At 70.0% G+C, this 102,247-nt stretch carries 89 protein-coding genes and 22 pseudogenes; 57 read left to right on the forward strand and 54 right to left on the reverse strand.

Going from position 1 to position 102,247, the window contains the following annotated elements:
- Window positions 1–320 precede the first annotated feature (320 nt).
- Both CG719_RS31865 and CG719_RS31870 read left to right on the forward strand, forming a co-directional pair.
- Window positions 321–1,328, forward strand: a complete 1,008-nt coding sequence (locus CG719_RS31865) for a recombinase family protein (RefSeq protein WP_100572192.1) — start codon at window positions 321–323, stop codon at window positions 1,326–1,328.
- A 174-nt stretch (window positions 1,329–1,502) separates the two neighbouring features.
- Window positions 1,503–1,736: pseudogene (locus CG719_RS31870) on the forward strand (integrase core domain-containing protein); the annotation flags it as partial.
- Window positions 1,737–1,823: 87 nt separating this feature from the next.
- On the opposite strand, the gene ligA reads toward CG719_RS31870, so the two are convergent.
- Both ligA and CG719_RS36880 read right to left on the reverse strand, forming a co-directional pair.
- Window positions 1,824–3,911, reverse strand: a complete 2,088-nt coding sequence (gene ligA / locus CG719_RS31875) for an NAD-dependent DNA ligase LigA (protein ID WP_199836858.1) — start codon at window positions 3,909–3,911, stop codon at window positions 1,824–1,826.
- 217 nt (window positions 3,912–4,128) lie between these two features.
- Window positions 4,129–4,716 (reverse strand): IS110 family transposase, encoded by a 588-nt coding sequence (locus CG719_RS36880; RefSeq protein ID WP_324839237.1) that lies wholly within the window; start codon window positions 4,714–4,716, stop codon window positions 4,129–4,131.
- On the opposite strand from CG719_RS36880, the gene CG719_RS35980 reads away from it, so the two are divergent.
- Together CG719_RS35980 and CG719_RS36885 are read left to right on the forward strand one after the other, a co-directional pair.
- Window positions 4,660–4,989, forward strand: coding sequence for a hypothetical protein (locus tag CG719_RS35980; protein WP_199836859.1), 330 nt, complete (start codon window positions 4,660–4,662; stop codon window positions 4,987–4,989). The genes CG719_RS36880 and CG719_RS35980 overlap by 57 nt on opposite strands.
- Before the next feature lie 102 nt (window positions 4,990–5,091).
- A pseudogene (locus CG719_RS36885) lies at window positions 5,092–5,634 on the forward strand (POT-type proton-dependent oligopeptide transporter); the annotation flags it as partial.
- Between the two features lie 309 nt (window positions 5,635–5,943).
- Here the strand turns inward: CG719_RS36885 and CG719_RS36890 are convergent.
- Together CG719_RS36890 and CG719_RS31900 are read right to left on the reverse strand one after the other, a co-directional pair.
- Entirely contained in the window at window positions 5,944–6,678 is a 735-nt protein-coding gene (locus tag CG719_RS36890; RefSeq protein ID WP_100572195.1) for an alpha/beta hydrolase, read from the reverse strand.
- A gap of 223 nt (window positions 6,679–6,901) precedes the next feature.
- Window positions 6,902–7,411: a transposase gene (locus CG719_RS31900; RefSeq protein WP_442802759.1), complete on the reverse strand. Its 510-nt coding sequence runs from the start codon at window positions 7,409–7,411 to the stop codon at window positions 6,902–6,904.
- A gap of 817 nt (window positions 7,412–8,228) precedes the next feature.
- On the opposite strand from CG719_RS31900, the gene CG719_RS31905 reads away from it, so the two are divergent.
- Window positions 8,229–9,062: a PIG-L family deacetylase gene (locus tag CG719_RS31905; RefSeq protein ID WP_100572196.1), complete on the forward strand. Its 834-nt coding sequence runs from the start codon at window positions 8,229–8,231 to the stop codon at window positions 9,060–9,062.
- 991 nt (window positions 9,063–10,053) lie between these two features.
- Complete coding sequence (locus CG719_RS35595; protein WP_159024999.1) at window positions 10,054–10,428, forward strand: hypothetical protein; 375 nt, start codon at window positions 10,054–10,056, stop codon at window positions 10,426–10,428.
- 288 nt (window positions 10,429–10,716) lie between these two features.
- Here CG719_RS35595 and CG719_RS37625 read toward each other — a convergent pair.
- A pseudogene (locus tag CG719_RS37625) lies at window positions 10,717–11,008 on the reverse strand (IS701 family transposase); the annotation flags it as partial.
- Window positions 11,009–11,130: 122 nt separating this feature from the next.
- On the opposite strand from CG719_RS37625, the gene CG719_RS31915 reads away from it, so the two are divergent.
- From CG719_RS31915 to CG719_RS31930, 4 genes and pseudogenes are all read left to right on the forward strand, one after another.
- The gene (locus tag CG719_RS31915) at window positions 11,131–12,192 is read left to right on the forward strand and encodes a transposase (protein ID WP_234375870.1); all 1,062 of its coding nucleotides are present in this window, start codon (window positions 11,131–11,133) and stop codon (window positions 12,190–12,192) included.
- Window positions 12,193–12,530: 338 nt separating this feature from the next.
- Window positions 12,531–12,776: a transposase gene (locus tag CG719_RS31920; protein WP_100572197.1), complete on the forward strand. Its 246-nt coding sequence runs from the start codon at window positions 12,531–12,533 to the stop codon at window positions 12,774–12,776.
- A gap of 721 nt (window positions 12,777–13,497) precedes the next feature.
- A pseudogene (locus CG719_RS31925) lies at window positions 13,498–13,887 on the forward strand (hypothetical protein); the annotation flags it as partial.
- A 180-nt stretch (window positions 13,888–14,067) separates the two neighbouring features.
- The gene (locus CG719_RS31930) at window positions 14,068–14,916 is read left to right on the forward strand and encodes a chitosanase (protein ID WP_100572198.1); all 849 of its coding nucleotides are present in this window, start codon (window positions 14,068–14,070) and stop codon (window positions 14,914–14,916) included.
- A gap of 181 nt (window positions 14,917–15,097) precedes the next feature.
- Here the strand turns inward: CG719_RS31930 and CG719_RS31935 are convergent.
- Both CG719_RS31935 and CG719_RS31940 read right to left on the reverse strand, forming a co-directional pair.
- Window positions 15,098–15,712, reverse strand: a pseudogene (locus CG719_RS31935) (IS5 family transposase); the annotation flags it as partial.
- 55 nt (window positions 15,713–15,767) lie between these two features.
- Window positions 15,768–17,021 (reverse strand): MFS transporter, encoded by a 1,254-nt coding sequence (locus CG719_RS31940; RefSeq protein ID WP_199836862.1) that lies wholly within the window; start codon window positions 17,019–17,021, stop codon window positions 15,768–15,770.
- Between the two features lie 95 nt (window positions 17,022–17,116).
- On the opposite strand from CG719_RS31940, the gene CG719_RS31945 reads away from it, so the two are divergent.
- From CG719_RS31945 to CG719_RS37635, 3 genes and pseudogenes are all read left to right on the forward strand, one after another.
- A complete protein-coding gene (locus CG719_RS31945; protein ID WP_100572200.1) occupies window positions 17,117–17,509 on the forward strand; it encodes a MerR family transcriptional regulator in 393 nt (130 codons plus the stop codon).
- 122 nt (window positions 17,510–17,631) lie between these two features.
- Window positions 17,632–18,536 (forward strand): annotated as a pseudogene (locus CG719_RS37630) (ISAzo13 family transposase); the annotation flags it as partial.
- A 52-nt stretch (window positions 18,537–18,588) separates the two neighbouring features.
- Window positions 18,589–19,278 carry an ISAzo13-like element transposase-related protein gene (locus tag CG719_RS37635; protein ID WP_442802760.1) on the forward strand — a complete coding sequence of 230 codons (690 nt, stop codon included), beginning with the start codon at window positions 18,589–18,591 and terminating at the stop codon, window positions 19,276–19,278.
- Window positions 19,279–19,522: 244 nt separating this feature from the next.
- Here the strand turns inward: CG719_RS37635 and CG719_RS31955 are convergent, their stop codons facing one another.
- From CG719_RS31955 to CG719_RS31965, 3 genes are all read right to left on the reverse strand, one after another.
- Window positions 19,523–20,401, reverse strand: coding sequence for an ABC transporter substrate-binding protein (locus CG719_RS31955; protein WP_100572201.1), 879 nt, complete (start codon window positions 20,399–20,401; stop codon window positions 19,523–19,525).
- 104 nt (window positions 20,402–20,505) lie between these two features.
- The gene (locus CG719_RS31960; protein WP_100572202.1) at window positions 20,506–21,261 is read right to left on the reverse strand and encodes an SDR family NAD(P)-dependent oxidoreductase; all 756 of its coding nucleotides are present in this window, start codon (window positions 21,259–21,261) and stop codon (window positions 20,506–20,508) included.
- Window positions 21,258–21,884: a TetR/AcrR family transcriptional regulator gene (locus tag CG719_RS31965; protein WP_199836863.1), complete on the reverse strand. Its 627-nt coding sequence runs from the start codon at window positions 21,882–21,884 to the stop codon at window positions 21,258–21,260. Before CG719_RS31965 ends, CG719_RS31960 begins: the two co-directional genes overlap by 4 nt.
- A 122-nt stretch (window positions 21,885–22,006) precedes the next feature.
- Between CG719_RS31965 and CG719_RS31970 the strand changes: the two are divergent.
- From CG719_RS31970 to CG719_RS31985, 3 genes and pseudogenes are all read left to right on the forward strand, one after another.
- A pseudogene (locus CG719_RS31970) lies at window positions 22,007–22,928 on the forward strand (NADP-dependent oxidoreductase).
- 616 nt (window positions 22,929–23,544) lie between these two features.
- A complete protein-coding gene (locus CG719_RS31980) occupies window positions 23,545–24,999 on the forward strand; it encodes a dihydrolipoyl dehydrogenase family protein (RefSeq protein ID WP_100572204.1) in 1,455 nt (484 codons plus the stop codon).
- Window positions 25,000–25,171: 172 nt separating this feature from the next.
- A complete protein-coding gene (locus CG719_RS31985) occupies window positions 25,172–25,870 on the forward strand; it encodes a VOC family protein (RefSeq protein ID WP_100572205.1) in 699 nt (232 codons plus the stop codon).
- A 33-nt stretch (window positions 25,871–25,903) separates the two neighbouring features.
- On the opposite strand, the pseudogene CG719_RS31990 reads toward CG719_RS31985, so the two are convergent.
- Window positions 25,904–26,626, reverse strand: a pseudogene (locus CG719_RS31990) (IS982 family transposase); the annotation flags it as partial.
- A gap of 126 nt (window positions 26,627–26,752) precedes the next feature.
- Between CG719_RS31990 and CG719_RS31995 the strand changes: the two are divergent.
- Window positions 26,753–27,403 (forward strand): annotated as a pseudogene (locus CG719_RS31995) (transposase); the annotation flags it as partial.
- A 71-nt stretch (window positions 27,404–27,474) separates the two neighbouring features.
- On the opposite strand, the pseudogene CG719_RS32000 reads toward CG719_RS31995, so the two are convergent.
- The 3 genes and pseudogenes from CG719_RS32000 to CG719_RS32010 form a co-directional block, all read right to left on the reverse strand.
- Window positions 27,475–27,791, reverse strand: a pseudogene (locus tag CG719_RS32000) (transposase); the annotation flags it as partial.
- A 21-nt stretch (window positions 27,792–27,812) separates the two neighbouring features.
- On the reverse strand, window positions 27,813–28,316 hold the full coding sequence (locus CG719_RS32005; RefSeq protein WP_100572265.1) for a DUF3885 domain-containing protein: 504 nt from the start codon (window positions 28,314–28,316) through the stop codon (window positions 27,813–27,815).
- Window positions 28,317–28,533: 217 nt separating this feature from the next.
- Window positions 28,534–28,881, reverse strand: a complete 348-nt coding sequence (locus CG719_RS32010; protein ID WP_234375860.1) for a hypothetical protein — start codon at window positions 28,879–28,881, stop codon at window positions 28,534–28,536.
- Between the two features lie 239 nt (window positions 28,882–29,120).
- On the opposite strand from CG719_RS32010, the gene CG719_RS36895 reads away from it, so the two are divergent.
- Both CG719_RS36895 and CG719_RS32020 read left to right on the forward strand, forming a co-directional pair.
- Window positions 29,121–29,402: an HIT family protein gene (locus tag CG719_RS36895; RefSeq protein ID WP_100572206.1), complete on the forward strand. Its 282-nt coding sequence runs from the start codon at window positions 29,121–29,123 to the stop codon at window positions 29,400–29,402.
- Window positions 29,399–30,085, forward strand: coding sequence for a hypothetical protein (locus tag CG719_RS32020; RefSeq protein ID WP_100572207.1), 687 nt, complete (start codon window positions 29,399–29,401; stop codon window positions 30,083–30,085). Before CG719_RS36895 ends, CG719_RS32020 begins: the two co-directional genes overlap by 4 nt.
- Before the next feature lie 331 nt (window positions 30,086–30,416).
- Here the strand turns inward: CG719_RS32020 and CG719_RS32025 are convergent.
- The 5 genes and pseudogenes from CG719_RS32025 to CG719_RS37255 all read right to left on the reverse strand — a co-directional run bounded on the left by CG719_RS32025 (window position 30,417) and on the right by CG719_RS37255 (window position 34,329).
- Window positions 30,417–31,279, reverse strand: a pseudogene (locus CG719_RS32025) (DUF3592 domain-containing protein).
- 3 nt (window positions 31,280–31,282) lie between these two features.
- Entirely contained in the window at window positions 31,283–32,386 is a 1,104-nt protein-coding gene (locus tag CG719_RS32030; protein WP_100572208.1) for a hypothetical protein, read from the reverse strand.
- A 288-nt stretch (window positions 32,387–32,674) separates the two neighbouring features.
- A complete protein-coding gene (locus CG719_RS32035; RefSeq protein WP_199836865.1) occupies window positions 32,675–33,265 on the reverse strand; it encodes an SMI1/KNR4 family protein in 591 nt (196 codons plus the stop codon).
- The gene (locus tag CG719_RS32040; RefSeq protein ID WP_234375861.1) at window positions 33,262–33,855 is read right to left on the reverse strand and encodes a hypothetical protein; all 594 of its coding nucleotides are present in this window, start codon (window positions 33,853–33,855) and stop codon (window positions 33,262–33,264) included. Before CG719_RS32040 ends, CG719_RS32035 begins: the two co-directional genes overlap by 4 nt.
- Before the next feature lie 345 nt (window positions 33,856–34,200).
- Window positions 34,201–34,329 (reverse strand): hypothetical protein, encoded by a 129-nt coding sequence (locus tag CG719_RS37255; RefSeq protein WP_267895378.1) that lies wholly within the window; start codon window positions 34,327–34,329, stop codon window positions 34,201–34,203.
- A 209-nt stretch (window positions 34,330–34,538) separates the two neighbouring features.
- Between CG719_RS37255 and CG719_RS32045 the strand changes: the two genes are divergently transcribed.
- Window positions 34,539–34,961, forward strand: a complete 423-nt coding sequence (locus CG719_RS32045) for a SpoIIE family protein phosphatase (RefSeq protein ID WP_100572209.1) — start codon at window positions 34,539–34,541, stop codon at window positions 34,959–34,961.
- A 51-nt stretch (window positions 34,962–35,012) separates the two neighbouring features.
- Here CG719_RS32045 and CG719_RS32050 read toward each other — a convergent pair whose 3' ends face one another.
- From CG719_RS32050 to CG719_RS32065, 4 genes are read right to left on the reverse strand one after another with little or no spacing between them, the layout of a single operon-like run.
- Window positions 35,013–35,681, reverse strand: coding sequence for a response regulator (locus tag CG719_RS32050; protein WP_100572210.1), 669 nt, complete (start codon window positions 35,679–35,681; stop codon window positions 35,013–35,015).
- Entirely contained in the window at window positions 35,678–36,946 is a 1,269-nt protein-coding gene (locus CG719_RS32055) for a histidine kinase (RefSeq protein ID WP_199836870.1), read from the reverse strand. Before CG719_RS32055 ends, CG719_RS32050 begins: the two co-directional genes overlap by 4 nt.
- A gap of 59 nt (window positions 36,947–37,005) precedes the next feature.
- A complete protein-coding gene (locus tag CG719_RS32060) occupies window positions 37,006–37,857 on the reverse strand; it encodes a hypothetical protein (protein WP_100572212.1) in 852 nt (283 codons plus the stop codon).
- Entirely contained in the window at window positions 37,854–38,792 is a 939-nt protein-coding gene (locus CG719_RS32065; RefSeq protein ID WP_100572213.1) for an ATP-binding cassette domain-containing protein, read from the reverse strand. The genes CG719_RS32060 and CG719_RS32065 overlap by 4 nt, the downstream gene beginning before the upstream one ends.
- 147 nt (window positions 38,793–38,939) lie before the next feature.
- Here CG719_RS32065 and CG719_RS32070 point away from each other — a divergent pair.
- Window positions 38,940–39,164: pseudogene (locus CG719_RS32070) on the forward strand (integrase core domain-containing protein); the annotation flags it as partial.
- A gap of 79 nt (window positions 39,165–39,243) precedes the next feature.
- On the opposite strand, the gene CG719_RS32075 reads toward CG719_RS32070, so the two are convergent.
- Window positions 39,244–39,834, reverse strand: coding sequence for a helix-turn-helix transcriptional regulator (locus tag CG719_RS32075; RefSeq protein ID WP_100572215.1), 591 nt, complete (start codon window positions 39,832–39,834; stop codon window positions 39,244–39,246).
- 464 nt (window positions 39,835–40,298) lie between these two features.
- Here CG719_RS32075 and CG719_RS32080 point away from each other — a divergent pair, with 464 nt between their 5' ends.
- The 4 genes and pseudogenes from CG719_RS32080 to CG719_RS37640 all read left to right on the forward strand — a co-directional run.
- Complete coding sequence (locus CG719_RS32080) at window positions 40,299–41,819, forward strand: DNA primase family protein (RefSeq protein ID WP_234375862.1); 1,521 nt, start codon at window positions 40,299–40,301, stop codon at window positions 41,817–41,819.
- 273 nt (window positions 41,820–42,092) lie between these two features.
- Window positions 42,093–42,923 carry an alpha/beta fold hydrolase gene (locus CG719_RS32085; RefSeq protein ID WP_100572216.1) on the forward strand — a complete coding sequence of 277 codons (831 nt, stop codon included), beginning with the start codon at window positions 42,093–42,095 and terminating at the stop codon, window positions 42,921–42,923.
- Window positions 42,924–43,006: 83 nt separating this feature from the next.
- Window positions 43,007–43,840, forward strand: a complete 834-nt coding sequence (locus CG719_RS32090) for an alpha/beta fold hydrolase (RefSeq protein WP_100572217.1) — start codon at window positions 43,007–43,009, stop codon at window positions 43,838–43,840.
- Between the two features lie 154 nt (window positions 43,841–43,994).
- Window positions 43,995–44,282 (forward strand): annotated as a pseudogene (locus CG719_RS37640) (DoxX family protein); the annotation flags it as partial.
- A 141-nt stretch (window positions 44,283–44,423) separates the two neighbouring features.
- On the opposite strand, the pseudogene CG719_RS32100 reads toward CG719_RS37640, so the two are convergent.
- The 3 genes and pseudogenes from CG719_RS32100 to CG719_RS32110 all read right to left on the reverse strand — a co-directional run.
- Window positions 44,424–45,425, reverse strand: a pseudogene (locus tag CG719_RS32100) (AAA family ATPase); the annotation flags it as partial.
- A gap of 295 nt (window positions 45,426–45,720) precedes the next feature.
- Entirely contained in the window at window positions 45,721–46,101 is a 381-nt protein-coding gene (locus CG719_RS32105; protein ID WP_159025000.1) for a hypothetical protein, read from the reverse strand.
- A gap of 220 nt (window positions 46,102–46,321) precedes the next feature.
- On the reverse strand, window positions 46,322–46,903 hold the full coding sequence (locus CG719_RS32110) for a sigma-70 family RNA polymerase sigma factor (protein WP_100572219.1): 582 nt from the start codon (window positions 46,901–46,903) through the stop codon (window positions 46,322–46,324).
- A gap of 521 nt (window positions 46,904–47,424) precedes the next feature.
- On the opposite strand from CG719_RS32110, the gene CG719_RS32115 reads away from it, so the two are divergent.
- The 5 genes from CG719_RS32115 to CG719_RS32140 all read left to right on the forward strand — a co-directional run bounded on the left by CG719_RS32115 (window position 47,425) and on the right by CG719_RS32140 (window position 52,361).
- On the forward strand, window positions 47,425–47,784 hold the full coding sequence (locus CG719_RS32115; RefSeq protein WP_159025001.1) for a hypothetical protein: 360 nt from the start codon (window positions 47,425–47,427) through the stop codon (window positions 47,782–47,784).
- A gap of 108 nt (window positions 47,785–47,892) precedes the next feature.
- Entirely contained in the window at window positions 47,893–48,252 is a 360-nt protein-coding gene (locus tag CG719_RS32120; protein WP_100572221.1) for a hypothetical protein, read from the forward strand.
- A gap of 638 nt (window positions 48,253–48,890) precedes the next feature.
- Entirely contained in the window at window positions 48,891–49,340 is a 450-nt protein-coding gene (locus CG719_RS32130; RefSeq protein ID WP_100572222.1) for a DUF5707 domain-containing protein, read from the forward strand.
- A gap of 115 nt (window positions 49,341–49,455) precedes the next feature.
- A complete protein-coding gene (locus CG719_RS32135) occupies window positions 49,456–50,688 on the forward strand; it encodes an amidohydrolase family protein (RefSeq protein WP_100572223.1) in 1,233 nt (410 codons plus the stop codon).
- Window positions 50,689–50,921: 233 nt separating this feature from the next.
- A complete protein-coding gene (locus tag CG719_RS32140; RefSeq protein ID WP_234375863.1) occupies window positions 50,922–52,361 on the forward strand; it encodes an FAD-dependent oxidoreductase in 1,440 nt (479 codons plus the stop codon).
- Between the two features lie 4 nt (window positions 52,362–52,365).
- On the opposite strand, the gene CG719_RS37260 is transcribed toward CG719_RS32140, so the two are convergent.
- Window positions 52,366–52,500 carry a hypothetical protein gene (locus CG719_RS37260; protein WP_267895379.1) on the reverse strand — a complete coding sequence of 45 codons (135 nt, stop codon included), beginning with the start codon at window positions 52,498–52,500 and terminating at the stop codon, window positions 52,366–52,368.
- On the opposite strand from CG719_RS37260, the gene CG719_RS32145 reads away from it, so the two are divergent.
- The 4 genes from CG719_RS32145 (at window position 52,469) to CG719_RS32160 (ending at window position 55,045) form a co-directional block, all read left to right on the forward strand.
- Window positions 52,469–52,765 carry a hypothetical protein gene (locus CG719_RS32145; RefSeq protein ID WP_100572224.1) on the forward strand — a complete coding sequence of 99 codons (297 nt, stop codon included), beginning with the start codon at window positions 52,469–52,471 and terminating at the stop codon, window positions 52,763–52,765. The genes CG719_RS37260 and CG719_RS32145 overlap by 32 nt on opposite strands.
- A gap of 362 nt (window positions 52,766–53,127) precedes the next feature.
- Window positions 53,128–53,490 carry a DUF1304 domain-containing protein gene (locus tag CG719_RS32150; RefSeq protein WP_100572270.1) on the forward strand — a complete coding sequence of 121 codons (363 nt, stop codon included), beginning with the start codon at window positions 53,128–53,130 and terminating at the stop codon, window positions 53,488–53,490.
- Window positions 53,491–53,742: 252 nt separating this feature from the next.
- The gene (locus CG719_RS32155; protein ID WP_100572225.1) at window positions 53,743–54,627 is read left to right on the forward strand and encodes an SGNH/GDSL hydrolase family protein; all 885 of its coding nucleotides are present in this window, start codon (window positions 53,743–53,745) and stop codon (window positions 54,625–54,627) included.
- A gap of 49 nt (window positions 54,628–54,676) precedes the next feature.
- Complete coding sequence (locus tag CG719_RS32160) at window positions 54,677–55,045, forward strand: YbjQ family protein (protein ID WP_100572226.1); 369 nt, start codon at window positions 54,677–54,679, stop codon at window positions 55,043–55,045.
- Window positions 55,046–55,111: 66 nt separating this feature from the next.
- On the opposite strand, the gene CG719_RS32165 is transcribed toward CG719_RS32160, so the two are convergent.
- Genes CG719_RS32165 through CG719_RS32180 form a run of 3 tightly spaced genes read right to left on the reverse strand, consistent with a single transcriptional unit; the run spans window position 55,112 to window position 58,479 of the window.
- Window positions 55,112–55,423, reverse strand: coding sequence for an SCO4225 family membrane protein (locus CG719_RS32165; RefSeq protein WP_100572227.1), 312 nt, complete (start codon window positions 55,421–55,423; stop codon window positions 55,112–55,114).
- Between the two features lie 36 nt (window positions 55,424–55,459).
- Window positions 55,460–56,143 carry a response regulator gene (locus tag CG719_RS32175; protein ID WP_100572228.1) on the reverse strand — a complete coding sequence of 228 codons (684 nt, stop codon included), beginning with the start codon at window positions 56,141–56,143 and terminating at the stop codon, window positions 55,460–55,462.
- Window positions 56,140–58,479 (reverse strand): sensor histidine kinase, encoded by a 2,340-nt coding sequence (locus tag CG719_RS32180; RefSeq protein ID WP_100572229.1) that lies wholly within the window; start codon window positions 58,477–58,479, stop codon window positions 56,140–56,142. Before CG719_RS32180 ends, CG719_RS32175 begins: the two co-directional genes overlap by 4 nt.
- 276 nt (window positions 58,480–58,755) lie before the next feature.
- Here CG719_RS32180 and CG719_RS32185 point away from each other — a divergent pair, with 276 nt between their 5' ends.
- The 3 genes from CG719_RS32185 to CG719_RS32195 all read left to right on the forward strand — a co-directional run bounded on the left by CG719_RS32185 (window position 58,756) and on the right by CG719_RS32195 (window position 62,804).
- Window positions 58,756–59,205 (forward strand): DUF5707 domain-containing protein, encoded by a 450-nt coding sequence (locus CG719_RS32185; protein ID WP_100572230.1) that lies wholly within the window; start codon window positions 58,756–58,758, stop codon window positions 59,203–59,205.
- Window positions 59,206–59,334: 129 nt separating this feature from the next.
- Window positions 59,335–61,371, forward strand: a complete 2,037-nt coding sequence (locus tag CG719_RS32190) for a BTAD domain-containing putative transcriptional regulator (RefSeq protein WP_100572231.1) — start codon at window positions 59,335–59,337, stop codon at window positions 61,369–61,371.
- A gap of 287 nt (window positions 61,372–61,658) precedes the next feature.
- Window positions 61,659–62,804: a serine hydrolase domain-containing protein gene (locus CG719_RS32195; RefSeq protein ID WP_100572232.1), complete on the forward strand. Its 1,146-nt coding sequence runs from the start codon at window positions 61,659–61,661 to the stop codon at window positions 62,802–62,804.
- A 95-nt stretch (window positions 62,805–62,899) separates the two neighbouring features.
- On the opposite strand, the gene CG719_RS32200 is transcribed toward CG719_RS32195, so the two are convergent.
- Complete coding sequence (locus CG719_RS32200) at window positions 62,900–63,703, reverse strand: YqjF family protein (RefSeq protein WP_100572233.1); 804 nt, start codon at window positions 63,701–63,703, stop codon at window positions 62,900–62,902.
- 223 nt (window positions 63,704–63,926) lie between these two features.
- Between CG719_RS32200 and CG719_RS32205 the strand changes: the two genes are divergently transcribed.
- Together CG719_RS32205 and CG719_RS32210 are read left to right on the forward strand one after the other, a co-directional pair.
- Window positions 63,927–64,235: a helix-turn-helix domain-containing protein gene (locus CG719_RS32205; protein WP_100572271.1), complete on the forward strand. Its 309-nt coding sequence runs from the start codon at window positions 63,927–63,929 to the stop codon at window positions 64,233–64,235.
- Window positions 64,232–64,404 (forward strand): annotated as a pseudogene (locus CG719_RS32210) (transcriptional regulator); the annotation flags it as partial. The gene CG719_RS32205 and the pseudogene CG719_RS32210, both read left to right, overlap by 4 nt.
- Window positions 64,405–64,409: 5 nt before the next feature.
- Here CG719_RS32210 and CG719_RS37645 read toward each other — a convergent pair.
- The 10 genes and pseudogenes from CG719_RS37645 to CG719_RS32270 form a co-directional block, all read right to left on the reverse strand.
- Window positions 64,410–65,469: pseudogene (locus CG719_RS37645) on the reverse strand (integrase core domain-containing protein).
- A gap of 37 nt (window positions 65,470–65,506) precedes the next feature.
- Window positions 65,507–65,845: a hypothetical protein gene (locus CG719_RS35600; RefSeq protein WP_159025002.1), complete on the reverse strand. Its 339-nt coding sequence runs from the start codon at window positions 65,843–65,845 to the stop codon at window positions 65,507–65,509.
- Between the two features lie 78 nt (window positions 65,846–65,923).
- Window positions 65,924–66,325: pseudogene (locus CG719_RS32230) on the reverse strand (RNA-guided endonuclease InsQ/TnpB family protein); the annotation flags it as partial.
- A gap of 34 nt (window positions 66,326–66,359) precedes the next feature.
- Window positions 66,360–66,890 (reverse strand): GNAT family N-acetyltransferase, encoded by a 531-nt coding sequence (locus tag CG719_RS32235; RefSeq protein ID WP_100572236.1) that lies wholly within the window; start codon window positions 66,888–66,890, stop codon window positions 66,360–66,362.
- 478 nt (window positions 66,891–67,368) lie between these two features.
- Complete coding sequence (locus CG719_RS32245) at window positions 67,369–68,796, reverse strand: amidase (RefSeq protein ID WP_100572238.1); 1,428 nt, start codon at window positions 68,794–68,796, stop codon at window positions 67,369–67,371.
- Window positions 68,797–68,825: 29 nt separating this feature from the next.
- A complete protein-coding gene (locus CG719_RS32250; RefSeq protein ID WP_100572239.1) occupies window positions 68,826–69,653 on the reverse strand; it encodes an ABC transporter ATP-binding protein in 828 nt (275 codons plus the stop codon).
- On the reverse strand, window positions 69,650–70,630 hold the full coding sequence (locus CG719_RS32255; RefSeq protein WP_100572240.1) for an ABC transporter ATP-binding protein: 981 nt from the start codon (window positions 70,628–70,630) through the stop codon (window positions 69,650–69,652). Before CG719_RS32255 ends, CG719_RS32250 begins: the two co-directional genes overlap by 4 nt.
- A 5-nt stretch (window positions 70,631–70,635) precedes the next feature.
- On the reverse strand, window positions 70,636–71,508 hold the full coding sequence (locus CG719_RS32260; RefSeq protein WP_100572241.1) for an ABC transporter permease: 873 nt from the start codon (window positions 71,506–71,508) through the stop codon (window positions 70,636–70,638).
- Window positions 71,505–72,458, reverse strand: coding sequence for an ABC transporter permease (locus CG719_RS32265; protein ID WP_100572273.1), 954 nt, complete (start codon window positions 72,456–72,458; stop codon window positions 71,505–71,507). Before CG719_RS32265 ends, CG719_RS32260 begins: the two co-directional genes overlap by 4 nt.
- Window positions 72,458–74,098, reverse strand: coding sequence for an ABC transporter substrate-binding protein (locus CG719_RS32270; protein WP_100572274.1), 1,641 nt, complete (start codon window positions 74,096–74,098; stop codon window positions 72,458–72,460). The genes CG719_RS32265 and CG719_RS32270 overlap by 1 nt, the downstream gene beginning before the upstream one ends.
- Window positions 74,099–74,247: 149 nt before the next feature.
- Here CG719_RS32270 and CG719_RS32275 point away from each other — a divergent pair, with 149 nt between their 5' ends.
- A complete protein-coding gene (locus tag CG719_RS32275) occupies window positions 74,248–75,369 on the forward strand; it encodes a LacI family DNA-binding transcriptional regulator (RefSeq protein ID WP_100572242.1) in 1,122 nt (373 codons plus the stop codon).
- Here the strand turns inward: CG719_RS32275 and CG719_RS32280 are convergent.
- Window positions 75,333–76,970, reverse strand: a complete 1,638-nt coding sequence (locus CG719_RS32280; RefSeq protein ID WP_100572243.1) for an amidohydrolase — start codon at window positions 76,968–76,970, stop codon at window positions 75,333–75,335. The genes CG719_RS32275 and CG719_RS32280 overlap by 37 nt on opposite strands.
- Window positions 76,971–77,062: 92 nt before the next feature.
- Window positions 77,063–78,580 (reverse strand): APC family permease, encoded by a 1,518-nt coding sequence (locus CG719_RS32285; protein WP_442802761.1) that lies wholly within the window; start codon window positions 78,578–78,580, stop codon window positions 77,063–77,065.
- A 107-nt stretch (window positions 78,581–78,687) separates the two neighbouring features.
- Here CG719_RS32285 and CG719_RS32290 point away from each other — a divergent pair, with 107 nt between their 5' ends.
- The 3 genes and pseudogenes from CG719_RS32290 to CG719_RS32300 form a co-directional block, all read left to right on the forward strand.
- Window positions 78,688–79,404 carry a TetR/AcrR family transcriptional regulator gene (locus CG719_RS32290; protein WP_100572245.1) on the forward strand — a complete coding sequence of 239 codons (717 nt, stop codon included), beginning with the start codon at window positions 78,688–78,690 and terminating at the stop codon, window positions 79,402–79,404.
- A 195-nt stretch (window positions 79,405–79,599) separates the two neighbouring features.
- On the forward strand, window positions 79,600–80,994 hold the full coding sequence (locus tag CG719_RS32295) for an NAD(P)/FAD-dependent oxidoreductase (protein ID WP_100572246.1): 1,395 nt from the start codon (window positions 79,600–79,602) through the stop codon (window positions 80,992–80,994).
- A gap of 75 nt (window positions 80,995–81,069) precedes the next feature.
- Window positions 81,070–81,522: pseudogene (locus CG719_RS32300) on the forward strand (transposase); the annotation flags it as partial.
- 45 nt (window positions 81,523–81,567) lie between these two features.
- Here the strand turns inward: CG719_RS32300 and CG719_RS32305 are convergent.
- Window positions 81,568–82,553, reverse strand: a pseudogene (locus tag CG719_RS32305) (IS5 family transposase).
- Window positions 82,554–82,740: 187 nt separating this feature from the next.
- On the reverse strand, window positions 82,741–83,526 hold the full coding sequence (locus CG719_RS32310) for an SDR family NAD(P)-dependent oxidoreductase (protein ID WP_234375864.1): 786 nt from the start codon (window positions 83,524–83,526) through the stop codon (window positions 82,741–82,743).
- A 313-nt stretch (window positions 83,527–83,839) separates the two neighbouring features.
- Here CG719_RS32310 and CG719_RS32315 point away from each other — a divergent pair, with 313 nt between their 5' ends.
- Both CG719_RS32315 and CG719_RS32320 read left to right on the forward strand, forming a co-directional pair.
- Entirely contained in the window at window positions 83,840–84,538 is a 699-nt protein-coding gene (locus tag CG719_RS32315) for a hypothetical protein (protein ID WP_234375865.1), read from the forward strand.
- Between the two features lie 107 nt (window positions 84,539–84,645).
- Window positions 84,646–85,416, forward strand: a complete 771-nt coding sequence (locus CG719_RS32320) for a hypothetical protein (protein WP_159025004.1) — start codon at window positions 84,646–84,648, stop codon at window positions 85,414–85,416.
- On the opposite strand, the pseudogene CG719_RS32325 reads toward CG719_RS32320, so the two are convergent.
- Window positions 85,356–86,594, reverse strand: a pseudogene (locus tag CG719_RS32325) (IS110 family transposase). The gene CG719_RS32320 and the pseudogene CG719_RS32325 overlap by 61 nt on opposite strands.
- Window positions 86,595–87,184: 590 nt before the next feature.
- On the opposite strand from CG719_RS32325, the gene CG719_RS36005 reads away from it, so the two are divergent.
- The 4 genes from CG719_RS36005 to CG719_RS32355 all read left to right on the forward strand — a co-directional run bounded on the left by CG719_RS36005 (window position 87,185) and on the right by CG719_RS32355 (window position 89,590).
- Window positions 87,185–87,718 carry a hypothetical protein gene (locus CG719_RS36005; protein WP_199836868.1) on the forward strand — a complete coding sequence of 178 codons (534 nt, stop codon included), beginning with the start codon at window positions 87,185–87,187 and terminating at the stop codon, window positions 87,716–87,718.
- A gap of 619 nt (window positions 87,719–88,337) precedes the next feature.
- The gene (locus CG719_RS32345) at window positions 88,338–88,568 is read left to right on the forward strand and encodes a hypothetical protein (protein WP_100572249.1); all 231 of its coding nucleotides are present in this window, start codon (window positions 88,338–88,340) and stop codon (window positions 88,566–88,568) included.
- Window positions 88,565–88,939: a fic family toxin-antitoxin system, toxin component gene (locus CG719_RS32350; RefSeq protein WP_100572250.1), complete on the forward strand. Its 375-nt coding sequence runs from the start codon at window positions 88,565–88,567 to the stop codon at window positions 88,937–88,939. Before CG719_RS32345 ends, CG719_RS32350 begins: the two co-directional genes overlap by 4 nt.
- Window positions 88,940–89,134: 195 nt before the next feature.
- Window positions 89,135–89,590, forward strand: a complete 456-nt coding sequence (locus CG719_RS32355) for an HTH domain-containing protein (protein WP_100572251.1) — start codon at window positions 89,135–89,137, stop codon at window positions 89,588–89,590.
- A 95-nt stretch (window positions 89,591–89,685) separates the two neighbouring features.
- Here CG719_RS32355 and CG719_RS32360 read toward each other — a convergent pair.
- A pseudogene (locus CG719_RS32360) lies at window positions 89,686–89,948 on the reverse strand (transposase); the annotation flags it as partial.
- 265 nt (window positions 89,949–90,213) lie between these two features.
- Between CG719_RS32360 and CG719_RS32365 the strand changes: the two are divergent.
- The 4 genes from CG719_RS32365 (at window position 90,214) to CG719_RS32385 (ending at window position 93,578) form a co-directional block, all read left to right on the forward strand.
- The gene (locus CG719_RS32365; protein ID WP_324839231.1) at window positions 90,214–91,011 is read left to right on the forward strand and encodes a JmjC domain-containing protein; all 798 of its coding nucleotides are present in this window, start codon (window positions 90,214–90,216) and stop codon (window positions 91,009–91,011) included.
- Window positions 91,008–91,910 carry an aldo/keto reductase gene (locus CG719_RS32370; RefSeq protein WP_100572252.1) on the forward strand — a complete coding sequence of 301 codons (903 nt, stop codon included), beginning with the start codon at window positions 91,008–91,010 and terminating at the stop codon, window positions 91,908–91,910. Before CG719_RS32365 ends, CG719_RS32370 begins: the two co-directional genes overlap by 4 nt.
- Before the next feature lie 19 nt (window positions 91,911–91,929).
- A complete protein-coding gene (locus CG719_RS32375) occupies window positions 91,930–92,724 on the forward strand; it encodes a hypothetical protein (protein WP_234375867.1) in 795 nt (264 codons plus the stop codon).
- 650 nt (window positions 92,725–93,374) lie between these two features.
- Window positions 93,375–93,578, forward strand: coding sequence for a cold-shock protein (locus tag CG719_RS32385; RefSeq protein WP_100572255.1), 204 nt, complete (start codon window positions 93,375–93,377; stop codon window positions 93,576–93,578).
- 639 nt (window positions 93,579–94,217) lie between these two features.
- Here CG719_RS32385 and CG719_RS37650 read toward each other — a convergent pair.
- Both CG719_RS37650 and CG719_RS32390 read right to left on the reverse strand, forming a co-directional pair.
- A complete protein-coding gene (locus CG719_RS37650) occupies window positions 94,218–94,457 on the reverse strand; it encodes an LAETG motif-containing sortase-dependent surface protein (RefSeq protein ID WP_376492617.1) in 240 nt (79 codons plus the stop codon).
- Window positions 94,446–95,255 (reverse strand): annotated as a pseudogene (locus CG719_RS32390) (S1 family peptidase); the annotation flags it as partial. The pseudogene CG719_RS32390 and the gene CG719_RS37650, both read right to left, overlap by 12 nt.
- 481 nt (window positions 95,256–95,736) lie before the next feature.
- Between CG719_RS32390 and CG719_RS36905 the strand changes: the two are divergent.
- Both CG719_RS36905 and CG719_RS32400 read left to right on the forward strand, forming a co-directional pair.
- Window positions 95,737–96,261: a terminase gpP N-terminus-related DNA-binding protein gene (locus CG719_RS36905; protein ID WP_234375868.1), complete on the forward strand. Its 525-nt coding sequence runs from the start codon at window positions 95,737–95,739 to the stop codon at window positions 96,259–96,261.
- Between the two features lie 1,278 nt (window positions 96,262–97,539).
- On the forward strand, window positions 97,540–97,749 hold the full coding sequence (locus tag CG719_RS32400; RefSeq protein WP_100572257.1) for a hypothetical protein: 210 nt from the start codon (window positions 97,540–97,542) through the stop codon (window positions 97,747–97,749).
- Between the two features lie 361 nt (window positions 97,750–98,110).
- On the opposite strand, the gene CG719_RS37655 is transcribed toward CG719_RS32400, so the two are convergent.
- The 3 genes from CG719_RS37655 to CG719_RS32415 form a co-directional block, all read right to left on the reverse strand.
- Window positions 98,111–98,683 carry an SsgA family sporulation/cell division regulator gene (locus tag CG719_RS37655; RefSeq protein WP_100572258.1) on the reverse strand — a complete coding sequence of 191 codons (573 nt, stop codon included), beginning with the start codon at window positions 98,681–98,683 and terminating at the stop codon, window positions 98,111–98,113.
- A complete protein-coding gene (locus CG719_RS32410) occupies window positions 98,655–99,077 on the reverse strand; it encodes a hypothetical protein (protein ID WP_100572259.1) in 423 nt (140 codons plus the stop codon). Before CG719_RS32410 ends, CG719_RS37655 begins: the two co-directional genes overlap by 29 nt.
- 625 nt (window positions 99,078–99,702) lie before the next feature.
- Window positions 99,703–100,692 (reverse strand): helix-turn-helix transcriptional regulator, encoded by a 990-nt coding sequence (locus CG719_RS32415; RefSeq protein ID WP_100572260.1) that lies wholly within the window; start codon window positions 100,690–100,692, stop codon window positions 99,703–99,705.
- Between the two features lie 93 nt (window positions 100,693–100,785).
- Here CG719_RS32415 and CG719_RS32420 point away from each other — a divergent pair, with 93 nt between their 5' ends.
- A complete protein-coding gene (locus CG719_RS32420) occupies window positions 100,786–101,184 on the forward strand; it encodes a VOC family protein (protein ID WP_100572261.1) in 399 nt (132 codons plus the stop codon).
- 412 nt (window positions 101,185–101,596) lie between these two features.
- Here CG719_RS32420 and CG719_RS32425 read toward each other — a convergent pair whose 3' ends face one another.
- Window positions 101,597–101,869: a hypothetical protein gene (locus CG719_RS32425; RefSeq protein ID WP_100572262.1), complete on the reverse strand. Its 273-nt coding sequence runs from the start codon at window positions 101,867–101,869 to the stop codon at window positions 101,597–101,599.
- 36 nt (window positions 101,870–101,905) lie between these two features.
- Between CG719_RS32425 and CG719_RS32430 the strand changes: the two genes are divergently transcribed.
- Window positions 101,906–102,121 carry a hypothetical protein gene (locus tag CG719_RS32430; RefSeq protein ID WP_100572263.1) on the forward strand — a complete coding sequence of 72 codons (216 nt, stop codon included), beginning with the start codon at window positions 101,906–101,908 and terminating at the stop codon, window positions 102,119–102,121.
- The last annotated feature ends 126 nt before the right edge of the window (window positions 102,122–102,247 follow it).

The raw sequence follows: 102,247 nt of genomic DNA on the forward strand, positions 1-102,247 counted from the left end.
CGCATAGCCTCAAACGAGATCACCGAGTGGCCGTCGATACACCACTCCAGCGGACGTGACCGCCGGAGGCCGCCGCTCGTCGACAGGCAAACTACGACGCTCAGCCGGGCCAAGTGCACATGAAAGGGGCCAGGTAGAGCGCTAAGTCTCACCGTTGGGCAACCTCAGGGCGCAGAGTCACGGACGGTCATTCTCATAAATGTTCATCTGTGAGAGTTCTGCGAGAGGCCCCGGAGTGATCCCGTTTCCGCACGTCACCGTTCGCAAAAGTCCTCTCGAAACCCACACGTTGTGCGAGGCACTTCTGAGAGGCTGCCGCTATGGACCTCACGCCCGATCAGGCCGCATTGGCGGTAGAACGTCACGACTGCCCGAACTGTGACGCCCCCGCCGGCAGCGCCTGCCGAACCCGGGGCGGGAAGACCGCCGCGAAGTACCACACCCCCCGCTTCGTCCTCGTCCCCGCGCTCCGCGAGGAACTGGAGATCCCCGTCCCCGCCGACCGGCAGCCGGGCCGCGCGTGGAAGCAGGGCCCGGCGCTCGCTGTCGTCCCCGCGCCCCGCACCGAGCGCCCGGTCCGCATCGGGTACGCGAGGACGTCGACCGCCCGACAGGAACTGGCGAGCCAGCTCGAAGGCCTCCACCGCGCGGAGTGCCACAAGGTCTTCAAGGAGCAGATCAGCACCCGCGTGAAGGTGCGCCCCGAACTGGAGAAGGCGCTCGCCCTGGCCCGCCAGTTCAAGGAAGCCGCCCCCGAGACGCCGGTCATCTTCACCGTCCACGAGCTGAAGCGGCTCGCGCGCAACGCGGCTGAGCCGATGACGCTGTCCGCCGAGCTCCAGGCCGGCGGCATCCAGCTCGAACTCCTCACCGGCCCGCTCACCGGCATCTACGACCCCAACGGCATGGGCGCCATGTTCTTCGCCGTGCTCGCCGTCGCCGGGCAGATCGAGCGCAACTACATCCGGGAGAAGACCCTCGAAGGCCAGGTCATTGCCGCGTCCAAGGGCAACCACGGCGGACGTCCGAAGGTCATCGACGACGACATGCTCACCTTCGCCGTTGCCCTGAAGGACAAGGGCGTCCCCGTCCCCGAGATCGCGAAGAAGCTCACCATCAGGACGGGCAAGAATGCGGGCAAGTCCCCCTCGGTTGCCTCGCTCTACCGGGCGCTCGCGGAAGCCGAGGCCGCCGCGGTGGACGACGGCCTGCCGCTGCGGCCTAAGCCCGTACGCGTCCGCCGCCCCGAAGACCCCCTCACCCCCGAGGAGATCGACCTCCGGGACCGGCTCCAGGCCCAGCCCCACCCGAACGCCGAACTGCGATAGCTCCGCCCGCAACCTGCACCAAGCCCATGATCATCGGCTTAGCGTTAACCGCTGTACCGATGTTCCCCGAGGCCGGCCACCTACCCTCTCCTGTTCGTCGGGGCGGTCTATCTGACCGACGACGCCTGGGCCTACACCAAGAACACCTGGTGACAGACCTGCCGCGTCCTGGGCATCAGCCCCCGCCGGCCCCGGCCGTGGCGGCCTCAGACGAACGGCAAGGTCGAACGCTTTCACCGCACCCTGCTCGACGAATGGGCCTGCCAGCGGCCCTGCACCTCAGGGCTCGAGCGGCAGGTGGCTTTCCCCGACTGGCTGGACTGGTACAACTACCACCGGCCCCACACCGGCATCGGTGGCCAAATCCCAGCCAGCCGCGTCACCAACCTGCCGGGACAGCACATCTAGAGCGACGATGGCCCGACCTGCGTCGAAGCCCCGCGTAACTTGTCGTGTGGGGCTCAGGCGCCCTTACTCAGGACTTGTGGTGCTTCTTTAGTTGATGTAGTCGGCGACCAGGGCGGCGAATTCGTGCGGGGCGGCCGTGCGGATACCGAGATCCTCGGCTTTGGCTCGCTTGGACCCCGCGCCGTCTCCGGCGACGACGAGGGTGGTCTTCTTGGAGACGCTGGAGGAGGAGCGGCCGCCGGCCTGCTCGATGAGCTCGTTCATCTGGTTGCGGCTGAGCTTCTCCAGGGGGCCGGTCATCGCGCCGGTGACGACTACGGTCATCCCGGCCAGCGGTCCTCCCGCACGCTCGGTGTTCTCGTCGTGGTCGCCGGTGTCGCCCTCGTATGGGGCGGGTGGGGTGGCGCCGGGTTCGGTCATGTTCATCCCGGCGGCGGCGAGTTTGTCGATGAGCGGGGCGAGCTCGGCGAGTTCGGCGACGATCGAGGGGGCCTTCTCGGTGCCGATGCCCTCGACCTGCCGCATCGATTCCGCGTCCGCGGCGCGGATGTTGTCCATGGTGGCGAAATGCCGGGCGATACGGCGGGACATGGAGCGGCCGGTGCCGCGGACCCCGAGCGCGCACAGCACCCGCGACAGCGGCCGGCCCTTGGCCGTGGCGAGGGCGGCGAGGAGGTTGTCGGTGCTGGTTTCACCCATCCGCTCCAGGCCCAGGAGCTGCTCGCGGGTGAGGGCGAACAGGTCGGCGAGATCGGCGACGAGGCCGGCGTCGACGAGCTGGACGACGCGGGTGTGGCCGAGGCCTTCGATGTCGAGTTGGTCGCGGCCGGCCGCGTAGGACAGGGCGGCCACCAGGTGGCAGTTGCGTCCGTTCTCGCAGCGCCAGCGCTGCTCGCTGGCGTCGATGCCGGCCCCGCAGCGCGGGCACGTCCCGGGGAAGGCGATGGGTTGTTCGTCGCCGGTGCGCAGGTGGGCGACGGGGGCTTCGATGCGGGGGATGACGTCGCCGGCCCGGTGGACCATGACGTGGTCGCCCACACGCAGGTCGCGGCGGGTGATGTCGGCCGGGTTGTGGAGGGTGGCGTAGGTGATGGTGGCGCCGTCGATCTCGACCGGTTCCAGGACGGCGCGCGGGGCGATGATGCCGGTGCGGCCGACGTTCCACTCCACCTCGAGCAGTCGGGTGATCTTCTCGACGGCGGGCAGCTTGTAGGCGATCGCCCAACGCGGAGCGCGTGAACCCGATCCTGCCGTCTGCTGGTCGGCGGCCAGGTCGGCCTTGATGACGATCCCGTCGATCCCGAAGGGCAGCTCGGCCCGCAGGGCGGCGATCTCCTGCACCCGGGCCAGCACCTGTTCGACGGTGCCGGCGGTGATGCCGGGCACCGCGGTGGTGGCGGTGGTGTTGATCCCGAACATGGTGGCCTGAGCCATCAGCACGCTGTGCGCGAGTTCACCCAGCCGTGCGGTGAGCGCCGTCCCGGTATCGGGCCGGGGCAGCAGGCCGTAGCCGAAGAACGTCATCGGCAGGGTGTAGGCACGTTCCTTGGCGCGCAGGGTGCCTGCCGCGGCGCCGCGCGGATTGGCGAACGGCTGCCCGCCGTGTGCGGTGCGCACCTCGTTGGCGTGTTCGAACTGAGCGGTCGTCATCAGGACTTCGCCCCTGACTTCCACGGTGACCGGTTCGGCGAGTTCGGTCGGCAGGCCCTCGATGGTGCCGATCGCGTGCGAGACATCCTCCCCGGCCGTCCCGTCTCCGCGTGTGATCAGCTGTGTCAGGCGGCCGCCGGTGTAACGGGCGGCGACCGCGAGCCCGTCCAGCTTGGGTTCGACGCTGAACCGCTCGACCTCGTGGCCGATGCGCCGGGCCAGGGAGGCGGTCCAAGCGGTGAACTCTTCCGGCGAGAACACGTTGTCCAGACTCAGCATCGCCACCGTGTGCGGGACATCGCCCTCCGCGGCGCCGCCTGCGACCTTCCCCGTAGGAGAGTCGGGCAGCACCTGATCAGGATGTTCGGCCTCCCACGCGGCGATGCCTCGCACCAGCCGGTCGTAGGCGTCATCGTCCAGTGCCGACGTCCCACCCGTGTAGTAGGCGGCCGACGCCTTCACCGCGTCCTCGACCGCCTGCGCGTAGGCGGCGGCATCCGTGATCACAGCTGCAGGTGTTGTCATGCCCGTCATCCTGCCTGCCACCACTGACATCGCCCGATACAGCGGGACGGACGAAGGACCGCGAAGAGGACGGGGCGGAGGCCGCGCAGCCCCCTAGCCGCACCTCTCAGCGCGAGCACGCGTAGCACCCTGGACGTAATCTTTCGGCGCCGCCCGTGAACGGACGAAAGCGGCGCACCGGTTCCTCTCGTGGCGGCATTGATGCTCCTATTGGTCGTCAAGCGGTGTGGAGCCAGTCGCGGTAGGCGTGGGCGAGTTCGTCGTCTCGGCGGATGCCACGTTCGAGGGTGGAGATTCTGGCCGGCCAGACTCCCAGTTGGCGGGCTGCGGCGGTGAGGGTGATGTTCTTGGACTGTCGCAGGGGCCGCAGGTCGGCGATGCCGGGGACGGTGACTGTGGTGGTCAGGCAGCGGAACATCTCCCGGGCGACGGCACGCTTCAGGAGCCGGATGATCTCCTTCTTCGTCCGGCCGGCTGTGGTCTGCCGGGCCACGTAGTCGCGGGTGCGGGGGTCGCTGGACATGCGGACCAGGGCGATGCGGTGGAGGGCGGCGTTGGCTGCCCGGTCGCCGCCGCGGGAGAGGCGGTGCCGGTTGGTGCGGCCGCTGGAGGCGGGGACGGGGGCGGCTCCGCAGAGGGCGGCGAAGGAAGCCTCGGTCCGCATGCGTTCGGGGTTGCCTTCTGCCGTGATCAGCAGCTGGGCCGCGGTGTCGGGGCCGATCGCGTGCGCGGAGCGCAGGCCGGGGTTGTGGGCGGTGACCTGGCTGTCCAGGGTCTTGGTGAGGGCCTGGTGTTCGGCGGTCAGTTCTTTGACGCGTCGGGCGAGGCTCTTGAGCGCGGTGAGGACGGCGGTGTGGACCGTGTCCCCGGCCGGCCGCAGCCGGGCCAGGGCATCGGTGCGGTTGGTGCCCTTGAGCTGCCCGTACTTGGCGCGGATGGCTTCTGGGGCGGTGATGAGGATGTTGCCGATCTGGTTCAGTGCGGCGGTGCGGGCTTTGATGGCGGAGCGGGCGGCGTTGTGCAGGGCGCGTATGCCGGTGACGCTGTCGTCCTTGGGGGCACTGGAGGCCCGTCCTGACAGGGCGGCGCGGTCGCCCTGACCGGCGCCGCCGCCACGACCGCAGTCGCCCTCGGCATCCTCCCGCTGCTCGCGGTGCTGGCCCTGCTGGGCCTGGTCACCGTGTGCCTGCCCTTTCTCTACCTGCGCGCACTGAGCCGCCGCAGCGCCCTCGAACGCAACCGGCTGGGCGACTTCACCGCAGTCATGACCGCCTCGGCAGCCCTCTGGATGATCTTCGCTCAGAGCGGTTCCGTCCTGTCACTCTTCGCCGCGCACCACACCGACCGCGATGTCCTCGGCTTCACGGTCCCCGCGAGCTGGCTGCAGTCCGTGCACCCGCTGTTCATCCTGCTCCTGGCACCCTTCGTGCGCCGGCTGCGCACGACGACGATCACCAAGTTCGCCGGAGCCCTGGCCGCGGCCGGCCTGAGCTTCTGCGTCATGGCTCTGGCCGCCCTGCTCGCTCGTACCGGCGACGTATCGATGGCCTGGCTGATCGCCGTCTACCTTCTCTACTCCCTGGGCGAGATCGTGCTTGCCCCGGTCGGCCTGGCACTGGCCGCAGCCGTCGCCCCACCCGGCTACATCAACCGATTCCTGGCGCTGAACGGCATGTTCGCCGCCGTCGGGGTCGTCCTCGGCGGCCAGTTCTACCGCCTGACGGCCGTACTGCCCCTGCCCGCCTACTTCCTTGCGCTGGCCGTGATCGCCCTGGCAACCGCCGCGGCCGTCGCCGCCACCACCCGCCGCCTGACCGCCCCCACCTGCCCGTCTGACCACCGCGTGCCCGCGCAGCAGCACCGGCAGCGCGGGGCGGACGAGCCGCGAGGACCCTCGCGGATTCACCAACAGCATCCGAGCCGGCGGGGCCCCCGCGGCAAAAACAGCAGAGGAGAGCCGGGATGCCGCCCTCGACGAGCAGCATCCCGGCCAACATGGCTTACCGTCTGCCGACGGCCCGGCGGGCCGGCCTCACCTCAGGTGCCGGGTGAAGAACTGGGCCGCGGCGTCCCCCGCGAACTGCGGAACGCCGGTATGCCCGCCCATATTGGCGTACAGGGACTTCTCCTTGGAACCGAACGCGTCGAACAGGTCCAGGGCCGCCTGCCGGTCGTTCCCCTCGTCGTCCCACTGCAGCAGAACGTGCAGCGGAATGGTGAGCTGACGGGCCTCCTCGAACACGGCGCGAGGCACGAAACTCCCGGCGAAGAATCCTGCGGCCACGATGCGCGGCTCGACCACCGCAAGGCGAACGCCGATGGAGATCACTCCCCCCGAGTACCCGACCGGGCCCCCGATCCCGGGCAGCGACAGGAGGGCATCGAGGGCGGCCTGCCATTCGGGGACCGCCTTGTCGACGAGCGGGAGGACGAGAGCGTCGATGATCTCGTCGCTGACCGGCTCGCCGGCCTCCACAGCCCGGCGCAGGTCGGCACGGGCCTGCTCGACGGCGGCCCAACGGGGCCGGTCACCGCTCCCAGGAAGCTCAATGGTGGCCGCGGCGAAGCCATCCGCCACGGCGTGCCGGGCCCGCGCCACCAACCGGGGGTACATCTTGTGCAGCCCGAGCGGAGGGTGGCCGAGCAGAATCAGCGGCACCGGCGCGGACGCGGACGCGGGCGTCCACAGGATGCCGGGGATCTCACCGAGGGTGAACTTGCGCTCGAGGACAGCGTCGTCGAGACGCTGTTCAGAAGTGAAATGCATGGTCGTGCCTTTCAGGAGGGCTCAGAACGGCGCTCCCGGACGACCTATCGCCCGACCGTGACCCCGGAGGGAAGCACCCAAGTGAATACGTTCACGGGTACCACCCCCTCGCTCTCCGGCACGGCCACCGGAAAGGTAGCAGTGGCCACCCTGGTCCGCCAAACGGGTTTTTCTCGCGCGGACCCCGTGGCCGGATACCAAGGAGCCGGAACACTACGCAGAGCTACTGGGCCGTGTCTCTCAAGTTCGTAACCATGCGATGACCGCCGCCAGCACGGCTGCTGAGCGATAGACGATCGAGAGTTTGCCGTAGCGGGTCGCCGGGCCCCGCCACTGCTTGAGCAGGCTGAAAGATCGTTCCACGACGTTCCTGCGCTTGTAGGTCTCGGTGTCCAGAGTGCGGGGTCGTCCGCCGTCGTAGCCCTTTCTCTTGCGGTTGGCCTGCTTGATCGGCGCGTTCGGGGATCACAGTGCGGATGCCACGGGCCGCGAGGTCTGCGCGGACCTGCTTGGAGGAGTACGCCTTATCTGCGAGCAGAGCGTCCGGCGTGGTACGCGGCCCGCCGCGGCCGAGTCGCGTGACCCGGATGTCGCCCAGCAAGAGGGGGAGGACCTGCGCGTCGTGGACCTGGCCCGGAGTGACTACAACTGCCAGCGGGCGGCCGTCGCCGTCTACGGCGTGATGGATTTTGGTTGTCAGGCCTCCGCGGGATGGGCAATTCGCCTCCTTCAAACGCCCTCCCAGGCATTCCAGTTCAGGACTTGGCTTTCGCCGCTGCGCAGTCGCTGACCTACCAGAAGGCTGTGGCCTGCTCCTGCGGGAGCTCGCAGAAGAAGGTGGCCGCGTTCTTCAGCTCGGTCTCGGCCAGTGCCGCAGCGCAACCTGACGCCGATGGGCCTGAAGGCCGCCTCCTACGAGCTGGGCCGGCCCGCGACTACGAGACCCGGCCTGCCAGCCCCGAGGCGAGGATCACCTTGGAGATGTATGGAGACCGCGCCAACTGCTCGGCTTTGAGCTCGCTGAGTATGTCCGGGGTGTTCTTGAGCAGGACGTGGCGGTCGCCGGCGCTGACGATGATGCTGTCAGCGCCTGGTGGGTGGTGCAGGTCTGCCCCATGTCCGGGGTCGAGGTCGGGCCTTGAGTTGACGTGTTGGTCTCGAGTGGCCCGGCGAATGCCGCCTCCCGCACCGTCGCCGTTCCCAAGCCGTCACCACCACCGACGGCCACCCCGTCCATAGCCACATCCACCGCAATCGGCGTCCTGCGGCTCCTGCGCGACCTGGACACGCCGGACTGGGCGAGGACGACGACAGCGAGGGCTGAACCCTGTACCTCGTTCGCGTCGAACACCGACGCCTGGAAGGCCAAGCGGCCGCCCCGGGAACAGATGCTCCGGCCGGCACAGTTGCATCGACTGAGGGACCGGCGCCGCACGGGCGGGGAACACGGAGACCACAAGGCCTCCGCCCCACCAGGATCCGGGCCCCAAGGTCGCGGTACGCCCGCCGCGCACTCGGACCAAGACGTATTTCTGCAGGAGGACTGTTTCATGACTGACCGGCCCTTGACGCTCATGGCAGTACACGCCCACCCCGACGACGAGGCCACCGGAACCGGAGGGGTCCTCGCGCGGTACGCGGCGGAAGGCATCCGCACGGTTCTCGTGACGTGTACCGACGGCGGTTGCGGTGACGGACCGGGTGGTGTCAAGCCGGGCGATCCCGGGCACGATCCGGCGGCGGTCGCCTTGATGCGCCGTCAAGAACTTGAGGCGAGCTGTGACGTCCTGAAGGTCAGTGATCTGGAGATGCTGGACTATGCAGACTCCGGGATGATGGGCTGGCCGGGCAACGACGCCCCCGGATCCTTCTGGCAGACCTCCGTGGAGGAAGGCGCGGCCCGACTCGCGGAACTCATGCGGCACTACCGACCTGATGTGGTCGTCACCTACGACGAGAACGGCTTCTACGGCCACCCCGACCACATCCAGGCCCACCGCGTCACGATGGCGGCGCTGGAGATGACCGAGCTGACACCGAAGGTGTACTGGACCACGATGCCGCGCTCGGGGATGCAGCGGTTCGGTGAAATCATGCGCGAGTTTCATCCGGACATGCCGGAGCCGGATCCTGCCGAGGCCGCCGCGATGGCCGAGATCGGCCTCCCCGACGATGAGATCACCACGTGGGTGGACACCACCGCGTTCAGCGGTCAGAAGTTCGACGCGTTGGCCGCGCACGCCAGTCAGGGCGAGAACATCTTCTTCCTCAAGATGGGCAAGGAGCGGTTCGGCGAGTTTATGGGCATGGAGACCTTCGTACGTGTCCAGGACGCCACCGGCGCGGCCATACCCGAGAACGATCTCTTCGCCGGACTGCGCTGATCCGCCCGTCCGACCGGCCGGGAACACGCATCGACCGCACGGCGCGATCGAGCGGATCACACACCCGGAGGCTTGCCCACGCGAGTTCCGTTCCGGCACGCGCTGCTGTCGCGTCCGTTGCCCAGCCCGCTTGACCCGCACGATCGGTGCGGTCGTCTCGCGCAGGCTGCGGAACCTGATTGCGGCGGGGCCGGCGGCGGGTACTCGCTGATCCCGGAGCAGCACCGGGTCGATTCCTGGGCGTCTGGCGGCTACGGCGGCCGGGGCGGCTCGGATGAGGCGGCGCCGACTCCGCCGTCCTGGGGCGCACGCCATGCCGAGCTGGAGGCCGCGAGCGTCGGGCGGTCGGCGCTGCGCAACTGCACCGGTGACGACGGGCTGTGTGAGAGCCTGCCGTCATCGGTGAGGACCGGCGCGGCGAGCACATGGGCTGGGAAATCTGCCCGCAGCGCGCCACCCGCTACCGGCGTCCCGGCTACGAGGCGTGCGACCGGCGCCAGGACGCCGGAAGCTTGCCCAGCACCGGGGTCACGCCGCACCTGCCCCGTTCTGGGTCCCTGTACGGCCGTCTCCCGGGCTTTCGCCCCGCCCGTGGTCTTTCCTTTGGGTGGGGCGAGGCCCGGTCGGCCGTCAGGCGGGCGCACGGCGCCTTTGGCTGGCTCCGGCGGGGTCGCCCGCCCGTTCAAGCAGGCTCCTGGACGGGTGGTCCGACGATGCCCGGCACTCTCGCGCGCATCCGGCGCACCGCACTCGATGTCCCGCACGGCACCGGCGCGCGCGTCGCCCAGCCACCCCTTGACCAGGTTCGGCCGGGCCCGTGTTTCTCCTTGGCCAGGTTTGCCACCCGGCACGTTTCCCTTTGACACATCACGTCCCGGCCGCCGATCATGTCGAGGTCAACGGGGTGTGTGATAGAGGACCCGCTGCCGCGCGCACCTGGTGCGGTGGCGCGCACCGTGTTTCCGAATGGTCATGTAACTCTGGGTGGCCCATGTACGCCCGAAGTGTCGTCTGTGCGGTCGTGCTTGCTCTTGCTGCCGCAACGACCGGGTGTAGCAGTTCAACGAGCGGCGGGGCCGCGCAGTCCACCGGCATCGTTACGTCCGCGCCTGATCTGAGCGAAATAGCATGGCGCAAGGCATGCATTGACGCGTGGGCCGAGGTCATCCTCGCCCACACCTATCAGTGGAGTCCGGGTCTAGAGGAAACGCCCGAGGAGTGCCCAGGCCAGTACGGAGACACCTGGACGACCCTGTACACACTCGGCAAGGACAAGGCCGAGAAGCGGAGGCTGAAGCTTCCGCCGATCGATGATGGTGTTTCGATCACAGCCGAGGAATCCGCATCCAAGGCTGACCGGCCGTGATCTCCCGGAGTGTGGCGTAGCTGTCGTGCTTGCTTATTGATCTTGGTTGTGACCTGCTGTTGTTGAGTTGTACCGGGCGGCGTGCCTGTTCTGCGGGTGGGTTTCATGGTGAGTCGGAGGTCCGGCGGCGGTTACGTGGGTTGAGCTGGCTGTTTGGTGCTGCGCAGTGAGTTGGGCGTGGTGCCGGTGCCGGGGCGCAGCCTCGATTGCTGGCCCCGGTCAGCGGGAGGTTCCTGCGGGCCACAGGACGCGCACCGTTCGAGCAGGTCAACGACCGGCGGCTTGGGCCAGGCCGGCCTCGCGCAGTGCGAGGTACCCGTCAACGCTGACGGAGTAGGCGCAGTCGGCGACCACCGCCCGGCAGCCGAAGCCCGCCTCCTTCCCGCGGCCCGCGAGGTGGGCGGCCAGCTGCGATTTCGTGCGGAAGGCCGGATCGGACCGGCGGCCTGCGGCCGTGGGTCGAACAGAGCTACAAGCAGATCAAGGACGAACTCGGGCCGGCCCAGCCACTGCCGGCCCACATGCGCGGTCGCCGCGCCGTCCTTGCGGTCCCGGAGTCGTCGATCATGATGCCCCCGCCTACGCCCCTTTGGAAGACACCGTTCAGGAGTTGGTGCGAACCGCCGGGACGCGCTGGGCGACTTGGCATGTGACGTCCTCCAGCGCCGCCTCCTGCTGGCCCTCTTCGCCCTGGGCACCAACATGGGTATCCGCGCAATCGTGGCGACCGGCGAGCACGGCGAGACTGCGGCGGCGCTGCGGCACGTCCGCCGGCACTTCGTCACCGTCGACAACCTGCGTGCCGCCGTGACGAGGCTGGTGAACGCCACCTTCGCCGCCCGCGACACCGCGTGGTGGGGCCGCGGCACCGCCTGCGCGTCGGACTCGAAGAAGTTCGGTTCCTGGTCCTCGAACTTCATGACCGAGTACCACGCCCGCTACGGCGGTAACGGCGTGATGATCTACTGGCACGTCGAGCGGAAGAACCTCTGCGTCTACTCCCAGCTCAAAAGTTGTTCGTCGTCCGAGGTCGCGGCGATGATCGAGGGCCTGCTGCGGCACTGCACGGATGCCGAGATCGAGTCGAACTACGTCGACACGCACGGCGCTCGCCTGTACCGCCCTGACGACACCCCGCCCGGCTGGCCTGCGCTCGGTGCCTCCCTCACGCGGCCGATCCGCTGGGATTTGATCGAGCAGCAGTACGACCAGATGGTCAAGTACGCCACCGCACTCCGGCTCGGCACTGCCGAGGCGGAGCAGGTGCTGCGGCGCTTCACCCGCGGTGGTCCCAAGCGCCCCACCTACCAGGCTCTCGAAGAACTCGGGCGCGCTGTGTGGACCAGCTTCGCCTCTGGCTACCTGGCCAGCCCTGGCCTGCGTCGGGAGATCCACGGCGGGCTCCAGGTTGTCGAGAACTGGAACAGCGCGAACACCGTGCTCCACTGCGGCAAGGACGGTGCCCTGACCGGCCCGGACAAGGAGCACGCGGAGACCTCCATGCTCGCCCTGCATCTGCTCCAGTCCGCCTTGGTGCACGTCAACACGCTTCTGGTGCAACAGGTGCTGGCCGAGCCGGTATGGAAGAAAGAGGCTGAGCGAGGGGGACCGGCGCGGGCTGACCGCCTTGTTCTGGTCCAACATCAACCCCTATGGCACCTTCCGCCTCGACATGGACAAGCGCCTCAACCTGGCACCCACGACGATTCCAACATCTACATCCAGGGCGGACACAAGATCGATGGCGTGCCCGACTGCGCCTGACCGCAGAGCCGCACGGTTGTTCCACCACGTGCCTGACCGCGGGCCGGAGACTTCGTGTCTCCGGCCCGCACGCTGAGCTGTTTCCAACCTGAATCACCCAGGATTCGATAGAAATGCCGCTTGGTTAGCGTCGCCGAGCGGGCTGTTGCAGCGCCGGCCGGTTGCCGGGCGCCGTCGTGTCGATGTCGCCCGCACGGTCATCGCCCAGATCCTCTTCGCCGGCAGGGGATCGTGCTCACCTTCCGCTCCACCGGCGCCGCCGCCGATGACCCTGCCCGTCCTGTGTCGTTGTCCGGCCTGGTGGTCGGACAGCCGAGCATCGATGTGGCGATCGGCAGATGATCGACGCGGTGCGCTACCTCGTCGACAACGGCATCAAGTGGCGGGCGACTCCCTTCGACTTCCCGCCCTGGCCGCGCGTGTACGCCTTCTTCGGCTGCTGGCGGGACACGGGGCTGGTGGCCGAACTGCATGACCTGCTGCGCGAGGTCGTCCGCGAAGCAGAGGGCCGCGGCGCGTGCCGGTCACGCCGGCCTCCACGACCGGCCGGGACGCCGCCCCTCATCTCAGTGCTGCAGTCGTGAGGAGTGCCGCTTCTTCGGTAAGCGTCTTCAGGCTCGCGGCGCTGTCAGGAAACGACTTCTTCCACGCGGCGAGCCATTTCGCGCGCTGCTCCTCAGGTACGCCGCAGCCCACGAGAAACGCCAAGTACTGCTTCTGGTCGGCGGGGAGGGTCTCGCGGTCAACGATCCGGACGAGGGTGCTCAGCGACAGGCGGAGCGGCCCTCCGCCCCAGTTCTGGACCTGGCGCAGCGGTGGGCATGCCGCCAGCGATGTACAGCAGGCTGCCGATCATCGGGAACACGGCCGTCGGCAGAACTTGGGCCACTGTCAGCCGGCTTGCTGCGCCCCCTCGCCCGGCCGCTGGGAGGCCGCAACGTTGGTGCGGCTGGGCTGGAGGGCTTCGAGAGGGCAGGGACTGCGTCGTTCTTCGGTATGGGGAATCCCTTGGCCGGTGGATTGCCGAGGGGCGCGCCGGGTGAAGTCGGCGCGCCACTCAACTGGGCGCAATCCGCTCTGGGATTAAAACAGTTGACGTTAGGTCACCTACTGGCGACCAAAGTGTCCCAGGAGAGTTGTGGCGTTCCCGTAGTCGACGCCACGGCCGACAATCCCATTGATCCGGTTTTCCGGTGCATGTGCGGCACGTGCACCAATGAGGGGCGGCGGCGGTCAGGTCGTTGGTCCTTGCCCCGCAGAGGAGACCGTCACTGTACGTCTCCCGAGCTCGCCGCTTGACGTCGAATCGATGGGCTGCGCGAGGAGGTCGACCGCATCCAGGCCCAACTGGCCGCGGCCGAGCAGGAATGGCCGGAGTGGCAGGAGTGGGCGATCGCCCGCAGGCGGGTCGACACGGTGCTGGCTCCGGACAGCGGCAACGCCGCGGACGCAGAGGCCACCGAGAATCCGCGGCATGCGGCGAGGCCGAAGTCCCAGGTGCCGGTATGGCGTGAGGGCCTGGACTGGTCGGTGCTGTCGGTGGACTACCAGCGCATCCTTAAGGTGCTCGCGGACCGCCTCCGGCTGGGCCAGGGGCCTCTGACCTGCCGCGAGATGGCCGCAGCATTTCGGCATGGACGTGGTGTCGGCACGGGTGGAAGCACCGGGGCGAAGGCGAAGCGGCAGGTGGCGCGCCCGTGACTCCTGTGGTGCGGCGGTGCGGGTGGAGCATGCGGGTGTGGCCGGTGGAATGAGCGGCTTGTTCTTCCCTACGAACTTCTCACCTCACGGGTACCCATCTCCCTGATCATCTGATAGTAAACCTTCCTATCAGTGACTCCAACTGGCCACCCCCCAAACTCACTTGGAGGCCCCGTGGTCCACTCAGCCCACGACGCCGCAGACCGCTTCCCCACCTCGCGCCGTACGCTCCTCGCCCTGATCGGCGCGTCCTTGGTGGCAGTCCCGCTCCTGAACGCCCCGCACGTCGCGGCGTCCCCGGTGTCCGCCGAGGCGATCGGACTCGACGCCCCGGCGAAAAAGGAGATCGCCATGAAACTGGTGTCGAGCGCCGAGAACTCCTCCCTCGACTGGAAGGCCCAGTACAACTACATTGAGGACATCCGCGACGGCCGCGGCTACACCGCCGGCATCATCGGATTCTGTTCCGGCACCGGCGACATGCTCGACCTCGTGCAGCTCTACACCGACCGCAAGCCCGGCAATGTCCTCGCCAAGTACCTGCCGGCCCTGCGCCGGGTGAACGGCACCGACTCGCATGCCGGACTCGATCCGAACTTCCCCGTGGACTGGCGCAAGGCGGCACAGGACACGGCCTTCCAGCAGGCCCAGAACGACGAACGCGACCGGGTGTACTTCAACCCGGCCGTCCAGCAGGGCAAGGCCGACGGCCTGGGAGTTCTGGGGCAGTTCACGTACTACGACGCCATCGTCATGCACGGTGACGGCAGCGACCCCACGAGCTTCCGCAACATCCGCAAGCGCGCCCTGCGCACGGCGAAGCCACCGGCGCAGGGCGGCGGCGAGGTGGCATACCTGAACGCCTTCCTCGATGCGCGGGTCTGGGCCATGAAGCAGGAGGAGGCCCACAGCGACACCAGCCGGGTCGACACCGAACAACGGGTCTTCCTGCGCAAGGGCAACCTGAACCTCGACCCGCCGCTGGACTGGAAGGTGTACGGGGACAGCTACCACATCGGCTGACCAGTCCGCCCCTACGCGAACAGCGGCATGCTCGACGGCCGGAATCCGGCCGGGGACCGTGCCCGACCTCGACGCCGTCGCCGTCGGCCACCACGGCGGTGACGGCGTCTGCCAGAGAATCCAGGGCGGCCGACCAGGCCTCCGCAACGGCGGGGCTGGGCCACCGGGTCGCCGGGGACAGCGGTTTGATACCGCGTCTCCACAGCAGTCGACGGTACTTGTCGAAGTCGTAGCCGCGGTCGGCGAACAGACGCTTGGGCCTGCTGCGGGGCCGTCCACGCAGGCCGGGTATCGGCGGAATTGCGTCCAGCAGTGGGATCAACTCAGTGACGTCGTGACGGTTCCCTCCGGTCAGGGAAACGGCGAGCGGGGTGCCATGCCAGTCAACGATCACGTGGTGCTTGGAGCCTGGGCGGGCGCGGTCAACCGGCGATGGCCCGACATGATTCCCCCCTTTCATTGCTCTGATGTGTGAACCGTCGATCGCGCAGTCGTCCATCTCCAGCCTTCCGGCGGTCCGTAGTTCGGTCAGCAGTAGTTGATGCAGGCGCGGCCAGACGCCGGCCTTTGTCCAATCGCGCAATCGCCACCAACTGGTGACTCCTGAGCAACCGATCATCACTGCGGGCACGTCTCTCCAGGCCACCCCCTTGCGCAGGACGTACACGATGCCCGCCAGTGCCACACGGTCGGGAACACGCACTCGTCCGGGGGATCGGTGCCTGCGCGCCGGGGGTGCGGGAAGCAAGGGCGCGACCCGCTTCCACAGGTCATCAGGAACAAGATGGTCAGTCACGTGTCGAGATTTCGGCCCGGTCAAAGTGACGTGAGTGATGCAGCGCCGGCCCGTCTCAAGCAGCGCGCCTTGCTTCGGCCGGGATGCGTGAGGACTGATGCCGTCGTCGATGATTTCCGTGGAGTTTCAGTACAACGATGCTGGTGGGAACGATGAGGATCATCAACGCACCGCAGCCGACGAGGACGGCGGGGGCACTGGTCCGGTCGAGGAGGAAGCCTCCGAACGCGGCTCCAAGGGGGGAGGCTGTCAGGAGTACGGCGCTGCGCGCAGCCAGAACCGTGGTGAGCAAATCGGCGGGTGCACGGTCCTGGATCAGGGTGAAGGAGAGCGCGGAGTAGGGACCGTAGACGAGTCCGGCGAAAGCGAAACCGATCAGGGAAGGGAGGACGGTGTCCGTGAGGGCGAAAGGGAGCATGCCGATGCCGTGGCCGCCGATGATGCCGAGCATTGCCGGCCACAGGGGAAGCCGTCTGGCCGCACCCAGGGCGAGAGCACCGATGACAGCTCCGATACCGAAGGCGGCCCAATAGGCGCCGAGCAGCCCCGCGCCCGCATCGAGGTTGCCGGAGACGAACAAGGGAAGGGCGACTTCGACGGGGCCAAAGGCGAGGTTGAACACCCAGGTCACGAGGAGCAGGCCGAGGAGTTCCGGCTGGCGGCACAGAATCCTCAGCCCGCGCTCTGCCCCGCCGGTCGCAGGGGGCACCGGTGACCGGGGCAGGGTGGTGCGGCTGGTCTGGAGGGCGAGCACAGCGAACGTGGCGGCGTCGAGGCCGATGATCCATGCCGGGGATACCACTCCCACGAGAAGGCCCGCGAGAGCGGGGCCCGCGATGGTTGCGCTCCACAGACTGGTGCTGAGCACGCTGTTGGCCGCCAGGCGCTGGTCGTCAGCAAGCAGAGGGCCGAAGAGTGCGTGCTTGCCGGCCTTGCCCCAGGCATGAAGCAGCGAGGACGCGCCCAGGAGCCCGACATACACGGCCGGGGTGAGCAGTCCCGCCACATGCGCGAGCGGTACCGCCCCCAGCAGTACGGCCCGGAGCGCAGAGTCGGTGACCAGGAGCCGCCACGCGGGAAGCCGGCGCATCCACCTGCCCAGGATCAGTGCGCCCAGGGCGCCGGGCAGGACGTAGGAGGCGACAGCGATGCCGGCCAGCGCGCCTCGGCCGCCGTCGGGCCCCAGCGCGAGCGCGAGCCAGGCGACCGCGACGACGGTCATGCCGTCGCCCAGATCGGACAACGCGAAGACCGGCATCAGCCTCCGAAAGGTGCGGTCGGCGAACAGGGAGCGGTAGGGGCCGGGCATCAGGCGTCCCGGTACTGCTGAGAACATGCAGGTCACAGTCGCGCTTCAAGCACACTTGAAGTCAAGGCCGAACAGAAACCAAGGAAGGGGCGGGCATGCGATATCTGCCCATTGGTGAGCTCGCGGACAAAGCCCGCGTGCGAGCTTCAGCGCTGCGCTACTGGGAGGAGCGCGGTCTGCTGCCCGGCGCGCGTCGCGAAGGAGGGCGCCGAGTATGGCCCGCGACCACAGTCCGCCGGGTCGCCCTGATCAAGATGGCGCAGCGGGCAGGGTTCACCCTCGCCGAGATCACGCAACTGCTGGCCGATGACACCACTCCGTCCGCTACCCGCCAGTGGCGGGACATGGCTACGCGCAAGCTGCCCGAACTCGATCGACACATCGCGCAGACTCAGGCTCTGCGGCAGGCAGTTGCGGACTGCCTGGAGTGCGGCTGCATGAAATTCGATCAGTGCGTACTACTCGATACCACGGACGCGGCGCCCTGACCGCAAGCACCCGACAGCCATCGACTCCCGAAGCCCAACGCTCGCCTACATTTTGAAACGGTCAGTTAGGGAGTGCAGATCTTTAACCCGTGGCTTCCCGCTCGACGGGTCGTTGCTCTGGTATGAGCAGGCTGGGAGGGCAACGGGACGTGCTGGCAGCCAAGTTCGAGGCGATCCTGTGGCATCTGGACGAGCGGCAGCGTCGTCTGCTGATAGGGGCAGAGGCCCGGTCGCTCGGCCACGGCGGAATCAGAGCGGTGGCCCGTGCCGCCGGTGTCCGTGAGGCCACTGTGTCGCTCGGGGTACGGGAAGTCGACTCCGGTGAGACCCGGTTGGGACGTGTCCGCAGAGCTGGCGGCGGCCGCAAACGCGTCGTCGACCTCAACCCGGCACTTCGGGCGGCGCTCCTCGCCCTGGTCGAGCCCGACGTCCGTGGGGACCCCATGTCACCGCTGCGCTGGACCACCAAATCCACTCGCAAGCTCGCCGAGGAACTGACCCGCCAAGGCCACCGGATCTGCGCGGACACGGTGGGCGACCTGCTGCGAGAGGAGGGCTTCAGCCTGCAAAGCAACGCCAAGACCCTGGAGGGCAAGCAGCATCCCGACCGGGACGCCCAGTTCCGCTATCTCAACGACCGGGCCCGCCAACACCAGAACTGCGGCCAGCAGGTGATCAGCGTGGACACGAAGAAGAAGGAACTGGTCGGCCCCTTCAAGAACAACGGCCGCGAATGGGAGCCGAGAGGCGAGCCGGTACGGGTCGACACCCACGACTTCCCCGACCGCGAACTGGGCAAAGCGGTGCCCTACGGCATCTACGACGTCGCCGCGAACACCGGCTGGGTCAACGTGGGCACCGACCACGACACCGCTGCGTTCGCCGTCGAATCCATCCGCCGCTGGTGGAACGGAGCCGGACGGGCCGCCTATCCCACCGCCGGCCGACTGCTGATCACCGCCGACGCGGGCGGCTCCAACGGGTATCGCACCCGATCTCTGTCTGCCACCTGCCTCCCGGCACATCGAAGTGGAACCGGATCGAGCACCGGCTGTTCTCCCACATCACCATGAACTGGCGTGGCAGGCACCCTGACCAGTCACGAAGTCATCGTCCAGAGCATCGCCGCGACCACCACCAGAACCGGCCTGACCGTGCACGCCGAACTCGACACCAACCGCTACCCCACCGGCATCCAGGTCACCGACGAGGAACTTGCCGCTCTGCCGATCACACGGCACCGCTTCCACGGCGACTGGAACTACACCCTCCACCCCCAACCATCGCTGCAAGAGACCCCGGCCAGCCACACGACGAACCAGCAGCCGACGAACAACCCACCACCTCTGACATCGCGTTCCCTGCGACACCCCGAACTCACCGGCATGTCCGACCGGCAGCTCGGCGAACTGATCGACACACTGATTCCCGAGCTGGAACTGCAACGCGAGCAGACCCTTCGCACCCGTCGCGGGCACGAGCGCCTGGTAGCTCCCGGCACAGGCGCCAAAGCCAAACTTGCACCCGAGGACCGGATCCTGGCCACCGTGCTCCACCTGCGCAAACTCGCCACCGTGAACCTCCTGGGCGAGCTCTTCGGTGTCGCCGCCGCGACCATCAGCCGAGCGAACCAGGAAGTCCGGCCTCTCCTGGAAGCACGCGGCCACCACGTCAACGCCTCCACTGTCCGGTTCTGTACACCCGCCGACGTGGCCGCGTTCCTTACCTCAGACCCCACCCAAACGAAGATCAAAAGGACGAGTCAATAATCTGCGCTCCTTTAAGGCGTGTCCGGCGGATCATGCTGCGGCTGGAGCGGCGAAGCGGGCCATCTCACTACGAGCGTGGGATGTTTGAGTACCACGGGTGGATCACGGTCAGGGAGACCGCGGCCGATGACGACGATGAGCCCCGGCTGCGGCAGTCCCAAACGGCCTAGCGGCCGCAGGGGTCTCTGCGTGGGCGGACTTGAGACACTGCCCGCGCTTTGGCAACGCCGGCGGCGCCGGGCTTCTAGGGTGTGGTGGTTGCGGTGCGGTAGACCTCAGCTGCCGTGACGGTGGCGGGGACACCGAGTTCGGCGGCGACCGCGGTGATCGCGCTGTCGCCGACGGCGAGGTCGGCTTGGCCGTCGATGGTGAAGTACGGTGCGATGAACCTCTCGTAGTGGGCTCGGACTTCATCCTCGGTCTGTCCGCCGAGGAACGTCCCCATGTGCCGCACGGTGGTGTCGGGGGCGTTGTGGATCACCTGCAGAGCGCGCCGGTGGGCTCGTACGACGGCCTGGGCCGCGGGGTCGTCCGGGTCGATGTAGGTGGGGTCGACGGCCACGCCCACGGTGGGGATCTGGAAGTGGTCGCCGACCCAGGCCAGCACCTGCCAGCCGTGCTCGGCGGCGACTGCCTCGGGCGCCATGGTGCTGCCGACGTAGGCGGCGTCGATCTTGCCCTCGCGCAGTCGGCGCAGGTCCATGCGGTAGTCGCCGGGGGAGCGGACGACGGTGTGGACGTCGCGGTCGGGGTCGAGGCCGGCCTGGTGCAGCACGATCCGGGCGAAGCACCCGGGTGGGGTGTGGGGGGCGTGTACCGCCAGTCGTTGGCCGGCCAGGTCCGTCAGGGAGGTCAGGCCGGGGCGGGCGAGGAACCAGAACAGCGGGTGGTGGGTGTTGATGTTGAGGGCGACCCACGGGGTGCCGTCGGTCAGCCGGGACAGCAGTGCCCGGCCGAGCCCGATGGTGGCGCAGCGGCGCAGCCGTTCGATGTCCCAGGTGCAGCCGTCGCGCAGCGCGACGTGGACGCCCTCGTCGGCGTAGAAGTCCTCCTGGTCGGCGATGTAGGCGACCAGTTCCTCGTGCAGGCCCCGCCCGGCATAGGCGAGATCGATCGTATACATGAAGCTGTTCCTTGATCGTGTCATCGCCGCGTCGTCCTGCACGGGCGCGGTACGGCGCGGCGTATGGTGCTGAGGTGACGGTGCGGCGGATGCCGGTCGGGCTGTCAGTCCATCGACATTCCGCCGTTGACCGCGGCCGTGGTGCCGGTCATGAAGGTGTTGTCCTCGCCGGCGTAGAAGGCGACCGCTTGGGCGACATCGGCCGGGCGTGCCAGGCGGCCCACGGGGGTGAGGGCCACCTGCCGCTGCTTGATCTCCTCGTCGAGCGCGGACCCCATGCGGGTGTCCTCCACCGGGCCGGCTGCGACGATGTTGACCGTGATGCCCTGCGGGCCCAGTTCCTGGGCGAGGTAGCGGGCGAACTGCTCCAAGGCGGCCTTGGCCGTGCCCAGCGCGATCATGCCCGCCCGAGGCCGGCGGCTGAGGCCGGTACTGATGTAGATGATGCGTCCCCAGCCCTGTTCGCTCATGGCGGGCAGGACGGCCTTGGTGACCGCGAACGCCGCATACATCTCGGCGTCGATCTTGCCGCCCAGTTCTTCCCACGTCATGTCCTGGAACGACTTCACCGCATACGGGATCAGCGCGTTGTGCACGAGCACGTCGATGCCGCCCCACGCCGCCCGGACCTGCTCGACCATGCTCTCGACGGCCGCTGCCTCGCGGACATCGGCCTGCACGGCCATGGCCTGCCCGCCTGCGGCCTCGATGCCGGTCACGACCTCGTCGGCCGCCTTGGTGTTGCGGAGGTAGTTGACCACCACGCGCATCCCTCGCACGGCAAGGAGACCCGCGGTGGCCGCACCGATTCCGCTGCTGGCCCCTGTCACCAATGCCACCCTGCCGGTTGCCCCAGTCATGGGTTCACCTCCTGATCATCATCGCGGGCCGTCGGAATGACCGCCCGGAGTTGTTCGTCGTCGGTGCCGAAATGTGCTGGGCGGATCGCCCCGCAGAGCGCGGTGTCGACGGTCGCCCGCAGCAGATCGGCCACGGTCCAGTCCAGTTCGCGCGGCAACTGCGAGTTGAGCAGCCGCTCCAACGCGCCGCGAGTGATCTCACTCAGCAGCTCAGGCGGCGCCGACACCAGTCCCCGACGGTGCCCGTCCCGGAACAGCTCGTCGAGCCGCCGGTAGACCACCGCGTCCACACGCTGCTCCACGTACTGGCGCAGCATCGCATCGCCCCGCCCCGTCGCAAGCTGAGCCGCGCCGATCCGCCCGAGCTCACTGCCTGCCGCGATCAGGAACCGCTGTACCCGCACACCGAACAGCTGCCCTTCCGTGTCCTCGGCCGCCGCCGCCAGCGTGCGCTCCACCGCCGCGAACTGGCGGTCCAGCACCGCGGTCACCAGGCTGCGCTTATCCGGGAAATGGCGGTAGATCGTCTTCATGCTCATCCCGAACTCACGAGCGAGATCGTCCATGCTCACCCGTGCGAGACCCGGCGCGAAGAACAACCGACCGGGCGCCTCCACGATCACGTCAGCACGCTGCTCGCCACCCTCGGAAACTTGGCAGGCGGGCTGCGGGAGTCCGAGGCAGCCTGTTTCCGACTGTTCGAAGGGGGGCGAAGCCTGAATCACCACTGGAGAGAGGACCTGGCATGCAGGCCGTCGTCGTTCGAGACCGCGCCCCCGGTGTCGAGGGAATGTCGCTGACGGAGGTGCCCTACCCCACCTCGCCGAGAACGACGTCATCGTGCGCGTGCATGCCGCTGGGTTCACCCCGGGGGAACTCGCCTGGTCGGGAACATGGACGGATCGCGCCGGGCGCGACCGGACGCCGAGCGTGCCTGGACACGAGCTGTCGGGCATCGTTGCCGAACTCGGGTACGGCACCACCGGTCTCTCGGTGGGCCAGCGGGTGTTCGGGCTGGCCGACTGGACCCGGGACAGCTCGCTGGCCGAGTACACAGCGGTGGAGGCTCGCAATCTGGCCCCGCTTCCGGCGGACGTCGACCACACGGCGGCCGCCGCACTGCCGATCTCGGGGCTGACCGCCTGGCAGGCCCTGTTCGAGCACGGTCGGCTTACCGCAGGGCAGACCGTCCTGGTCCACGGGGTCGCGGGCGGCGTGGGGTCGATCGCGGTGCAACTCGCGCGTGAGGCGGGGCGCGGGTGATCGGCACGGGCCGGGCCGGCGATTGGGACACCGCTGTCGGGCTGGGCGTGGATGCCTTCGTGGATCTGCAGGCCGATCGGCTGGAGGGCGTCGGGGAGGTCGATCTGGTCCTCGACGTGATCGGCGGCGAGGTCCAGGAGCGCTCGGCCCCACTGGTGCGGGCCGGGGGCACGCTGGTCACCATCGCCTCGCCGCCCGAGGTCCGTCCGCGGGACGGCCGGGCCGTCTTCTTCGTCGTCGAGCCCGACCGTGCCCGGCTCGCGGACCTGGTCCAGCGGCTCAGGGACGGACGGCTCAAGCCGATCGTCGGCGACTTCAGGGCGCTGGCCGAGGCACCCGCCGCGTTCGCCCCCGGCCGCCAAGCCCGCGGCAAGACCATCATCCGGGTCATGGACGGCGGATAACCGGCGGCAGGGCGCGCGGACGCCTGGCCCCCGGTCCGCCTACACGGCCCAAAGCCCGGGCCGCACTTGCGCTGCCATGCCCGGTTCGTCATTTCCGTGCCATAGTCGCAGCTTTGGAAGATGGCGGGGATGGTTCTCACCGGCTCCTGTCGGGGTGTGGCGGGCGGCCGGCCTGCACGTGCAGGGCACGTACGGTGTCGGGGCACCCTCCGCATCAGTGGTGGCTCGGGTGCGTCGGGCGATCCGCCCGAGGTCCGTGCCGGGTTCGGTGCAGTGGCGCAGGATGGTCTCCTTGCTGACGCCGTTGCACTGACGTACCACGGCGGTCTCGGGTGCGGCTTCGGCCGTCGGGCGGTCGGCGAGGTCGAGGAAGAGCAGGGTGCGGCGATCGGAGGGGACGGGTTCTTGGCGGTCGAAGAGCCGGATGACCCGGCCTGCGGCGCGGTTGTCGCCGAACAGGATGGCGCCTGCCAGCCGATCCTCTGCGTGGGCCGTCAGGGGGACGGATGGCCGCTGTTGGTGATTCCTACGGCCAAGTAGGACGGCTGTGTGCGCACCGCGCGGTTACATGAGCTGGGACGTGGCCCCGTCCGCCCCTACCAGACGCGAGGGAGCAATGAGCGAAGCACGCGAGAACCAGGAACGCGGCACCTACGACGTGGTCGTGCTGGGCGCGGGCCCGGTGGGCGCGAACGTCGCCGACCGCGCCCGCGCCGCCGGCCTCACCGTGGCCGTCGTGGAACGTGAACTGGTCGGCGGCGAATGCGCCTACTGGGCCTGCGTCCCCAGCAAAGCACTGCTGCGGCCGGTCATCGCCCTCGCCGACGCCCACCGGGTGGACGGCGCCCGGCAGGCCGTCACCGATCGACCCGACACCGGCCGGGTCTTCACCCGCCGCAATCACTACGTCAATGACTGGGACGACACCGGACAGGCCGAGTGGGTGAAGTCCATCGGCGCCGACCTGTACCGCGGCCACGGCCGCCTCGACGGCCCCCGCCGCGCCACGGTCACAAGGGACGACGGAGCGCGCCTGACCCTCACCGCCCGGCACGCGGTGGCCATCGCCACCGGCAGCCGACCGGCCCTGCCCGACATCCCCGGCATCCCCGAATCCCGGCCTTGGACGAACCGGCACGGCACCGACTCCAGCACCGTGCCCGCCCGGCTCGCCATCGTCGGAGGCGGGGGAGTCGGCGTGGAGATGGCCACCCTCTGGCAGGGCCTGGGCTCCCAGGTCACCCTGCTCGCCCGCCACCGCCTGATCCCCCGCATGGAACCCTTCGCGGGCGAGCTCATCGCGCGCAGCCTCACCGAGGCGGGTGCGGACGTGCGGATCGGCACCCAGGTCACCGCCGTGCACCGCCCAGACCCCACCGGGCCCGTCACCCTCACCCTTGACGACGGCAGCGAACTGCAGGCCGACGAGGTCATGTTCGCCACCGGCCGGACCCCCGCCACCGAGGACATCGGCCTGGACACGGTCGGCCTCACCCCCGGCGCATGGCTGAAGGTGGACACCACCGGCCTGGTCCGTGACGTCGACGGCGCATGGCTGTACGCCCTCGGCGACGTCAACCACCAGGCCCTGCTCACCCACCAGGGCAAGTACCAGGCGCGGACCGCCGGCGACGCCATCGGCGCCCGCGCCGCAGGCCGCCCCCTCGACGACGGCCCGTGGGGAGACCACGCCACCACCGCCGACCAGCACGCCGTGCCCCAGGTCTTCTTCACCGACCCCGAGGCGGCCTCCGTTGGCCTGACCGCCGAACAGGCGGCCCAGGCCGGCCACCGCATCCACACCGTCGACCTCGACTTCAACGCCGCCCTGGGCGCCAACCTCTACGCCGACAACTACCCAGGCCACGCGCGGATGGTGGTCGACCTCGACCGGGAAGTCCTGCTCGGGGTGACCTTCGTCGGCCCCGGAGTCAGCGAACTGCTGCACTCGGCGACCGTGGCGGTCGCTGGCGAGGTCCCGCTCAAGCGACTCAGGCACGCCATCGCCTGCTTCCCGACCGTCAGCGAGATCTGGCTCTTCCTCCTCGCCGCCTACCGCAACCGCACCTGAGCACTCTCTGTGCGACTCCTACTCGACCGCCGCGTTCGCCTGTGAAACACGCGGTCGTCCGACGGTCCACCTGCGGCGATCACGTTTTCAACGACTGGGCATCTGAGACGAGTAGTTCCGAAGTGCCGAATGATCGAGGGGAGTTGTCGGAGCTGCACGCTACGTTGAGCGCATGACCTGCGTGGAGAGCAAGATCGAGCGCATCAGGCCGCAGCAGTTCCACGAGACCGCCGGCGTGGAGGACTGGCGCGTCGTGGGCGAGGGAGCGTGTGCCTACTTCAGCACCGGCTCGTTCGTGGCCGGCGCCCAGTTCGTGCAGGCGATCAGTGAGCTACCGGGAGTTGCGGACGATCACCCGGACGTCGACGTGAGGCAGGGGGGCGTGATCGTACGGCTGATCACGGTCACGGACGACTACTACGGGCTGACCCAACGGCACGTCGAGCTGGCCCGGCAGATCTCGGCGGTGGCCCGCACGCTGGACATACCAGCCGATCCGTCCGCCGTGCAGACCGTCCAGATCACCATCGATGCTCTCGCCGGTCCCGACGTGGTGGCGTTCTGGCGTGCCTTGCTCGGTTACCAGGACCGCGCGAGCAGTGGCGAGGACCTGATCGACCCGCGCCGCCGCGGGGCACCGTTCTACTTTCAGCAGATGGATGCACCGCGCCCGCAGCGCAACCGGGTCCACGTGGACGTGTGGGTGCCGTACGACCAGGCCGAGGCCCGGATTGCCGCAGCGCTCGCGGCCGGCGGCCGCTTGGTGAACGACGCCGACGCGCCGTCGAACTGGGTGCTGGCCGACCCCGAGGGCAACGAGGCATGCGTCGGCGTGGCTGGCCCGCCCAGGCCAGCCACAGACCGCTCGTGAATACTTGCCCGACGGGACACGGTCCCGTGACGGTCAGTGATCGAATGCGATCAGCGGCCGTAGGACGGGGACGTTGGTCTTGTGGTTGTGCCAGATCGCGGCGGCCATCGCGAGGATGCGCTGAGCGACCCGGACAGCGACGCCTTCGAAGCTGCGTCCGCCGTGCTGTTCGAGGTCCAACTGCCCCTTCAGTGTGTCGTTGACCGACTCGATCAGCTGCCGCACCGACTTCAGCAGGGACTCGCCCTTGCGGCGCTTCTCCCTCCTGAAGGACGGCCGGAGTAGTGGAGCGCCTCGCATCGCGAGGTCGTTCTCGAACTCCTTGGAGGCGAAGCCCTTGTCCGCGATGACCAGCAGCCCTGGGCGGTCGGTGGCCAGATGCGGCTCGCGCTCCAGCATCGAGGCCAGCACTTCCCGCTCGTCGATCTTCGGGTTCGCGAGTGCCCATGTGATGGGCATGCCGGTCGGTGTGCAGACCAGATACAGGCGCAGACCCCAGAAGAACCGCGAGTGAGAGGCGCAGTACCCGTATCCGGCCCGGCCGGCCATATCCGACCGCTTCACCGTGGTTCGGGACATGCCGCACGGCACCGGCGTGGAGTCGACGATCCAGTGGTTGTCGAACCAGAAGTCGCTGTCCACGAGGAGCAGCCGTATCGCCTTCTTGACTAGCGGCAATGCGGCCCGCAGCCGCTTGTTGTATCCGGGCCGCTTGGGCAGGTACGGAAACAACGAGCCCAGGTTGGCGTGGGCGAACGAGCAATGCTCATGACTTGTGGATCGTCCCTCGGGAGGGCATGCGAAGGGCGTACCTTCCCGATGATCCTGTGATGGTCACCAAGTCAGGGCCCGCGTTGCCGCGCGGGTCAGGAAGGCACGCCCATGCTCAGCGTAATCAAAGAGGACGGCTCCACGTCCACCGGATCTCTGATCGACGAGATCGTGCGGGAAGGTGCCCGGCGGATGCTCGCCGCTGCCCCTGAGGTAGAAGTCGACCAGTACATAGCCGAGTTGACGGCCGAGCCGGACGAACGCGGCCGCCGCCTGGTGGTGCGCAACGGCCACCACCGCCCCCGCACCGTGACCACGGCCGCCGGCTCTGTTGAGGTACGGGCGCCGCGGGTCAACGATCGTCGCGTCGACGAGGAAACCGGCGAGCGTCACCGGTTCTCCTCCAAGATCCTGCCGCCCTGGTGCCGCAAGTCCCCGAAGATCAGCGAAGCCCTCCCGCTCCTCTACCTGCACGGACTGTCCAGCGGCGACTTTGTGCCCGCACTCGAGCAGTTCCTCGGCAGCTCGGCCGGCCTGTCCGCGGCGACGGTCACCCGGCTCACCAGGCAGTGGCAGGACGACCACGCCGCCTTCCAGAACCGCGACCTGTCCGCCACCGACTACGTCTACGTGTGGGCCGACGGCGTTCACCCCAAGGTCCGCCTCGGCCAGGCCCACTCCTGCGTCCTGGTCCTGATGGGCGTCCGCCTGGATGGCACCAAGGAACTGATCGCGCTCGCGGAGGGCCTGCGGGAGTCGACCGCCCGACAGCGCCTCGAACAAGAACACGCCCCCGCGGCGTAAGCATCGAGTGTCCAAGATCACGGGGAAGCTTCATCAGTGATCTTCGCGGCGGCTTTGGGCCATTTGGTGCCGTAGTCCTTCGCGAACGCGCGGGCCGCCTGCTCGGCATGGGCCCGATCTCGGCGTTGTAGATCTCCTGCAGGGCCTTGCGGGCCCCGGTGTGCACGGACTTCGGCAGGGAGTTGATCACATTCCTGGTCTTGTGAACCCAGCACCTTTGGTACCTGGCCTACGGAAACACCTCCGCCAGGGCCCGCCACAGGCCCATCGCCCCGTCCCCGACCACCAGGGCCGGGTCCTTCATTCCCCGCCGCCGGCAGTCGCGCAGCAGGTCGGCCCATGATTCGCAGGTTGGGACCCTGACCCGTCAAAGCCCCGACGGACTTCTGGAAAGCCAGTGGGCATGCCGCTCGCGCGTCAGATCCCGTTCCGCAGGCGTGGTGAGGAAGACGTCAGCACCTCCGTCGTAGGGGTAGTGGATGCGCCGCATCTGAATGTCGGTGACGAGAACTCCCGCGACCTTGTCGTCAGCAATGTCACGGAGCAACTCGTCGAGGCAGCCATGTTGCCAGGCCCGTCGGGCGGCAAAGAGATGGCAGTAGGTACGGAACTCCGGGTCAGGATCGTCCTCCACCAGCAGGCTCTGCCAGTAGGCAGTGTCGGGCAGGTATGGCGGAATGTCGGCTTCGGTCGTCCAGACCGGTGTGATCACGTACACATCCCTACCGGAGAACAACTCGTCGAGGACCGTGTTGTACCGCCCCAGGACGACGGCGTACTCGCTTTCGTCCTCTGGGTATCGCTTCGACTCCGGCAGGCTGTGGAAGCGAACCCAGACATTGCGGTAGGGCTCGCGGAGCTTGTAACCCACCGGCGGGCAGTCAGGCCAATGCTGCTGCCACAGGTCCGTCAGGACCGTCCGTACGTCTCCAGTCACCTGCCGCACTCGTCCTCTCGGGCATGGGCTCCCGTCGAAGACCATGATGCCCGGCACCCACCCACCGAGAGAGCGGCCGTGATGTCGAAGTCGAGCACCTCCACGTCCACCTCCCCCGCGCGCCGAAGCCGACCGCCCCGTGAGCGACGCATCAGTAGTCGCCCTGGTAGCCGCCTTCGAACATTGAGCCGATGTTGATCCACTGGAAGGCGTCTTTCCAGGCCGGATCGCGCTTCATCCAGCCGATCATTGCTTCCGCAGCTTTCTCGCGGGAGATGGTCCGGGTTTGGTAGTGCTCGGACGGAACGCCGTCGCGGTATTCCAGCTGAAACGTGTTGTCCTCGCGCAGCCATACCTGGACATACCAGTCGCCTGGCTCCTCCTCCACCCGCTCAAGCACCAGCGAGCCATCTCGCTTGAGGTCGCCCACCCTCGCACCGACCATCGGCTTCGTCGGCCGCTTCGACAGCACAACCGAGCCACTCTTCAACACCAGCATGCCGAGATCATGCCGGACGCTGCCGACATCCGTAGTCCGGAAAAGCGCACTCGCAATCGCCGACGCCATCGGGAACCGGATGCGGGAGGCCGGCGTCCAGGTGCAGGTCACCCACCACCACATCAACCGGCCGCCGGTCCCCCGCAAGCACCCGCGCCCCGACTGCCCGTTCTGCCGGATCATCCACGACGGCGCCCCGGCCACGATCGTCCACGAGTGGACCGACTGCCCTCGCGATCGTGCCTCGCAGCGGCGGCTGCGCCGACAGCCACCTCCTGGTCCTGCCCCGCGGCCACGTCGCCGACTTCACGACCGACTCCGTCGTCTCCGCCACCGTGCAGCTGCGCGCCGCCGAACTCGCCGCGCAGATCGGCGGCCAGTGGAACTACCTCACCTCCTGCGGCCCGGCCGCGACCCAGACAGTGTTCCACCTCCACGGCCACCTCGTACCCCGCACCGCCGGCGACGGCCTCGCCCTGCCCTGGCCCCACCCCACCCGCGAACAGGAGCCCACCCGATGATCCGTCGCTTCCGCCGCTGCGGCCACGCCCCCGGCACCCTCACCCCCGAGGACCAGGCCGCCGTCGACGCCTTCCGCGCCACGCTCACCGCCCTTCGCAACCCCCAGCCCTGGACACCCGGCGGCGCCCAGGACATCGCCGTGCGGATCGGACCGTTCGTGGAACGCGCCCACACCCGGCCCGGCGACGACCACGGCCCCGACATGATCGCCGTCGCCCTGGTCCACCCCGACACCCCGCACGCCGGCGCCTACCTCCACGGCCGCCAGCTCGGCTACACCGAACGCGGCTGGCAGCGTTGCGAGACCACCGCGATCCTCGGCATCTGGCAGCCCGGCTGCGCGATGCTCACCCACGCCGCCGCCAGCCTGCCCCTGCCCGACGACGTCGGCATGGAACCAGCGCACTACGCCCTCTACATCGAAGCCCGCAAACGCGACGACAGCCTCGACGGCTACACCCTGCTGCGCCTCGGCCCGTACACCCAGACCCGCCACGCCCAGCAGGACCACGACCGGCTCACCACCGCGCTGGAGGGGCGGGAGACCACCGCCGTGCCCGGCTACCGCGTCGGCGCACGGTACGCGCCGTTCGACGTCAGCGACCACCAGCTGTTCGCCGACCCGTACGAGGCCGACGCCGTGGCGCTCCTGGACGCCGCCGTCGCGGGGGTGAGCGCTTGACCGCCCCGGCCCTGTACGAGATCGAGACCAGCGAGGGCGACGACGGCACCATGCACCCCGCCGAACAACTCTGGACGCCCGGCGAGGACGCAGGCGGCCTGGTCGGTGCCGTAGAGCACGGCGCTCGGATCGCGTACGGTGCCGATGAACAACTGGCCGGGCCGGGCGGGCTTCTTGTAGTGCGCCAGTGCCCCGAGCCACCGCAGCGGCACCCGGAGCTCGGATCTGCCCATGGTGAACAGTTCGAACAGCCCTCGGTCCACGCGCAGATGCAGGTTCTCGTAGTCGAACGTCAGCGGCTCCATGGCGGGAAGATAGCCCGGCTCCCGGGTCACAGCGCGACCATCCCCACCACGGCCGCCGCCGCCACGACCAGCACACCCACCACGTTGACGGCCATGTCCCGCTTCCAGGAGCGGCGTTCGGCCTCGACGTCCAGGACGAAGAGGGCCGGGTCGTCGGGGGCGTAGTGGATCGTGAGGTTCAGGCCCCGTGATCCGGCGGGGTCCGGGATTCCGGACTCGCAGTAGGCCGTGACCTTCCTGCCGTCGAGGGTGGTGAAGGTGACGACCGGCATCAGGTTGGTCAGGGTGTGGCCGTCGTTGGAGTCGACGGTGACGCTCTTGAGGACGGCGACGACACGGCCGGATGCGGCGGCCATGGCGGCCAGTTGGTCGATACGGCGGTTCCTGTCGCGGATGTTCCCGGGCAGGTGGTACAGGCCGGAGAGGGCCCAGGGCCCGCAGAAGCCGAGCAGCGCCCACGGCCAGCCCCAGTCGATCGCGGCGACGGCGACCAGACCGGCGTAGACGAGGAAGAGCGCGAAGTTCGCCCAGCCGAGGCCGCGCCCGGCTTCGGAGAGGTGGTTGGCGAACCGGAAGGCGTGGGGTCTGCCGCGCGGACAATGGACCCCGATCTCCCGGCCCGTCCAGGCCACACTGATCCTCTCGCCGCGCTCACCCTCGTTGGTGACGGTGAACTCCTGCCCGGTGGACGGGTCCTGGAAGGAGGCGACCACGGCTATCCCGTCGCTCGGGGAGCTTCCGTGCCGGGGCTCGTCCACCCGCTCGATCCGTCCGTCGCCCAGACCGTCCGCTGCGCCCGGGTCATCCCGGCCAGCGACCTCCCGTATCCGACCAGCGCCCACGCGCCGAACACCCCGCACCACAGCACCAGATACACATGCCAGTCCATGGATCAGCCTCCTGCCGAGACGCGCCGAACGACCTTGCCCTGCCCGTCCGCCTCCAGATAGGCGGTGCCTTCGGAGCCGGTCACGGAGACCCTGAGGGCCACCCTGCCGGTGAGGCGGTCGGCGGTGAGCTGCCAGGTGCGCGGGGAGCCGACGCCGAGCGTGGTCGTGGCCTCCTTCACCAGGGCGGGGACACGGTCGTACGGCATGGAATCCAGGTCGAGTCGGGAGGCCGCCTGGGTGCCGGTGGGGGCGAAGACGACCGTCAGCAGGCGTTCCTGTACGACGACGGTGAGCGCCCGCTGCTTGTCCTCGCCCTTGGCGAGCGCGGCGACGGAATGGCCCAACCTGCCCTCGTCCAGGAAGGATTGACCGGGGCCGAGGGCCACCGTGCCGGACGCCGACGACACGGTGGTCGTGGACGACGAGGAGGTGCTGGAGGAGGAGACCGAGGGCCGCGCGGTGTCGGTGTCGTCCTGGGCGAACAGGTCCGCGCGGAACAACAGGACGACCAAGGCCGCGCCGAGCAGCAGACCGAGGAACCCGACCAGGGTGGCAGCGCAGCCTTCCAAGGGATCGCTCGCCCGGGCCGGTCCGGGTGCCGAGTCGAGGCGGGCCGAGGCGGCCCGTTCCTCCCAGTCCGGTGTCGGTCGTTTGACGATCCTCACCTTCAGCGGCCGGTCCGGCGGGTACTGGACGACCAGGATGCCGCGCGGCCTGTAGTCGGGCAGGTCGGCGAGGTTGATGTCCTGCGTGAACTCGACGCGGTACGCCGGTGCGTCGTCCGGTGTGACGGTGAGGTCGAACTTCACCGGTATGTCGCTCGTCTCACCCCCGACGGCCTCCAGGCTCTCGATCATCGCGAGGGCCAGGTGCGGCGGGATCTCCGCTTCCCGGGCGCGCCTCGGCAGGCCGGCGAGGTAGCGGATCAGGACGTAGACCGCGAGCAGGCACGCTCCCCCGACGATCAGCGGCTCGTTCTCAATGACGACCCCGACGACGACGGCCGCCAGGAACGCCCCCGTCACGCCACCCGTGAGGAACCCCCGGGCGAGCGCGACGGGCCTGTTGTGCGTGGGCGGCGGCGAGGCGCTCGTGGTGATCGTCATACGGGCGATTGTGCTGGGCTCAGGTGACGTCCGGTAGACCTCAGTATGATCTTCCGGCAGGTACCGGCGCTGAGCTGGTGCTGCACGGCGCTGAGTTCGCCCGGTGTCGGAGTGGCCAGTGCCAGCCGGAGTCACTCGCGGTCGATGCGGACCGGTGGCGAACGCGTCCGCTGTTCCTCAACCCCCGGCTCACAGCGGCAGAAGCACACCTCACGCTCCCACCACAAGCCCTCACGTGACGTCAAAACAAAGGCTCTGGTCCACTTTCTGTGGCGCGACCACGGAGAGTCAGATCTTCGGTGCCAGTCGATGTCTGTTTGGATGGCTGCGAAGTTGCGGCGAAGTGAGTTCGAGCGCCCGGTTGTCCCGACCCCGGGCCATGTGGTCAAGCCACCGCTCGTACCAGGCAAGAAAGTCCTGCGCTGAGGAGACGTTGGGTCCCCGGTAGCCATCGCTGTTGCCGATGACGACACGGCCTGTAAGGGGGCCAGTAAGGGCCAGGAGACAGACATCTGTGCAGCCCATCTCGATGATGTGCAGGAAGAGGTCCCCTTGCTCCGCGCTGCTCGCCTCGTCGAAGCCGCGCGGCGTGCCCGGATCCGAGCTCTTCTGCATGGCGAACAGCGTGCAGCTTTGCAGGGACTTGAGGCCGTAGAAGGGTGCTGCTCCGGATCCGCCGATGTGCAGGAGCCGCTGGCACCGCACGTAACCCGGTCCGCCCCGGCAGTACCGGACGGCATCGACGCCAGCGATGGACAGGGCCGTCTCGACGACGGCCGAACGCTGACCCTCTGACGGCGGATCAAAAGTGACCCACTTGGTGATCTTCGTCTGACTCTGGCCTTGGTGATCAAGGTCAGGAGGGAAGGTGATCCTCAACGTAGTTGACGGAAGGGCAGCGCCCCGAAGATCCCAGGGCCTACACGCACACCAGTGCGATGCCGCAGGTCAGAACCCCGGGGCATCGCACCCCAATGCGTGTAGGGCCTGGGAGCGGTGCGCTGGCCCCGGACAGCGAAGGACCCCGGGCCGCCCTGCGCCCCGGGGTCCTGTCGCCGCTCTCGCCGCCGCTCCCAGTCGTCGGGTGCGCTGCCCACCCACGCGATCGGCCGGCCCTCGCTGTTGCGGCCCCAGCGCGGTTCCTCCATCGAGGTCTCGTGCCCGTCGGGCAGGACGCAGATCCGCCCCCAGCGGCCGTGCTTGCCCGCGCAGAGCCCGGCGAGCCCGTCTGCGTCGCCCTCCGCCACGGCCTGGTCGTAGCGGTCCTGGAACGGCTGGAGACGGGCGCCCAGCTCCGTGCCCAGCTCCGTCTCCGCCGCCTCCACCCGCTCCCGCGCCTCCCGCACCCCCGGGTCGGACAGCACAGCCGAGATGACGTCCTCCGCCTCCGCGAAGGCCCTGGTGCGGGCGTGCCGCCGCACGGCGTCCTGCACCCGCTGCCCGGCGGCCTCCTGGTCGCCCGCGCTCATCACGCCGCTCCTTCCGTGGCCGCCCACTCCAGCCCGAGGCCGGCGAGCGCGGCGAGTGTGGCGTAGCTGTTGTGCCTGCTTATTGATCTTGGTTGTGGCCTGCTGTTGCTCAGCTGTACCGGGCGGTATGCCTGGTCCGCGGGGGGAGGGATGCCCGAAGCGGAGATGCCAGCGTTGGATGGCGTGTGGGCTGAGCTGGCCTTTTTGTGCTGCGCAGTGAGCTGGGTGCTGCGCCGGTTTTTGCGCAGTCTGGTTGGCGCGCCTATTGGCACGGTACGCACGGGAGTTGTCGGTTGATGTGCCGGGGCCGGGGCCGGGGCCGGGGGCAGTGAGGGCGTGTGTGGTTCAGCGGGTGGTCAGGCGTTGCCGGAGCAGGTCATGGTCGGCGGGTTCGAGGCGGGCCAGTTTGAGGCGGTTGGCCAGGTTGTGGAGGAAGGCGGTCTGCTCTGCGCGTGTCAGGGGGTGCGGGGGCACGGTCGAGCCGGTCGCCGACGGCGTGACCGAGGCGGTCGGCCACCACGTCCTGCTGCTCGGCGTAGACGACGTGCCTGACCTGCTGCCCGCTGTGCTCCGGCTCGGCGGCCGTCCGGCAGGACGAGGGCCGGTCCTGGCCCCGGCGTTCGGCCAGGGCGCGCAGATGGGCCTCGGTGTAGGGGACGGCAGCCTTGGGAAGTTCGCCCTGGATGTCACCGCTTCACCGCAGGGTCGTACTGGGTGGAGCAGGCGCCGCCACCGACGGCGTCATCGAGGCCCGCGCCCCACAGGGCGACTTCTTCCCGCTGGCCGAACGAGCCGTCTCCCGGTCGCACGACAGCCCCCAGGCATTGCTCCACCACCTGCGCACCGACCTGCTCGCCCACGTCGGCGGACATCTGAACGACGACGCCGCCATGGTCGCCCTGCAACGCACCCCTCGGTCCCACGCCGACAACTGTGCGACATCCCGTGAGCCCCTGAGCCCCCGCTGGGCCCCCTGCGCCCACAGGGAACGTAGCGGCCCGGCGTCCGCGCCGACCAGTGCGCCGTCACCCGCGCAAGGGTGGAGGTCACGCTCCCGCAGTTCGCGCCAGGGCGCCGCCCCCACCGACCGCCCCCACCATCCCTGAACCACGCACGCCCCTCCCACCAGGGCGGATGAGGGCAAACGGCGCCGCCGCTCAGTCCCCATGAGGCCGGGCCAGGCCGTGGTCATAGGCGAAGATCACCGCCTGGATGCGATCGCGGGCGCCGATCTTGGCCAGGACGCGGCCGACATGAGTCTTCACCGTGGACTCCGACAGGACGAAGTGGGCGGCGATCTCGCCGTTGCTCCAGCCCTTGCCGATGGCGACGAGGATCTCGCGCTCACGGTCGGTGAGAGAGCTCAAGCGCGGGTCCTCAGCGGAGCCGTCGCCGCCGAGCGGCACGAGACGGGCGAACTCGTGCAGGAGACGACGGGTGAGCGCGGGGGCGATCACAGCGTCTCCGACGGCCACGGCCCGGATGCCCGCAAGGAGTTCCTCGGGGCGGGCGTCCTTGAGGAGGAAGCCGCTGGCTCCGGCGCGCAGAGCCGCATACACGTACTCGTCCAGGTCGAACGTGGTCAGCATCAGGACGCGGGAGCGATCGCCCGCGGCGACGATGCGGCGGGTGGCCTCGATGCCGTCCATGCCCGGCATGCGTACGTCCATGAGGACGACGTCGGGGCGGAGTTCGGCGGCTCTGCGCACCGCTTCCGCTCCGTGCGCGGCCTCGCCCACCACCTCAGTTTCGGGCACCGAGTCCAGGAGTATGCGGAAGCCGTACCGCTGGAGCGGCTGGTCGTCCACGATGAGCACAGTGGTCACCGGGCACCGCCCTGGGGAGTGAGGTCGAGTGCGGCCCGTACCGTCCAGCCGGCGCCCTCGGGACCCGCGCTGACGTGTCCGCCGTAGAGAGCCGCTCGCTCCCGCATGCCCACCAGGCCGTGTCCTTCCTCGTTCGCCGTGCCGGTACGGTCGGCCTGGACGAGCGGGCCGGAGTCCTGGACGGTGATGGTCAGCCGCGTGTCCTCCATGGCGACAGCCAGGTTCGCACGCGCGCCGGCGCCCGCGTGCTTCAGGGTGTTCGTCAGGGCCTCCTGCGCGATGCGGTAGACCGTGAGCTGGACCCCGCTGTCGAGGGCGTCGACGTCTCCAGCGGTACGGTAGACGACCTCCAGGCCGGCGGCGCGTACCCCTTCGCACAGTGCGTTGATGTCCGCGAGACCGGGCTGCGGGCTCAGCTCGGGCTCGGTCGGCGGGCCGTCTGCCTCGCGCAGCACGCCGAGCACCCGGCGCAGTTCGCCCAGGGCCTGCCGGCCGGTGTCGCCGATGAGGTGGAGGGCCTCCTTGCCCCGCTCCGGAGCGACCCCGAAGGTATAGGCACCCGCGTCGGCGAGCGTGATGATGACGGACAGGTTGTGGCCGACGACGTCGTGCATCTCGCGGGCCACCCGTGTCCGTTCGGCCGCGACGGCGAGTTTGCCGCGCTGGTCGCGTTCGATCTCCAGCCGGGCCGCACGGTCCCGAAGCCCGGCCAGCTGCGCCCGCCGGATACGGATCACCAGGCCGAGCGCGAGGGCCGCGGTCGCCGTGCTGAGCAGGAAGAACAGCGCGTCCCAGACCGACACCGCCGCCGACACCCGTGCCGCGACCAGGCCGAGCGCGCCCGCCGTGGCCACAGAGGCCCACGGCAATTGCCGTAGCCGCCCGTGCAGGGCCAGGCTGTACAGGGCGACGAAGAGGGCGACGTCCGCGCGGAGCGCGGCGCCGAGGGACCACTGGAGGACGAACACGGCCGCGATGGCGCCGAGCGCGACGGCGGGCGCCCGGCGCCGCCACAGCAGCGGCAGTACCAGCCCGGCCTGCAGGGCCAGCATGCCCGCCACGGGCAACCGGGTGAACACCAGGCGGAAACGGCGCGGGCCGTCGCCCTCCCCGTCGATCACACCGACCGCGTGCAGCAGGTCCGGCAGGCAGAACATCAGGAAGACCAGCACCACCACCGCGGTGTCCAGCACCCACGGACGGGCCCGGTCGGCGTGCCGGATCCGCCGGCCGGCCCGGCCGAGCCGGGCGACCAGCGGACCCATCCCGCTGAGATCTTCGGTGGTCACGGAGTTCACCAGGCCATGATGCGGGTGGCTGCTGCTCAGACGTCGCTGCGCCGCAGCCGGTACGCCGCTCCGGCCAGCGCCAGTGCCGTCCAGCCGAGGAAGACCCAGAGCCCGGTGCCCGGCGACAGGGTGGTCGAGTCGTGGGTCAGGGCAAAGATCGACTCGCCGGCGTGGCTGGGCAGGTAGGGGTCGATGTTCCCGCGCCATGAGCTGGGCAGCAGGGAGATCAGTCCGGGTACGAGCATGAAGGCGGCGACCAGGACCGAGATACCGCCGGCCACGGACCGCAGGAGCGCGCCCAGGGCCGCGCCGATCACGCCGACCAGGCCCAGGTAGAGCCCGGCGCCCAGCAGGCTGCGCAGGACACCGGCGTGGCCCAGGCCCATGGCGGCGGGCGTGCTGGAGACGATCTGGCTGCCTGCGAGGAAGGCGACGAACACGCCGACGGTGGCGATCACCAGCGCGATCAGCCCGTACACAGCCGCCTTGGACCACAGCACGGGCAGCCGGCGCGGCACCGCGGCCATGGTGGAGCGGATCATGCCGGTGGAGTACTCGCCCGCCGTGACCAGCACGCCGAGCACACCGAGGGCCAGCTGGGCGAAGTTCGTGCCGAAGAGGGACAGACTCACGGCCGTCGCGTCGGCGAAGTGGCCGTCCATGGGGCGGCCGGAGTCGATCCCGGACTTGTAGCGGCTCGCGGCGATGACACCGAAGGCGACGAGGAACAGCAGGCCCAGGCCGAGAGTGATCCAGGTGGAGCGCAGAGACCACACTTTGGCCCACTCCGAGGCCAGCACGCGCCGTCCGGTTACCCGGTAGGCGGGACGGGCCGGCGCGGCCTGGGCGGTCTCGGGGGACTCGGGGGTTGCCGTGAGGGTGCTCATGCCGCGCTCCCGGAGGTCTCGGTGCCGGTCGTGGAGCCGTGGTACTCCACGGCGTCCCTGGTCAGTTCCATGAACGCCTCCTCCAGCGACACCGCCTTCGTGGTCAGCTCGAACAGCGGGATCCTGTGCTCGGCCGCCTTCAGCCCGATCTCGCGCGCGGACAGCCCGGTCACCTGCAGTTCCTCGGAGCCCACGCGGCCGGTGATCTCCACGCCGTCTCCGGCCAGTACGTCCCGCAACCGTGCGGGGTCGTCCGTCGCGACCTTCACGGCGTCGCCGCCGGCCTCGCGGACCAGGTCCCGTACGGTCGTATCAGCCAGCAACCGTCCACGCCCGACGACGATCAGGTGATCGGCCACCAGTGACACCTCGCTCATCAAGTGCGAAGAGACGAACACGGTGCGCCCTTCCCTCGCAAGGGAGGTGAGCAGGTTCCGGATCCAGAGGACGCCCTCGGGGTCCAGTCCGTTGACCGGCTCGTCGAGCATCACGGTCTGCGGATCGCCGAGCAGGGCGGCCGCGATGCCGAGCCGCTGGCCCATGCCGAGGGAGAAGGCACCGGCCCGCTTCTTCGCGACGCTGCCGAGACCCGCGAGGTCGATGACCTCGTCGACCCGGCGGCGCGGGATGCCGTGCGTGAGGGCGAGCGCCCGGAGGTGGTTGTAGGCCGAGCGGCCCGGGTGGATCGACCTCGCCTCCAGCAGCGCCCCGACCTCCTGGAGCGGCGCCCGGTGGCGGGCGTAGCGCTGTCCGTTCACCGTGACGGACCCGCTCGTCGGCGCGTCCAGCCCGACGATCATGCGCATCGTCGTGGACTTGCCCGCCCCGTTGGGGCCGAGGAAACCGGTCACCGTGCCCGGCTTCACGGTGAAGCCCAGCCCGTCAACGGCTGTCTTCTCCCCGTACCTCTTGGTGAGCTGCTGTGCCTCGATCATTCGCGTTCCCTCTTTCGGACTCCGGCGCGCCCTGCACGCCTGACGCCTCCTCCGTCACACTAAGTCCGCGATCTGCCGCGTCCGGTGGTACCGGGGACTGAACAGCGCCAGGCAGGTGGTACCGGGGTACTACAGCCTGGCGCCCTCGACAATGCCCTGATGGAGTCCACGATCGGCCTCTTCAAAACTGAGTTGATCAAGCCCCGTCGGCCCTGGAGGACACTCTCCGAGGTCGAGCTGGCCACCGCCGAATGGGTCGACTGGTACTGCCACCGCCGACTGCACGGTGAGATCGGGCACATCCCACCCGCCGAATACGAGACCAACTACTACCGAGCAACCACGAAACCCCAGGTCACAGTCACGACCTAGAGTCTCGATCAAACCCGGAACGGTTCACCGCGCTGAACGGCCAACCACCCGCCAGCCGCGTCCCCAACCCAATCCGGTGTTAGCGGTGCTCGGTGGCCGGGCAGCGTCGCGTGAAGACACCTATCCCCAACACGGTCCTACAGACCTCCTGTGAGAGCGGTGCTCCCCGGCACATCCCGGTCACCGCAGTGCCGCCGGTGTGGTCCATCAGCGCCCTGATCAGGTCGGCCGGTACGTCCCCTTCCCCGCGGGCCACGGCGGTCACGGCCCGTACCAGCCGGGGCCCGGTCGCCTCGTGCCGCCACGCCACCGCCCCGATCCCGCCGGCGATGATGTCCGCCAGCCCCGACTGCCGTAGCCGGGCCGTCACCAGCACCGCGCGCAGACCCTTGGAAGCAGCGCCGGCGCACCACTGCGTCACCGTCTCGTCGTCCGCGGAATCGGCCACCAGCAAGGACACCGTGCCTGGCCGGGAGATGTCACCGACCAGCGCGACCGCCCGCTGGTCGGCCAGGTGGGCCCTGACCCCCGCGTCGGACAGCGGGTCCGACGCGTGCAGCAGGACCGGGACCGGGGACTTGCCGCCGAGGCGCTGGAAGGCATGGGTCGGGTATCTCCCTGGTGACGCGAGCGTGGTGTGGCGGATGCCGGTGTGTGCTGTTGGCGGCATCCGCCGGTGTCTGCAGCAGGGTGCTCCCCGCGCGGCGTACCGCGGGGCGCGCGGGTGCCACCAGGTACTGCCGTACCTCCTCATCCGGCTGTACGACGGCTGTCGGGGTGCGGTTCACCCCCTCGTGTCCCGCACTTCCGGTGTTCTCGGCCCGGCCGGTTCCGTGTTGCCGGCCCGGCCGGTCCCGTGGACGGCACGGCATTGGCCGGTCCGGTCCCGGGGCGTGGGTATTTCCCGGACGACACAGGTGAACCGGATCCGTTCTGCGGTCGTTGGGCAGGAGGAAGGGCGCCATCGTGGCGGCCGGGTGGATTGCCGCCCCGCCGCCGGGCGTCGGCCGCAGCGTGGCGGCCCGGTGCCACCCGCCGCCGCCCCGGGTGTCCCCCCGTATCCGTCCGGTTTGCCTGTACCGCCGTCCCGAGGACCGCCGACGGGCCGTCAACTCTTGCCGAGAGGAGTACGCAGTGACCCGTGCATCCGAGCCCTTTGCCGCCTTCGTCGTGCGGACACCACGGGGCGCAACCGCCCCTGCCTCCTGGGCCGGCGGCTCCGTGCCACCGGCCCGGGGTGGCGGGGAACGCGGCGCACACCTGGTGAACCGCGGTGACCCTGGGCTCACTCCCGACAGCCTGAGCTACCGGGGCAACGCCAAACTCTTCGCCGACCGCCACCGGCACGACTTCCGACACGTGCCCGGCCTCGGCTGGTACCGCTGGTCCGGCCACCGGTGGGAAGCCGACGACAGCGAGAGCGTGCTGTGGGCCGCCGGAGCACTGGCCGAAGCCCTGGCGGAGACGGACCCCACGGGCCGGCACACGGACGCCGCGCTGCGCCGGCACCGGCGCCAGTCCCTGTCGACACCCGCCATCAGAGCCATGCTTGAACAGGTCCAGGCCGCGCCCGCCATGGTGCTGTCGGCCGCCCTGCTCGACGCGGACCCGCACAGCCTGTGCACCCCGGGCGGGGTGGTGGACCTGGCCACGGGCGAGGTGAGTCCCCCCGACCCCGAGCGCCATCTGCACTCGCGTGCCACCACCGTGCCGGTACGTGCCATGCCCATCCCCCGCTGGGAGCGGTTCCTGCGTGAGACCCTCGGGGAGGGGGGCGACGGCACGGAACTGATCGGGTACCTGCACCGGCTGCTGGGCTACTCCCTGACCGGGGACGTCGAGGCCCAGGTCCTGCCCTTCCTGCACGGCCTCGGACACAACGGCAAGAGCGTGCTGCTCGGTGTGGTGCTGAGACTGCTGGGCGACTACGCCGATGCTGCCCCGCCGGGCTTCCTGATGGCTCACGAGTACGAGGAACACCCCACCGACCTGGCGGAACTGCAAGGGCGCCGGGTGGTCGTCTGCGCGGAGCCGCGTTTCGGTGACCGCCTCGACGCGGCGCGCGCGACCTTCCTCACCGGCGGCGACCGGATCAAGGCGCGGCGCAGCGGCCAGGGAATCTTCGGCTTCGACCCGACGCACAAGCTCTGGCGGGTCGGCAACCACCGGCCGGAGGTGTCGGTGGGCGATCCGGCCCTGTGGCGGCGCATCCGGGTCATCCCCTTCCGGCACGTGGTGACGGACGAGCGACGGCTGGACAACCTGGCGGAGGTCCTCGTGGCCGAGGAAGGGCCCGGCATCCTGCACCGACTGGTCACCGGCGCCGGCCACTACGCGCGCGGATCGCGTGACCTCACCGGCCCGTCCTTGGTGCGGCAGGCCACCGCCGCCTACGTCGACACCGAGGACCACGTCGGTCGCTTCCTCGCCGAGCACCGCGCCGACGCACCGTCCGGGACCGGTGGCGTGCAGTCCGGGCTGTACGCCCTCTACCGGCACTGGTGCAGGCTGGAGGGCTGCTGCCCCGCGCCCCCGCGGGCCTTCGCCGCACGCCTCCAGGAGACGGCCGGCGCCCGCGGGGAGCGGGAGACGTTCCCGGCCCACCCGCACACGTCCACGTCCGTGTCGGGCGGCGCTCTCGGGCGGTTCTCGTGAGATCGCTGCCCGCCGGCCGGTCCGGCACCCATACCAGGGACGGCCCGGCCGCCCCGTCGGCCGCGGCAACGCCCGTCCGGCAGGGCTGACGCTCCGTAAGGGGGCTTGTGCGCCCGGGCGGTGCCGATTCCACGACCATGCAGACCCAATCGGTTGTATGCAATTCAGTTGTACACAACTGAATTTGACGCTGTGTTTCTTGGTGAGGCGGGGTCCGCTTCGCCGGCCCGACCCGACCAGGGGCGACAGCCCGAGGACAGAAGGAAGCCCACGATGCGCATCACCCGCCCGACCCGCCGCTCTGCCCTGCTCGGCGTCACCGCAGCCGCCGGCCTGGCCGTCACCGCCCTCACCCTCCCCGCCACGGCCGGGACGGAGCCCCGCCACCAGGACCGGCCGACCATCGTGCTGGAGCACGGCGCGTTCGCCGACGCCTCCAGCTGGGACGGGGTCGAAGAACGGCTGCGGCGCGCCGGCTACCCGGTGGTGGCCGCCGCCAACCCGCTGCGCGGACCGGCGACCGACGCCGCCTACCTGCGCAGCGTCGTCGACCACATTGACGGCCCGGTGGTCCTGGTCGGCCACTCCTACGGCGGCACCGTCATCAGCCAGGCCGCCGCGGGACTGGAGGGAAAGGTCAAGGCACTCGTCTACATCGCGGCGTTCCTGCCCGACACCGGCGAGAGCTCGCTCGGACTGACAGGCAAGTTCCCCGGCAGCACCCTCGGCCAGGTGGTCGCCACGGTGAACTACACCCTGCCGGACGGCAGCCAGGGCGCCGACGTCTACATCAAGCCGGACAAGTTCCGCCAGCAGTTCGCCGCGGACGTACCGGCGGACAAGGCACGGCTCATGGCCGCCGGGCAGCGCCCGATCGCCGCCGCCGCGCTGGAGGAGAAGTCCACGAAGGCCGCCTGGAAGACGATCCCCTCCTGGTCGCTGGTCACCACCGAGGACCGCAACATCCCGGTGGCGGCCCAGCGCTTCATGTCGGCCCGCGCCCACGCCCGCACCACCGAGATCGACGCCTCGCACGCGGTGTCCGTCTCCCACCCCGCGGCGGTCGCCCGCATCGTGGAGCAGGCCGCCCGCACCATCCGCTGACCGGCGGCCTCGCCCCCGCGCGGGCCGCCGTCACCCCTCACCACCACCTCGCAACAACCACACCCACACGAAAGGCGGCCACCATGCCGTTCATCACCGTCGGCCAGGAGAACTCCACCAGCATCGACCTCTACTACGAGGACCACGGCACCGGGCAGCCGGTCGTGCTGATCCACGGCTACCCGCTCGACGGCCACTCCTGGGAGAAGCAGTCCGCCGCGCTGCTGGCGGCCGGCTACCGCGTCATCACCTACGACCGGCGCGGCTTCGGCCGCTCCAGCCAGCCCACCACCGGCTACGACTACGACACCTTCGCCGCCGACCTGAACATCGTCCTGGAGACCCTCGACCTCCACGACGCCGTCCTCGTCGGCTTCTCCATGGGCACCGGCGAAGTCGGCCGCTACCTCGGCACCTACGGCTCCGCCCGGATCGCCAAGGCCGCCTTCCTCGCCTCCCTGGAACCGTTCCTGCTCAAGACCGACGACAACCCCGAGGGCGTCGACGGCAGCATCTTCGAAGGCATCAAGCAGGCCGTCACCGCCGACCGGTACGCCTACTTCAGCGCGTTCTACCAGGACTTCTACAACCTGGACGAGAACCTCGGCACCCGCATCAGCGAGGAGGCCCTGCGCAACAGCTGGAACGTCGCAGCCGGCGCCTCCTGGTACGCCTCGCTGGCCTGCGTGTCGACCTGGACCACCGACTTCCGCGCCGACATCCCCAAGATCGACGTACCGGCGCTGATCCTGCACGGCACCGCCGACCGGATCCTGCCGATCGCGGCCACCGGGGAGCCGTTCCACAAGGCGCTCCCGCAGGCCGACTACGCCGTCGTCGAGGGCGCCCCGCACGGCCTGCTGTGGACCCACGCCCAGGAGGTCACCGACGCCCTGCTCGCATTCCTGGCCAAGTGACGCAGAGCGGCGGGTCCCCCCTCGCCGGACGATGAACCACACGCACCCCGCTACCGTTCCCGCGGTGACGGGGTGCCGTCGTCGTTGGAGCCCCGGGGAACTCGACCAGGAAAAGTGACGTACCACAGTGAACATCGCACTGACGGCGGTGACCGTGCTCTGTGGGGGATTCTTCCTGACCGGCGGGACGGGACAGATGCTGGGCCGGTGGCAGGCGCTCACCCCCGCCGCCGCGTGCGGTTTCTCCCCTGCCGCGTGCCGGGTCATCGGCCTGCTGGAACTGCTCGGCGGCGCCGGTCTGCTGCTCGCCTACCGTCATCCCACGGCGGGGTGCGTCGCCGCGCTGTGCCTTTTCATGCTCACCGTCGCCGCCTACGTCTACCACAGCTGGTACCACGAGCGCGGCCTGCGCCTGGTGGCGGTCGCCACGGTCCTGCTGTGCGTGGCCTGGGGCCTCTACGCGGCCCGCGTGCGCAGGATCGCGGGCAGGGCAGGCGTGCCGCCCGCCGGAGCCCACGGCCCCGGCGGGCGGCACGCCTGCCGAGGGCCGCGCTGCGGCTCACCCCGCACCGCCGTACTGGGATCAGAGCACGGCCCCGCTGTGCCGCACCCGGCCGCCAACGGCCGCGGGCACCCCCGTCGGCAGGTCCTCCGGCAGCAGGGTGCGCAGGTCGCCGACGCTGGGCAGTTCCAGGTCGGCCAGCCGTCGCGCCTGCCGGGTCACCATTTTCTCCAGCAGCTTCCGGGCGAGCCGGCCGTTGCCGAACGACCGGTCCCGCGGCAGGCCGTCCACATGGGCGTGCAGTGCGGCGAGCGCGTCGGGGTGGTACTCGTAGCCGGATGCGGACGCGTGCCGTTCGACGATGGTGACCAGTTCGTCGGTGCTGTAGTTCTCGAACTCCACGGTCCGCGAGAAACGGGAGGCCAGGCCCGGGTTGGAGGCGAGGAACCGCTCCATCTCCTCGGTGTAGCCGGCGACGATGACCACGATCTCCTCGCGATGGTCCTCCATCAGCTTCAGCAGGGTGTCGACGGCTTCGCGCCCGAAGCCGTTGCCGGAGGCACCCTCGGGCGTGAGGGTGTACGCCTCGTCGAAGAACAGCACTCCGCCCAGCGCGCTGGTGAAGACCTCCTTGGTCAGCTGCGCGGTGTGCCCGACGTACTGGCCCACCAGATCCGCCCGCGTGACCTCCACCAGCCGGGCGGCGGGCAGCACACCGAGGGAGTGCAGCAGTTCCGCGTACAGCCGGGCCACGGTGGTCTTTCCGGTGCCGGGCGGCCCGGTGAAGACCAGATGGTGACTGATGCGCGGGGCGGGCAGCCCGGCCGCTGCCCGCTGCCGGGCGTTGGACAACAGACTGACCAGGTCGTTGACGTCGTGCTTGACCGCGCCCAGGCCCACCATGGAGTCCAGCCGTTCCAGCGGGCTCGGTTCGGCCTCACAGTCCTCGGCCGCACCGGGGGCGGCCGCCGCGTCCCCGACGTCCTGCGGCAGCAGCAGCGTCAGATCCCGCTCACCGATCTCGGCCATCCCCGCCAGCCGGAACGACTGACGGTCGATCATGTCCTCGAACACCCCGCCGGCGTACGAGGAGACCCCGGCCTGGGCTGCCGCACGCGGTCGGGAAGGCCGCACCCGACGGTGGGCCGGGGGCCGGTATGTGACGAGGCGTCATGTGGCGGTGATGCCTTGGTGCACCGGGCCGGTCCCGCTGCCCGTACCCCGACAACGACGGCACTCGGCGACCGGTTCACCCGGCACGAGGAAGAGTTCCCGGTCCCGGTTCGAGGGACCACGCCCGGCACCGCACCGGCCTTCGGCACCGCACCGGCCTTCGGCACTGCACCGGCCTTCGGTCGGGGGCCCGGAGCTCTTGGACTTAGAGCTCCGGACAAAAGTGGGGCCCGGTGGCCCTCGACATCCGGTCGGCCGTGCCGTGCCGGGTGCGACCTGCTCGCGGGTGCCAGTGGTCCCGGGCGTCGGCGGCGGCCTCGTGCGGCCCCGGCGTTCTCCTCGGAGCGGTCCCGGCGCCGGTTGACGGAAGTTCTTCGAATGCGCACAGACCGACGCTCTGGAGCAGCAGGGTCACATCGGCGAGCCGCTGCCGTTCGGCCGAGCACTCGGCACAGTGGCCGAGGTGCACGGAGTGCTCGGCGTCCAGCCCGCCGTGCCGGTACCCGAGCAGGGCCTGGACGGCCGGCTCTTCCCTGGTCTGCTCGCAGTTCACCATGTCTCCATCGGCGTTGGCTCCGGCTGCCACGGCTGGAACGTCCCCGCTGCCGGACCGGTTCACTCCCTCCCGCCCTGGGCGGAACGCCTCTTCCTGTCCCGCCCGGAACGGTTCCCGGCCGGGAGGTGCCGCTCGGGGCGGGAGCGGACCGGGCAGGACGGGAAGAGGGACGGCAGGGCCAGGAAGCCGGAGGGAGGGCACGCCGGTGCGGACCGCCGGCCCCATCGGCCGCGCGGTGCCCGTACCGTGGCTACTCGCCGAGTACGCCCCGCCGCTCCAACGCCTTGCGCAGGGCCCGCATGGCGTAGAAGGCACGGCTCTTGACGGTGCCGGGCGGGATGCCGAGGTGTTCGGCCGCCTGAGCCACGCTGCATTCCAGGTAGTACATGAGCCGGATGACTGTCCGCTGCTGCTCGTTCAGCTCCCGCAGCGCCTCCAGCACCACGTGGGAGGTGATCGTGGCGTCCATGCCGTCCCAGGCGGCGTCCAGTTCCTCGACCGGCATCAGCTCCAGCGGCCGGAGCCGTCGGGCCCGGTGATGGTCGATGACCAGGTTCCTGGTCACGGTGAACAGCCAGGGCCGGATGTGCTCGCCGCGGGTGCCCAGGAACCGTGCGTGTTTCCAGGCGCGGGCCGCCGTTTCCTGGAGGATGTCCTCCGCCTTGTGCCAGTCCCCGTCCAGCAGTCGCGCGGCGTACCGGACGAGCAAGGGCCCGTACTGCTCGTAGATGTCCTGGATGAAAGCGTCGTGGTCGGGGTCCGACGTGACATGCCGGGCATGTGCCCGGGTTGGAGCGAGGGTGGCGATCCCCGCTTCCGCGATCCCGTTCATGGTTGTTGCCCAATCCTGTTCAGGTGTTGCGTGGCGTGTCCCCCGCACGCGCGGGAGAGTGGGCCGACACTCACCGGAAGCCCTTGGCCAAACCTTGTCGTCGCCTTGTCGTGTCGCTTGACGCCGCTTGCTACCGCTTGCCGTGACCCGCCGCCCTTCGCCCGCCCCCTCTCGCCCGGCCGAGGACGGGAGCGAGAGCCTCCGACGGGGAGTCACCCTCGGGAAGTTCCGTGCGTCGTGAACCGATCGACGTCCGGCGCCGTTCCTGCGATGGGTGCCCGCATCACGCACGGCCTCCGCCTTCGCGCTCCTCGTCCTCCAGGGCGCGGTCCAGGTCTTCGCCGACGCCACGTACGCGCACCTCGCATGGCTGCCGATCTCGCTGATGGGGGCACTCGCCCTCGTCGCGGGGGCCGCCCTGGGCATGGGGATCGGGCGGACCCTGCCGTCCCCGCTCACCCCGGCCGCGCTGGCCGTGGGAGCCCTGGTGTTCACCACTTTGCTGCGGGCAGTCGACGGAAGTGGGGATTCCGACGGCCGCGGTGCCCCACCGGATGTCGCTGCTGTCCCCGGCGGCCGCACAGGTACGCGATGTGCTTCTCACGCTCTCCGCCTCCGTGCATCTCAGGCAGGCGCTCTGGTTCCTCGGCATGGCCGCGACGGGGTTCGCCCTGCTGGCCGCCGCGACCCCGCGCGCCCGGCTGCTCGCCCTGACACTCGTCCTGGCGGGCGCGGTGGGCGCCCTGCTCGTCCTGCCCTCCGACCCGGGCCGGACGTACGTCGTCGACGAGGCCGCCGCGGCGATGCTGTGCGACGGTCCGGTGTGCGTGACGAGAGCGCACCGGGCACGCATCGACGACCTCGCGGGCCCCGGCAGGTAGGCGCTGAGCCTGCTGCACGACGCCCTGGGCGGCCGGGCGCCGGCCTTCGTCCGAGAGCGCATCGCCGTACCGGCACCCGGCACCACGCCGCAACGGCCCCGCGACGCCGTGCTCGTCGACTTCGACGACTGGGCGATCGTGCACACCGAGGGCGAGGAGCTGACCCGCGTCCTGCTCGCCCGGGGCATGGCTCCGGCCTGCCCCGCCCGCGGCGACGGCGAGAGCGGCACACTCGACGAGACCGTCGCGCAGAGCAGCGCGGCGGGCTGGGACCTCGGGGATCTCAGACTGCTGCCCTACAGCGGCTACTCCTTCCGCGAACAGCTCGAACTGGCCCGCCCCGTGTGGAGGGAACTCACGACGCTGCCGCGGGCCGAACAGCTCGCGCGGATCGGCGCGGCGCACGCCGCCGCGGTCTCCTGCGGGAGCGACCCTCTCGACGTGCTGGCCGGCGGTGCGTCCCGGTGAGATGGCTGACGCTGTACGCACGCTCGCGGCGGGTGCCCGCTTCGTTCGCCGCGGTGGTGATCAGCGCGTCGGCGGTGTGGGTGCTCGCCCCGGACGGCGCATTCGCTCCGTCGCCGACCGGCGTGCCGCCGCGGGTGGTCGGCTGGCTGGCTGCTGCTGCTGCCGCCGCCCGGCACGGCCGCGGCCACCTGGACGGCCCTGGTCCTCGCGGTTGCCGGCACCGCGGCCTACGCCGTCGCCGGACCCGGACGGTAGCCGCACCACGAGGACTTGCACCCCGGCGGACCCGGACCGGGACCCACACCGGGACCCGGACCCGGCCCCACACCAAGGGCGGGCCGTCCCGCCGGGACACCCCGCTCAAGGCGGCCGGGTGGCAGCCGCTCGCCGGTCGTCTTGAGCGGGGCCGGGCCGCAGGCGGACCGTGTTCTCTTACCTGAGGTGTAGACGCCTCTGTCTGTGGTCTGAGGCGGCAATCGTCTTGCGGCGTGAGGATCGTGCCGGGTGTGCGGCCCTAGGCTCGATCACATCGGGAAGGCGGCCGGTCACCGGCTTCGACCATCGGTTGCGACCACCGTTTCATCCGCGCTTTCCCGCCCTTCACCTCGACCTTTTACATGCCATCAGGGGGATCCCTCATGTCCAAGCGTGTTCTCGTCTCGTCCGCCATCGGTGCCGTCGTTCTCGGTACGGCCGTCGCCGTGGGCGGGTACGCCATGGCTTCCGGTGCCACCCAGCTGACCGTGGAGAACGGTGCGGCCGCGTACGTCGTTCCGTCCGCCAAGGGCGCGGGCAAGTTCTCGTACACCGCGGATGTGAGCGACGACTCGGGTGTCCGCGAGGTCAGGGTCCTTGCGTGGCCGGTGAGTTCCAAGCTCGACCCGACCGAGGCGGAGCTGGAGTACGTGGATACGGCCGCGTGCCGCCCCACGTCCGATGAGACGTCCCGCTGCACCTACACCCTGAAGGTGACGCACGAGGACGCGACCTACCTCGCGAAGGGCACCTGGCAGGTGTCGGTGCTCGCGACGGCGCGGGACGGCGACACGAAGTTCGTGCCCCGCGCGGCCACGTTCGTGGTCCGTTGACCCGTCACCGGGGCCGGACTGTAACGACACAAGAATATGCATCACATTTAGCAAATGCATGCTCTATTGCATTCAATGGGCGGGGGCGCCGCCCGTACGGAAGTGAGGCATCCACATGACCATGACCGCCATCACCCACGCGCGCGTCTTCGACGGTGAACGGGTCCGGGAGGAGAGCACCGTCGTGCTCGACGGCCCGGTGATCGCGGCAGTCGGGGGAGAGGTACCCGCCGGTGCGGAGATCGTCGACGCTCGCGGCGCCACCCTGCTGCCGGGCCTGTTCGACGCCCACACGCACACGTCCGAGGAGGCGCTGGCCTTCGCGCTGCGGTTCGGTGTGACGACCGAGCTGGAGATGCAGGGCGCCCAGACCCGGCCGCGCAGGGCACACATCGAGCAGAACGACGCGGTGGCCGACGTCCGGTCCGCCGGCTTCGGCATCACCCCGCCCGGCGGGCACCCCAGCGAGCTGTTCCCCGAGGGCAAGCGGCCGGGCGGCGACGGCGACCCGGCACCCGGACACGCCGACGACCTGGTCATGCCGTTCGCGAGCACGCCCGAGGAGGCGATCGCGTTCATCCCGAAGCTCATCGAGTCCGGCTCGGACTACATCAAGTTCATGGTCGACGACGGCACGGTCGAGGGGCACCCCGGCCTGCCCTGCCTGGACCAGGCCACGCTGAACGCGGGCGTCGCCGAGGCGCGCCGGCGCGGGATGCTCACCGTCGCCCACGCCCTCACCCTGGACGCCACCCGCATGGCGGTCGAGGCCGGGGTCGACGGGCTGGTCCACATCTTCATGGACCAACCCCACACCGAGGAGATCATCCAGCTCATCGCCGGATCCGGCATGTTCGTGGTCCCCTGTGTGGTCCTCAACGCCTCCATGATGGGCATCACCGGCGAGAACCTGGCCTCCGACGAGCGGGTCGCCTCCCGGCTGGACGAGGCCTGGCTGACCACGCTGCGCGGCAGCTTCGACCGCTACCCCCAGGGCAAGTTGGACGACGTCCTCGCCACGGTCGGGGCGCTGCACGAGGCCGGGGTCGATCTGCTCGTCGGCAGTGACGCCTCCGTGCCCGTGCCGTTCCTCGGCGGCGTCGCCCACGGCGCCAGCGTCCACGACGAGATGTGGTACCTGGTCCAGGCGGGACTGTCGCCGGTCGAGGCGCTGCGGGCCGCGACCGTGACCCCGGCGCGCCGCTTCTCCCTGGACGACCGCGGACGTATCGCCGAAGGGCTGCGCGCCGACCTGCTGCTTGTGTCCGGCGACCCCACCACCCACATCGGCCACTCGCTCGACATCCGCGCGGTCTGGCGCCGGGGCACCTGCCACTGGGCGGCGTGACCGTGCGACCGCACCGAATCCGCGGTGCGGCAGGCCGGAACGGGACGACGGGGAGCCGCTCCTGACCGGAGGCCGGGTACCAGTTGACCGGCACCGACCGGGCCCGGAACCGGCGAACCGCGCAGGCCCGCGGCGTCCGAGGTGAACGGACGACGACCCGCCACCGTCGTCCGGTATGGCGTCCGAGGTGAACGGACGACGACCCGCCACCGTCGTCCGGTATGGCGTCCGAGGTGAACGGACGACGACCCGCCACCGTCGTCCGGTACGGCGTCCGAGGTGAACGGACGACGACCGCCACCGTCGTCCGGTACGGCGTCCGAGGTGAACGGACGACGACCGCCACGGTCGCCCGGCACAGCCTGGCCCCGCACACCTCGGCCCGGCAGTACGCCCCCGCACCGCCCCGTGCCCACCACCGAACCGGAGTGATTCCCATGACCAGCAGACGCACCCCTCGCATCGCCGTCGTCGGCGCCGGCCCGGCGGGGCTGGTCTGTGCCCGCGTCCTCCAGCGCCACGGCATCGAGGTCACCGTGCACGAGGTGGACACCGCGACCGGGGTCCGCGAGCGGGCCGGCATCGTCGACCTCCACGCGGACCTCGGCCAGCGGGCCCTGCGCGAAGCCGGTCTGACGGCCGAACTCCATGCTGCCGCACACCCTTCGGGACCGGGCAGGCGCGTGCTCACCCCGCAGGGCGAACTCGTCGTCGACGACGAGCCCGACGAGCCCGACGAGGGCGTGGGCGCGCCCTCCGTGTTCGGCAGGGGCCGGCTCCACGCGATGCTGGCGGCCTCCCTGGAACCGGGCACCGTCCGCTGGGGCCGGAGACTCCTCTCGGCCACCCCTCAGGGCGACGGTACCCACCGGCTCGCGTTCGACGACGGCTCCGAGGCCAGAGCCGATCTGGTCATCGGCGCCGACGGGGCCTGGTCCGCGGTCCGTCCTCTGGTCAGCGCCACCTCCCCCGCCTACACCGGGGTCACGTTCGTCGAGGCGTGGTTCCGCCACGTCGACCGTGACCACCCGGCAGTGGCCGGACTCGTCGGCTCCGGCCAGATGATCGCCACGGGTGACGGCAAGGGCCTGATCGGCCGGCGGGTCGGCGAGCATGTCCGTGCCCGCATCGTCCTGAGTGCGGAGCCCGGCCTACGGCGCACCGGCGGCATCCCCCTGGGCGGTACCGCGGCCGTCCGCGCCGAACTGCTGGAGCGGTTCGCCGGCTACCACGAGAGGCTGCGCGTACTGATCAGGGACAACGACGGCCCGTACGTCCACCGGCCCGTCCACGTCCTGCCGCAGCCCCACACCTGGCCCCACACCCCCGGCGTCACCCTGCTCGGTGACGCCGCCCACCTGGGGTCCCCGTTCCGCGGCGACGGCACCGGCCACGCCATGCTCGACGGCGCCGAACTCGCCCTGTGCCTGGCGTACCACGACGACCTCGGCCGGGCCGTCGCCGCCTACGAGACCGGCATGTGGGCGCGCAGGGCGAGGAACCGCGACGACGGCGCGACGCCCGCCAGGATCCTCCGAAGGACCAGCCGCGACCGCTCCGTCCTGACCGACTTCGGGACGGCCGGGCACGAGCCAGGCTGCCGCGGGGGCGACGTCCACCTCAGCGCGGCGGCCGGTGCCCCCCGTCCGACAGCCGGCCTGCGACGAGGGTGAGCGCTCAGTCGAGGATGTGCCGCAGGCAGGACCGCGGGTCGGCGAGGTAACCGCGCCAGTGGTCGACCAGTTCGACGGAGGCCACGCTGGGCTTCGGGGGCGGGCTGGTGTCGGCGACGCTGCCGTCGATCGTCGTCACGCGGGCCCCCGGCGACTCCGTCGCCATCCTCTCCGGGCTCTACAACACCATCCGCTCAGCTGCGGGTTCGGTCGCGGCCGCGGTGTTCGCGGTCGTCATGTCGGCCATGGTCACGGCGTCACCGCAAGGGGGAAGCGAGCGGACGACGGTGGTCGCGGAGTCGGCGTACACCATTGTCTGGCTGGTCTGCGCCGGCCTGGCGCTGCTCGTCGCCGTACTCGCGATCGGGGAATGGCACAAGCGTGTTCCTGCCCGCGGACGCTGAGCGGCCGACGGCACCGCCGCATTCCCCGGCCGGTGACGGCGGCCCGGCAGCCGTCGCCGTGCCGGACGCGAGGACACCGAGTGAACCATGGCGGTGCTCCCGACGTTCATGGCGAACGGACGCACCTTCGGAAGATCACGACGCGCGGTTCCCGCGACGGGCGCTGTGCCGCGCCTTCCCGGAAGTGCTCCTGCACCCACCATGTCCCGGCGTTCTCGCCGGTGTCGGACCACGCACGACTGACACCCGGGCAGCGGGACGGCACGAGGGTCGACCTGATCAGACATCCGGGCCCACCGTCTTCGCGCCCGCCCGCACGTCCGGGACAGCAGTCCGTGAAGTTCGAGGGAGCGGAGACGTCGATGGAGACGACGACGAACGTGCTGGTCGCCCTGGTGGCCGCACTACACGTGTACATCCTGGTTCTGGAGATGTTCCTGTGGGAGAAGAAGCCAGGGCGCAGCCTCTCCGGCTTCGACGCGTCCCTGGCCCGCACCACCGCTCCGCTGGCCGCGAATCAAGGCCTCTACAACGGGTTCCTGGCCGCGGGACTGCTCTGGGGATTGGTCAGCGGGGGCCCGACCGGGTTCGGGGCCGAGGTCTTCTTCCTCTCCTGCGTGCTCGTCGCCGGCCTGTACGGCGGCCTCACCGCCAACCGGCGCATCCTCGTCGCCCAGGCACTGCCCGGAGCGCTGGCGCTCGCCGCCGTCCTGCTGACCCGCTGAGCGAGTCGCCCCTGTCCAAGGAGATCCCCGAAGCATGTACTCAGCGGACCGATATCGCACAGCGGCCCGGCTCCTGCCCACCACGGTCCTCGCCTTTCTGGCGATCGTCCTGGTGCTCGCCACTTTCCTGTAGCGCGAGGTGAACCGGGTGCCTGCCGCCGCCGTTCAAGCGACAGACACGCTCCCGCGCCTTCCGCGCCGAGGGGCAGGCCGACGTCGTGTGCGGCCTCTTTTCCTTTCTAAGGGGACTTCATGGTTCATTCCCGCCCGTTCTCGGCGATCCGTAGAGGAGCGGCCACGCTCGCCGCCGTCACCGCGGCCACGGCCTCGCTGCTGTCGTCCGGAGCCGGTCCGGCCGCGGCGGCCGGTGCCGCAGGACCGGGGTCCGTCAAGAACTACGTCGCCCTGGGCGACTCCTACGCGGCCGGCACGGGCCTGTCCGGGCAGACGGACGCACAGTGCAAGCGCGCCTCGGGCAGCTACCCGTCCCGGCTCGCCCAGACGTACAAGCCGGCCGTGTTCAAGGACGTCACGTGCAGCGGTGCCACCACGCGCTCGCTGTGGAACACGCAGGGCTCGGCCGCGCCGCAGGTCAACGCCCTCACCCAGGACACCGACCTGGTGACCGTCACGCTCGGCGGCAACGACCTCGGCTTCTCCGACGTGATCACCCGGTGCGTCCTGGCCGGGCTGTCCACCCGGGAAGGCGCTCCCTGTCGGGACGCGCTGACCACGCAGGTGGACGGGGAGTTCGCGAAGCTGAACACACGCCTGCCCGACATGCTCACCGACATCAAGCGGCGCAGCCCCAAGGCACGCGTCGTCGTGGTCGGGTACCCCAACCCGTTCCCCGCCGACGGGAGCACCTGCGGCTCCTCCGTGCCCCTGGCCAAGGGCGACGTCGCCTGGCTCCACCAGACCACGAACCGGCTGAACGTCATGCTGGCGCTGGCGGCCCTCACGAAGCAGGCCGAGTACGTCGACATCTCCTCGAAGTTCCAGGGCAAGGACATGTGCCGTCCCGCGTCCGAGCAGTGGATCAATCCGCTGCTGCCGCAGACGGACGGCTCCGCCCACCCCAACGCCGTCGGCCACCTGATCACGGCCTCGACGGTGTACGAGCAGCTCCAGAAGTAGCCCCTTCCCCTTGCCCTTTTCCCTTTCCTCTTCCTCTCAAGGAGGTCGTATGCCCGTCGACGACTACACCGGAGGCACGGCACCGGACTCGCACGTTCTGGTCGTGACCACCAACGAAGTGCCCGGATACGAGGTGAAGCAGGTCATCGGAGAGGTGTTCGGGCTCACGGTGCGCTCCCGCAACCTGGGCTCGCAGCTCGGCGCCGGACTGAAGTCGGTGATCGGCGGTGAGCTGACGGGTCTGACCAAGACGCTGGTACAGACCCGGAACGAGGCGATGGAGCGCCTGGTCGAGGCCGCCGGGGCCCGCGGCGCGAACGCCGTGCTCGCCATGCGTTTCGACGTCACGACGGCCCAGGACGCCGGCACCGAGGTCTGTGCCTACGGCACGGCCGCGGTCATTGCTCCGACCGCCTAGCAGCAGGCGGAGTTCGAGCTCGGGGCGGCCGGACCTCTGTCCGGCCGCCCCGAGCGGTTTGTGCCGTCAGGACGCCGCGTCCGGGCGGCTGCCACGGCGCAACGCACGGGCGCACCAGCCGATGATCAAGGCGTTGACCACTGCCCCGAGCACGATGGAGAGCAGGAATGTCGCGTCCCCCTCGGGCAGCAGGAGCAGGAAGACGAGCACGGTCGGCGCGGTGGCGAACAGCGGTATGACAAGCGCCATGGATTCGCTGGAGGCGGCCACGAATGCCCCGCCCAACAGCAACGCACAGGCCACCAGATAGACGCGGGCGGCAGTGGTGCCGAGGGCGCGGCGCATACCGCGCAGGACGGAGAGACCTATGCCGGACATGGTGGTGTGCTCCTGGGGGTGGTGGCCGCCGGGCCGTCAGACGGGGGAGTGGGGCGGGTTGGGGTGGGCGAGGCCGAGGTCGTAGGCGAGGATCGTCGCCTGGACCCGGTCGCGCAGTTCGAGCTTGCGCAGCAGCGCGCTGACATGGGTCTTCACCGTGCCGATGGTGATGCCGAGATGCTGGGCGATCTCCGTGTTGGTGAGCCCCGCGGCGACCAGGGCGAGCACGCCGCGCTCACGCTCGGTCAGGCTCTTCAGCTCGCGCGGGGTGGCGCCGTCCGGGCTGCCGGCGCCGGCTCCGGACGCGTAGCGGCCGATGAGCCGACGGGTGGCGGAGGGGGCGAGGACGCTCTCCCCGGAGGCCACCACCCGGATGCCGTTGAGCAGTTCGCCGGGGTGTACGTCCTTCAGGAGGAAACCGGAGGCGCCGGCCCGCAGCGCGTCGAACACGTACGAGTCCAGGTCGAAGGTGGTCAGCACCAGGACGCGGGGTGCGTCGGGCCGTCCGGTGATGATCCGGGTGGCGGCGATCCCGTCCAGTTCGGGCATGCGGACGTCCATGAGGACCACGTCGGGTGCCAGCTCCGCGGCGAGCCGTACCGCCTCGACGCCGTCGGCGGCCTCGCCGACGACCGTCAGGCCCTCCTCGGCGTCGATCACGGCGGCGAACCCCGCCCGTACGATGCCCTGGTCGTCGACGACCAGCACCTTCAGGCTCATCGTTGTCCCTCCTCGTCATCCTGCCGTGCGGCCGGCCCCGCGGGCAGCGGCAGCCGGACGAGCACCCGGCCCGACGGGCCGGAGCCGACCGTCCCGCCGGCGATCGCGGTCCGTGCCGACAACTGCTGACACAGAGTGGGACGTGCGCTGTCCGGAACGCCGATCGCCGTGATCGTCAACGCGGCTTCATCTGCGTCGAGTTCGACCATCATCGGCTCCTCGCCGCCAGCCGCGAACATCGTTTCGCAGGCATGGTAGGCAGCCAGGTCCACAGCGGTGGGCAGCTGTCTCGGTATGCGGTCGGTCAGCCGTATACCGGCGTCTCGGCCGGTGGCCCGGATCTGCCGACCGAGAAGGTCGAGAGCCTGGAGCGTGGGCTGCGGCCGCAGCGCGGGCGGGGCCTCGGCCTCCCGGACCGTGTCGAGGAGGGCGCGCATCGCGGCGAGAGCCTCGCGGGCACGCTCGGCGACCTCGTCGAGCCGGCCCGCCTCGGCCTGCGCCACCATGTCGGCGGTGCGCGCCAGCACGGTGGTCTCCAGCCCGGTGGCGATCCGGCGGCGCTCGGCCCAGGCGTCCCGCACCGCCTCCTCGGTCCAGGCCGCGAGATGCCCGCTCTGCGCATCGCGGGCGGCCCGGCGGCGACGCCCGCGCAACGTTCCGGTCCACAGCGCCGCGCCGACCACCACAGCAGTCTGGACTGTCGCCGCCGCGGCGAGGACCCAGACGGGGAAGGACACGCCCCGCCGCACCAGGACGACGGTCGTGGCCGCCGCGTGCACCACCACCGCCACGAACGGAACGGCCCACGCGGACGGCCGCGGGCGACCGTCCGCGCCGGACGCACCGGCGACGGCCGCGCGGCCCGCGGCGGAGGCGACCACCGCACAGGTGGCGGCCATGCTCAGCAGGGGCGGCAGGAGCACCCAGCCGGTGTAGTGGCCCGTGGTCATCGCCACCGGCCAGAGCAGAGCCAGTGCGAGTACGACGCCCAGGGCGCCGGCGGGCGCCCGGCGCCGCCACACCAGCGCGAGCGCCTGGCCCGCGGCCAGCAGCGCGAAGAGCACGCCTGCCGACGCCCCCGGACCGTTCGACACGGATTCCGTCCGGACGACGAGCGCGGAAAGCAGCGGGTGGACGGCGAGACCGGCCGCGGCCGTCATCTGCGCCAGACGGTACTGCCATGCGACCGGCCGCTTCATTGAGGCGCCGGCGACCCGGCCGGGCAGGAGCGCACGCACCTCCCAACCGCCTTCCGGTGTCAGGCCGCTGGTCAGGGTGCCGCCGGCCTCCCGGGCCCGCGACCGCAGGAAGCCCTGGCCGCGCCCCGAGCCGAGACCGGCGCCGTGCGCCGCCGCCCCGGCCGGCGGTGCGCCGCTCGTGACGACGACCTCCGTGCGGGCGTCGCCGTAACGGCAGATCACGGTGGTGTGCGCACCGGGCGCGTGCCGCGTCACATTGGTCAGCGCCTCGCGCACGATGCCGAACGCCGCGTCCGCGACGGCGCCGTCCGGCAGCGCGTCGATCTCGCACTCCACCTGCTGGCTGAGCCGGGAGAACCCGGCCACCAGCCCCAACAACCTTTCCCTCGGCGACGGTTGCTGCTGCTGTGAGGGCGAGGGCGTCCGTACCGCGCCGAGTGCCCGGGTGACCTCACGCCCTGTCGTGACGGCGAACTCCATTGCCTCCTCGGCCAGTTCGGGACGGCGCTCGCGTAGCCCGAGCGCCGCACCAACCGTGACGACCACGGCAGTCAGGTGATGGGCGCTGACGTCGTGCAACTCGCGTTCCATCCGCTGCCGTTCGACCATCGGGAGCCGGTGCCGCTCGAGCTCGGCCTGCTTCAGCCGGCGCTCCGAGGCCTGCCGGGTGCGTCGGCCGCGCTGTACCAGCATTCCGGCGGCCGACGCGGCGGCGTACAGCAGGGCCGTCAGGGCGAGGTCGAGCCCGTTGCGGTCACTGAGCCCGTGCAGGCTGACGTTCTGGAGGAACTGCCAGAGGGCGAGCGTCACCACGCACAACAGCGTGGTGAAGGTGTCGCGTTCGTCCGCCACGGTGAACAGGGCCAGCGCCACGCCGGCCGTCCCCAGCACGGCCATGGCCCCGGTGGGCAGCGGACCGGCCCCCAGGGCGCAGGCGGCGGCGACCAGGGCGAGGCTGATCACCGGCCTCGAACGGCGAAGACAGAGCGCCGCCGTCACCACTCCGGCGACGAGGGCCGCCACGAAAAGGGCGGACCCCGCGGGGACGGTCCCGGTGATCAGGCCGGTCCCCGGCCACACGAGGGCCTGGGCGCCGAGCAGCACGAGGGGCGGCAGTCGGTCGTCGGTCGTCTTCATAAGGGATCAAGGCTATGGCCGTGGGCGAGGGGCTGTCCTCGGTCCGCAGGCGGACCGTGTTCTCTTACTCGAGGTGTAGACGCCTGTGTCTGTGGTCCGAGGCGGTAATCGTCTTGCGGCGTGAGGATCGTGCCGGGTGTGGGGCCCTAGGCTCGATCACATCGGGAAGGCGGTCGGCCGGCGGCTCCGGTTCCGGACATCGGTTCCGACCACCGGTTCCTCCGCGCTTTCCCGCCCTTCACCTCGACCTTCCACATGCCATCAGGGGGATCCCTCATGTCCAAGCGCGTTCTCGTCTCGTCCGTCATCGGTGTCGCCGTCGTGGGTGCCGTCGCCGCCGGCGGGTTCGCCGTGGCCTTCGCCGGCACGCAGCCGACCGTGGAGAGCGGTTCGGCCGCGTACGTCGCTCCGTCCGGCAAGGACGCGGGCAAGGTCTCGTACACCGCGGACGTGAGCGACGACTCGGGTGTCCGCGAGGTCAGGATCATCGCGTGGCCGGTGAGTACCAAGCTCAACCCGACCGCGACGGATCTGCAGTTCGTGGACACGGCGACGTGCAGCCCCACCTCCGACGAGACGGCCCACTGCACATACGACCTGAAGGTGACGCGACAGAGGGCGGCCCGCCTCGAGCAGGGCACCTGGCAGGTGTCGGTCCTGGCGACGGCCGAGGACGGCGACACGAAGTTCGTGCCCCGCGCGGCCACGTTCGAGGTCACCCGCTGACCCGTCACCGGTGCCGGGCCCGGGTACTTCCCGGATCCCTTCCGGCGGACCGGCACGGGTGACACCACCCGCCCGCCCCCGTACACACCATCCCTCGCACACCGCCGACGACCTCCGAGGAGGACAACTATGACCGCCGGCCACCTGCCGCGGGACGCGTCGGCACCGGCCGCCACCGGTCCCGCCGTGGGGACGAGACCGGCCGGCCTGCGTGTCGTCGCCTCCCACCGTGGCCGTCGGCACCGGCGGGACGACGGGCTGCCGCCCGGCCTGTTCTTCGGCCTGCTCGGGCCGCTGGAAGCGCGAGGAGAACGCGGCGCCCTCGACGTCGGCCCGCCGCAGCGCCGCGCCCTGCTGCTGAGACTGCTCATGGAGGACTGCCGCCCGGTGAGCATGGGACGCATCTGCGACGACCTGTGGAACGGCAGACCGCCTTCCTCGGCCGCCTCCTCGGTGCACGCCCACATCAGTCGGCTGCGGTCCGCGATGGAGGAGTCCTGCCCGGGGCGGGCACCCTCGGTCCTGGCCAGTACCTCCGCCGGATACGTCCTGCGAGTCGCCCCCGACCGCCGCGACACCGTGCTGTTCGAGGAGGCCGTCGAGAATGCCCACCGCCTGGCCGCCGAAGGCCGTGCCCACCACGCCCTGCGAGCGGCCGAGGAAGCCCTGGCGCTGTGGCGGGGGCAGCCCTACGCCGATGCCCGGGAAAACCTCTTCGCCCGCCAGGAGGCCGACCGGCTGACCGAACTGCACCGGTCCGCACGGGACTTGCGGGCCCGCCTGCTGCTCGACGAGGGACGCGCCGAGCAGGCGGCGGCCGTCTGCGAGGAACTCGTCGGCGAGAACCCGCTGCGCGAGACGTCCTGGGTGACACTGCTGCGCGCCCTGCGGACGGCCGGCCGTACCGCGGAGGCGCTCCAGCGGTACGAGACGGTGCGCCGCACCTTGGCGGACACCCTCGGCACCGATCCGGGGCCCCTGCTGCGGCAGACCCATCTGGACCTGCTGCGCCAGGAACCGTCGGACACCGCGCCTTCCAGCATCGGGCCATGTGCCGTGAAACGGTCCGACACCCCGGCTCCGACCTTGATTCCGGCACCGACCCCTGCTCCGGTCTCGGCACCGACCAGCCGGAGCCGCCATCTGGTCGCCATGGGGACGTTGTTCACCCGGGCCAAGGCAGGCCGCACCGTATGGGTCGTGCTGCACGGTGCCACCGGGACCGGGAAGTCGTGGCTGCTGGGCGATTTCGGCCGGGCGGCCCGCGCCCAGGGGTCGGTCGTGGTCCACGACCGGTATCCGCCGCGTACGACGCCGCGGCACGAGGCCGGACTCGGCGGCGCGGCCCTGCGCGTCCTGCGGGAGACACGGACCGGACAAGCAGGCCCCGCCCGGCACCCGGAGCCCGTGCTGTGCCTCGTCGACGACGTCCACAACGCGCCGCCCGAGGACCTGGAAGCCCTCGCGGCCCACGCGGACATAGTGCGTGAGGCCCCGCTCATGGTGGTGTGCGCCGTTACGGAGGGCCGCGACGGCGCGGTCGCCGGATTCCAGGCGCGGCTGGCCCGCAGCGGAGCCCGGCTCGTCGAAGTGGGGCCGTTCGACGTCGCCGACATCGAAGAACTGCTGTGGGCGGCGAGGAGCACGGACCTGCCCGGCGCCCTGGCCCCGCTGTCCGCGGAGGCGGACCGGCTGCACGCCCTGACCGGGGGTAACGCCTTCTACCTCACCGAACTCCTCAAGCCGGCCAGCCCCACCGCCGCCCCGCCACACCTGCCCCACGTGATCCGGTGCGAGGTCCGCGCCCGGCTGGCGGCGCTGTCGCCCGACGCCCGGCACGTCGTGGAGACGGCGGCCCTGTCCGGCCCGGTCGAGGCCCCGTTCCTGGCACGGGCCTGCGCGTTGCCCCTCACCGACGTGCTGCGCGCGCTGGAGGACGCCGCCGACGCCGGGCTGATGACCTGGCAGTGGGCCGACGGACCGTCGCTGCCGGCCGCCTACACCTTCTCCTGCGAACTCGTCCGCGACGCACTGCTCGCCGACGTGCCCCCGTCCCGTGCCCACGCCGCCCGGACGGCGGTGGCCCGGGCGAGGACGCGGCCGTCGGAGCCGGGAGACCGGCCCGGCCGCCCTGCTGGTTGCCGCCACAACACCCAGCAGGGCTGACGACCGGCAAGGGCCCTTGTGTGCCTGGCGTCACTGCTCCCTACGAGGAGCCCTGCTCGCCGGTTCACCAGTGACGACGACCAAAACACACGGCACCTCATTTGTGCACAACTGAGTTGAACACCACGTCTCTTGCCGAATTCGAGTGCACTTCACCGACCCGACCCGACCCGACCCGTTCCGGTCGCCGCAGGAGTTCCCGCCGGGTCATGCCCCAGAGCGTGAACCAAGTCTGCCGACTCATCGTTTGAACGTACGAACGATCATCGTCCACAGTGGAGGAAGTCATGACTGCCGTCGAGGGAAAATGCACGCCCCGGTTCGAACCGCTCCGAGCGGCACTCGCCGCGCACCTCGAATCCGGTGACGAACTGGGCGCGGCGATCGTCGTCGATGTCGACGGAGTCATGGAAGTCGACCTGTGGGGCGGGCACGCCGACGAGGCACGGAGCGCACCGTGGGGCGAGGACACGGTGGTCAACCTGTGGTCGGCCACCAAGACCCTGAGCAGTCTGGCCGCCCTCGTCCTCGTCGACCGGGGGGCACTGGATCTCGATCGACCGGTCGCGGAGTACTGGCCCGAGTTCGGCGCCCAGGGCAAACAGGACATCGAGGTACGGCACGTCCTGGCGCACACCTCGGGACTCTCCGGCTGGCAGCAGCCCTTCACCATGGACGACCTCTACGACTGGCCGACGGCAAGCGCCCGGCTGGCCGAACAGGCACCCTGGTGGAAGCCGGGGACCGCCTCGGGCTACCACATGCAGACCCAGGGACAGCTCGTGGGAGAGCTCGTCCGACGCGTCAGCGGCCGTACCCTGGCCGAGTTCGTCGAGACCGAGATTGCCGGACCACTGGACGCCGATGTCCAGATCGGCGCGCGGGAGACCGACTGGCGGCGCATCGCCCCGCTGGTGGCGCCGCCGATCGCCGGGATACCGGCTGACCTCGATCTCGAGGCGATCTTCACCAGGACGCTGTTAGGAAGCCCCGCCCGGGACGAGCACGTCGACACCCCGCAATGGCGCCATGCCGAATTCGGAGCCCTCAACGGACACGGCAACGCTCGAGGCATGGCCCGTGCCCTCTCCTTGATCTCACGACGCGGCGAGGCGAACGGCCGCCGGCTTCTTTCCCCGGAAACGGTGGACAGGATCTTCGACGTACAGGCCGACGGAGTCGACCTGGTCCTGGGCGTTCCGGTGCGCTGGGGCATGGGATACGCGCTCGCCGACCCGAAGACGATCCCGGACATGCCCACCGGGACGATCTGCTTCTGGGTCGGCCGCGGCGGATCGATCGTCATGATGGACCTCGACCGGCGCGTGACGTTCGCGTACACGATGAACCGGCTGGGCGACGGGCTCCTCGGCTCGGAGCGCACCCACGGCTACATCCGGCACGTCTACGAGGCTCTCGACGCCACGAACTGAAGCCCGCGCGTCCCGTCCCGGTTCCCGACGTCGGCCGATCGGTGTGGGCCGCCCGCATGGCGGCCCACATCCGGTCCGCAGGCGCTGTACACCCTCTATCGGCTTGATCCCTGCTCGGACGGCGCGACCGGCTCAGGGCGTGCGGATGCCTCGGGTACGGGGGGCGGAGGCCCGAATCGGACCGGGACTCCCGGGGAGTACAGCACGCTCACGGGCGCCGTGACCGGTGCGGGCAGTCCGGCCGCCGCCACCAGGTTCTCGTCGCACTGGAGGAGCTCGGCCCGGTACAGAGGCCAGCGGGGGTGAGTGTTCGGCAGGTACGTCGAACGTCCGAAGAACCCGTTGTGCATGCCCCAGCGGGCAGTCAGGAAGTGTTCGAGCGACGAGGGCTCCTCGATCAGCTCTCCGACGCGCAGGGCGAGCCGGCTGTGCGCGCCCACGGGGCCGGGCCAGCGGCGGCGACTGGTGTAGGTGACCGTGCCGTCATCCTGGCGCACGTCCATCTTCGACCAGACATAGGGCAGGCGGAACGCCGCACGGGCCACGGCGACGGGAATCAGACGAGCGGCGTCCAGCGACCGGAAGACCACGCCGCGTCGGCCGTGAGCGTCCACGGAATACAGGCGGACGTTGGTCTCCGGGAAGGAACCGAGATAGGGAATGCCGGGGAGGCCGAACCACCCCACGCGGTGCATCCGGAAAGCGACGAGCCCCACATAGGTGGCCCCGTCCAGTACGTCCGGACGCGTGCCGGAAGGCAGCAGCGGCGCGACGTCGTCGGGATCGGCGGCCCAGTGGACGAAGGCCAGGTCGAGCCAGGACTGGGTGAGGAGTGTGCGGTGTGCGGTCTCCGGCGGATCGGCCGATATCGGTTCCGGAGAGGACTCCAGTGGCAACATCGGATCATTATGGTCGATCCGGCACACCGGCCCTGGTTCAAGTGCCGCTCCTCACCTGGCTGTTCCGAGGTCCGTGCGGCGAAGAACGCGCGACCGCCCCGGCCGACCGCTGCCGGGACCGGAAGCGCTCGTCCGTGCGTCGAAGCGCGCTCGCCGACTCTCGAACGGTATGCGGATGGCGCATAAAAGATGAGGTTTCAGCGGCAAGATGGGCGTCGTGAGTATGAGCGTCGACGAGCGTGTACGGTCCGCTGTGGCCGCGCTCCTGCACGCGGCCGGTGAGTCGCAGTCCGAACTCGCCGCTGCCCTGGGGGTGAGCCAGGCCCAGGTGAGCCGCCGTCAGTCCGGCACGGCCGCGTGGAGTCTGGCGGGCTGCGACGCGGTGGCCGCGCACTACGGGATCGACGCGCTCGACCTGCTGGCGGGGCCCACCCGGGCCGCGGAGTCGCTGCCCGCGGAACGCCGCCGCATTCCCGCCCGCCGCGCAGGCGGCGCACGCCCCGCGGCCGTGCAGGACGGGGGAGAACGATGACGGACTTCGGCGCGATCGATGCCCTGCTCGCCTCGGCCAGGCAGGAGGCCGCGCTGCCGCCTGCCGGGGAGCGGCGTGCCCTGCGCGAGGGACTGAACCTCTCGCGCCCCAGCTCGTACAAGCCTTGAATGTCAGCCCGGAACCTGTCAAAGCGATCAAGGCAGGTAGATCGTTCTAACGCTGTGCCGGGATCAGTGGGCCGTCTGGTGCCGGCTTGTTGATCCAGGCTGCTGCGGGGACCTTCGGGGGCTCCGGTGGCATGCGGACGAAGCGTTCGGGGTGCTTCGCGTAGACCGCCTGGAGGACGTCGGCACGCATCTCGCGGAGCTGTTCGGCGAGGCCGAAGTGCACGTCGTAGGGCGTGTGCAGGCCGATCCCGGATTGCCGGTGTTCCTCGTTGTACCAGGTGAAGAACTGGGTGCACCATGCCCGGGCGTCCTCAAGGGATCCGAAACGCTCGGGAAAGTCGTGCCGGTATTTCAGGGTCTTGTACTGGCTCTCGCTGTACGGGTTGTCGTTCGACGTCTTCGGCCGCGAATGTGACTTGGTGACGCCGAGGCCGGCCATCATCTGGGCGACGTTCTGCGCGACCATCGGGGACCCGCGGTCCGAGTGGATCGTCAACTGACCTGGTTGGATGCTGTACTTGGCGATCGTCTCGGACAGGGACCGCTCGGCGAGGTCCTTGTTCTCCCGGTCGGCGATCATCCAGCCGACCGTGTAGCGGCGCATGCCTGGACGCGTCCGACCAGCCCGGTGAGCTCTTCGAGGGCCTGGTCGCGGGCGGTAGTGAACGCCACGGCCGCGGACCGGGCCCCGGTCACTGGTCCTTCTCGCCTTTCTGGTTCGGGGCGCTGTCCGTGGCGAACTGGTCGAGCAGCGCGGAGAGTTTTCCCTGGACCTCGATGACCGTGCGGGCGTTCGCGAGGTCGGCCTCCAGGCGGGCCTTCTCCGCCTTCAGCTTCGCGATCTCCCTGTCCCGCGGGTCCGCCTTCGGCCGTCCGGCCGGCGCGGCGAGCGCGTCCAGGGCGCCCTTGTCCCGCTGCTGCCGCCACGTCGTGATCAACGACGAGTACATCCCCTCCCGCCGCAGCAGGGCACCCTTGCCCTTCTTGTCCAACGACTCGTACTCGGCGAGGATCCTCGCCTTGTACTCCGCGGTATACCGGCGCGGACCGGTTGAACGGGCTTCCACCTGCGGATCAGGGGTCCCGTGGTCATTCGTGCTGGCCACCCGGGCACTACTCCTTCTCCGCCCTCGACGCAATGAATCATCCAGTATGCCTGACTCGACCTACTTTGACAGGGAGGGCCTGTCTGATGGTCAGCTCGCCCCTCGGGAAGTTCACGTCCTCCCAGCTCACGTACCCCGGCTCGACGCTGACCTGTGGACGGCGAGCCTCTATGCGGTCAGCTTCCTCCCCGTCCAGTTGCATGCGCATTATTTCAACCTGCTCGTCAGCGGCAGCGGCTTGACGCTGCGCCGAAGCGGCGGAGTCCTCGGCGAGGAGCGCCTGCCGTTTGGCGATCCGGGTCTGCCATACCGCGATGCCAGCGGCTGCGGCGCTGATGACAGCACCACCGATTGCGACTCCTGCTTCCGTGTCCACGCCTGCTCCCTCGATTGTTGGCACCGGGCGTCACCGTAGCGGTGCTGGTCCCCGAGGCAGCACCCGCCGATTCTCACAGTTGTCGCGAATGATCTGCGTGGAAGCCTTGTGGTGCCAGTCCCGGCGGCGGTCCGCCACCCTGGCATGCTGGCGTGCGACCTTGATACGGGCCTTGGCCCGGTTCTTCGATCCCTTGGTTTTGCGGGACAGGTCCCGCTGGAGGCGCTTGAGTTTCTTTTCCGCCCGGCGCAGGAAGCGGGGGCTGTCGATCTTCCGGCCGTCGGACAGGACGGCGAAGGCGGACAGGCCCAGGTCGATCCCGGCGTCGGGTTCCAGGCCGGGGAGGATGTCCGGCTCGGTGTTACCGACGAAGCTGAGGAAGTACCGGCCGCAGCTGTCCTTGGTGACGGTCAGGGACGTGGGTGCGGCCGGCAGCCGACGGGACCATTCGACCTTGAGGCGCCCGACCTTGGCCAGGTGCGAGTCCCGGTAACCGGCACAGTCGTACCACTGACTACAGAGTGATCCAGTAGCGGCGCTTGATGCCCGCGTTGGTTGTGCGGACATCTTCCAGGACACCACCGTTGCGTTCGATGCTGCGTGCCGACCCGATGTTGTCGTCGTCGCAAGTGACGAGGACTCGATCCAGGCCGAGTGCACGGGCCTCGGGTAGAACCGCCCCGAGAGCCCACGTTGCCAGGCCGCGTCTCCGGAAGGAGGGGCGGATGCTGTACCCGATGTGCCCGCCGACGTCGAGCAGAAAGGCGTTCAGGTAGTGCCGCAGATCAATGGCTCCCAGGTAGTTGTCGCCCTCGACGATCCACCAATGGGTGGCATGGACGCGCCCTTCTCCCACGGCAGCTGACCTGTCCGACTGCTGTTGCAGTCGTTCGACCCACTCCGAGAAAACCCCGGGGCTGTCGAGGTCGGCATCAGACGCGAGACGCAGGCCTGTCCCGTCCTGGTGGGCGCCTGGAGGCCACTCGTCACGCGCTGCGAGCCATGAGGATTGCAACTGGCTTGTGGGTGCGCTCAGTTCAGCCATGCGGCCGACGCTAGCACTGCCGTTAGGGCCTGTTGTGAAAGTGGATCAAGGTTCGTGGATGGTCACGTCCCGCGCTGTACGACGGCGAGCAGCCGTGGGTCCAGACCAGCGCAAAAATCGTGATCACGGAGGACGAACGGACTTCTCCATCTGCTTCCGCGCCGCCGACGGGATCCGGGTCTTGTGCGGGTGCGGGCACTTCGACCACCGCGACCGTGGATGCCCGCAGTGCTTGAAGAACGACTCCGCCGCCCGCTCCGAGGAGGAGATCGTCCAGGGCCGCCGGAACTGGATGGAGGGCACCCGGTTCGGCGGGGAGAAGGGGGTACGACGGTGCTCTGTCATCGGCCTCCGAGTTGCCGCCGGTTCCGCTGAAACCCTGTGGAAGGGTGCGTTGACCTGTGGAAGTCCCTTGCCCCCGACCGCTCGGGAAACGTCTCCGAATGAAGGGTCCGACCGCTCCATTCCGTGCCTCGAGTCAGAGCGCCGGGGCGCTGGACCAGGGTCGGGCGGCCTCGATCGCTGCCGCCACGCGGAACACCGTGGTGTCGTCGTAGGTGCGCCCGACGACCTGCACCCCCGTCGGCACTCCGGTCGAGGCGAAACCGGACGGCACGCTCAGCACCGGGCAGCGGCTGGCGATGTTGAACGCCGTGGTCATCGCGGCTTCCAGGTAGAAGTCCAGCTCGACGCCATTGATCACGACCTTGGTCGAGAGGTGGTCGTCGTCCGCCTTGAGCGCCGGGATGGCCGTGGTCGGGCACAACAGCACGTCGTAGCGGTCCAGCAGGGCACCGAGAGTCGTCTGCACGTCGGCCTCTGCCGTGAGGCCCTGCAGGAAACTGCCGGGCTCGCGGACGGCCTCGGCGGCCCGTTGGGCGAAGTCGAGCGCGTACGTGGTGAGTTGGTCGCCGTGCTCGGCGGCCACCGATCCGATGTAGGGGCCGAAGACGGAACCGAAGTGGATCATCGATGCCCGCATCACGTCCGCCCGCATGATGGGGACCTCGACCTCCTCGACGACGGCCCCGGCCACACGCAGCGCCTCCGCGACCGCGCGGGTGTTGGCCTCGACCTCGGGATCGACCGGCCAGTCCCCGAGGGTGACCGAAAGCGCCACCCGCAGGCCTTCGGCGCCCTCGAACCTCTCGGGCAGGACGAGTTTGGGCCGCAGCGAGACCGCGTCGAGCGGGTGGGGCCCCGCGATGACGTTCTCCAGCAGGGCGCAGTCGCCGACGGTGCGTGCCATCGGACCGTCGTGGCAGTACGTGTCGAGATTGAACGGCGTCATCGCCGGCACACGCCCGTACGGCGGCTTGAAGCCGACCGTGCCCGTGTACGAGGCGGGGATGCGGATCGAGCCGCCGATGTCGGAGCCGGTCGCGAGCGTTGTCTCACCCGCCGCGAGCGCGGCGCCCGCGCCGCCCGAGGAGCCACCCGGAGTGAACTCCAGGTTCCACGGGTTGCGGGTGACGCCCCACAGCCGTGACTGTGTGAATCCGGCGCAGCTGAACTCGGGGGTCGTGGTCCGGGCGTGCACGATGCCGCCGGCGGCCTGGATCCGCTCGATGACCGGGTGCGTCTGCTCGGCGATCTCGTGCTGGAACGCCAGGGATCCGTCCGTGCTGCGGCGGCCCGCGATGGGCTGCTCCTCCTTCGTCGCGACGGCGAGACCCTCCAGGGCGCGGGGCGCCTCGCCTTTGCCCGCGTACCGTGCCTCGGCTTCGCGGGCGGCGGCGAGCGCCTCGTCGAAGGTCCGCTCGGCAAGGGCGTTGACCTTCGGCTCGACGGCTTCGGCGCGCGCGATGACCGCGGTCATCAGCTCGACCGGTGACAGGGAGCGGTCGTGGAACCGGCGCAGGGCCTCGGTGGCCGGCAGGTAGGCGAGGTCGGTGAGGTCGGTCATGTGATGTCCTTCGGGAAGTGTCGGAAGGGTCAGGCAAGCGCGCGGCGGCCTGCGGAGATGCGGGCCGGATCCCATCCGGGCCGCGGGACGGAGTCGAGCAGGAGGCGGGTGTAGGGATGCTGGGGGCTGGTCAGGACGGACGTCGTGGGGCCGGATTCGACGATCCTTCCGTCCCTGAGCACGACCACCTCGTCGCTGATGTGCCGGACGACCGCGAGGTCGTGGCTGACGAAGAGGAAGCCGATGCCCTCGTTGCGCCGGATGTCGGCGAGCAGGTCGAGGATCTGCGCCTGGATGGATACATCGAGCGCGGCGACCGCCTCGTCGAGGATGAGCACCCGCGGCCGGGCCGCCAGTGCCCGGGCGATCGCAACGCGTTGACGCTGCCCTCCGGACAGCCGGCGGGGCAGCGCCGCGGCCTCACGCTCTCCCAGCCCCACCTGGTCGAGGAGTTCGGCAACCCGCCTGCGCCGCGCCGGCGCGTCCAGCGGGAAGTGCAGGCGCAGGACCTCCTCGAGGCACGCCCTCACGCTGATGCGCGGGTCGAGGGAGAGGTACGGGTCCTGGAACACCATCTGGATCTCGCGGGCGCGGGCCAGACGCTCGGCGCGGCCGCGGGCACGCGCGAAACGGTCGCGTCCGTTCAGCTGGATGCTGCCGGCATCGGGTGTCTCGAGTCCGACGAGCATGCGCGCCGTGGTGGTCTTGCCGCATCCGGACTCGCCGACGATGCCGAGTGAGCCGCCCGGTCGCAGGGTGAAGGAGACGCCGTCGACCGCAGTGTGGCCGCCGAACTCCTTCCGTAGTCCGTCCACCACGAGACCGGACGCGCCGGTCTTCTCCGTCGCGGTACTCACAGCAGGATCCCTTCTTCGGCGCGCAGGCAGGCGGCCAGGCCCTCGCCGCCGTACTGCCGCAGGACGGGCTTGTCGACCGAGCAGCGCTCCTGCGCGTGCGCGCAGCGCGCCGCGAATGCGCATCCGGCCGGCGACTCGGCGAGCGAGACCGGGCGGCCGGGGATGGGCCGTGGTGGAGCGGCGTCGGGTTCGATGCGGGGTGTGCACGCGAGGAGGCCGGCCGTGTACGGGTGGCGCGGGCGCTCGAACAGGTCACCGGCGGCCTGCGTCTCGACGATGCGCCCCGCGTACATGACGTAGACGCGGTCGCAGATGGCCGAGGCCAGTTCCAGGTCGTGGGTGACGAAGAGCAGTCCCGTGCCGCGCTCTGCCTGCAGGCCGGTGAGGATTGCGATGACCTCGGCCTGGGTCGTGACGTCCAGTGCGGTCGTCGGCTCGTCGGCGACGAGCAGTGAGGGCCGGCTTGCCAGTGCCGCCGCGATGACGACGCGCTGGAGCATGCCGCCGGAGAACTGGTGCGGGTAGCGCCGCAACGCGTCGCGCGGGTCGCGGATGCCCACGGCAGCGAGAAGTTCCTCGGCCTGGCTCGTCGCCGCCGCCGAGGGTACGCCGACGGCACGCATTTGCTCGGTGAGGAAGTCGCCGACGCGTCGCATCGGGTTGACCGAGGCACGTGGGTCCTGGAAGATCATCGAGACCTGACGGGTCCTCAGTTCCGTCAATCCGTTCCGGTCCAGCGTCAGTACGTCGCGGCCCGCCACTCGGACCTCGCCGTCCGTCCGCGCCGTTTCGGGCAGCAGCCCGAGCACGCTGCGGCAGGCGACCGATTTGCCGGAACCGGATTCACCGACCAGGCCGACGGTCTCACCCGCCTCCACGCGCAGGGACACGCCGTCCAGGATCGGCCGGGCCGCGCGCCCCTCGGGCAGCCGCACGGAGAGGTTGTCGATCTCCAGAAGAGACTGATGCACAGTCATCCACCTCACCACTCCCGCTTCGCGACCCGGTCGGCGATGCCCTCGCCGACGATGCTGAACGCCACGACGGCGAGCACGATGCACACGGATGGCGCGAGCGCGGGAAGCAGCGCGCCCTGCAGCAGCGCGCCCTCACCCTCGTTGATCATCGCGCCCCAGTCGGCGGTCGGGGGTTGCACCCCGAAGCCGAGGAAGGAGAGCGCCGCGAGGTCCATCAGGGCGTACCCGAAGTTGATCGCCGACTGGGCGAGCACCGTCGGCGCGATGTTGGGCAGCAGGTGCCGGACGCAGATCGTCCAGCCCGACCAGCCCTGCACGAGGTAGGACTCGATGTAGGGACGTGCCTTCTCCTGCCGGGCGATGCTGCGCACCAGGCGCCCCACGTACGGCGTGTACGCGACGGCCATGGCGACGACGGGCGCGGTCATGCCCGGGCCGGTGACCGCCACGAACATGATCGCCACAAGGAGTCCGGGGAAGGAGAACACCAGGTCCATCGACCGTGAGAGGACCGCGTCGGCCCAACCGCCGCGCCAGGCGGCCACGACGCCCACCAGGATGCCCAGCAGGGTCGACACCCCGACGACCAGGAGCGGTCCGAGCAGCCCGGAGCGCGCGCCGTACAACAGGCGCGACAGCACGTCGCGGCCCGACTGGTCGGCGCCCAGGACGTGGTCGACGCTGCTCCCGGCCAGGGTGGCCGGCAGGTCGAGGGCGTCGGGGTCGTACGGCGCGAGCAACGGTGCGAACACGGCGACGGCCACCAGCACACCCAGCAGCAGGACGGCCGCGGTGAACAGCGGCCCCTGCCCGAGCACCCGCAGGCGGCGCAGACCGGGCCGCCGACGCAGTTCGGCGACGGGGACAGCGGTGGTCATGAGGCACCTCGCCGGGTCAGGGTCAGCCGGGGGTCGATGAGCGGCGCGAGGAGGTCCACGACCAGGTTCACCAGGACGAACGCCGCCACGGTGATCAGCGTGATCGCCTGTACGACGGGGAAGTCCTTGACCGTCACCGACTGCACGAGCAGTGAGCCGACGCCGGACACGTTGAAGGCGGTCTCCACGATCGAGGTGCTCACCAGGAGTCCGGCCAGCATGGTGCCGCCGACGGTGACGATCGGGCCCAGCGCGCTGCGCAGCACGTGCCGCCGCACCACGGCGCCCTCGGCGACGCCGCGGGAGCGCGCCACCTCCACGTGCTCGCGCCTCAGCTCGTCGAGCATCGAAGAGCGGGTCACCCGGGCCAGCAGCCCGGCGAGGGTCACCGCGAGGGCGAAGGCGGGCAGGGTCAGGTGGTAGAGCCGGTCAGCGAAACCGCTGCCGGCGGCGCCGGGCCCGGGGAACCAGCCCAGCTGCACCGAGAACAGCGAGACCAGCACGATGGCGCTGACGAACGGCGGGGTCGCCGTGGCCACGCCGGTGCACACGAGCACCACGCGGTCGACCACGCCGGGGCGCAGCGCGGCGAGGATGCCTGCGAGCACGCCGCCGAGGCAGGCCAGCACGGCCGAGTACCCGATGAGGAGGGCCGTGCTCGGCAGGCGCGAGCCGATCAGGGATCCGACGTCGTGCCGGAACTGGACGGAGCGCCCGAAGTCGCCGTGCAGCACATTGCCGACCCACTTCAGGTACTGGGTGAAGAACGGGTCGTCGAGGTGGTACTGGGCGCGGATCGCGGCCTTGGTCTCCGGCGAGACGGGGTGGCCCTTGAGGAGGAAGGACACCGGGTCCCCCGGGGCCAGGTGCACCGCGCTGAAGACCAGGAAGGAGGTGATCAGCAGCACGGTCACCAGCCCCAGGAGCCGGCCGAGGAGGTAACGGGCCATCAGTTCGCCGAGCCGATCTTCGCGGCCCACGGGTAGTACAGCTGGGCGATGCCGGCCGGGGCACCGGTGATCCGGCTGCCCAGGAACACCGAGTGGGGAGCTTCGTACAGCGGGATGGCGGGCAGGTCGCGCAGCGCGATCTTCTGCAGCTCGGCGGTCAGGTCGGCACGTGCGGCCGGGTCGGCGACCGCCGTCGCCCGGTCGTAGAGCGCATCGAACTCGGGGTTCGAGTACTTGCCGTAGTTGCCGAAGTCACCGGTGCGGAACGACTGGTAGAACTCGAGCGGGTCGGGTGAGTTGATGTAACCGTTGGTGAACACCAGGTCGATGCCGGCACTGGCGTGCGGGTCGGTGAAGAGCGCCGTGTACGCGTCGGGTGCGATCGGCTTGATCTGCACGTCGAGACCGATCTGCTTGCCGGCCGCCTGCACGGCGTTGGCGACGACGGTTATCTCCGGAGTGAGCGTGCTGCTCGCGATGACGACCTTCTTGCCGGTCGCACCGGCCTCCTTGATCAGCTTCTTGGCGCCGTCGATGTCGTACACCAGGTCGGGAAGGTCAGAGAAGTAGCGTTCCGTCCGGTCCGGGGCGGTCTGCCAGGCGCCCCGCGCGGCCGGGGCCTTGGCCGGAACGGCCACTCCCGCGACGGCGGCCTTGATGATGCTCTGCCGGTCCAGCGCCATGGACAGGGCCTTACGCACCTTCAGATCGCCGAGCGTGCCCTTGAGGTTGAACACGGCGAGGTCGGAGGCGGCGGTGTTCGGGCCGAAGTACAGCTTGCCCCGAGAGGTCGACTTGAGCTGCCCGATCGAGGTGGCCGGCACCAGGTACCCGCCGTCGACCGATCCGGAGAGCCAGGCGTTGGTGCGCGCGGCCGGGTCCTGGATGAAGACGAACTTGACGCTTTGCGCCTTGGGAGTCAGCGTGCGATCCCAGTACGCAGGGTTCTTCTTCAGGGTGACGCTGTCGCCCTGGGTCCAGGTGCCGAGCGCGTAGGGGCCCGTGCAGTCGACGCCGGCCTTCGGGTTGCCGTAGTCCCGGCCGGCCCTGGCCAGGAACGCGGCGCTCTCGATGGTGCCGGGGGAGGCCGCCATCAGTTCGTTGAGCAGGACGTCGGGCTTGTTGAGCTTGATCGTCACTTCGAGTGGGCCGGTCTTGGTGATCGAGGCGACGTTCTTGAACGCGCTGCCCCACGCCGAGCCCACGGCCGGGTCGAGATGGCGCTTGAGGGAGGCGACGACGTCGTCCGCGGTCATGGTCGAACCGGAGTGGAACTTCACGCCGCTGCGAAGGGTGTACACCCAGGTCAGCGGGTTGGGATGGGCTGACTTCAGAGCCAGGCCCGGCGCGATCCTCATGTCGGGTGTGATGCGGAACAGCTGCTCGCAGACGTTCGCCAGGACTGTGTTGGGCGGGTAGTCCCAGGCCTGCGTGTAGTCGAGGGAGTAGGGCTCGGCGTAGAGCGACCAGGAGAACGACGGGATCGAGCCCTTGGCCGCGGGTGTGTCCGCGGAGACCTGGTAGGTGGTGCTGCCCTGGGCGGATCTGGCGCCGGTGGACGAGGCGCCGGAGCAGCCGGAGACGGTCGCAGCCAGGGCGACCGCTCCGGCGAGCAGGGCGGTGGGTCTGGAGGCACGCAAGGAACCCACCCCTTTCGAGGGTAGTGGGGGTGCTGTGGATGGCAGCGAGTATTGACGCGGGAACGTTCCTTCACAAGGGTTTGCGGGAACGGTTTTTTTGAGGTCAGGGGCGGGTGACGACGACACGCGGGACTGGCACCATTCAGCCCATGACCGAAACTCCGCGCCGCAGCGGACACGGCGTCCCGGCCGCCGTGCCCCGGGTCCGCCTCGTCGACGTAGCCCGCGAGGCGGGCCTGTCCAAGACCACCGTCTCCGCCGCGCTCAACGGCACCGGACGCCTTTCGCCGGCCGTACGCGAACGCGCCCGCGAGACCGCACGGCGCCTCGGCTACCGGCCCAACGCGACCGCGCGGCTGCTGCGCGCCGGGCACGCCAGGCTGATCGGCTACGCCGTCGGGGAGTACCCGACAACCCCCGGGTCCTACATGGACTCCCCCTACTTCGCCCAGTTGACCAGCGCCATCGCGACCGCAGCCCTGCACCACGGCTACGCCCTGGTGCTGCTGCCCACCAGTTCTTCGCCCAGCGAGTGGGCCGATCTGCCGCTGGACGCCGCGATCGTCGCGGACCCGCTCGAGGACGATCCTCTGATCGAGGACTTCGTCGCCGCCCGTATCCCGCTGTCCACCGACCGCTCGGTCGAGGGGCGTCCCGGCACGCACTGGGTGGACATCGACACCGACGCCGCCATGCGCGAGGTGCTGGACCACCTGCACGCCCAGGGCGCGCAGCGCATCGCGGTCGTCGCGCCCGACACCCCGACCCGCTTCAACGCGGAGGCCCTGGACCTCTACCGGCGCTGGTGCGCCAGGCAGGGTGCCACACCTCGGATCACGCTTTCGGTGCGGCCGGGCAACGGCCCTGCCGTTGAAGCGGTCGAGCGGGCCCTCAGCGCTCCCGATCGGCCCGACGCTCTGTTCGTGCTGACCGAGGCCAATCCGCCGCTGGTGCTCGACGCCGCGCGCCGCCTGGGCCTGTCGGTGCCCGGCGACCTGCTGCTGGTGTGCGCGAGCGAGGACTCCTCGGCCGCGCATGCCGACCCACCCGTCACAACTCTGAGCCTCCAGCCTGAATGTGTCGCCGCAGCGGGCATCGAGCAACTCGTCGCGGCGCTGGAGAGCGGGAGCCAGGAGCCGACAGGCACCTTGGTACAGGCGAAGCTGGAGATCAGGGCGTCATCGGAGCGCGGCGGCGATTCCACGGCCGCGTCCGCGCTCCGACGGCGCGGCCGTCACGAGGTGGAGTGCACCAGCACTCCACTCACGTAGGTCCGCAGAACCCGGGCCGTGTGGATCTCCTCGGCCGGGGCGGTGAAGATGTCCCGGTCGAGGACCACCAGGTCGGCTAGGTGGCCCGGCCGCAGGGTGCCGGTGTCGTCCAGGCCGTTGACATGGGCCGACCCCGCCGTGTAGGCCGCGACCGCGGTGGCGAGGTCGAGGCGCTGTTCGGGCAGGAAGACCCGGCCGTCGGCCGCCCCGGGCTCCATCCGGTTGACGGCGACATGGATCCCGGCGAGCGGGTCGGGGCTGCTCACCGACCAGTCGCTGCCCGCCGCCAGAGTCGCGCCGGCCCGCAGCAGGGAGCCGAAGGGGTACTGCCAGGCGGCGCGTTCGGGCCCCAGGAAGGGAATGGTCAGATCGTCCATCTGCGGCTCGTGGGCGGCCCAGAGTGGCTGGATGTTGGCGATCGCGCCGAGCTGCGCGAAACGCGGGATGTCGTCCGGGTGGACCACTTGCAGGTGGGCGAGGTGGTGCCGGGTGGCACGGCGGCCGTTGGCCGTGCGGGACGCCTCGATCGCATCCAGCGCCTCGCGCACCGCGCGGTCGCCGAGGGCGTGGAAGTGCACCTGGAAGTCGAACGCGTCGAGTTCGGTGACGTACGAGCGCAGCGCGACCGGGTCGACGAAGCTCAGGCCGCTGTTGGCGGTGGCGCAGCCGCAGGCGTCCAGGTAGGGGCTGGTCATCGCGGCGGTGAAGTTCTCCGCGATGCCGTCCTGCATGATCTTCACCGAGCCGGCCCGGAACCTGCCGTGGTTCAGTTCCGCGCGGCGGGAGACCAGCTCCGGGATCTGGTCCGGGCCTCGGCCGCGGTCCCACCAGAGTGCTCCGTTGACTCGGGCGGTGAGGGTTCCCTCGCGGGCGGCGGCGAGGTAGGCGTCCGAGGGGTCGGGCTGGCCGTTGAACTCGCCGAGCAGGGCGTCCTGCCAGCCGGTGATACCGAGCGAGTGCAGCAGCCGCTGAGCGCGCAGCAGGCCGTCGAGACGGTCGGCGGCGGTCTTCGCGGGCACCAGCCGGGCCACCAGGCCGGTGGCGCCTTCCTGCAGGACGCCGCTCGGTGTGCCGTCGACCTCCCGTTCGATCCGGCCGTCGGCGGGGTCCGGGGTGTCCCGGGTGACGCCCGCCAGTTCCAGCGCACGGGTGTTGGCCCAGGCGCCGTGGTGGTCGCGGTTGACCAGGTACACCGGCCGGTCCGGCACCACGGAGTCGAGCAGCTGCCGGCTCGGAAGGCCGCCTTTGAAGCTCTCCATGGACCAGCCGCCGCCAGTGATCCAAGTGCTCTCGGGGTGGTCGTCGGCGAACTCGCGGATGCGGCGCAGGTATTCGTCGACGCCCACGGTGCCGCTGAGGTCGCACTCGCCGAGCTCCATGCCACCGTAGACGGCGTGGATGTGGGCGTCCTGGAAGCCGGGAAGCAGCAGCTTGCCGCTGAGGTCGACCACCTCGGTCCGCGGGCCGATCAACTCCCGTACCTCGTCGTGGCCGACGGCCGTGATCCGCTCCCCGGTGACGGCGAGACTGCTCGCCCGGGTGCGGGCGGGGTCCCCGGTGTGCACAGGGCCGTGGGTGAAGACCAGATCGGCCTTGGTCATGGGAGGTGCTCCTGGTGGTCGGCGGCCCGTTCGTGGACCGTGGGAGGGAAATGAGGTGTCGCGGTCCGCGTCGTGTGTCCGCGGGGTGCTGGTCAGCCGGTGCTGATCGGGTCGTTGCCGGAGGCGGCATCGCGGGAACGGGAGAAGTAGGGCGACCTGCGGTGCCAGCGGGCCCATGCGGCGGCCAGCAGGCCGGAGCCGATCATCAGCACCGGGACGAGCAGCGCGAACCAGCCGTTGTCGGCTGAGAGTTCGAGGTGATCGGTGGAGCGGTAGAAGGTCCATGCGAGGTAGCCGCCGATGGCGAGCAGCGCGAGCGCGCCCAGCACCGGTCCGACGACCGCACGCAGAGCCTCCGTCGGCGAGGTGCGCAGCAGGTGGCGGAAGTGCACGGCGGCGGCCGTGGCGGTGAGGGCGTAGTAGAGGGCGACGACGATGCCGATCGCGTTGACCGCGGCGAAGATCAAGTCGTTCACGGTGGGGATGACCAGCGCCAGTACGGCGAGGGCAAGGGCGATCGCGGTGATCAGCAGGGTGCCGGCGGCGGGGGTCCCGTGCCTGGGGTGCAGGCGCGTCCAGACGGAGCCGAGAACGCCGTCGCGGCCCATCGCGTACATCCCGCGGGCGGTGGGGATGACGGAGGCCTGGAGCGACGCCACCGCGGAGAACATGAGGGCGATGAGCGGCAGTGCGGCCAGCGGCTGGTGGGCGAGCTTCGTGCCGAAGTAGGCGAGCCCTTGCGCGCCGTTGTCGGACAGTTCGCCCAGCGGCAGGACCCGCTGGAAGGCGGTGCCGGCGAGCAGGAACAGGAGCAGCATGACGGTCAGCGCAACGAACCCGCCGCGGGAGGCGTCCCGCGGGTCACCGACCTCCTCACCCACGCTGAAGACCGACTCGAAGCCCCAGTAGCAGAAGACCGCGAGCAGCATGCCCTGGGCGAGGGCTTCGGCCGAGGGGATGTCGAAGGGGTTGTACCACTGGAGCGAGAAGGGCTGGTCCCCGACGAACAGGCCGTAGCCGCAGAAGGCGAGCAGCACGCCGTATTCGAAGATCAGCAGGTATTTCTGGAGACGCGCCGCGAGGTCGAGCCCGCGGACGGCGACCAGCGCCGCGGCGACCAGGACGGCCATGCCGAGGAGGGTGGACTGGAGGGTGGAGTCCGGATCGAGGGAGAGGCCGGCGACGCTGTGGACGGTGGCCTGTCCGAGGAGCTGGATGATCGCCGAGCCGGTCACCGTGGTGGTGTACGCCATGAACACGATCGTGCCGACGACGTTGACCCATCCGGTCAGAAAGCCCAGCCAGGGGTTGAGGATGCGGCCGACCCACCTGTAGCTGCTGCCGGCGTTGGGTTCGGCGCGGTTGAGCCGTCCGTATCCGCCGGCGATGCCGAGTACGGGCAGGAAGGCCAGCAGCATGATCGCCGGCAGGTGCAGGCCGACGATGCTCGCCATCAGACCGAGTCCGATACCGATGCTGCTGGTGGCCGCGGTGCTCGACGCGGCGAGGACGATGCCGTCGACGACGCCTATGGACTTCCGCATCGCGGTCTTGGGGACTTGGGGGCTGTTTCCCGGCGTGCTGCCCGCGTCCTTCACTGGTACTGCCAATGATCTTCGCCTTGCTGGTAGGGGAACGTGGCCGAACGGGCCTGATGGCAGGCCATGGAAGTCCTTGGCCTCTTCACATGTCAATGGCGTTGTCATAAGCTCCGGCCATGGCTGAGCGTGTGGTTCCGGAGCCGCTTCGACGGCGCAGAAAGCCGACGAAGCAGGGCACGGTGCTGTCCGAGCGGGTCATCGTGGAGACGGCCCTTCGGCTGGTCGGCCAGCACGGTGCGGAGGCGCTGACGGTCCGGCGGCTGGGAGCCGCACTGGGCGCCGATCCGAGCGCGCTCTACCGGTACTTCCGCAACACCGACGACTTGCTGCTGGCCATCGCCGACGAGCTCATCGGCCGTGCCCAGCACGGCTGGCAGCCCACTGGCGACTGGCGTACCGACCTGTGCGAGCTGGGTTTGCGCGTCCATGCCTCGTACCAGGCACACCCGCAGGCCGCCTTGCTCGCGGCACACCGCACGACGGGGCGCGACAACGAGATGCGGGCCGTGGAGATGATCCTCGGCGTGCTGCGGTCGGCCGGCTTCCGCGACCCGGAAGCGGTACGGATCTACCACGCCTTCGTGGACCAGGCGCTCGCCTTCGCGGCCCTGGACGCGGCCGCGCTGGCCATGCCGGCTCCCGCACAGGCGGCCGACCTCAAGGTGTGGCAGGTCCGCTACGGCGGCCTGGACACGGGCACCCACCCCAACATCGCCGCCACCGTGCGCCTGTTGGCCGCCGAGATGCCGCTCAGCGGCTATCCCTTCGCGCTGGAACTGCTGCTCGACGCCGTCGCGGCCAGGCTTCCGGGCGCGGGTGCGGAGGCCGGCTGAGGCCCGGATCGCACGCCCTCGCCAGGCGCCCCGTATGGGCCCGGGCTGGGCGCAACGCTGCCGCGACACCGGGGGTGTCGACCTGGGTCCCGGAGTGAGCAGGCTTATGTCAACATCGTTGACACTTTTCTGGGGCGGGAGGTCTGATGGCCGGACCCCGGAGGCCAACCCCTCCCTGCACCCAAGGAGTCCTCCATGGATCCCGTCCGCGCGCTCAAGGACGCCGGCCCCACCCCGTTCTGGCTGGACGACCCCGGCCGCCCGCAGGCCACGTCGGCCCTGGTCGCCGACACAAGCTGCGATCTGCTCGTAGTGGGCGGCGGCTACAACGGCCTGTGGACCGCCCTGATCGCCAAGGAACGCGACCCCTCTCGCGACGTGGTCCTGATCGAAGGCGAGGAGATCGGCTGGGCTGCCTCCGGTCGCAACGGAGGTTTCTGCGAGTCCAGCCTCACCCACGGTCTGAGCAGCGGCATGGATCGCTGGCCCGGCGAGCTCGCCGAGCTGGAGCGGCTCGGCATGCGGAACCTTCAGGCGATCGAGGACACGATCAAGAAGTACGGCATCGACTGCGACTGGCGGCGAACCGGCTCTCTCAACGTGGCGACGGAGCCGTACCAGATCGACGACATGCACGAGTTCGCCGGGCTCGCCGCCCGCTACGGCTGCGAGCAGACCGTCCTGGACGCCGACCAGGTTCGCGCCGAGATCAACTCACCGACCTTCCTGGGCGCGCTCTGGGACAAGGACGGCACTGCGATGCTCAACCCCGCGCACCTCGCGTGGGGCCTCAAGCAGGCCTGTCTGGACCTCGGCGTACGCATCCACGAGCACACCTCGGCCACAGCCGTGGCGGAGGCCGGCCCGGGGATCGCGGTGCGGACCCCCTACGGCCGCGTCCTCGCGAACCGGGTAGCCCTTGCGACCAACGCCTTCCCTTCCCTCCTCAAGCGGCACCGCCTCTACACCGTGCCCGTGTACGACTACGCGCTGATGACCGAGCCATTGACGGACGAACAGCTCGCCTCCGTCGGCTGGCACAACCGGCAGGGATTCTCCGACGCCGCCAACCGGTTCCACTACGTGCGGCTCTCCGCCGACAACCGCATCCTGTGGGGCGGCTACGACGCCGTCTACCACTACCGGGGCCGAGTGCGCGCCGAGCACGACCAGCGGCCCGAAACCTTCGCCACCCTGGCTCGGCACTTCTTCTGGACCTTCCCGCAGCTGGAGGGGCTGAGCTTCACCCACGCCTGGGGCGGCGCGATCGACACCTGCACCCGCTTCTGCGCGTTCTTCGACACCACTCACCGGGGCCGGGTCGCCCATACGGCCGGATTCACCGGCCTGGGCGTGGGCGCGACCCGCTTCGCAGCCGAGGTGATGCTCGACCTGCTGGCCGGCGAGCGAACGGAGCGGACCGAACTGGAGATGGTGCGGCGCAAGCCCCTTCCGTTCCCGCCGGAACCGATCCGCTGGGCGGGAATCCAGGCCACCAGTCGGTCCCTCGCCCGCGCGGACGAGAACTCCGGACGGCGCAACCTCTGGCTCAAGACCCTCGACCGGCTCGGCCTCGGCTTCGACAGCTGACGTCCGCTCATCCAGGCGAGGCACAGGCGAGGCAAGGGTGCCCGCGGGGCCGGCCCCTCCCCGTCTCAGCGATGCCTATACCTGGTCTGCACGCCGACGGGCATGCCGATCATGTGGGCGCTGGCCAGCCCGAAGATCGGGGAACGCCAGGTCCTGGCCGCGATGCTCGAAATCGACGCCACGCTGGTCGCCCGGCGCGAGGGCATCCTGCTCATCTCGGACAAGGGCTTCGCGTCCAAGCCGTTCGAGAAGGACCTCAGCCAGCTCGGTATCGAGTTGCTGCGGCCCTCACTCAAGCGGGAGAAGAAGCGTTACGGAGAGCCGATGCTCAAGAAGGTCCGCCAGCTGATCGAGTCGGTCAATGACACCCTCAAGGGGCAGCTTGACCTGGAACAACATGGCGGACGGACCTTCGAGGGCGTCGCTGTCCGGGGCGCCCGGCGCCTCCTCGCGCTTGCCGCCAGCGTCTGGCACAACAACAAGATCGGCGCACCTGTCACCCGCTCACTGATCGCCCTCGATCACTGATCACATCGGACACACTCGTCTGGGGTCTGTGCCGAGTTGAGATCTTCAAGTGAGGCTGCGGAGCCAGATGACCGCGCCGCGTAGGTGGAGTCCGGCGAGGTAGCTGGCCGGGGTTTTGTCGTAGCGGGTGGCGAGCCCGCGCCACTCCTTGATCTTGTTGATGCAGCGTTCCACTGTGTTGCGGTCTCGGTAGAGCCCGGTGTCATGGGCGGGGGGTCGCCCGCCCCGGCGGCCCTTCTTCTTCCGGTTGGCTGCCTGGTCGGTCTTCTCCGGGATCACTGCCCGGATACTGCGTCTGCGCAGGTAGGCGCGGTTGGCGCGGGAGGAATACGCTTTGTCCGCGGCCACGGCGGCAGGGCGGGTGCGGGGCCGGCCGACCGGGCCCCGGACCTTGATGAGCTCCAGGACGGCAGTGAAACGAGGGCTGTCGGCGGCCTGGCCGGGGGTGAGGACGAAGGACAGCGGGCGGCAGCGGCGGTCTGCTGCCAGGTGCACCTTGCTGGTCAACCCGCCGCGTGAGCGCCCCAGTTCGGCGGCGCGGAGCCGGGCCTTGCGGCGTCGGCGCAGGCGCCGTCGCTCCTCGCGGACAGCATCCGCCTGCTCGTCCGGTTCGGCTACTTGGGCGTTCTGTCCCTTTGGCGAAGCCCCTTTTCCTCCGCGACGGCCTTCCCCAGGGCGTCGAGCAGCTCCGCGTCGACGGCCATCCCGGCGGCGTGATGGTGGGCCCGGGCCACGGTGGAGTCCACGCTCACCAGGTCGAGGTCCGCCTGACCGCGCGCGGCGGCCTCGGCGATCACCGCTTCCATCAGCGTCTGGAAGACCCCGGACCTGGCCCAGAGGTGGAACCGTCCATAGACGGTGGACCAGGGCCCGTACCGCTCGGGCATGTCGCGCCACGGACCGCCCGTGCGGAACCGCCACATCACGCCGTTGACGAGTCTGCACAGGTCAGGAATGGGACCGCGTTCGCCCAGCGGCAACAGCGGTTCGAACACGGTCCACTCATCGTTCGTGAGATCACCCCGGATCATCCCGCCTGTCTACCGCCCCGGCCCGGCCGGGACAGCGAAACAGCGAAACCCGCAATCTCAACTCAGCGCAGGCTCTGGTCTAGTGAGTGCGGAGCCTACGGGCGCCTTCCTGAGCCCGCTACGCACAGCCACAGGCCACCTGATGACCTCCGCTCTCAAGGTCGCATGCCGCGTCATCCCACCCCCTTTAGAAGAAGCCGCCGTCGATGGGCAGGGTGCGGCCTGTCATGTAGGCAGAGTCGTCGGAGGCGAGGAAGGCGTAGCCGGCGGCAATCTCCTCGGGTTGCGCCAGACGGCCGAGCGCGCCGTGCACTGCGGTCCACTGGTCCAGGGGCATGGTGTTCCTCAACTGGGGGTGCTGGTAGAGGGCGCCGGCTTCGGCGGCCATGTCGGTGGCGGTACCGCCGGGCGCGATGGCGTTGATGGTGATGTCGCGCTGGCCGAGTTCGGCGGACAGGTTGAGGACCATTGCTTCCACGGCTGCTTTGGATGCGGCGTACAGGGTGTGGTGGAACACTGCGTGGGATGCGCTGGTGGAGGAGGTGAGCACGATCCTGCCGCCTGCGCCCATGTGGGCGGCGGCGTACTGGGTGGCGAACAGCTGGCCGCGGGTGTTGATCGCGAAGACGCGGTCGAAGTCGGCTGGGGTGATGTTCTCCAGAGCGTCGAAGTGCTCGATGCCCGCGCAGGATGCCAGGACGTCGAGCTGTCCGAACTCGGCTACGGCCCGCTCGATCAGTGCCTTGGTCTGGTCGGGGTCGGCGACGTCGGCACGGAGTGCGAGGGCGCGGCGGCCGTCCGCGGTGAGTGCGGAGACGAGGGCCTGCGCCGCTTCCTGGTTGCTTCGGTAGCCGATCACGATGGCGGCACCCTCCACGGCCAGCCGCATGGCGACCGCAGCGCCGATGCCCCGGCTGCCGCCGGTCACCACGGCGACCTTGCCCTCGAAGCGTGAGCTGTGCACTGCTGTCATGAGGCGCCTTCCTTCCGCTGCGAGGATGTGTCGGTGGTCATGGGCCGGGTGCGCCGCCGTCGGCGCACCCGGCCCAGCACTCGCGGTCCGTGCGGTCCTCTGAAGCCGGTCATGGGATCACCCTCGCTTCGTCGGCCGCATGCCGCATCCCCAAGTCTGCGCGGCCTGGGGCCGTGGAGCGCATCTGCCACCCCGGAAAGCGACGCGGTCGAGATCCAGGCCCCGGGGTCTTCGCGACCAAGCTCCACGACGCACTGCTCGCGAGCCCCGAGACCCGCGACGAACTCGGCGCGGCACCCAGCACATCCTCGACGTGCTCGACGTCCTGCACCGCGACCGCCTCGCCCTGCGCATCCACGACGGCGCGTTCTCCGCCATGGACCTCACCGCCCGCCACCCGCGCACCGGAGAGCTCCTGTCCACCGTGAAGTTCATGGTGCAGACCCTCGCTGCTGCCGGCGAACTCCAGCGCGATCTCCAGCGCGAGCTGACGTACGACGGACTACGGGCTGCCGAGGCGAAGGGCAACAAGGGCGGACGCCGCCCGGCAGTCACGGCCGGGAAGACCGAGGGCGTGCGCGCCGCGTACCTGGAAGGCCAGTCCATCGCCGCCCTCGCCCGCGATCACAACGTCAGCCGCGGCGCCATCCGCACCGCCGTCGCGGACCTGCTGCCCGAGTACACGCCCGTCGACGCGGGCACCCCGGCCCCGGAGCTGTCGGTGGTCGTCGACATGCCGGGGAAGGTGGCCGACTTCCTCCGCGCCGCCGATCTGGCACCCGTCGAGCGCGCCGTGCTCGACCAAGGCGTGACCGTACGGCGCGGCCAGGGCTACACCTTGCGCATCACCGCTGTGCCCGCGATCCACCGCCGACTCCTCGACCTCTGCCAGGCCCTCGACGGCGCCGCGGCGGTCCCGACCCAGCGCAAGGCCCGCCGCGAGTCCGAGAACCGCGTCAATCTGCATGCCCCCACTACAGATCTCGGAAGTCAGTCACGCTCCGCTACATGACGGGTAGCGGCAGACACCTCACGATGCCAAGACGTCAAGTTGCCCGCGCCTTAACCGGGGGTGATCGGACAGTCGCGATCACCGGGCGCGAGAATAACGGCATGGTCATGGCACGACATTTGTATGCCTCCTCTCCTGTGGTCGACGGTCTGCCGCTGCTGGCGGAGCCGGAGTTCTGGGCCGCCCACCTGTTCGACCTGTACGGCGATGCACTGGTGGAGTCCTTCGGTGTTGACCCGGCGGACGTCGAGGGCATGCTGGAGCGCCTGTGCGACAAGGCCGCCTGGCCGATGTTCCGAATTCCGCTGGCGGGCGGACACAGCGTCCTCGTGCACTACAACAGCGGTGAGGAGTACACCTCCACCGACTACTTCGTCGTCCACCCCGACTGGTGGACGAATGACCTGGTCCTCGCCAGTACCGACGAGGATCGCATCGGCCCCGGCCTGTGTTGGGCCGAGCTCGTTGCTCTCCTTGACACCCCAGGGGACGGAGAAGGAGTGACCGACCCGCATGCCCGGCTGCTTCTTCTGCTGCCCGTGCTGGGCGACACGGACATCCCGGCCGAAGCAGTCACCCTGGTGAAGGACGCACTCATAGCCCACGGTGCCCCGGACGACTGCGGGCCCCTGGCCCGCCTTCTCCTCCAAGGACACCCGATGTGGGGAGTCGCCCCCTGGTCCTACGACGAGGACGAGCGCGCCTGGATCTGCGCAGGCGAAGACAGTCCCCGCGAAACGCCGCTGGGCGATCACCTCCCTGACACGCAGCGCGCGGCCCTGGAGGACTGCCTCACGCCGGTGGGCAGCTGCTCCGGTCAGGCGGCACTGGCTTCCGGCACCGGCGCGGCCACGGGGAATGCCCGGAATTCGTCATAGTTCTCGCCTTGTTGGAGGCAGTGGTAGAGCTGGCCGAGCATGCGGTTGAAGAGGTTTCTCTGGGCAGCTGCGTGTCAGTCTCCTTGCCCGCGTCGTCGCCGGTAGTGGGTCATGGCGCCGGGCGAGCCACGGAGGGCGGAGAAGGCCCACAGGTAGCCGGCGTGGTTGAGCCGGTCGTTCTTCACCCACCGCCGGGTGATGGCCGACTTCTTGCCAGAGGCCCTGGTGATGGGTGAGGAGCCGGCGTATGCCTTCAGCCCGCGGGCGTCGGCGAAGCGGGTGCGGTCGTCTCCGATTTCGGCGAGTACTCGAGTGCCGAGCTGAACGCCCAGACCGGGGAAGCTCACCAGGATCTCGGCGTCCGGGTGCCGAGGGAACTCCTCTTCCACCGCCTTGGCCAGGTCGTCGGCGGCTGTGCAGGCAGCTTCCAGTTGGATGAGGAGGGCGAGCATCTGCTTGCCGAGCGCATCTTCGACCAGCGGCGGCTGGTGAACCCACTCAGCGCGGAAGACATCGCGGAGACGGTCGGCTTCCTCCTCGATGCCACGCTTGCGGCCGGCGCGCTTGAGCGCGGCCTGGAGCTGCGTGCGGGTCAGCCGGGCGGCCCGAGCGGGGGTCGGTGCAGCCTTCAGAAGCTCGCGCGCCTCAGGACGGCACAGTCCATTGGCCCACTTTGCGAAGGCTTCCAGGACTGAGGGGTAGTACTCGCGCGGCAGGGAGCGGAGTTGGTTGGCGATCTGCTGCCGGTTCCACGTTGCGTCCTGCTGAGCCCGGGCGAGCACAGCGATGGCGCGGGCGACGTCCGAGTCCTGGGGCAGCGGGCGATGGGCGTGCATGTCGGTGCGGAGGATGTTCGCCAGGACCAGGGCGTCGCCAGGGTCGGACTTTTTGCGAGAGACGCTGTGGCGGTCACGGTAGCGGGCGGCGGACATCGGGTTGATCGCGAAGACCTTCCGGGTCCCGGTCCGTAGGACGGCGACCAGCAGGCCCCGGGACGTCTCGATCGCCACCGGGATCGGCTTGTCCTCACTGTCGCCGTACTCCCCGAGCAAGTCGAGAAGGATCTTGTAGCCGACCGCGTCGTCGGTGATATGGCGCTTGGCCAACAGTTGGCCGGAGTCATCGACAAGGGCGACGTCGTGCGCATTTTCGGCCCAGTCGATTCCACAGTAGATCAAGTTGGCTCCTCCCCTGAGCACTCGGCTTTGCACTGGTCACGAGCGCATGCGGGCCGCGCGTCACGCTAATCCCAGGCCTCAACCGGTCGACGGCTGGGCCGACACCTCACCAGTTGTTCGCGGCACCAGCGCACCACGCGGGCCTCGGCCTGAGCAGGAGCTCAGACGGCTCGCGCGCGGTAAGAGGTCTCCGTGTAGTGGGCTCGTCCCACAAACGCTAACGAGGAGCGGCAGTCAGGGTGGTGGCGTCCGCCCATGCAGTCGGGGACGCCGAAGGCCGCCGGTCTACGGCGAGGCGTTCGGTGCCGGCTATACGAAAGGCATCCCTTCGGCGTCCCCTCGGGCAGCCAGAGCTGACCAGGTGATCAGCAATGCTGCTCGAACAACACCGGGGCTCAACGGCTGTCCCACGGTGGCGTTAGCAACGGATTAGCTATACGAGTACAGGGCCGCGTACGCCGACGGCACCCTGGCCTACATCGCCTACCACACCGGCAACCCGACCGAGGCCGTAACCAAGGCGGCCCGCGCCCTGACCTACGGCGGGCTCGGCGACGTCGCCATACGACGCCTACAAGCCATCAAGGCCCGTGCACACGCACACCTCGGCGACGTCGTATCAGCCCGGCGCGCCATCCAACTCTCCACGGGACGGTGGACAGGACCGCTACGACGATCTCCACGACGAGATCGGTGGAGAGTTCACGTTCTCCCTTGAGCGACTGGCCATGTCCACCAGTACGACCGCGCTGCTCATGGGGGACGCGGAGCGGGCCGAAGCGGACGCCCAACGCGCCTTGGAACTCCTCGCGCAGCGGCCGCAGGAAGCCCAGTCCGCTCACGTGCGGGCGGGCGCGGCCGCCGACCTCGCGCACGCCCGCCTCCTGGCCGACGACGTGGACGGCGCAGCCGACGCCCTTGAGCTGGTCTGGGCTGTGCCCGCGGACCAGCGCAAGACCGGCATCGTCGTCAGGACGGCCCGTATCGCCCGGCACCTGACGCGCCCCGTCTACCACGGGGCGCCGCTTCCCACGACGCTGCGGGAACAGATCGAGGACTTCAACCGGGTGTCCCCGCCGCACCGTCTGGCCCCGCACGTGGGCCTCCTCGCCATCGAGAGCTGATCACAGCGAGGCGAGGATCTTCGCCTCCTTCTCAGGGGTGATCCCGTGCTCCGCCCACCTCGGGTGGTCCACGGGACGCCCGTCCGCCGCCCACCACCGCCACGTGCATCGCCCTGAAGAAGGCCAGCCGCTGCACCATCACCATCACCGGCGGCACCGAGTCCGGCCACAGCAACGGCGAGTACTCCCACGCCAAGCTACAAGCTCGACCTGCGCACCCCGCGACGAGGGCCGCTGCGTCACCAACTGGATCAAGACCACCCAGCGCAAGGGCAAGCCCCGCGGCAACGACACCCGCTGGCATGGCACCCTCAACGGCATCTCCCTCGAGTTCGTCTACGAGACCCCCGCAACGGCGGCATCCACTGGGACCTCACCTTCAAGTAGGCCCACCTCCTGCCCCACCAGCGGCCGCGCCTCCCTGCCCGCTCGCGGTCCGGCTCGTGGTAGTCCGACGCCGTGGTGCAGCAGCACCACGGCGTCGGTCGGCGGCTTCTCGGCAGCCTGGAGGACCGCCCCTGGGGCTGAGCTGTTGCCCCGTACCTTGCGGCTGGTATCCGCCTTCGGCAGATTGAGGAGCCACCTGTAGGCGCAGGGGGCCCGCTGCTACTCTGCCGACATGGCGAAGCGCAGCATCGAGGTACCGGTAGACGACGCCGCGTACGCGGCCCTTGCAGAAGAGGCCAAGCGCACTGGTCTCTCCGTGCCCGAGCTGGCCGGCCGGGTGCTCTCGAACGACGCCAACCGGCGCCGCTTCCTCACGGCCGCACAGGACTTCACCGAGGCGTGGGGGCCCGCTTTCGACGAGGAGTTCGGGCGGGCCGCCCAGCCGGACGGTGCCGCCGCGTGATCCTGCAGGTTGACCGGGCCTGGCTGCTGGACGTGGCGCACCAGCACCTGCGCCAGGACCCGGACGTGACCGACTACGGCAGTCTCGCGGCCGCCGTCGCCCGGCACGCCGACCAGGTGCTGGACGTCCCGGTGTATGCCGAGCCCCACCACCGGGCGGCGGCTCTCATGCAACTCCTGATCCAGGTCCCCGCGCTGGAGTTCCGCAACGAACTCTTCGCGTCCGTCGTCGCTGCGGCGTACCTCACCGCGTCCGGGCTGACGGTGACCGCCGAGCCGAAGGACGCCGTCGCCCTGGCCGCCCGGGTCCGCGACGGGCTCAGCGTCCGGGACCTGGCGCACGAGATCCGCCGCGGGTGGATCGCCGGATGATCGCAAGTCCCCGGCCTCCACGGGCCCGGTCGACAAGGGGTAGGCGCTGCGGTTCGCGGCCCCGCAGGCCCGGGTGGGGCCACCAAGCCATCGACGAAGACGCACCTCGAGCCGCGCTACCTGCACGGCCCTCCACTGTGGTTCGGCAAACCACGACTGGACCGGCTCGCCGCGCTTGCGGCAACGACCCCAGAGATGCTGCAGCGGACTCTGGCCGAGCCCGGATCAGACCTCGTCTTCGTCAGACCACTGCCCGATCAGAGTGAAACTGATCATGCGGAGGCCCAGCTCTGCTTCGAGATCCGGCGAGACGCCGCGGGGCGGGGCCTGACCATTCGCACCCTGGCCCAACGGCATAACGTTTCACGGCGGACCGTTCGACGCGCGCTCAGCGCTGTCGATCCACCCGCCCACGCGTTGACTCACCGGCGAACGACCGCTGTTGTCGACCCACTGCAAGCGCTCATCGATCCCATGCTGGAAGAGGGCATGATCGCTAAGGGGATCTGGATCAGCCTCGTCGATGAGTACGCCGTCACCGTCTCCATGAGCACACTCGTCCGCTATGCCGCGAAGTGGCGTCTCGATCGGGACCGGCACGGGCAAACGCGGCCGGTGTACTTCCCTCGCGACTCCCGCCGCGAGGCCTGACCTCGATCAAACCGTGACTGATCGGCGTAGTTGGCCGGCCTGTCCGACTACGTGCACACCGCGGGACGCAGCGGGGGGTGCCTCTATGTCTTTCGTCAAGCGAGCCGGGGGCTCCTGGGTTCGTAGAAGGTTCCGTCGCGGAGCATGGCGAAGAGGAGCTGATGCGGTGGCGGGCAAGGCGGAGGAGGGCCTGGGTGTGGGTTTTGCCGCAGGCTCGGCAGCGGTCGTAGTAGCCGCGGGAGGCGGGGTCGTGGAGGGCTGCGAACGCGGAGAGGAACATTGCGCGTTTCAGTTGACGGTTCCCGCCTCTGGGGGCGTGTTCGCCGTGGATCGACGTGCCGGACTGCTTCGTGGCCGGGGGGACGACCTCAATCAGATCCTGGTCGGCCACCGGCTTCAGCCGCCGCGCATGCGGCTGTCCCGCGACGGCGAGACGCTGCTGGTCGGCGGGTACACCGCCCCGGTGGCCACCGCGCCGGCACACTGTTTGGCACGGTCTGCACCCGGCCGAACTGCACGCCCGCCTGCAGGAGGGCGCCTCCCTCGCGCTGGACAGCGTCGACGAACTCCACCCGCCGATCGCACTTCTCGCCGAAGCGATCGAGCGTGACCTGCGCACCCGCGTGCAGGCGAACCTGTACGCGTCGTGGACCAGCACCGAGGGGTTCGGCGTTCATTGGGACGACCACGACACCGTCATCGTCCAGCTGGACGGCGCGAAGCGGTGGCGGATCTATGGCACGACGCGGGCCTACCCGCTGTACCGGGACATCGAGGACCCTGGCGAGGCGCCCGCCGAGCCTATTGCCGACCTGGTCCTGCGCCCCGGGGACGTGCTGTACGTGCCGCGCGGGGTGTGGCACGCGGTCTCCGCCGACCAGGGTGTGCGCTCCCTGCACGTCACCTGCGGCCTGCAGACCCACACGGCGACGGACCTGATGGCGTGGGTGTCCGAGCAGATGCTCACGCGCGAGGACTGGAGGCGCGACCTGCCGCTGCTCGCCGCGCTGGACGTCCAGGCCGACGTCGTGGACGGGATGCGCAAGCGGCTCGCCGAACTGCTGGAGGACCCGACGCTGCTCGCCCGCTACCGGGCTGCGATGGACGGCCAGGCCGTCGGCCGGATGGTGCCGAGCCTGCCGTACATCGACGGCATCCCGGCCGACCCGCACCTGCGGGTGCGGCTGACCACCGCCCGCGCCGTGCTGGACGTCGGCGAGGACGCGGTGACGCTGTCCGCCGCCGGCGCCGTGTACGAGTTCGCGCCCGAGGCGGAGGCGGTGCTGCGCCCGCTGGTCGACGGCCGCACCGTGGACCTGGCCACGCTCGCCGACGCGGTCGGCCTCGCCCTGGAGGACGTCGCCGGGCTGGTCCAGGAGCTCGTTGCCGGGCAGGCCGCCGTGGTAGGGATCCTGCTGTGACGGCACAGCTCGCTCTGGGCACCTATCGGTGCCAGGCGATCCCGGAGGCGGCTGCCCGCGCGGCCGCCTCCGGCGCGTGGATCGACACCGCCCCCAACTACGCCACCGGCCAGGCGCAAAATCTGCTGGCCCCGGCCCTGGCCGCCCACCCGTCCCTGAACGTCTCCACCAAGACGGGGTACCTCACGGCGGCCACCGGCACCGACGCCGTGAACGCCAGCGTCCTCACCGAGAACCAGGCCCGGGCCGGGCACAGCCTCGCCCCGGACTACGTGCGCTGGCAGACCGGCCGCAACCGCGCCCAGCCCGGGCGCGACCGACTGGACCTGGTCCTGCTCCACAATCCCGAGCGGGCGCAACCCGGCGACCGCTCCGCCCTGCATCAGGCGATGAGGGGCGCGTTCGAGGTCCTGGAGGAAGAGGTCGCGGCCGGGCACGTAGCCGGGTACGGGGTCGCCACCTGGGCAGGCCTGGAAGAGGAAACGTTCACGATGGGGGAGCTGCTCGCCCTGGCCGCTGAAGCCGCCGGCGGACAGCACCACCTGGTCGCGGTCCAACTCCCGGTCAGCCTGGTGATGATGACGCCGATCACGCAGGCCCTTCACGGCCGGGGACCGCTCCCGGCCGCCGCCGCGGGCCTGCGGGTGATGGCGTCGGCCCCGCTGCACGGCGGGGAACTGCCCGGCATGGTCGACCAGGAACTCGCCGACATCATCCGCCCGGGCCTGACCCCCGCACAGGCTTGCGTTCTGGCGGTCGCGTCATGCCCAGGAGTGACGCACGTCCTCATTGCCGCGTCCAGTGCGCCACACTGGGGGGAGGCGGTTGACGCCGTTGCGCAACCCTCCCTGACCGTCGCCCAGTTGCGGGAGATCACTGGTGTACTCGCCTCCTCCTGACCCGGACACTGAACAGCGCATGCGTGCCCATCAGGCCCGCGCCGCGAAGGCCCTGGACGTCCAGACCGAGCCGGGCGGGGAGCTCTGGGGATGGGCCGGGCGCACCCTGGGCGCCCCGGCCCGCACCGCCGCCGGCGCCCCGGCGTGGCTGCGGCTGGTGTCCGCCCCGGCGGGCAAGGCGTCGGGGAAGTTGTGGGAGGGTGCCCTGGACGCCCAGCACACCTTCGGCGATCTCGACGGGCACCGGCCCGCGCTCCTGGGCGTGCACGACGTGTTCGATGACGGGACCGCCTACCGGGCGGAGCTGTCTGTGCGCGTCGGCCAGCCGGTCCTGTCCGACGACCCGATCCTCCAGCACGACCTCCAGCTGCCCGGCTCCTGGTGGACCGACCTGTCGGAGGCGCTGGAAAAGGTGTCGGCAACGGCCACCGACCGTGTCGCCTTACGGCAGCAGTACATGGACCGGGCGATTCCCCAGTTCGTAGGCATCCCGGCGCCCGCCGTCACTTGCTGGACCACTGCCCACTCCGACCTGCACTGGGCGAACCTCACCGCACCCCTGCGGATTCTCGACTGGGAGGGCTGGGGCCGCGCTCTGGAAGGCTTCGACGCGGCCACCCTCTTCGCCTACACGCTGCTCCAGCCGGACACCACCATCCGCGTCCGCGACGTCTTCCCCGTCCTGGGCAGCCCGGCCGGCCTCGCCGCCGAAGCCACCGTGTGCGCCATGCTGCTCCAGACCGTAGCCCGCGGCGACAACCTCGCCCTCGAAGGCCAGCTCCGCACCTGGTCCGAGGAATTACGCCGCCGCTGAAAGGGCGGGGCAGCTCTCGCCGCGTACGCCCAGGAACCTCCACGTAGGGGCGCCCGAGCCACAGCACGTCCTGCAGTGGGTTGCCTTCCGACACAGGGAGTAGCCCGCTGTCGAGGATCGCCTCAGCAACTTGCCCCAGGCGGTCATCGGGGCAGGCTTGCAGACTGGCCGTCTGGCGCTGATGCTTGGTGTGGCCTTCCTCCCGAGGAGGCGGCGGGAGACGCAGACGCTCGCTCAGCTCGGACAGATCCCGGTGACCATAGCGCTGGTACAGGCCGGCGACCACGCCGTCGATCAGCTTCCGCAACCGCGGCACATCCATGCGCCCAGTCATCCACTGATGATGAGACAGGCCAGGGCACGATTCCAGACGCTGCCAGGCCCTCACACTACGGGGAGAAGGGAATGGCCGTTGGCGCAGTGGCGGCCGGTCGTCGTCCCACGGATGATGTTGCCTTCGTGGTTCTTTGTGGCCGAGCTCCACCAGCCGGTGTACCGTCGTGATCAGCAGTCGTGGTTCCGAAGTCCCGTTCGCCCGTGATCGCAATCGCGGGCGTTTTTGCTGTTCAACGCCTCTCCGGACCAGGGCGATCACCTCCGGATCCCGCACGGTGCGGGACCCGATACGAGTCCCCTCAAAGGAGACAGGCATGGCCAAGGGCACTGTGAAGTGGTTCAACGCGGAAAAGGGCTTCGGCTTCATCGAACAGGACGGCGGCGGCCCGGACGTCTTCGCCCACTACTCGAACATCGCCGCCCAGGGCTTCCGCGAGCTCCAGGAGGGCCAGAAGGTCGAGTTCGACGTTACGCAGGGTCAGAAGGGCCCGCAGGCGGAGAACATCCGCGCCCTGTAAAGCCGGACACACAAGAGGCCCCAGCCGGGATGCAAGCTCCCCCACCGGCTGGGGCCTCTTCGGCCCTACCCGCCCCCGATGGTAGGAGGTTTCCGATGCCCCGCTGTTGAGGGAGCCTCAGGAAGAACGCACACGACCGGGTGATTGCCGAGAACACCCCGGGCCCTCAATTCGTCAAGGTCGGACAGACGGACTGAGGGAAGGACGTCGAACGCCACGTACGTCGCCGGCTATTGGGCGGTGAGCTCCCGGGCCCGGCGGGGGCGTGACAGTGCGCGGGACTGCGCCGGACGCTCGCGTTGCTGGCGTGCACCGCCGGCTGCGTCCGCTCAAAGGCCACCGCGCGCTCCCGCCGGTCACCACTACGCAGATTTCGACCAGAACAGTTGGCGTGCAAGCCTGTTTGGACGTCGTGCCCGTACGATGCATGCCCGGCGAGCGGGCGCACCAGATGCCGCGAGGGTGCCGGCCGTGCTCACTCCGTCCGCGCGGGGGTCCGGGTCTGTCAGTTGGCCGTCGTCGGCGTCCGCGCGATATCCACCTCGCCGGCTTAAACAGGGCGGATGAGGGTGGGCAGGACGCGGCAATGGGCAGCGGCCCCCTGGTCAGGGGGCCGCTTTTGGGCTGCGGCGGTTTCGCTTAGGCGGCGCGGCGGGTCTTGCGGCGGCGTACTGCGACGGCGGTGCCGGCACCGGCGACGACCAGCGTGGCGGCCATACCGGCGATTGCGGCGGTGTTGTCGTGCGTACCGGTTTCGGCGAGGTCGGAGCCCATGGCCGCAGTCGACAGGGCGCCGTCGGTCTTCAGGGTGCTGTTGGTCTTCAGGCCGTGGTGGTTCTTCGGGGCGTGGTGGTTCTTCACGGCGTGGTTGGTCTTCATGGTCTTGTTGATCCAGTCCGCGTAGGCGTGTGCGTTGGTGTAGAGGCCAGGGCCCTCCGAGCACGGCACCTTCGGGGCACCGGGCCCGGAGGTGACGCCGATCAGCTCCCAGCGGCCGTTCCGGCCCTTCTGGACCTGCGGCCCGCCGGAGTCCCCGAAGCACGCCATGGCCTTGGGCACGGTGGTGATGGTGCACAGCCGGGTCGGGCCCGCGTAGCCCGGCGCGCACTCGGACTCAGCGCCCCTGCGGGTGTTCAGCTCCTGCAGCCGGTCCGGGAACTTGAGCTCGGTGTCGACGGTGGTGCCGAAGCCCAGGAGCCGGGTCGGCGTGCCAGGGCGCCCCACATGCTCGGCGATCTTGATGGGGTGCTGGGCGACCGGGCGGTCCAGGCGTATCAGCGCGAGGTCGTTGTTGTTGGCGGCCTTGCCCTCGCCGTTCACATAGCCGGGGTGGACGAAGATCCGGTCGATCTTTCGGACAGTGCCGCCGGACTTGCGGTGGTCGCTGCCGACGCGCACGATGCCGTCCAGCTCCAGGCCGTCACCCTTCACGCAGTGGGCCGCCGTCAGTACCCACTGCTGATCGATCAGCGACGCCCCGCAGGTTCCGTCGTTCAGACCGAGCGTGGGGGCCGACTCGGGGACGGTCGCCATGAACGGGTAGTGCTCGGTGGAGTTCGATCCGTTGACGATGGCTGAGGCGCTGCCGGCCATGACAGTGGCGCAGGCCGCAGCTGCGAGAACGCCGACGGCAGCGGTGCGGGCGGTACGGCGGCGCAGTGGCTTGAAGCTGAACACAAAGAGTTCCTTTTTTGCTCGGTGGATCCGTACGCATTTGCTCGGTGGATCCGTGCGCATTCAGCCTCGTTGTTTCGACGCCTGCCAGACCATCCGGGAAACAGGCCAGTCGATGGTATGGCCCTCTTCCCCTCCGTACTGGGGAAAACCCGAGGCCCGGAGTGTGGCTGCCCGGCATGACGGCGACGGCGGTCACCGCGGCCACGACCGCGACTATCACGAACTCCCGCCGTCGCCACAACACGCGGAAATACCTTGCAAGGGCGGCCGGAGAAGACCCCCGGAGGAAGCCACCGATCTGAGAGCCAAGACGCAGACGTACGTGCTACGCGTTGATGGCGCTATTTGAAAATCCCGACCCGGTGCTGGGGAGTGGGGCAAACCTGCTGAGTTGATTTCCCCACCCTTCGTGCGATCTCGGTGTGGTGGGTGCGACGGCAAGCCTGCGTGGGCAACGGGTCAGGCCTCTTCGGGAGGCTGGGTGCTCACGTGGGAGGAAGACGTGGACGCGCACGCGCTGCGTCGCCAGGGCTGGACGATCTCCGCGATCGCCAGACACCTGGGACGCGACCGTAAGACGATCCGTGCCTACCTGAACGGCGAGCGCGCCCCGCGGCAGCGCCGCCAGGCTCCAGATACGTCTTTTCCCTTCTTGGACTACTGCCGTCAACGCCTGGCGGACGACCCGCACTTGTGGGCGTTCACCCTGTTCGACGAGGTGGTCCAACTCGGCTACCGCGGCGCCTATTCGACGTTCACCGGGGCGCTTCGCCGCTACGAGGTCCGGCCGTACTGCGAGCCCTGCCATACGTCGCAGGGCCGGGACCGCGCGGTGATCGAGCACCCGCCGGGCGAGGAGGTCCAGTTCGACTGGGTCGAGCTGCCCGATCCACCCGCGGGCTGGGGCATCGGCGGACACGCGCACCTGCTGGTCGGGGCGCTCGCGCATTCGGGCCGGTGGCGGGCGGTGCTGGCGGAGTCGGAGGACTTCCCGCACCTGGTCTAGGTCCCCGACCAGGTGCTGCGCAAGCTCGGCGGCACCGCCAGACGGTGGCGGTTCGACCGGATGGCGACCGTCTGTTACCCCTCCAGTGGCCAGGTCACCCCGACGTTCGCGGGGGTCGCGAAGCTCTACGGCGTCCAGGTGGCGATCTGCCCGCCGCGGGGGAAAAACCGCAAGGGCGGCCTGCACATCGCCACGGCGGGGAAGGCCGTCGTCGCCCGGCACCGGCTCGCGCCGCGCCAGGCCGGGCGGACGGTCCGCGACGCGGGTCATGTGATTGCGCTGGAGCGGGCGGTTCTCGCGCAGGTCAGTGACCGGGCCCCGTGCAAGACCAAGACCCGCCGCCCGCTGTCGCCCCAGGCGCTCGCTGAGGCCGAGCTGCCGGTCAGGCCACACGCCGGTCCCAGGCCCGGACCCGCTTGGTCTCTTCGCCGGAACGGAACTGCGGGCGCCAGTGCCCCCACTGGGCAGCCTGAGTCACGTCGCCTCCGATAACTGCGCGGCCGACACGGCCAGTTCGTGCATGCGCTCCTCCAAGCGGCAGAGGGACGGGGCAGTAGATCACCCTAGGGCCCTGAAAATCGAACGTGGCGCTCCGCGGCCTCTTCCGCCGGCGGACCTGACCGGGAAAGCCGAAAGGGCCCTCGGGCAAGCCTCCCCGAACGAGTGCTCGCCCAGCCGTCCTGTGAGCGCGAACAGCCCGACCGCGGCGAAGGAGGAACGGGTGTGCAGCTTCGAGACGGGACCAGACGGTCGTACGACGCGACGTGCACTGCTCTGGCCGCGTGTGGAGCGAGCACGCATTGCGTGTCGTCCGTCGACACGAGCGAGGCCCTGGTGGCTGCCTGTCCGCCGGGAGCCGAGACCCGCCCTGTACGTCAAGGCCCGTGCGGACGGCGACCGTGCGGTGCGCACCGAGGCGTTCGACGCGATGGCGAGTGGCGTGTGGGAGCTGGCGGCCGCGGTGTGGCAGGAGACCGAGCTGCTGCTGTGGAAGCCGCCGACGGCGTGGTTCAGCGTCAACGCCTTCTACACAATCGGCGGGCTGCGGAACTGGTACGTGAACTTAGAGCACCCCCACCGCTCGGACCGGCGATGGGTTCGACACCCTCGACCTCACCGTAGACCTGGTCGTCGACCCCGACCTGACCAGCTGGCAGTGGCACGACGGGACCAAGGTCGAGGGCATTCTCGCCGCCGTCGGCAGCGCCGCCGCCAACTCGACCGCCGCCCGCCTAGGCCGGGCCCGCCAAGCCCGCTGGGCGAGCCACGGGCGGCGCCATGACTGCCGCGTTCGGCGCCCTCGCCGCCGTAGCCGGCGCCGTAGGCACAACCGCCGCCGCGGGCGCCTCGTCCATCAGGTCGGCGGCCGACCTGGGCTGCGAGGGCATCGGCCTTGCCCGCGAGGGGGTCCAGGAGGCCGGGGCCTACGGCGAGCGCCGCCACGAACGGAAGATGCACGCCGCCGGGAGCGGTGGCGACGAGGGCTGACCCCAGACCGAACACGACGAGGCACCCCCGAGGAGCCGCTCGAATCGGCTCCCGCCGGGGCGCCGTCGTGTCCGGGGCCGCCCGACGGCGGCCCCGGAACGCCCCCCTCGCGCGACGGGAGGGTGGGCCGGTCGTCGGCCGTCGGAAGTTGGGCGACCGGGGGGGGGGAGTAACCGGCGGCAGCGAGTGTTACTGGTATCAGTAACGGTCCCGGCCGGGGGCGGCCTGGGATCAGTTCGTGGGGATCGGGCCCGTCGTTTGGCTCCGCCCGCCCAGGGTGGTGAACAGCTCCGGATACCGCCGCTTGAGCCGGGCGTAGGCCCTGAGTCGTGCGTTTCGTCGGCGTTGCTGCATGTTCATCTCAGGCCGCCCCATCCAGGAGCCGTGACAATTCGGCGTCCATATCTAGACCGGAGACCTCCTGGCCGACCGGCACCAAGTGGTACGTCCGCCCCAGCCACTGCGCGACCACTGGGAGGGGAGCGGTGAGCCAAGCGGTCCCGTGCGGAGAGGACAGAGCAAGGTTCAGCTCGGCATCGGGCCCGGAACCGACCGGCCAGACGTGCACATTGCCTTGCCCGGTGGGCCGGTTGAGGGCCTCTGTCAGCGTGTCACGGGCCAAGGCCCAGCTGACTTGATGGACGGTGCCGGTCTGGAAGACGATGATCGCGGCAAACGGGTCTTGGGTGGCGTATGCAGACGAGTTGGCACCGCGAGGCGCTTGCCGGACGGAAGTACCAGCTCCATGTGCAACGTCTGGTCTACGTGATAGTGCATGGCTCGGATTGCTCCTCGAGAGCCTGGGCCGGTCGGCGCACTGCCACACCAACGGCCGCGGTGCGCGGAGGCCCAGAGGCGGGCCGGGCCGACGCGCTAAAAGCTGGCCCGGTGCCCGCCTTGGGCGGTCAGTTGAAGATGCGGTGGTCGAAGCCACGGTCGTGGCTGCTCACGGAGTGCCATGCGCCGTTGTTCTTCACGTAGAACCAATGTCCGTCGTAGCGGTACTGCCGACCGTGGTCGTTGCAGTACCAGCCGCTGCCGATCCGCACCCACTTGCGGTGGCCGTCCCAGCGAATGTCGTGACGGTCGTGGTGGCCGCCCCAGCGAATGTCGTCACGGTCGTGGTGGCCGTTCCAACGAGTGTCGCGATGGTCGTGGTGGTCGCCGTACTGGGTCCGGTCCGAGGAGTGGTACGCCACAACCGCGGTGTGGTCGGCTACCTCTGCCGGCGCAGCCGAGGCGGTGCCGCCCACTGTCAGGAGGGCGCCCGCGGCGACTGCGAGTGCCGCTGCCGAGGTGGCGAACCGCCGCCCGAAGTTGTGCTTCATGATCGTTCTCCTTGCTGTGCTCCGGAGCTCTGGATTGAGGCTCCGCTTGGCGGGTATGGGTGCCATGCATCCCTGCGAAGGGTGGGCTCCCGTACCCCGCTGTCGAGCGCCGGTTCCCGGCGTCGGCGGCCTGTCGCGCTCCCGCCCGAGCGGGCGAGAGGCGCAGGGATAGGGGATTTTTCAGCGGGTCACTTCGTTCTGACTTGAAGCTGTACGCAGAGGGTTTCTTTTTGCTCGGTGGATCCCCGTACGCATTCAGCATCGTTGTTTCGATGCCTGCCAGACCATCCGGGAAACAGGTCAACCGATGGTATGGCCCTCTTCCCCTCCGTACTGGGGAAAGCCCGTGGCCCGGAGTGTGGCTGCCCGGCGAAGGACTTCGCAAGGGCCGGAGAAGACCCCCGGAGAAAGCCACCGAGGCGCTGTAAGCGCCCGGCCCATTCGAGGCCATGTCCAGGGATGAGGAAGACTTCTGGGCCTTTCGCCGAGTTCACACGGCGGCTCCCCAAAGAGCGACGCGGGGCCCGCAGTCTCTTTCAGGGCCTCGATGGGCCGGGGTGGGCCTGGCGGTGCTCCGCATCACTGCCCATTAGGTGTGCCGTCTCATGACATTGGTTCCTCGCGGTCAGGCTTGGCGGGCGCAGGACGTGAGGCGATCGGCGAGCGCGGTGACGAGGTCGCGCAGTTCATCGGGGCGCTCGATGACGAACGGCCGGTCGAGTGAGGCGAGTACCGGAGGCAACCAGTCGAGCCGCTCCACCCGCAGCTCGACGCGCAGCCAGTGCTCGGTCGCCCGGTCCTCGCCTGCCACGGGCGCGTACTCCTCCAGGCTCGCCACGCTGGCGGGAAGGTGGGCGCGGATCTGCCCAACCGTCCCGTGGATCCGCAAGGTCACCTCATGCCGGTACTCGGCCGTGGCGAACCCTGACAACACACGCTGTGCCGGACCGGGACCCACGGGTGCTTCGAATGAGCCGGGCAAGGTCCTCGCGTCTGCGATGCGATCGAGCCGGAAGGTTCGGTCCTCGCCGATCTGGGCGTCCTTGCCCGTGATGTACCACCGGCCCGCATGGGCGACGATCCCGTACGCGTGCAGCGTGCGTTCGCTGCGCCGTCCGTCGCGGTCGGTGTAGCGGATCGAGACCGGTCGGCGGTGGCGCACCGCATCGGCGATGGTGAGCAGGACCCCAGCGTCCGGGGTGTCGAACTCGCCGGGCTGATCCGTGAAGGCGAGAGCTTCCAGGAGTGTGTCGAGCCGACGGGCGATGTGCTTGGGCAGCACCCGTCGGATCTTCGCCGATGCCGTCTCGCTTGCCGTGTGCTCCGTCGTCGTCAGCCCTGCTCGGCGGCCTGCGACCAGGCCGAGCAGCACGGCCAGCGCCTCGTCGTCGCTGAGCATGAGCGGAGGCAAGCGGTACCCGGGAGCGAGCCGGTACCCGCCGTAGCGGCCGCGCACCGATTCCACGGGCACGTCCAGGTCGATCAGCTGGTCCACATACCGCCGCACGGTGCGCCCTTGGACGCCGAGCCGGTCGGCGAGTTCGGCCACCGTCCGGGTGCCGCCCGACTGCAGCAGCTCCAGGAGTGTCAGCACGCGGCCGGTGGGTCGAGGCATGTTCGCAGCCTAACGCGAATACAGGACCGATTCTGTCCACTATTTCTCCTAGCCTGCGACGTGCACGCCTCCAGCACAACCAAGGAGATCCCCATGGACTTCGTCTCGATCCGCATCATCACCAGCGACGTAGCGCGCCTCGTCGAGTTCTACGAGCGAGCCACAGGGGCGCGGGCGACGTGGGCCACCGAAGACTTCGCCGAACTCACGACCGGTGGCGCCACCCTCGCGATCGCCGGCACCCGCACCGTCCCGCTGTTCGCCCCGGGCTCTGCCCGCCCGGCGGACAACCACAGCGTGATCACCGAGTTCCTCGTCGACGACGTGGACCGCGTTCACCAGAACCTGACCGGCTTCGTCACCGACTTCGTCAACGAGCCCACCACGATGCCCTGGGGCAACCGGTCGCTGCTGCTCCGCGACCCCGACGGCAACCTCGTCAACTTCTTCACCCCCGTCGCCCCAGCGGCCATCGAAAAGTTCGCACGCTGACGCCACGCACAGCCGCACACGCGGGAGCCCCGAGATCCGAGGGCTCCCGATGAACGCGGCCCCCGATTCCAGGAGCTCACCAGCAGGGCACATCGGAACGCACCGCTGACCCCCGAAGGACGTCTGCGCTTGGGGCCTGCGGGTTGATGCCGGACGTCCGATCGCACACGTCGCTGCGGAAGCAGGCGCCGCCGGTCGATGATGCGTTGCGCGCCGCTGGGCTCGGGGACCAGGCTGAAGTCCAGGCCCAGGGCGAGGATCACGTTGGTTCAGACCCCGGCGAGGCACCCGCACTAGTCGTCGCGGCCGATGAGGGACCCGCGTGTTTCTGAGCCCCAGATTCCACCGGCGTCGGCGGTCGAGGGCCGCAGCCAGCCGGTCCTGCTGCTGCCACGTCCCACGAACCCGGTCTTCACCGTCCGGGCGACCTCCCGGTTCCTTCCCCGGTCGCGGTGACCGGGCTTGCAGGGGGTGTGCCACTGCTGGCGCCGCTCCGCTTCTGATACTCGCCCTGGGCGAGGCGGCACACCGGGCAGCGTGACGCCTCGCGCACGGCTTCCTGCTCGGCGCGCTTGGCCGCCTTCTCCCGGGCGCGGCGCTCGCGCTGGCAGGTGTCGAGGTCGTCGAGGTTGGCCAGGGCCCGGTGGAGGGTCTCGCGGCCGGAGCGCCGGAAGCACCACCGCACCGGGCGAGCGGGCCGTACTGCTGGAGCAGCTTCAGCGTGGTCACGGTGATCGGGACGGCGCGGCTGCACTCAGTGGAGTGGCGGCCGTTCGTCGCCTTCCGGCCAGCGGGCCGCGGGCGGGAAAGCGGTTGGCCCGGCACGGGCGAAGGCAGCGACGCGGTCGAGAGCGTCGAGGCCGACGGAGACGTCGGAGCAGACGCTGTCCACGATCCGCCGCAGCAGCAGGGCGTGATGAATCGCATGAGCTTGTGACCTGCTCGTCGACGCTGCGGGCGGCAGCGATGTACTGCCCGCCGCCGGCAGGCGGCGCGCAGCGCCCCGCGGCTAGAAGGTGATCTTGACCTTGAGCGCCTCGCGCGCATCCATCGCCTTGTAACC

The organism is Streptomyces sp. CB01373, assembly GCF_002803075.1.
GTDB lineage: Bacteria > Actinomycetota > Actinomycetes > Streptomycetales > Streptomycetaceae > Streptomyces.

Bases quoted from the DNA above. Each gene is read 5' to 3' on its own strand.
- CG719_RS32200 (WP_100572233.1), bottom strand. From the start codon at position 63,703: ATGTTGCCACTGGAGTCCTCTCCGGAACCGATATCGGCCGATCCGCCG.
- CG719_RS32385 (WP_100572255.1), top strand. From the start codon at position 93,375: ATGGCCAAGGGCACTGTGAAGTGGTTCAACGCGGAAAAGGGCTTCGGC.
- CG719_RS32185 (WP_100572230.1), top strand. From the start codon at position 58,756: ATGTCCAAGCGCGTTCTCGTCTCGTCCGTCATCGGTGTCGCCGTCGTG.
- CG719_RS31905 (WP_100572196.1), top strand. From the start codon at position 8,229: ATGACTGACCGGCCCTTGACGCTCATGGCAGTACACGCCCACCCCGAC.
- CG719_RS32020 (WP_100572207.1), top strand. From the start codon at position 29,399: ATGATCCGTCGCTTCCGCCGCTGCGGCCACGCCCCCGGCACCCTCACC.
- CG719_RS32260 (WP_100572241.1), bottom strand. From the start codon at position 71,508: ATGACCACCGCTGTCCCCGTCGCCGAACTGCGTCGGCGGCCCGGTCTG.
- CG719_RS32275 (WP_100572242.1), top strand. From the start codon at position 74,248: ATGACCGAAACTCCGCGCCGCAGCGGACACGGCGTCCCGGCCGCCGTG.
- CG719_RS32265 (WP_100572273.1), bottom strand. From the start codon at position 72,458: ATGGCCCGTTACCTCCTCGGCCGGCTCCTGGGGCTGGTGACCGTGCTG.
- CG719_RS32110 (WP_100572219.1), bottom strand. From the start codon at position 46,903: ATGAACGGGATCGCGGAAGCGGGGATCGCCACCCTCGCTCCAACCCGG.
- CG719_RS32060 (WP_100572212.1), bottom strand. From the start codon at position 37,857: ATGAGCACCCTCACGGCAACCCCCGAGTCCCCCGAGACCGCCCAGGCC.
- CG719_RS32345 (WP_100572249.1), top strand. From the start codon at position 88,338: ATGGCGAAGCGCAGCATCGAGGTACCGGTAGACGACGCCGCGTACGCG.
- CG719_RS36890 (WP_100572195.1), bottom strand. From the start codon at position 6,678: ATGCATTTCACTTCTGAACAGCGTCTCGACGACGCTGTCCTCGAGCGC.
- CG719_RS35595 (WP_159024999.1), top strand. From the start codon at position 10,054: ATGTACGCCCGAAGTGTCGTCTGTGCGGTCGTGCTTGCTCTTGCTGCC.
- CG719_RS32085 (WP_100572216.1), top strand. From the start codon at position 42,093: ATGCGCATCACCCGCCCGACCCGCCGCTCTGCCCTGCTCGGCGTCACC.
- CG719_RS32155 (WP_100572225.1), top strand. From the start codon at position 53,743: ATGGTTCATTCCCGCCCGTTCTCGGCGATCCGTAGAGGAGCGGCCACG.
- CG719_RS32075 (WP_100572215.1), bottom strand. From the start codon at position 39,834: ATGCCGCCAACAGCACACACCGGCATCCGCCACACCACGCTCGCGTCA.
- CG719_RS32400 (WP_100572257.1), top strand. From the start codon at position 97,540: ATGACTGCCGCGTTCGGCGCCCTCGCCGCCGTAGCCGGCGCCGTAGGC.
- CG719_RS32135 (WP_100572223.1), top strand. From the start codon at position 49,456: ATGACCATGACCGCCATCACCCACGCGCGCGTCTTCGACGGTGAACGG.
- CG719_RS31945 (WP_100572200.1), top strand. From the start codon at position 17,117: ATGCGATATCTGCCCATTGGTGAGCTCGCGGACAAAGCCCGCGTGCGA.
- CG719_RS32355 (WP_100572251.1), top strand. From the start codon at position 89,135: ATGCTGCAGCGGACTCTGGCCGAGCCCGGATCAGACCTCGTCTTCGTC.
- CG719_RS32410 (WP_100572259.1), bottom strand. From the start codon at position 99,077: ATGAAGCACAACTTCGGGCGGCGGTTCGCCACCTCGGCAGCGGCACTC.
- CG719_RS32420 (WP_100572261.1), top strand. From the start codon at position 100,786: ATGGACTTCGTCTCGATCCGCATCATCACCAGCGACGTAGCGCGCCTC.
- CG719_RS32235 (WP_100572236.1), bottom strand. From the start codon at position 66,890: ATGGCTGAACTGAGCGCACCCACAAGCCAGTTGCAATCCTCATGGCTC.
- CG719_RS32255 (WP_100572240.1), bottom strand. From the start codon at position 70,630: ATGACTGTGCATCAGTCTCTTCTGGAGATCGACAACCTCTCCGTGCGG.
- CG719_RS32190 (WP_100572231.1), top strand. From the start codon at position 59,335: ATGACCGCCGGCCACCTGCCGCGGGACGCGTCGGCACCGGCCGCCACC.
- CG719_RS32165 (WP_100572227.1), bottom strand. From the start codon at position 55,423: ATGTCCGGCATAGGTCTCTCCGTCCTGCGCGGTATGCGCCGCGCCCTC.
- CG719_RS32010 (WP_234375860.1), bottom strand. From the start codon at position 28,881: ATGCTGGTGTTGAAGAGTGGCTCGGTTGTGCTGTCGAAGCGGCCGACG.
- CG719_RS32030 (WP_100572208.1), bottom strand. From the start codon at position 32,386: ATGACGATCACCACGAGCGCCTCGCCGCCGCCCACGCACAACAGGCCC.
- CG719_RS32160 (WP_100572226.1), top strand. From the start codon at position 54,677: ATGCCCGTCGACGACTACACCGGAGGCACGGCACCGGACTCGCACGTT.
- CG719_RS32280 (WP_100572243.1), bottom strand. From the start codon at position 76,970: ATGACCAAGGCCGATCTGGTCTTCACCCACGGCCCTGTGCACACCGGG.
- CG719_RS37650 (WP_376492617.1), bottom strand. From the start codon at position 94,457: ATGAAGACCAACCACGCCGTGAAGAACCACCACGCCCCGAAGAACCAC.
- CG719_RS31955 (WP_100572201.1), bottom strand. From the start codon at position 20,401: ATGTATACGATCGATCTCGCCTATGCCGGGCGGGGCCTGCACGAGGAA.
- CG719_RS32150 (WP_100572270.1), top strand. From the start codon at position 53,128: ATGGAGACGACGACGAACGTGCTGGTCGCCCTGGTGGCCGCACTACAC.
- CG719_RS31985 (WP_100572205.1), top strand. From the start codon at position 25,172: ATGACCTGCGTGGAGAGCAAGATCGAGCGCATCAGGCCGCAGCAGTTC.
- CG719_RS32065 (WP_100572213.1), bottom strand. From the start codon at position 38,792: ATGATCGAGGCACAGCAGCTCACCAAGAGGTACGGGGAGAAGACAGCC.
- CG719_RS32290 (WP_100572245.1), top strand. From the start codon at position 78,688: ATGGCTGAGCGTGTGGTTCCGGAGCCGCTTCGACGGCGCAGAAAGCCG.
- CG719_RS32055 (WP_199836870.1), bottom strand. From the start codon at position 36,946: ATGGGTCCGCTGGTCGCCCGGCTCGGCCGGGCCGGCCGGCGGATCCGG.
- CG719_RS32415 (WP_100572260.1), bottom strand. From the start codon at position 100,692: ATGCCTCGACCCACCGGCCGCGTGCTGACACTCCTGGAGCTGCTGCAG.
- CG719_RS32195 (WP_100572232.1), top strand. From the start codon at position 61,659: ATGACTGCCGTCGAGGGAAAATGCACGCCCCGGTTCGAACCGCTCCGA.
- CG719_RS31980 (WP_100572204.1), top strand. From the start codon at position 23,545: ATGAGCGAAGCACGCGAGAACCAGGAACGCGGCACCTACGACGTGGTC.
- CG719_RS32295 (WP_100572246.1), top strand. From the start codon at position 79,600: ATGGATCCCGTCCGCGCGCTCAAGGACGCCGGCCCCACCCCGTTCTGG.
- CG719_RS32375 (WP_234375867.1), top strand. From the start codon at position 91,930: ATGCGTGCCCATCAGGCCCGCGCCGCGAAGGCCCTGGACGTCCAGACC.
- CG719_RS32090 (WP_100572217.1), top strand. From the start codon at position 43,007: ATGCCGTTCATCACCGTCGGCCAGGAGAACTCCACCAGCATCGACCTC.
- ligA (WP_199836858.1), bottom strand. From the start codon at position 3,911: ATGACAACACCTGCAGCTGTGATCACGGATGCCGCCGCCTACGCGCAG.
- CG719_RS31960 (WP_100572202.1), bottom strand. From the start codon at position 21,261: ATGACTGGGGCAACCGGCAGGGTGGCATTGGTGACAGGGGCCAGCAGC.
- CG719_RS31940 (WP_199836862.1), bottom strand. From the start codon at position 17,021: ATGCCCGGCCCCTACCGCTCCCTGTTCGCCGACCGCACCTTTCGGAGG.
- CG719_RS32180 (WP_100572229.1), bottom strand. From the start codon at position 58,479: ATGAAGACGACCGACGACCGACTGCCGCCCCTCGTGCTGCTCGGCGCC.
- CG719_RS32045 (WP_100572209.1), top strand. From the start codon at position 34,539: ATGTCACCGCTTCACCGCAGGGTCGTACTGGGTGGAGCAGGCGCCGCC.
- CG719_RS32175 (WP_100572228.1), bottom strand. From the start codon at position 56,143: ATGAGCCTGAAGGTGCTGGTCGTCGACGACCAGGGCATCGTACGGGCG.
- CG719_RS32310 (WP_234375864.1), bottom strand. From the start codon at position 83,526: ATGACAGCAGTGCACAGCTCACGCTTCGAGGGCAAGGTCGCCGTGGTG.
- CG719_RS32130 (WP_100572222.1), top strand. From the start codon at position 48,891: ATGTCCAAGCGTGTTCTCGTCTCGTCCGCCATCGGTGCCGTCGTTCTC.
- CG719_RS32205 (WP_100572271.1), top strand. From the start codon at position 63,927: ATGAGCGTCGACGAGCGTGTACGGTCCGCTGTGGCCGCGCTCCTGCAC.
- CG719_RS32245 (WP_100572238.1), bottom strand. From the start codon at position 68,796: ATGACCGACCTCACCGACCTCGCCTACCTGCCGGCCACCGAGGCCCTG.
- CG719_RS32320 (WP_159025004.1), top strand. From the start codon at position 84,646: ATGGCACGACATTTGTATGCCTCCTCTCCTGTGGTCGACGGTCTGCCG.
- CG719_RS31920 (WP_100572197.1), top strand. From the start codon at position 12,531: ATGATCGACGCGGTGCGCTACCTCGTCGACAACGGCATCAAGTGGCGG.
- CG719_RS31865 (WP_100572192.1), top strand. From the start codon at position 321: ATGGACCTCACGCCCGATCAGGCCGCATTGGCGGTAGAACGTCACGAC.
- CG719_RS31915 (WP_234375870.1), top strand. From the start codon at position 11,131: ATGGGTATCCGCGCAATCGTGGCGACCGGCGAGCACGGCGAGACTGCG.
- CG719_RS32040 (WP_234375861.1), bottom strand. From the start codon at position 33,855: ATGAGCGCGGGCGACCAGGAGGCCGCCGGGCAGCGGGTGCAGGACGCC.